General features: G+C 62.8%; 112 protein-coding genes (2 of these 112 only partly in view). 56 read left to right on the top strand and 56 right to left on the bottom strand.

Going from position 1 to position 111725, the window contains the following annotated elements:
- The 8 genes from ACP7AL_RS00550 to ACP7AL_RS00585 form a co-directional block, all read right to left on the bottom strand.
- Nucleotides 1-666: the 5' portion of a shikimate dehydrogenase gene (locus tag ACP7AL_RS00550; protein WP_425987787.1), read on the bottom strand. 165 nt of this gene lie to the left of the window's left edge; 666 of the gene's 831 nt are visible here — the first part of the coding sequence; the start codon lies at nt 664-666; its stop codon lies beyond the left edge, outside the window.
- Between the two features lie 77 nt (nt 667-743).
- Nucleotides 744-2459 (bottom strand): SulP family inorganic anion transporter, encoded by a 1716-nt coding sequence (locus tag ACP7AL_RS00555; protein ID WP_425987789.1) that lies wholly within the window; start codon nt 2457-2459, stop codon nt 744-746.
- Between the two features lie 41 nt (nt 2460-2500).
- Nucleotides 2501-2758: a helix-turn-helix domain-containing protein gene (locus tag ACP7AL_RS00560; RefSeq protein ID WP_024920446.1), complete on the bottom strand. Its 258-nt coding sequence runs from the start codon at nt 2756-2758 to the stop codon at nt 2501-2503.
- A 175-nt stretch (nt 2759-2933) separates the two neighbouring features.
- Nucleotides 2934-4985: an elongation factor G gene (locus ACP7AL_RS00565; RefSeq protein WP_425987791.1), complete on the bottom strand. Its 2052-nt coding sequence runs from the start codon at nt 4983-4985 to the stop codon at nt 2934-2936.
- A gap of 309 nt (nt 4986-5294) precedes the next feature.
- Nucleotides 5295-5777 carry a DUF992 domain-containing protein gene (locus ACP7AL_RS00570; RefSeq protein WP_006021957.1) on the bottom strand — a complete coding sequence of 161 codons (483 nt, stop codon included), beginning with the start codon at nt 5775-5777 and terminating at the stop codon, nt 5295-5297.
- 176 nt (nt 5778-5953) lie between these two features.
- Nucleotides 5954-6466 carry a DUF992 domain-containing protein gene (locus ACP7AL_RS00575; protein ID WP_425987793.1) on the bottom strand — a complete coding sequence of 171 codons (513 nt, stop codon included), beginning with the start codon at nt 6464-6466 and terminating at the stop codon, nt 5954-5956.
- A gap of 121 nt (nt 6467-6587) precedes the next feature.
- Nucleotides 6588-8570 carry an acyltransferase family protein gene (locus ACP7AL_RS00580; RefSeq protein WP_425987795.1) on the bottom strand — a complete coding sequence of 661 codons (1983 nt, stop codon included), beginning with the start codon at nt 8568-8570 and terminating at the stop codon, nt 6588-6590.
- 29 nt (nt 8571-8599) lie between these two features.
- On the bottom strand, nt 8600-9802 hold the full coding sequence (locus ACP7AL_RS00585) for a pyridoxal phosphate-dependent aminotransferase (protein ID WP_006021960.1): 1203 nt from the start codon (nt 9800-9802) through the stop codon (nt 8600-8602).
- A gap of 223 nt (nt 9803-10025) precedes the next feature.
- Here ACP7AL_RS00585 and ACP7AL_RS00590 point away from each other — a divergent pair, with 223 nt between their 5' ends.
- The 5 genes from ACP7AL_RS00590 (at nt 10026) to ACP7AL_RS00610 (ending at nt 13720) form a co-directional block, all read left to right on the top strand.
- On the top strand, nt 10026-11255 hold the full coding sequence (locus ACP7AL_RS00590; protein WP_425987797.1) for a glycosyltransferase family 87 protein: 1230 nt from the start codon (nt 10026-10028) through the stop codon (nt 11253-11255).
- The gene (locus ACP7AL_RS00595) at nt 11221-12231 is read left to right on the top strand and encodes a glycosyltransferase family 2 protein (RefSeq protein WP_083875198.1); all 1011 of its coding nucleotides are present in this window, start codon (nt 11221-11223) and stop codon (nt 12229-12231) included. The genes ACP7AL_RS00590 and ACP7AL_RS00595 overlap by 35 nt, the downstream gene beginning before the upstream one ends.
- Before the next feature lie 236 nt (nt 12232-12467).
- Nucleotides 12468-13139 carry a glutathione S-transferase family protein gene (locus tag ACP7AL_RS00600; RefSeq protein WP_006021963.1) on the top strand — a complete coding sequence of 224 codons (672 nt, stop codon included), beginning with the start codon at nt 12468-12470 and terminating at the stop codon, nt 13137-13139.
- A gap of 160 nt (nt 13140-13299) precedes the next feature.
- Nucleotides 13300-13479, top strand: a complete 180-nt coding sequence (locus ACP7AL_RS00605; protein WP_006021964.1) for a hypothetical protein — start codon at nt 13300-13302, stop codon at nt 13477-13479.
- A 67-nt stretch (nt 13480-13546) separates the two neighbouring features.
- Nucleotides 13547-13720 (top strand): hypothetical protein, encoded by a 174-nt coding sequence (locus tag ACP7AL_RS00610; protein ID WP_425987800.1) that lies wholly within the window; start codon nt 13547-13549, stop codon nt 13718-13720.
- Here the strand turns inward: ACP7AL_RS00610 and ACP7AL_RS00615 are convergent.
- Both ACP7AL_RS00615 and ACP7AL_RS00620 read right to left on the bottom strand, forming a co-directional pair.
- Entirely contained in the window at nt 13660-14013 is a 354-nt protein-coding gene (locus ACP7AL_RS00615; RefSeq protein WP_425987802.1) for a DMT family protein, read from the bottom strand. The genes ACP7AL_RS00610 and ACP7AL_RS00615 overlap by 61 nt on opposite strands.
- A gap of 30 nt (nt 14014-14043) precedes the next feature.
- A complete protein-coding gene (locus ACP7AL_RS00620) occupies nt 14044-15306 on the bottom strand; it encodes an MFS transporter (protein ID WP_425987804.1) in 1263 nt (420 codons plus the stop codon).
- 332 nt (nt 15307-15638) lie between these two features.
- Here ACP7AL_RS00620 and ACP7AL_RS00625 point away from each other — a divergent pair, with 332 nt between their 5' ends.
- Together ACP7AL_RS00625 and ACP7AL_RS00630 are read left to right on the top strand one after the other, a co-directional pair.
- Nucleotides 15639-16484 carry a lysophospholipid acyltransferase family protein gene (locus tag ACP7AL_RS00625; RefSeq protein WP_425987806.1) on the top strand — a complete coding sequence of 282 codons (846 nt, stop codon included), beginning with the start codon at nt 15639-15641 and terminating at the stop codon, nt 16482-16484.
- Between the two features lie 11 nt (nt 16485-16495).
- The gene (locus tag ACP7AL_RS00630) at nt 16496-17437 is read left to right on the top strand and encodes an aldo/keto reductase (RefSeq protein ID WP_425987808.1); all 942 of its coding nucleotides are present in this window, start codon (nt 16496-16498) and stop codon (nt 17435-17437) included.
- A gap of 111 nt (nt 17438-17548) precedes the next feature.
- Here ACP7AL_RS00630 and ACP7AL_RS00635 read toward each other — a convergent pair whose 3' ends face one another.
- Both ACP7AL_RS00635 and ACP7AL_RS00640 read right to left on the bottom strand, forming a co-directional pair.
- A complete protein-coding gene (locus ACP7AL_RS00635) occupies nt 17549-18790 on the bottom strand; it encodes a DUF1501 domain-containing protein (RefSeq protein WP_425987810.1) in 1242 nt (413 codons plus the stop codon).
- Nucleotides 18791-18792: 2 nt separating this feature from the next.
- A complete protein-coding gene (locus ACP7AL_RS00640) occupies nt 18793-20316 on the bottom strand; it encodes a DUF1800 domain-containing protein (RefSeq protein WP_425987812.1) in 1524 nt (507 codons plus the stop codon).
- Between the two features lie 88 nt (nt 20317-20404).
- On the opposite strand from ACP7AL_RS00640, the gene ACP7AL_RS00645 reads away from it, so the two are divergent.
- Nucleotides 20405-20629 (top strand): cysteine-rich CWC family protein, encoded by a 225-nt coding sequence (locus ACP7AL_RS00645; protein ID WP_425987813.1) that lies wholly within the window; start codon nt 20405-20407, stop codon nt 20627-20629.
- A 111-nt stretch (nt 20630-20740) separates the two neighbouring features.
- On the opposite strand, the gene ACP7AL_RS00650 is transcribed toward ACP7AL_RS00645, so the two are convergent.
- Together ACP7AL_RS00650 and ACP7AL_RS00655 are read right to left on the bottom strand one after the other, a co-directional pair.
- Nucleotides 20741-21436, bottom strand: coding sequence for a glutathione S-transferase family protein (locus ACP7AL_RS00650; protein WP_425987815.1), 696 nt, complete (start codon nt 21434-21436; stop codon nt 20741-20743).
- Nucleotides 21437-21502: 66 nt separating this feature from the next.
- Complete coding sequence (locus tag ACP7AL_RS00655; RefSeq protein ID WP_425987817.1) at nt 21503-22207, bottom strand: glutathione binding-like protein; 705 nt, start codon at nt 22205-22207, stop codon at nt 21503-21505.
- Nucleotides 22208-22459: 252 nt separating this feature from the next.
- Here ACP7AL_RS00655 and ACP7AL_RS00660 point away from each other — a divergent pair, with 252 nt between their 5' ends.
- Together ACP7AL_RS00660 and ACP7AL_RS00665 are read left to right on the top strand one after the other, a co-directional pair.
- On the top strand, nt 22460-23572 hold the full coding sequence (locus ACP7AL_RS00660; protein ID WP_425987819.1) for an MBL fold metallo-hydrolase: 1113 nt from the start codon (nt 22460-22462) through the stop codon (nt 23570-23572).
- 32 nt (nt 23573-23604) lie between these two features.
- On the top strand, nt 23605-24210 hold the full coding sequence (locus ACP7AL_RS00665; RefSeq protein ID WP_425987821.1) for an SCO family protein: 606 nt from the start codon (nt 23605-23607) through the stop codon (nt 24208-24210).
- 161 nt (nt 24211-24371) lie between these two features.
- Here ACP7AL_RS00665 and ACP7AL_RS00670 read toward each other — a convergent pair whose 3' ends face one another.
- Nucleotides 24372-26354: an alkyl/aryl-sulfatase gene (locus tag ACP7AL_RS00670; protein WP_425987823.1), complete on the bottom strand. Its 1983-nt coding sequence runs from the start codon at nt 26352-26354 to the stop codon at nt 24372-24374.
- Nucleotides 26355-26506: 152 nt separating this feature from the next.
- On the opposite strand from ACP7AL_RS00670, the gene uvrB reads away from it, so the two are divergent.
- The 3 genes from uvrB to ACP7AL_RS00685 all read left to right on the top strand — a co-directional run bounded on the left by uvrB (nt 26507) and on the right by ACP7AL_RS00685 (nt 30956).
- Nucleotides 26507-29356 (top strand): excinuclease ABC subunit UvrB, encoded by a 2850-nt coding sequence (gene uvrB / locus ACP7AL_RS00675; RefSeq protein ID WP_425987825.1) that lies wholly within the window; start codon nt 26507-26509, stop codon nt 29354-29356.
- 141 nt (nt 29357-29497) lie between these two features.
- On the top strand, nt 29498-30478 hold the full coding sequence (locus ACP7AL_RS00680) for an LLM class flavin-dependent oxidoreductase (protein WP_425987827.1): 981 nt from the start codon (nt 29498-29500) through the stop codon (nt 30476-30478).
- Nucleotides 30479-30593: 115 nt separating this feature from the next.
- Nucleotides 30594-30956, top strand: a complete 363-nt coding sequence (locus ACP7AL_RS00685; protein ID WP_425987829.1) for a hypothetical protein — start codon at nt 30594-30596, stop codon at nt 30954-30956.
- Nucleotides 30957-31032: 76 nt separating this feature from the next.
- Here the strand turns inward: ACP7AL_RS00685 and ACP7AL_RS00690 are convergent, their stop codons facing one another.
- Complete coding sequence (locus ACP7AL_RS00690) at nt 31033-31200, bottom strand: hypothetical protein (protein ID WP_425987832.1); 168 nt, start codon at nt 31198-31200, stop codon at nt 31033-31035.
- A gap of 141 nt (nt 31201-31341) precedes the next feature.
- Here ACP7AL_RS00690 and ACP7AL_RS00695 point away from each other — a divergent pair, with 141 nt between their 5' ends.
- Complete coding sequence (locus ACP7AL_RS00695; protein WP_425987834.1) at nt 31342-31713, top strand: tRNA-binding protein; 372 nt, start codon at nt 31342-31344, stop codon at nt 31711-31713.
- A 17-nt stretch (nt 31714-31730) separates the two neighbouring features.
- Here ACP7AL_RS00695 and ACP7AL_RS00700 read toward each other — a convergent pair whose 3' ends face one another.
- Nucleotides 31731-32702, bottom strand: coding sequence for an ATP-dependent 6-phosphofructokinase (locus tag ACP7AL_RS00700; RefSeq protein ID WP_425987837.1), 972 nt, complete (start codon nt 32700-32702; stop codon nt 31731-31733).
- 111 nt (nt 32703-32813) lie between these two features.
- Nucleotides 32814-33896: a Rieske 2Fe-2S domain-containing protein gene (locus ACP7AL_RS00705; protein ID WP_425987840.1), complete on the bottom strand. Its 1083-nt coding sequence runs from the start codon at nt 33894-33896 to the stop codon at nt 32814-32816.
- A 180-nt stretch (nt 33897-34076) separates the two neighbouring features.
- On the opposite strand from ACP7AL_RS00705, the gene ACP7AL_RS00710 reads away from it, so the two are divergent.
- Complete coding sequence (locus tag ACP7AL_RS00710) at nt 34077-34769, top strand: hypothetical protein (RefSeq protein ID WP_425987843.1); 693 nt, start codon at nt 34077-34079, stop codon at nt 34767-34769.
- Nucleotides 34770-34919: 150 nt separating this feature from the next.
- A complete protein-coding gene (locus ACP7AL_RS00715; RefSeq protein WP_425987845.1) occupies nt 34920-35375 on the top strand; it encodes a nuclear transport factor 2 family protein in 456 nt (151 codons plus the stop codon).
- 27 nt (nt 35376-35402) lie between these two features.
- On the opposite strand, the gene ACP7AL_RS00720 is transcribed toward ACP7AL_RS00715, so the two are convergent.
- Entirely contained in the window at nt 35403-36668 is a 1266-nt protein-coding gene (locus ACP7AL_RS00720; RefSeq protein ID WP_425987848.1) for a serine hydrolase domain-containing protein, read from the bottom strand.
- Nucleotides 36669-36814: 146 nt separating this feature from the next.
- Here ACP7AL_RS00720 and ACP7AL_RS00725 point away from each other — a divergent pair, with 146 nt between their 5' ends.
- The 4 genes from ACP7AL_RS00725 (at nt 36815) to ACP7AL_RS00740 (ending at nt 39419) form a co-directional block, all read left to right on the top strand.
- Nucleotides 36815-37063: a hypothetical protein gene (locus ACP7AL_RS00725; RefSeq protein WP_425987850.1), complete on the top strand. Its 249-nt coding sequence runs from the start codon at nt 36815-36817 to the stop codon at nt 37061-37063.
- 236 nt (nt 37064-37299) lie between these two features.
- Nucleotides 37300-37731: a nuclear transport factor 2 family protein gene (locus ACP7AL_RS00730; RefSeq protein ID WP_006021988.1), complete on the top strand. Its 432-nt coding sequence runs from the start codon at nt 37300-37302 to the stop codon at nt 37729-37731.
- Nucleotides 37732-37947: 216 nt separating this feature from the next.
- On the top strand, nt 37948-38832 hold the full coding sequence (locus ACP7AL_RS00735) for a hypothetical protein (RefSeq protein ID WP_425987853.1): 885 nt from the start codon (nt 37948-37950) through the stop codon (nt 38830-38832).
- 173 nt (nt 38833-39005) lie between these two features.
- Nucleotides 39006-39419 carry a hypothetical protein gene (locus ACP7AL_RS00740; protein WP_006021990.1) on the top strand — a complete coding sequence of 138 codons (414 nt, stop codon included), beginning with the start codon at nt 39006-39008 and terminating at the stop codon, nt 39417-39419.
- A gap of 105 nt (nt 39420-39524) precedes the next feature.
- Here ACP7AL_RS00740 and ACP7AL_RS00745 read toward each other — a convergent pair whose 3' ends face one another.
- Together ACP7AL_RS00745 and ACP7AL_RS00750 are read right to left on the bottom strand one after the other, a co-directional pair.
- A complete protein-coding gene (locus tag ACP7AL_RS00745) occupies nt 39525-40004 on the bottom strand; it encodes a MaoC family dehydratase (RefSeq protein WP_425987855.1) in 480 nt (159 codons plus the stop codon).
- An 8-nt stretch (nt 40005-40012) separates the two neighbouring features.
- Nucleotides 40013-40471 carry a MaoC family dehydratase gene (locus tag ACP7AL_RS00750; protein WP_425987857.1) on the bottom strand — a complete coding sequence of 153 codons (459 nt, stop codon included), beginning with the start codon at nt 40469-40471 and terminating at the stop codon, nt 40013-40015.
- Between the two features lie 186 nt (nt 40472-40657).
- On the opposite strand from ACP7AL_RS00750, the gene ACP7AL_RS00755 reads away from it, so the two are divergent.
- Nucleotides 40658-40957 (top strand): DUF4282 domain-containing protein, encoded by a 300-nt coding sequence (locus tag ACP7AL_RS00755; RefSeq protein WP_006021993.1) that lies wholly within the window; start codon nt 40658-40660, stop codon nt 40955-40957.
- A gap of 167 nt (nt 40958-41124) precedes the next feature.
- Here the strand turns inward: ACP7AL_RS00755 and ychF are convergent, their stop codons facing one another.
- The 4 genes from ychF to ACP7AL_RS00775 form a co-directional block, all read right to left on the bottom strand.
- Nucleotides 41125-42222 carry a redox-regulated ATPase YchF gene (gene ychF / locus ACP7AL_RS00760; RefSeq protein ID WP_006021994.1) on the bottom strand — a complete coding sequence of 366 codons (1098 nt, stop codon included), beginning with the start codon at nt 42220-42222 and terminating at the stop codon, nt 41125-41127.
- Nucleotides 42223-42342: 120 nt separating this feature from the next.
- On the bottom strand, nt 42343-42957 hold the full coding sequence (pth, locus tag ACP7AL_RS00765; RefSeq protein WP_024919993.1) for an aminoacyl-tRNA hydrolase: 615 nt from the start codon (nt 42955-42957) through the stop codon (nt 42343-42345).
- Between the two features lie 21 nt (nt 42958-42978).
- A complete protein-coding gene (locus ACP7AL_RS00770; RefSeq protein WP_425987860.1) occupies nt 42979-43707 on the bottom strand; it encodes a 50S ribosomal protein L25/general stress protein Ctc in 729 nt (242 codons plus the stop codon).
- 185 nt (nt 43708-43892) lie between these two features.
- Nucleotides 43893-44096, bottom strand: a complete 204-nt coding sequence (locus ACP7AL_RS00775; protein ID WP_425987863.1) for a hypothetical protein — start codon at nt 44094-44096, stop codon at nt 43893-43895.
- A 207-nt stretch (nt 44097-44303) separates the two neighbouring features.
- On the opposite strand from ACP7AL_RS00775, the gene ACP7AL_RS00780 reads away from it, so the two are divergent.
- Nucleotides 44304-44543 carry a hypothetical protein gene (locus ACP7AL_RS00780; RefSeq protein WP_425987865.1) on the top strand — a complete coding sequence of 80 codons (240 nt, stop codon included), beginning with the start codon at nt 44304-44306 and terminating at the stop codon, nt 44541-44543.
- A gap of 2 nt (nt 44544-44545) precedes the next feature.
- Here ACP7AL_RS00780 and ACP7AL_RS00785 read toward each other — a convergent pair whose 3' ends face one another.
- Nucleotides 44546-45601, bottom strand: coding sequence for an acyltransferase family protein (locus tag ACP7AL_RS00785; RefSeq protein WP_425987867.1), 1056 nt, complete (start codon nt 45599-45601; stop codon nt 44546-44548).
- A 190-nt stretch (nt 45602-45791) separates the two neighbouring features.
- On the opposite strand from ACP7AL_RS00785, the gene ACP7AL_RS00790 reads away from it, so the two are divergent.
- Nucleotides 45792-46886 carry an HD domain-containing phosphohydrolase gene (locus tag ACP7AL_RS00790; protein ID WP_425987869.1) on the top strand — a complete coding sequence of 365 codons (1095 nt, stop codon included), beginning with the start codon at nt 45792-45794 and terminating at the stop codon, nt 46884-46886.
- Between the two features lie 107 nt (nt 46887-46993).
- Nucleotides 46994-48001 carry a Bug family tripartite tricarboxylate transporter substrate binding protein gene (locus ACP7AL_RS00795; RefSeq protein WP_425987871.1) on the top strand — a complete coding sequence of 336 codons (1008 nt, stop codon included), beginning with the start codon at nt 46994-46996 and terminating at the stop codon, nt 47999-48001.
- Here ACP7AL_RS00795 and ACP7AL_RS00800 read toward each other — a convergent pair.
- Together ACP7AL_RS00800 and ACP7AL_RS00805 are read right to left on the bottom strand one after the other, a co-directional pair.
- Entirely contained in the window at nt 47988-48569 is a 582-nt protein-coding gene (locus tag ACP7AL_RS00800) for a TetR-like C-terminal domain-containing protein (RefSeq protein WP_425987873.1), read from the bottom strand. The genes ACP7AL_RS00795 and ACP7AL_RS00800 overlap by 14 nt on opposite strands.
- Before the next feature lie 98 nt (nt 48570-48667).
- A complete protein-coding gene (locus ACP7AL_RS00805) occupies nt 48668-49117 on the bottom strand; it encodes a tautomerase family protein (protein ID WP_024919988.1) in 450 nt (149 codons plus the stop codon).
- 125 nt (nt 49118-49242) lie between these two features.
- Between ACP7AL_RS00805 and ACP7AL_RS00810 the strand changes: the two genes are divergently transcribed.
- Both ACP7AL_RS00810 and ACP7AL_RS00815 read left to right on the top strand, forming a co-directional pair.
- The gene (locus ACP7AL_RS00810; protein ID WP_425987875.1) at nt 49243-49728 is read left to right on the top strand and encodes a MarR family winged helix-turn-helix transcriptional regulator; all 486 of its coding nucleotides are present in this window, start codon (nt 49243-49245) and stop codon (nt 49726-49728) included.
- A 49-nt stretch (nt 49729-49777) separates the two neighbouring features.
- Nucleotides 49778-50158 (top strand): tautomerase family protein, encoded by a 381-nt coding sequence (locus tag ACP7AL_RS00815; RefSeq protein WP_425987878.1) that lies wholly within the window; start codon nt 49778-49780, stop codon nt 50156-50158.
- 11 nt (nt 50159-50169) lie between these two features.
- Here ACP7AL_RS00815 and ACP7AL_RS00820 read toward each other — a convergent pair whose 3' ends face one another.
- Nucleotides 50170-50430, bottom strand: coding sequence for an accessory factor UbiK family protein (locus ACP7AL_RS00820; protein WP_425987881.1), 261 nt, complete (start codon nt 50428-50430; stop codon nt 50170-50172).
- Nucleotides 50431-50610: 180 nt separating this feature from the next.
- Between ACP7AL_RS00820 and lgt the strand changes: the two genes are divergently transcribed.
- The 7 genes from lgt (at nt 50611) to proC (ending at nt 57213) form a co-directional block, all read left to right on the top strand.
- On the top strand, nt 50611-51459 hold the full coding sequence (lgt, locus tag ACP7AL_RS00825; protein WP_425987884.1) for a prolipoprotein diacylglyceryl transferase: 849 nt from the start codon (nt 50611-50613) through the stop codon (nt 51457-51459).
- A gap of 51 nt (nt 51460-51510) precedes the next feature.
- The gene (locus ACP7AL_RS00830; protein ID WP_425987886.1) at nt 51511-52620 is read left to right on the top strand and encodes a class I SAM-dependent methyltransferase; all 1110 of its coding nucleotides are present in this window, start codon (nt 51511-51513) and stop codon (nt 52618-52620) included.
- Nucleotides 52617-53384: a peptidoglycan editing factor PgeF gene (gene pgeF, locus ACP7AL_RS00835; protein ID WP_425987888.1), complete on the top strand. Its 768-nt coding sequence runs from the start codon at nt 52617-52619 to the stop codon at nt 53382-53384. Before ACP7AL_RS00830 ends, pgeF begins: the two co-directional genes overlap by 4 nt.
- Before the next feature lie 152 nt (nt 53385-53536).
- Nucleotides 53537-54151, top strand: a complete 615-nt coding sequence (locus tag ACP7AL_RS00840; RefSeq protein ID WP_425987891.1) for a hypothetical protein — start codon at nt 53537-53539, stop codon at nt 54149-54151.
- A 174-nt stretch (nt 54152-54325) separates the two neighbouring features.
- Nucleotides 54326-55279, top strand: coding sequence for a ribose-phosphate pyrophosphokinase (locus tag ACP7AL_RS00845; protein ID WP_024919981.1), 954 nt, complete (start codon nt 54326-54328; stop codon nt 55277-55279).
- A gap of 425 nt (nt 55280-55704) precedes the next feature.
- A complete protein-coding gene (locus tag ACP7AL_RS00850; protein WP_024919980.1) occupies nt 55705-56205 on the top strand; it encodes a YbjN domain-containing protein in 501 nt (166 codons plus the stop codon).
- Between the two features lie 171 nt (nt 56206-56376).
- On the top strand, nt 56377-57213 hold the full coding sequence (gene proC, locus ACP7AL_RS00855; protein WP_425987893.1) for a pyrroline-5-carboxylate reductase: 837 nt from the start codon (nt 56377-56379) through the stop codon (nt 57211-57213).
- Here proC and ACP7AL_RS00860 read toward each other — a convergent pair whose 3' ends face one another.
- From ACP7AL_RS00860 to ACP7AL_RS00870, 3 genes are read right to left on the bottom strand one after another with little or no spacing between them, the layout of a single operon-like run.
- Complete coding sequence (locus ACP7AL_RS00860; protein ID WP_425987895.1) at nt 57214-58602, bottom strand: ATP-binding protein; 1389 nt, start codon at nt 58600-58602, stop codon at nt 57214-57216.
- 19 nt (nt 58603-58621) lie between these two features.
- Nucleotides 58622-59308: a response regulator gene (locus tag ACP7AL_RS00865; RefSeq protein WP_006022015.1), complete on the bottom strand. Its 687-nt coding sequence runs from the start codon at nt 59306-59308 to the stop codon at nt 58622-58624.
- Nucleotides 59309-59343: 35 nt separating this feature from the next.
- Nucleotides 59344-59880: a MarR family winged helix-turn-helix transcriptional regulator gene (locus ACP7AL_RS00870; protein WP_425987897.1), complete on the bottom strand. Its 537-nt coding sequence runs from the start codon at nt 59878-59880 to the stop codon at nt 59344-59346.
- A 309-nt stretch (nt 59881-60189) separates the two neighbouring features.
- Here ACP7AL_RS00870 and ACP7AL_RS00875 point away from each other — a divergent pair, with 309 nt between their 5' ends.
- Nucleotides 60190-61311, top strand: coding sequence for a branched-chain amino acid aminotransferase (locus ACP7AL_RS00875; protein ID WP_006022018.1), 1122 nt, complete (start codon nt 60190-60192; stop codon nt 61309-61311).
- Nucleotides 61312-61458: 147 nt separating this feature from the next.
- Here the strand turns inward: ACP7AL_RS00875 and prmB are convergent, their stop codons facing one another.
- The 5 genes from prmB to uvrC all read right to left on the bottom strand — a co-directional run bounded on the left by prmB (nt 61459) and on the right by uvrC (nt 65960).
- The gene (gene prmB / locus ACP7AL_RS00880; RefSeq protein WP_425987899.1) at nt 61459-62481 is read right to left on the bottom strand and encodes a 50S ribosomal protein L3 N(5)-glutamine methyltransferase; all 1023 of its coding nucleotides are present in this window, start codon (nt 62479-62481) and stop codon (nt 61459-61461) included.
- Nucleotides 62481-62945, bottom strand: coding sequence for a molybdenum cofactor biosynthesis protein MoaE (locus ACP7AL_RS00885; RefSeq protein ID WP_425987901.1), 465 nt, complete (start codon nt 62943-62945; stop codon nt 62481-62483). The genes prmB and ACP7AL_RS00885 overlap by 1 nt, the downstream gene beginning before the upstream one ends.
- Before the next feature lie 7 nt (nt 62946-62952).
- Nucleotides 62953-63204: a molybdopterin converting factor subunit 1 gene (gene moaD / locus ACP7AL_RS00890; protein WP_006022022.1), complete on the bottom strand. Its 252-nt coding sequence runs from the start codon at nt 63202-63204 to the stop codon at nt 62953-62955.
- Nucleotides 63201-63815: a CDP-diacylglycerol--glycerol-3-phosphate 3-phosphatidyltransferase gene (pgsA, locus tag ACP7AL_RS00895; RefSeq protein ID WP_006022023.1), complete on the bottom strand. Its 615-nt coding sequence runs from the start codon at nt 63813-63815 to the stop codon at nt 63201-63203. The genes moaD and pgsA overlap by 4 nt, the downstream gene beginning before the upstream one ends.
- An 87-nt stretch (nt 63816-63902) precedes the next feature.
- Complete coding sequence (gene uvrC / locus ACP7AL_RS00900; protein WP_425987904.1) at nt 63903-65960, bottom strand: excinuclease ABC subunit UvrC; 2058 nt, start codon at nt 65958-65960, stop codon at nt 63903-63905.
- A 261-nt stretch (nt 65961-66221) separates the two neighbouring features.
- Here uvrC and ACP7AL_RS00905 point away from each other — a divergent pair, with 261 nt between their 5' ends.
- Complete coding sequence (locus tag ACP7AL_RS00905; protein WP_425987906.1) at nt 66222-66851, top strand: outer membrane protein; 630 nt, start codon at nt 66222-66224, stop codon at nt 66849-66851.
- 78 nt (nt 66852-66929) lie between these two features.
- Here the strand turns inward: ACP7AL_RS00905 and ACP7AL_RS00910 are convergent, their stop codons facing one another.
- The 4 genes from ACP7AL_RS00910 to ACP7AL_RS00925 form a co-directional block, all read right to left on the bottom strand.
- Nucleotides 66930-67145, bottom strand: coding sequence for a cold-shock protein (locus ACP7AL_RS00910; RefSeq protein WP_006022026.1), 216 nt, complete (start codon nt 67143-67145; stop codon nt 66930-66932).
- A gap of 278 nt (nt 67146-67423) precedes the next feature.
- Nucleotides 67424-68284, bottom strand: a complete 861-nt coding sequence (locus ACP7AL_RS00915; protein ID WP_425989980.1) for a 23S rRNA (adenine(2030)-N(6))-methyltransferase RlmJ — start codon at nt 68282-68284, stop codon at nt 67424-67426.
- A 156-nt stretch (nt 68285-68440) separates the two neighbouring features.
- Nucleotides 68441-69181 (bottom strand): ribonuclease T2 family protein, encoded by a 741-nt coding sequence (locus ACP7AL_RS00920; protein ID WP_425987908.1) that lies wholly within the window; start codon nt 69179-69181, stop codon nt 68441-68443.
- 157 nt (nt 69182-69338) lie between these two features.
- Nucleotides 69339-69809 (bottom strand): hypothetical protein, encoded by a 471-nt coding sequence (locus ACP7AL_RS00925; protein ID WP_006022029.1) that lies wholly within the window; start codon nt 69807-69809, stop codon nt 69339-69341.
- 177 nt (nt 69810-69986) lie between these two features.
- On the opposite strand from ACP7AL_RS00925, the gene ACP7AL_RS00930 reads away from it, so the two are divergent.
- Nucleotides 69987-70295: a hypothetical protein gene (locus tag ACP7AL_RS00930; RefSeq protein ID WP_006022030.1), complete on the top strand. Its 309-nt coding sequence runs from the start codon at nt 69987-69989 to the stop codon at nt 70293-70295.
- 21 nt (nt 70296-70316) lie between these two features.
- Nucleotides 70317-70844 carry a DUF3617 domain-containing protein gene (locus tag ACP7AL_RS00935; RefSeq protein ID WP_425987910.1) on the top strand — a complete coding sequence of 176 codons (528 nt, stop codon included), beginning with the start codon at nt 70317-70319 and terminating at the stop codon, nt 70842-70844.
- A gap of 165 nt (nt 70845-71009) precedes the next feature.
- On the opposite strand, the gene ACP7AL_RS00940 is transcribed toward ACP7AL_RS00935, so the two are convergent.
- The 7 genes from ACP7AL_RS00940 to ACP7AL_RS00970 form a co-directional block, all read right to left on the bottom strand.
- A complete protein-coding gene (locus tag ACP7AL_RS00940; protein WP_425987912.1) occupies nt 71010-71225 on the bottom strand; it encodes a hypothetical protein in 216 nt (71 codons plus the stop codon).
- A 99-nt stretch (nt 71226-71324) separates the two neighbouring features.
- The gene (locus ACP7AL_RS00945; RefSeq protein ID WP_006022033.1) at nt 71325-71720 is read right to left on the bottom strand and encodes a thioesterase family protein; all 396 of its coding nucleotides are present in this window, start codon (nt 71718-71720) and stop codon (nt 71325-71327) included.
- A 7-nt stretch (nt 71721-71727) separates the two neighbouring features.
- The gene (locus ACP7AL_RS00950; RefSeq protein WP_275451135.1) at nt 71728-71955 is read right to left on the bottom strand and encodes a tautomerase family protein; all 228 of its coding nucleotides are present in this window, start codon (nt 71953-71955) and stop codon (nt 71728-71730) included.
- A gap of 6 nt (nt 71956-71961) precedes the next feature.
- Nucleotides 71962-72372 carry a DUF2000 family protein gene (locus tag ACP7AL_RS00955; protein WP_425987915.1) on the bottom strand — a complete coding sequence of 137 codons (411 nt, stop codon included), beginning with the start codon at nt 72370-72372 and terminating at the stop codon, nt 71962-71964.
- Between the two features lie 126 nt (nt 72373-72498).
- Nucleotides 72499-74037 carry a histidine--tRNA ligase gene (gene hisS, locus ACP7AL_RS00960; protein ID WP_425987917.1) on the bottom strand — a complete coding sequence of 513 codons (1539 nt, stop codon included), beginning with the start codon at nt 74035-74037 and terminating at the stop codon, nt 72499-72501.
- 207 nt (nt 74038-74244) lie between these two features.
- Nucleotides 74245-75894, bottom strand: coding sequence for a TadG family pilus assembly protein (locus tag ACP7AL_RS00965; RefSeq protein WP_425987919.1), 1650 nt, complete (start codon nt 75892-75894; stop codon nt 74245-74247).
- Between the two features lie 25 nt (nt 75895-75919).
- Nucleotides 75920-76357: a TadE/TadG family type IV pilus assembly protein gene (locus tag ACP7AL_RS00970; RefSeq protein ID WP_425987921.1), complete on the bottom strand. Its 438-nt coding sequence runs from the start codon at nt 76355-76357 to the stop codon at nt 75920-75922.
- Nucleotides 76358-76611: 254 nt separating this feature from the next.
- On the opposite strand from ACP7AL_RS00970, the gene ACP7AL_RS00975 reads away from it, so the two are divergent.
- The 4 genes from ACP7AL_RS00975 (at nt 76612) to ACP7AL_RS00990 (ending at nt 80874) form a co-directional block, all read left to right on the top strand.
- Complete coding sequence (locus ACP7AL_RS00975; protein ID WP_425989983.1) at nt 76612-77895, top strand: aspartate aminotransferase family protein; 1284 nt, start codon at nt 76612-76614, stop codon at nt 77893-77895.
- Nucleotides 77896-78016: 121 nt separating this feature from the next.
- Nucleotides 78017-79468, top strand: coding sequence for an EAL domain-containing protein (locus tag ACP7AL_RS00980; protein WP_425987923.1), 1452 nt, complete (start codon nt 78017-78019; stop codon nt 79466-79468).
- Between the two features lie 32 nt (nt 79469-79500).
- A complete protein-coding gene (locus tag ACP7AL_RS00985; RefSeq protein ID WP_425987925.1) occupies nt 79501-80376 on the top strand; it encodes a TIGR01459 family HAD-type hydrolase in 876 nt (291 codons plus the stop codon).
- A 51-nt stretch (nt 80377-80427) separates the two neighbouring features.
- Nucleotides 80428-80874 carry a DMT family transporter gene (locus ACP7AL_RS00990; RefSeq protein ID WP_425987927.1) on the top strand — a complete coding sequence of 149 codons (447 nt, stop codon included), beginning with the start codon at nt 80428-80430 and terminating at the stop codon, nt 80872-80874.
- A 76-nt stretch (nt 80875-80950) separates the two neighbouring features.
- Here the strand turns inward: ACP7AL_RS00990 and ACP7AL_RS00995 are convergent, their stop codons facing one another.
- Complete coding sequence (locus tag ACP7AL_RS00995; RefSeq protein ID WP_006022043.1) at nt 80951-81346, bottom strand: response regulator; 396 nt, start codon at nt 81344-81346, stop codon at nt 80951-80953.
- A 237-nt stretch (nt 81347-81583) separates the two neighbouring features.
- On the opposite strand from ACP7AL_RS00995, the gene ACP7AL_RS01000 reads away from it, so the two are divergent.
- The 6 genes from ACP7AL_RS01000 to ACP7AL_RS01025 all read left to right on the top strand — a co-directional run bounded on the left by ACP7AL_RS01000 (nt 81584) and on the right by ACP7AL_RS01025 (nt 90124).
- A complete protein-coding gene (locus ACP7AL_RS01000) occupies nt 81584-82558 on the top strand; it encodes a bifunctional riboflavin kinase/FAD synthetase (protein WP_425987930.1) in 975 nt (324 codons plus the stop codon).
- 186 nt (nt 82559-82744) lie between these two features.
- Nucleotides 82745-85825 (top strand): isoleucine--tRNA ligase, encoded by a 3081-nt coding sequence (gene ileS / locus ACP7AL_RS01005; RefSeq protein ID WP_425987933.1) that lies wholly within the window; start codon nt 82745-82747, stop codon nt 85823-85825.
- Complete coding sequence (lspA, locus tag ACP7AL_RS01010) at nt 85822-86319, top strand: signal peptidase II (protein WP_425987936.1); 498 nt, start codon at nt 85822-85824, stop codon at nt 86317-86319. The genes ileS and lspA overlap by 4 nt, the downstream gene beginning before the upstream one ends.
- A gap of 138 nt (nt 86320-86457) precedes the next feature.
- Nucleotides 86458-87189, top strand: a complete 732-nt coding sequence (locus tag ACP7AL_RS01015) for a hypothetical protein (RefSeq protein WP_425987938.1) — start codon at nt 86458-86460, stop codon at nt 87187-87189.
- A 161-nt stretch (nt 87190-87350) separates the two neighbouring features.
- Complete coding sequence (locus tag ACP7AL_RS01020) at nt 87351-88751, top strand: M16 family metallopeptidase (protein WP_425987941.1); 1401 nt, start codon at nt 87351-87353, stop codon at nt 88749-88751.
- Complete coding sequence (locus tag ACP7AL_RS01025; RefSeq protein WP_425987943.1) at nt 88748-90124, top strand: M16 family metallopeptidase; 1377 nt, start codon at nt 88748-88750, stop codon at nt 90122-90124. Before ACP7AL_RS01020 ends, ACP7AL_RS01025 begins: the two co-directional genes overlap by 4 nt.
- A 6-nt stretch (nt 90125-90130) precedes the next feature.
- Here ACP7AL_RS01025 and ACP7AL_RS01030 read toward each other — a convergent pair whose 3' ends face one another.
- The gene (locus ACP7AL_RS01030) at nt 90131-91078 is read right to left on the bottom strand and encodes an alpha/beta fold hydrolase (protein ID WP_006022050.1); all 948 of its coding nucleotides are present in this window, start codon (nt 91076-91078) and stop codon (nt 90131-90133) included.
- 283 nt (nt 91079-91361) lie between these two features.
- Between ACP7AL_RS01030 and ACP7AL_RS01035 the strand changes: the two genes are divergently transcribed.
- Complete coding sequence (locus ACP7AL_RS01035; RefSeq protein WP_006022051.1) at nt 91362-91823, top strand: Hsp20 family protein; 462 nt, start codon at nt 91362-91364, stop codon at nt 91821-91823.
- A gap of 101 nt (nt 91824-91924) precedes the next feature.
- On the opposite strand, the gene ACP7AL_RS01040 is transcribed toward ACP7AL_RS01035, so the two are convergent.
- The gene (locus ACP7AL_RS01040) at nt 91925-92824 is read right to left on the bottom strand and encodes a hypothetical protein (RefSeq protein WP_425987945.1); all 900 of its coding nucleotides are present in this window, start codon (nt 92822-92824) and stop codon (nt 91925-91927) included.
- 620 nt (nt 92825-93444) lie between these two features.
- On the opposite strand from ACP7AL_RS01040, the gene gltB reads away from it, so the two are divergent.
- The 3 genes from gltB (at nt 93445) to ACP7AL_RS01055 (ending at nt 100095) form a co-directional block, all read left to right on the top strand.
- Nucleotides 93445-98163 (top strand): glutamate synthase large subunit, encoded by a 4719-nt coding sequence (gene gltB / locus ACP7AL_RS01045; protein WP_425987947.1) that lies wholly within the window; start codon nt 93445-93447, stop codon nt 98161-98163.
- Between the two features lie 151 nt (nt 98164-98314).
- Nucleotides 98315-99772 (top strand): glutamate synthase subunit beta, encoded by a 1458-nt coding sequence (locus tag ACP7AL_RS01050; RefSeq protein WP_425987949.1) that lies wholly within the window; start codon nt 98315-98317, stop codon nt 99770-99772.
- Nucleotides 99772-100095: a YnfA family protein gene (locus ACP7AL_RS01055; RefSeq protein WP_425987951.1), complete on the top strand. Its 324-nt coding sequence runs from the start codon at nt 99772-99774 to the stop codon at nt 100093-100095. Before ACP7AL_RS01050 ends, ACP7AL_RS01055 begins: the two co-directional genes overlap by 1 nt.
- A 77-nt stretch (nt 100096-100172) precedes the next feature.
- Here ACP7AL_RS01055 and ACP7AL_RS01060 read toward each other — a convergent pair whose 3' ends face one another.
- From ACP7AL_RS01060 to ACP7AL_RS01075, 4 genes are all read right to left on the bottom strand, one after another.
- A complete protein-coding gene (locus tag ACP7AL_RS01060; protein ID WP_425987953.1) occupies nt 100173-100559 on the bottom strand; it encodes a DUF1236 domain-containing protein in 387 nt (128 codons plus the stop codon).
- Nucleotides 100560-100676: 117 nt separating this feature from the next.
- Complete coding sequence (locus ACP7AL_RS01065) at nt 100677-102728, bottom strand: methyltransferase domain-containing protein (RefSeq protein WP_425987955.1); 2052 nt, start codon at nt 102726-102728, stop codon at nt 100677-100679.
- Between the two features lie 87 nt (nt 102729-102815).
- The gene (locus ACP7AL_RS01070; protein WP_425987957.1) at nt 102816-104516 is read right to left on the bottom strand and encodes a DUF459 domain-containing protein; all 1701 of its coding nucleotides are present in this window, start codon (nt 104514-104516) and stop codon (nt 102816-102818) included.
- 183 nt (nt 104517-104699) lie between these two features.
- Nucleotides 104700-106139 (bottom strand): lytic murein transglycosylase, encoded by a 1440-nt coding sequence (locus ACP7AL_RS01075; RefSeq protein WP_425987959.1) that lies wholly within the window; start codon nt 106137-106139, stop codon nt 104700-104702.
- A gap of 411 nt (nt 106140-106550) precedes the next feature.
- On the opposite strand from ACP7AL_RS01075, the gene galU reads away from it, so the two are divergent.
- Complete coding sequence (gene galU / locus ACP7AL_RS01080; protein WP_425987961.1) at nt 106551-107423, top strand: UTP--glucose-1-phosphate uridylyltransferase GalU; 873 nt, start codon at nt 106551-106553, stop codon at nt 107421-107423.
- Between the two features lie 67 nt (nt 107424-107490).
- On the top strand, nt 107491-108255 hold the full coding sequence (locus tag ACP7AL_RS01085) for a DUF5131 family protein (RefSeq protein ID WP_425987963.1): 765 nt from the start codon (nt 107491-107493) through the stop codon (nt 108253-108255).
- Here ACP7AL_RS01085 and tcmP read toward each other — a convergent pair.
- The gene (gene tcmP / locus ACP7AL_RS01090; protein WP_425987965.1) at nt 108190-109092 is read right to left on the bottom strand and encodes a three-Cys-motif partner protein TcmP; all 903 of its coding nucleotides are present in this window, start codon (nt 109090-109092) and stop codon (nt 108190-108192) included. The two genes, ACP7AL_RS01085 and tcmP, sit on opposite strands and share 66 nt — an antisense overlap.
- Nucleotides 109093-110105: 1013 nt before the next feature.
- Here tcmP and msrA point away from each other — a divergent pair.
- The 3 genes from msrA to ACP7AL_RS01105 all read left to right on the top strand — a co-directional run.
- Nucleotides 110106-110822: a peptide-methionine (S)-S-oxide reductase MsrA gene (gene msrA / locus ACP7AL_RS01095; protein WP_425987967.1), complete on the top strand. Its 717-nt coding sequence runs from the start codon at nt 110106-110108 to the stop codon at nt 110820-110822.
- A gap of 146 nt (nt 110823-110968) precedes the next feature.
- Nucleotides 110969-111388 carry a peptide-methionine (R)-S-oxide reductase MsrB gene (gene msrB / locus ACP7AL_RS01100; protein ID WP_425987970.1) on the top strand — a complete coding sequence of 140 codons (420 nt, stop codon included), beginning with the start codon at nt 110969-110971 and terminating at the stop codon, nt 111386-111388.
- 157 nt (nt 111389-111545) lie between these two features.
- Nucleotides 111546-111725: the 5' portion of a hypothetical protein gene (locus ACP7AL_RS01105; protein ID WP_006022064.1), read on the top strand. 213 nt of this gene lie beyond the right edge of the window; 180 of the gene's 393 nt are visible here — the first part of the coding sequence; its start codon is at nt 111546-111548; its stop codon lies off the right edge, out of view.

The raw sequence follows: 111725 nt of genomic DNA on the forward strand, positions 1-111725 counted from the left end.
GAGCGGCACGTAGACCAGATCGGCGACGGTCGCGCTTGACGGAAGCGCGCCGACATTCACATCGAGCGGCGGCTGCCCCTTCATGCCGAGCGATGTGGTGTTCACCAGAAGGCCCACACACGGCAGCACATCGCCAACGGCATCCCATGCCAGCGGCTGCACATGTGCGCCGAACTGATCGGCCAGCACCTGCGTTCGCGACGCGGTGCGGTTGGCCAGATGCACACGTCTGATGCCGCGTTCGATCAATCCGAAAATCACCGCGCGTGCCGATCCGCCCGCGCCGAGCACCAGCACATCTTCGGTGCGATCCCAGCCCGGCGCGCTGGCGTCGAGATTGCCGATGAAGCCCTCGACATCGGTATTGGTCGAATGCAGTTCGCCGCCATAGAAGTAGAGCGTGTTGGCCGCGCCCACTGCACGCGCACGCGTATCCGGCGCAGAGAGTGCGAGCGCCTGCTCCTTGTGCGGGATGGTGACGTTCGCGCCCTTGTAGCCGCGGTCCGCAAGATGTCCGATGAAATCCGCGAACGCTGCCGGCTCCACAGCTTCGATGCGATAGTCGCCGTCGATGCCGAAGGACGTCAGCCAGTATTTGTGAATCAGCGGCGACCGCGAATGTGCGGCGGGCCAGCCGATCAGACATGCCGCAGGTGTCACGCTCACAAATCGGGCTCCGGTTCGACCAACTCCACATACGAATTGGTATGTGGATTGGTCAAATCACGCAGCCCCCGGCGCTGTCAAATCGTTTGATCCAGCCGCTTGATTTCCGCGACGGCGCTTGCGATGTCCGAGCGGTATTTCGCCTGTGGCGGCCGTGCGCCATAGGACAGCAGCGTTCTCCGCACGGAAGGCGATGCTCCGGTGATGAACACCCGCACGCCGTGACGCCGCGCCTTGACCGCGATCTGCGCGATGGCATTCGCCGCGGTGGAGTCCAGCAGCGGCACCGCCTTGAAGTCGATCACCAGCGCCTTGTAGCCGGACAGGCGATCGAGCACCGAGGCCACGGCGGCGACCGCGCCGAAGAAGAATGCGCCGCTGATGCGATAGACCATAATGTCGCGGTCGGCAGCGAGGGCGGGATCGTAGGGTTCGTTGTCGCCGTTCGACCTGTCGGCCTTGTCGTCGACGGTGAGCGGCGCGTAGGTGTCGATGCCGGTGATCTGCGACATGCGGTGAATGAACAACAACGCGCCGAGCGCGAAACCGACCACGATGCCTTCGGTGAGATCGCGGAACACGGTGAGCAGGAATGTCGCGAGCAGCACGACGGCATCGCCCCATGACGAGCGGATGAGTGTCGCGAACTCATGCTTCTCCGCCATGTTCCACGCCACCACGGCGAGCACGCCTGCGAGCGTCGCCAGCGGAATGTAACTCGCCAGCGGAGCAGCCAGCAGCATGAACGCCAGCAGGAACACCGAATGCAGCATGCCGGCCACCGGCCCGCGTGCGCCGGCGCGGACATTGGTGGCGGTGCGTGCGATGGTCCCGGTGACGCAGATTCCGCCGAACAACGCCGAGCCGATATTGGCGAAACCCTGCGCCACCAGTTCAGAGTTGGAGCGATGACGGCGGCCGGTCATGCCGTCGGCGACCACGGCGGACAGCAGCGACTCGATGGCCCCGAGCAATGCGAAAGCCATCGCGTCGGGCAGCACCGCCTGAATCTTCGCCAGCGTGATAACGGGAAGCGACGGGGCCGGAAACGACTGCGGAATGCCGCCGAAACGCGTGCCGATGGTTTCCACCGGCAGCGACAGCAGCGCCGCCGCAGCGCCGGTGACGACGACGGCGATCAGCATGCCGGGCCAGGCCGGGCGCAGCCTGCGAAGCCCTGCGATGATGGCGATGGTCGCAACCGAGATCGCCACCGCGGCAACATTCGTGGTGCCGATGGCGCGTCCCAGTGTTTCAAGTTTCGGGATCAGTTCGCCCGGTTCCTTGCCCGCAAGTGTGAGGCCGAGCAGATCGCGGATCTGGCTGGCGAAGATGATGACGGCGATGCCGGCGGTGAAGCCCACCGTCACCGGATAGGGAATGAACTTGATATAGGTGCCGAGCCGCAGGAATCCGGCGGCGATCAGAATCAGTCCGGCGATCATCGTCGCCAGCAGCACGCCGTCGATTCCATGGCGCGCCATCGATGCCGCAACAAGCACGATGAACGCACCGGCGGGGCCGCCGATCTGGAAGCGGCTGCCGCCGAGCAGCGAGACGAGAAAGCCGCCGAAGATCGCTGCGTAAAGTCCGCGGTCAGGCGTGGTGCCGGAGGCGATCGCAATCGCCATCGACAGCGGCAGCGCGACAATAGCGACGGTCAGGCCTGCGACCACATCGGCGCGAAAGACATCGAGGCCGTAGCCCTCGCGCAGGACCGTGACGAATTTCGGTGTGTACAGTGCAGCGAATGTCGGCTGCGGCTGGCTCGGCTGTGCGCTCGATGCGTCCATGTGTTCTGCGCCCGCGTGTCATGCCGGCGTGTCGCCGGCTTTTAACTTTGCGGCGGCTCCCTGAACCGCACGCCCCGGCCCCCGCCCTCGCTCCTGGCGTTGTCGCCGATCAGATCCACGCCGGCCCGGTTCAGTGCGTCGACAACCTTGGTCAGAGAGTCGACAACACCACGAACAACGCCGCCGCTGGCCTCCATCCGCTGGATGGTCGGAAGCGACACACCGGACATTTCCGCGAGAGTCTTTTGGTCGATACCCAAAAGAGCCCGCGCGGCCCGCATCTGCGAAGATGTGATCAATGACAAAATTCCATCTTGAGAGACCATAATGCAAGTAAAAAACGGCCCTAATGATGTATTATACATCATCCAGAGCCGTTTTGTAGGCTGATTTTTGCAATGAGCGCGGCGGTTTCACCTCTCCCCGTTCGACGGGGAGAGGTGAAGAATCTCGCATTTCACGCGAGACGTTGCCTTATGCCGCCGTGCGATGCGCGGCGATGATCTGCTCCGCCGCGCGGCCGGTGACTTCAGACATGTGGTCGAACTGCCGGGTGAAGCCGCCGGCTCCCGCTGTCGCCGAGCGCAATTCCACGATCAGATCGCCGATTTCGGCTTCGGGCATCATCGCCCGCACCCGGTCCCAACCGGTCCAGCCCTCGCGGGTATCGAATCCGAGAATCTGGCCACGCCGCCCTGAAAGGATGGAGTTGATCTTCGCGGTCGCATCGGTCGGACAGACGATCTCGACCACATGGATCGGCTCCAGCAACACCGGTGCGCATTGCGGCAACGCTTCGGTGACGCCGATACGCGCCGCCGTGCGGAACGCCTGATCGGACGAGTCGACGCTGTGATACGAGCCGTCGGTGAGCGTCACTTCGAGATCGATCACCGGGAAGCCGAGCGGCCCGCGCATCATGCCGTCGCCGACGCCTTCCTCCACCGCGCCGATATAGTTTTTAGGCACGGCGCCGCCGACGATCTTTTCGCGGAACACCACGCCGCTGCCGCGCGGCAACGGCTTGATGTCGAGCACCACGTCGCCGAACTGGCCATGGCCGCCGGACTGCTTCTTGTGACGCCCGCGCTGGGTGATGGTCTTGCGGATGGTCTCCTGATAACCGACCGGCGGCGCGTGCTGCTTCACGGTGACGCCGAAGCGGTCCTTCAGCCGTTCGACCGCGACGCGCAGATGCATCTCGCCCTGCCCCCACAGCACCATTTCGTGTGTGAGAGGATTGTGGACGACGCTCAGCGACGGATCTTCCTCGATCAGACGCGTCAGCGCCTGCCCGAGCTTGACGTCGTCCTTGCGGTCCAGCGCGGACAGTGCCGTCGCCAGAACAGGCGGAGTCGCCACCACATCGGCGAGCGCAGCGGGCGTGGTCTTGCCCGTCGTCAGCGTCTCACCGGTGTGGACCGGATCAAGCTTGCCGAGCGAAACCGTCTCGCCGGCAGCCGCGGATGCACGCTTGCCGTCGGCGCCGCCGTTCGGCACGGCAATTCCAGAGACCCGGCCGCTTCCGCCGCCGGACGACTGCACGGTGTCGCCGTCGGCGATATGCCCGCGCAGGATGCGCGCCAGCGACAGCTTGCCGCCATGCTGAAGATGCGTGGTCTTCAGGACATAGGCGAGCCCCGTCTTCTCGTCATCAACACCGAGGCGTTTGGCAGTGGCCGTGACATTGGGAGCTTCATGGCGCAGCGCCTTCATCAGCCGCAGCACACCGTTCTCGCGCGTCGCGCAGCCGAGCAGCACCGGACAGATCTGACCCTCGCGCAATTCGTTGGCGAGATCGTCGAACACCTCGTCGCGCGGCGGCGGAATATCCTCAAGCAACTGTTCGAGCAGCCGGTCATCATGATCGGCGAGTTTTTCCAGCATGGTGAGCCGGGCTTCCTTCTCGCGATCGAGATCGCCTGCCTCAAGGTCGATCACCTCGGACGGCATATGCTCGCGATAGACAAAGGCGCGCTCCAGCGCGAGATCGACGAAGCCTGCGATGAGATCGCCCTTCCAGATCGGAATCTGACGCAATACCAGCGGCGTGCGCGAGGCCGGCTGCAACGTCGCCAGCGTTTCGCGGATGCGCTTGTTCGCCTTGTCGATCTTGTTGAGGAACAGGAAGCGCGGAATCCCGAGGTCTTCGAGTTCGCGCATGATGATCTGCAATTGCGGGAGCTTGCGCTCGTCGGCCTCGCACACGATGACCGCGGCATCGACCGCCGGCAGCGCGGCACGCATGTCGTGCGCGAATTCAACGGACCCCGGACAATCGATAAAAGTGTAGCTGTCGCCCATGAAGGTGGTGGTCGCGGCTGTCAGCCCGACACTCATGCGGTGGTTACGCGCCTCCGGAGACTGATCTCCGACGGTATTACATGCTTCAACGGTGCCTGCTTTGGGAATGGCCCCGGTCCGGGCCAGGATCGCTTCAAGTAATGTGGTCTTGCCACTCTGGAACGGGCCCACCAGCGCAATGCACCGGGGACCACGGGGACTTCTCAGGTTGTCTTGTCCCATTTGCCGTCTCCTCATGGAGTACGGCCCGCATCGAGCACTTCCCGGCGAAGGGTCATCCGGTCGCCGCCGGAACGCTCTCACTTCATAGCTACGCGCATTCCGCTCGCACCGCTCCCACTTCTGCGGAATGCGTTCACGCGGGTCGGCATCAGGATCGTCTCAAGGCGCGGTACGGTTGGCAAGCGGGAAACATGCCGCTGCGCAGCATCGCGCGATCACCTAAAATTGCTGTCCCATTGGAGACATTATCGAAAACAAAAGGCCCGCCAAGGCGGCGGGCCTTTGCAAAAAATATTCTGTGCGCGAACCTCAGAAGCGGCCGGGACGCAGTTCCATGCTCTGCACGCCGCCGGCGACGCTCAAGCCGGTCTGTCCCTGCACGCTCAGAGGTTGCAGGGCGAAGGAATTGGCCGAACCGCCGAGCATGGCGTTGCCGCCGAGACCGACGCCCACCGCGGCGCTGGCGTCGACGCCGGCGTAATTGCCGGACAGGTCGCCCATGCCGATACGCGCGGTCGGTGCGAACACCGCCCATGACAACGCGGTCTCAGTCGTGATGCCGAGATCGACGCCGATCTTGGTGATGCGCGCGGTATAGAGATCGTCCGGGCGGCCGTCGGCGCGGAAGACGCATCCGAGATTGGTGACCGAACCGACAATCATGCCGACATTCGGACCGCCGCGGCATTCAAGCACGCCGACCTGGGTGCGCCCTGACTGAGCATGAACGAGGACAGCCGTCGCGACGAGGGCTGCCGAAGCAACGGACAGGACGGTGGAAAGGCGGCGCATTGGGATGTCTCCGGCTGTATGGCGCGAATTGAAGGACCGATGTGAAAAAGACCGTGAAAGGTCCGCGCATCTAGTCATACCGGCGGGCAATGTTCAATTCCTGCCCTGCCGATAGCCCTTAAAGAGCAACAAAAAAGGCCCGCATGTGCGGGCCTTTTTCATTCCGGTTTGTTAACTCAACCGCGATGGTGGTGGCGGCGATGCTTGCGCTTCACCAGGCCGGCCGGCTCAAGGTCGAGGCCGACAACGCCGCCGGCCACGTTCAGGCCGGTCTGGCCCTGCAGGCTGAGCGGCTGGAGCGCGTAGGAATTCTGCGAGCCGCCCCACATCAGGTTGCCGCCGCCGCCGAGACCGAAGGAGACGTTGCCGCCGACGCCGCCGTAGTTGCCGGCAAGATCGCCGCGGCCGAGACGCTGGGTCGGGGCGTGCACCGCCCACGCAAAGCTGGTGTTTTCGGTCACGCCGAGGTCGACGCCGACGCGGGTGACATGCGCCAGATAAGGCTCGGGACGGCGGCCTTCGCTGCGGAAAACGCACTCAAGCGTGGTTTTGGACGCGACGACCATACCGACGTTCTGGCCGCCCCGGCATTCCAGCACGCCGACCTGAACGGCCTGCTGTGCGTTCGCCGCGGCGAACGAGGCGACGAGTGCCGCGAACGCGGTACCGAGAACTGATGAAAGACGCATGGAATTCAACTCCGGATTGCTTGTTTTGATAGGCGCGCGGACAAAAGGGAAGCGCCGTGTCAAAAACATGGCAGCCTGCTTATTTCCTATCAAGCCACCGACATTATTCAGCGGTGTTGCCTTATCGCAGGTTTCCGCCAACGCTCGTTGCCGGCTTGCCTAGCAAGAAGCTCACCAAAGTGTCTTCTGCACGCGCGCCCAGAAGCTCCGATCCCATCACAGTCAGGTGACCGCTGTCCCGAAACAGCCAAAGGCCGCCATTCATCACCTCGCACACACTCGGGCAGAGGTAATCTTCCGGAAACAGTGTCGTCACTTTGTCAGGATACCGCGCCTTGATACTGCGGAAAGTCTCATTCCATGGTGCTGTCTGCGTTCGCACTTCGGCCAGGGTCGGAGGAACGCAATCCGGCGGCGGGGCGATGGACAGACGCCTGATTTCCGTTTCGTACTTTTTGCAGTGGGTCAGCACTTCGCCGCCGATCAGCAAGATGCGCCGGTCCGGGCCACCCATCTTATCAATCGTCCGGGACAGCGCCGCCGCGATCGCTTCGCGGTACTGATTGTCGGTGTTCCCCGGCAGCGGCCGGCCATCCTCTCCGGCGAGATTGCGATAGGACCGCCACGCCTGTGCGATCAACACTGGCGCGGCGCTGCTGCGTACCTTCTCGAATGTAGCGTCCCGCTCGGCGGCACAACGCGCCGCGGTGGAAGCATGGCCCAGCCGGATGCCGTCGAGCATCAGGCATCCGCCGTAAGCGTAGGATTCGCCCCGCATGCCAAGCTTGAGCAGCAGCGGCTGCAACGCGGCGACATACTGCTGCGCATAGGAATCGCCGATGATCTGCACGCCGAGCGGCCCGGCCGTGTCGCCAAACACGCACAGATACTCCGAGCACGGCGCGAAGGCGAACGCCTGCTTGTGCATGACCGCTCGCTGCGCCTCGTTGAAGCGCCACGACCAGCCATCCTGACGGAAGGCCGTGTGCGCCGGAACAGCGACAACGGCAATCGCAACACCGCAGGCGCCGAGAAGTTTCCAGAACGGCCTCACCTCAGGCGCACGCGACCGGAATGGCACTTCGACCAGACGATGAAGCATCGTCGCCAGACCGAACATCACGGCAAGGGCCACGAGTTTGACCCAGACCACGTCCATCCAGTCGCCGATGACATGGCGGCCGAACACGATCACGGGCCAATGGCACAGATACAGCGAATAGGAGATGGTCCCGACCCAGACGGCGGCGGGGTTGCCGAGAATGCGCAACTGCGTGGAGCCGCGGCCACCGTAGATCGCAAGCGCAGTCCCGGCGGCAGGGATCGCAGCGGTCAGTCCCGGGAACGGCGTCGCCGCCGTGTAGAAGATCATGGACGCGAAGATCAGAACCAGCCCCATTGCGAACATCGCAATAGCCTGTCGAGGTCCGGGAGATCCGCGCCGCTCGGCCAGAACCACGATCGTCCCGAACGCAAACTCGAACACGCGGAAGGGGGTCAGGTAGAAGGCGGCCGCAGTGTCGCGCGGCAGCCACAATTGGGCCGCGATCAACGAAGCCGCCGCGAGCGTCGTGATCGCGACAAAAAGGAAAGCCGAGTTCTTCGCCCTTGTCAGGAGCAGCAGCAGCGCAGGCCAGACCAGGTAGAACTGTTCTTCCACCGACAGCGACCACAAATGCAGCAGCGTGCGCTCGTCGCTCGAGGCGGCGAAATAGTCGTGCGCCCCTTTCCAGAAACGGATGTTGACGATGGAGAACAGCGACGAGACGACGTCGCCGGCCAGGACACGCAACTGCTCCGGCGAAGACAGCACCAGCCCTACTGCGAACGAAGCTGCGATGGTGACGAAAAGCGCCGGGAAAATGCGCCGGATCCGGCGATCGTAGAAAGTCAGCAGCGAGAAGCGGCCATCCTGCAGATCGTTCAGGATATTTCGCGAAATCAGGTAACCGGAAATGACGAAGAACACGTCGACGCCGACGAATCCTCCGGGCATGGCCGAGAACTTGAGATGACAGAAGATGACGCCGAGGACTGCAATGCAGCGCAGGCCATCGACGTCAGGGCGATAGACGCCGTGAGCGAAATGTCGAGGCGCGGTCACGACAGCAGCCTCGACATATCATCAGCGCCTCAGCGCAGGTTTCCGCAGAAACGCTGGATGCGCTTGCAGGCTTCCTCGAGGTCCGAGGTTTTCGTCGCGTAGGAGATGCGGAACGCCGGGCCGAGGCCGAATGCGGACCCCTGCACCACCGCGACGCCTTCGGTCTCCAGAAGCTCGGTTACGAAGTCTTCGTCGGTCGCGATCTTTTTCCCCGATGGCGCGGTCTTGCCGATGGTGCCCGCGCAGGACGGATAGACGTAGAACGCGCCTTCGGGGCGCGGACAGTCGATACCGCTCGCCTGATTCAGCATGGCGACCACGAGATCGCGGCGCTCCTTGAACACCTTGTTGTTCGCCGCGATGAAGTCCTGCGGACCGTTGAGCGCCTCGACGGCCGCCCACTGCGCGATCGACGACGGGTTCGAGGTCGATTGCGACTGGATGGTCGCCATTGCCGAGATGAGCTGCTGCGGCCCGCCCGCATAACCGATACGCCAGCCGGTCATGCAGTAGGCTTTCGATACGCCGTTCACGGTCAGCGTGCGATCGAACAGTTTCGGCTCGACCTGCGCCGGGGTGGTGAACTCAAAATCGTCGTAGACGAGATGCTCGTACATGTCGTCGGTCATCACCCAGACATGCGGATGCTTCACCAGCACGTCGGTGAGCGCCTTCAGTTCGGCGTGGGTATAGGCCGAGCCGGTCGGGTTCGACGGCGAGTTGAGGATGATCCACTTGGTCTTCGGCGTGATCGCCTTCTCCAGCGCGGCCGGCTGCAGCTTGAAGCCGAACTCCGCCGTGCAGACCACCGGCACGCTCTCGCCGCCGGCGAGCGCCACCATTTCCGGATAGCTCACCCAGTACGGCGCCGGGATGATGACTTCGTCGCCGGGGTTCAGCGTCGCCATCAGCGCGTTGTACAGCACCTGCTTGCCGCCGGTGCCGACCGTGATCTGGTTCGGCTTGTAGGTCAGGCCGTTCTCGCGCTGAAACTTCGCGATGATCGCGTCCTTCAGTTCGGGAATGCCGTCCACCGCCGTGTACTTGGTCTTGCCGGCCTCGATGGCATGGATCGCCGCCAGCTTGATGTTGGCGGGCGTGTCGAAGTCGGGCTCGCCTGCGCCAAGGCCGATGACATTGCGGCCCGCGGCTTTGAGCTGACGTGCTTTATCCGTGACCGCGATGGTCGCGGACGGCTTCACACGGTCAAGCGCAGCGGACAGAAACGGCATCGTGTTCTCCTAAAGGATGCTGAGGGTCGCGAAGGCCCGGATTCGCGGGTTTTAGCGGGCGGGGCACCCTAAAACGGGCGACGCTGCATCGCAAGAAACTTCGCCCGAAACACACGAAATTGCGCCGCAGACTAAGGAAACCTTAAAGCGCCCGCCCTAGGGTCGATGCGCCCAGGGGCCGATGTGCCCGCGCCCTGTAACATTCGTAAATCCTGGCGAGAAAATGAGCCATATCTGGCAAGACCTTCGGACGGGAAACTGGCTCACGCCGGCCCGTATCCGCAACTATGCATTGCTGGTCCTCGCCATTTCGGTGGCCGGACTGATCGGGCTGCTCGCCACCTCGGATCACATGATCGATCGCAACGGCAAGCCGATCGGAACCGATTTCTCCAATGTCTACGCGGCCGGTGTCCTGACCCTGTCGGGCAAGGCGCCTGACGCCTACGATCCGAAGCTTCAGCACGCCGCCGAAATCGCCGTGTTCGAGGGCCGCGATGTCCCGTTCTTCGGCTGGCACTATCCGCCGTTTTTCCTGATGGTGGCCGCGCTGCTGGCGCTGATGCCTTACGGCTTCGCGCTCGCGTGCTGGCTCGCGGTGTCCCTCCCCGCTTTCATGGCAGCCGTCCATTCGATCGTGCCGAGGCGTGAGACATGGCTGGTCACGGCGGCATTTCCGGCGGTGTTCGTCAATGTCGGCCACGGCCAGAACGGATTTTTCACCGCGGCCCTGCTCGGTGGCTTTCTCACCTTGCTGGACCGGCGCCCCGCACTCGCAGGCCTGTGCCTCGGCTTTCTCTCCTACAAGCCGCAATTCGGAATCCTGATTCCGCTCGTGCTGATCGCGACCGGCCGCTGGACCACGATCGTCAGCGCCGCCGCGACCGTGATCGCGCTGATCGCGATGTCGACGCTGCTGTTCGGCATGAATGTCTGGCACGCCTTCGCCGAGTCCGCGACCTTCACACGTACGATCGTACTCGAGGCCGGCGGCACCGGCTGGGAGAAGATCCAGTCGCTGTTCTCCGCCGTGCGGATGTGGGGCGGCGGCATCGATCTCGCTTATGCCGCGCAAGCCGCACTCGCGCTGGTGCTCGCGGTGACGATCATCAGGCTATGGCGCTCGCAGGCGGCGTTTGAACTCAAGGCCGCGGCGCTTGCCATCGCGAGCCTGCTGGCGACGCCCTATGTGCTGGACTACGACCTCGTTGTGCTCGGGATCGCCATCGCGTTTCTTGCACGTCACGGCTTCGCACGGGGCTTTCATCCTTATGAAATCTCGCTGCTCGCACTGGCCTGGGCTGCGCCGTTCCTGACCCGCAGCATCGCGGGCCTGAGCGGCATTCCGCTCGGCCTCTTGGTCATGATCGCGCTTTACGCCATGACCCTGCGCCGCGCAGCGAGCGACCTCGGCATTCATGCAATCGGGAGCAGCCGTCTTGTCAAAGCTTGATCGCGTCCGCGACGAAATCGATGATCTGTTCCCGCACAGCGCGATGGTGCGCAACCGCTCCATCGCAGTGCTGCTGCCCTGCTACAACGAAGAGACCGCCATCGCCGGCGTGATCGACGGCTTCAAGCGCGCGCTGCCCGGCGCGCGGATTTACGTCTACGACAACAATTCCACCGACGGCACCTATGAGGCCGCGGTCGCTGCCGGCGCCATCGTCCGCCGCGAAACGCTGCAAGGCAAAGGCAACGTGGTCCGCCGCATGCTGGCCGACATCGAGGCCGACATCTACATCCTCGCCGACGGCGATGCGACCTACGACCCGACCGCCGCCGGCGCGCTGATCGAGGCGCTGGTGACACGCAATCTCGATATGATGGTCGGCACCCGCAACGGCGGCGACGGCGCGTTTCCGCGCGGACACCGTTTCGGCAATCACCTGTTCAACCGCATTCTCGCAAATATGTTCGGCGACGGGTTCACCGATATTCTCTCGGGCTACCGCGTGCTGTCGCGGCGCTTCGCGAAATCGTTCCCGGTCACGTCCAGCGGATTCGAAATCGAGGCGGAACTGTCGGTTCATGCGCTCGATCTCAAGATCGCCACCGGCGAGATGCCGCTGCCTTATGCGACGCGGCCCGAAGGTTCGCAGAGCAAGCTGCGGACCTATCGCGACGGCACGCGAATCCTGCTGACGCTGATCAAACTCTACAAGGAGACGCGGCCGCTGCGTTTCTTCAGCGCGATCGGCGCCATGCTGCTGCTGATCTGCCTTGGCCTCGGTGCGCCCCTGATCGTCACGTATCTGGAGACCGGCCTTGTGCCGCGTTTTCCCACCGCGATACTCGCCGCCGCCATCGCGCAGCTCGGCTTCCTCTCCTTCGCCATCGGTCTCGTGCTTGAGGCCATTGCGCAGGGCCGCCGCGAAGCCAAGCGGATGCGCTATCTCGATCTTGACGCAGTTGCGAACAAACCCTGACGATCACGGATTACCGGCATTTTTTCACGCCAAATTGCGTGAAATTGACGTCCGCGCGCATGCTCCGCAGAATAAAATCTCTCATGGCTGCGCGGCTGTGCGCGATTTGACTTTTTCTAACGCAAAGGCCTTGCGGCGAGGGTCCCGGAACCTCATTGTTACATCGGCCTGGGGGCAGGCAGGGGTGGCAGTCCGGTTCGCGCCGCATGTCTCCGGCGGTACTTTCGAAGGCCTGTATGTACAAACTTTACTCGATGCAGCGCTCCGGCAACAGCTACAAGGTCCGCCTTGCGCTGGCGCTGTTGAATGCGCCGTATAAAGCTATCGAGGTCGACATTCTGCGCGGCGAAAGCCGCACGCCGGAATTTCTCGCACGCAATCCCTCAGGACAGGTGCCGCTGCTCGAAGTCGCCGATGGACGCTATCTCGCCGAGTCCAACGCGATCCTCTGGTATGTCGCGATCGGCACATCGCTGGCGCCCGAAGACCGCATCGATCGCGCGCAGGCGCTGCAATGGATGTTCTTCGAACAGCACGCGCTGGAGCCGAGCGTCGGCGCTGCGTATTTCTGGCTGGTGCTGGTGCGCGGCGGCCGCGACCTGCAGACCCATTCGCTGGAAGACTGGATGGAGCGGGGCTACGCCGCGCTGCGGGTGATGGAAAATCATCTCAAGACCAACGACTACTTCGCAGCCGGACATCTGACTGTCGCGGACATCGCGATGTATGGCTACACCCACGTTGCCAACCAGTGCGACTTCGATCTCTCCGGCTATCCGTCCGTGAAGGCCTGGCTTAAGCGGGTGGAAAGCGAGCCGCGCTTCGTTTCGATGGCCTGGAAGCCCGCCGAAATCGCGGCCCCGGAAACGGCTCCCGGAACCGAAACGGGTCTGACTGCCGAGGCCTAAACCAGCCGATTCGCGGCAGGATAGCGGGCATAACCCGCTGATTTTCCTCATCTTGCCTCGCTTCCGCCACGTTTGACCGCGGCGTGCCGCAATCTCGACAGCGATTCCTGACACATTCCGGGCAGTGGTGATTCGCCGCCCGATTTGAGGATGCCCGACCATGATCCGGTCGCCCGTTTCAGGAATTGGTTTCGGACTGCGGTCCGCGCGTGTTGCATCGTTCCGACTGACGAATGCCGTCGCCGCCTCGCTCGCGGTGGCGTCGCTGTCGTTGTGCCTGCTCGTCACCGTCACGGCGTTGTCGATCAAGGTCGTGGCCGCCATGCCGATCGCCGGCTGAGCCACTTTCCCCTGCACATCGAGACTGCCCCGCGGCCGCGCGATGACGTGCGCGGTGGAGATAACGGATGAAAACGTCTCTCGTTGTGGTTTCAGCGTCGCTGACGCTCGCGATCATCCTCGTCGCAGGATTCCTGATCGCGACGCAGGCGCGCGGCCATGACATCTATGACGGCGGCATTCACCATTTGTGGAAAATAAAGAACGCACCGGCGGCGATGAACGCAAAGCCGATCGCGTGATTCCAGCCGAGCGGCTCCTTCAGATACAGCACCGAGAATCCGGCAAACACGATCAGCGTGATGACTTCCTGCATGGTCTTGAGCTGCGCTGCCGAATAGACCGCGCTGCCCCAGCGATTGGCCGGCACCGCGAGCCAGTATTCGAAGAAAGCGATGCCCCAGCTCACCATGATGACCAGCGGCAGCGAATGATCCTTGAACTTCAAATGGCCGTACCAGGCGAAGGTCATGAAAATGTTGGAGGCGAGCAACATCAGGATCGGCAGGAGAAACGGCGAAACCGTCGTGGGCATGGGTGTCCTTTCGGGTAATGATCTGGCGAGCTAAGGCTGAACCGCGGGTTGTAGCGGCACGGCAGGAACGGGTTGGTCGGGAAGCGTTTCCGGCATCCATAGGTAAAACAGCACGAGAGCGGTCCCGGCAACAGCGGCGAGAAAGTAGAATGCCGCACTGTATCCGGCGGCCATGATAATCATTCCGGCGACCGCCGTGCTCAATGCGCCGCCCAGACCGGCCGCGGTCGCAATCGCCCCCTGGCTGACGTTGAAATGGCCGGTGCCTCTGGTGAGGTCCGCCACCACCAGCGGAAACATCGCGCCATAGATCCCGGCCCCGATGCCGTCGAGCAGTTGCACGCCGACCAGCCACGCGGGATTGTCGGAAAGCGGATACATCGCTCCGCGAAAGGCCAGCACCGCCAGCGCCACCGCGAAAATCGGCTTTCGCCCCCAGACGTCGGCCTTCTTGCCGACAACGATCGCCACCGGCACCATCACAAGCTGAGCGGCGACGATGCAGGCGGACATCAGCGTGGTGCCGAGTGCCGGATTTGCCAGCGCCAGCTTCTGCCCGACCAGTGGCAGCATCGCCGCATTCGAGAAATGAAACAGCACGGTGGCAACTGCGAAGATCAGAAGCGGTCGGCAGGTCAGGAGAACGCGGAATCCGGACGCCTTGTTCTTCATGTCCTGTTCGCCGCCATGCGACACATCGGCCAGCCCCCGCGCCATGCGATCATCAATACTTTCGACCGGAATCGACAGCGTCGCGAAGATGCTGGCGACGGCCATCGCGGCGAGCAGCCAGAACACCACGACAGGTCCATAGAAATAAGCCAGCCCACCCGCGAGGATCGCAGACACGGCGTTTCCCGCATGATTGTAGGCTTCGTTGCGTCCGATACGTGCGGCAAATGCTTTGGGCCCCACGATACCCAATGCGATAGCGGCGACCGCCGGCGCGAAGATCGCGGCGGATGCACCCGCGACAGCCTGTGTCGCCGCGACCAGCCAGAACTGCGGGACCAGTGGCAGCACCAGACAGGCAATCGTCACAACGATGGCAGCGGCAACGACAAGGCCCCGCTTGGCCTTGCTGGTGTCGATGAGTGCGCCGGCCGGGGTTTGCGCCGCGATTCCGGCCAGCCCGGCAACCGACATGACAGCGCCGATGCTGGCTTCATTCCACTTCTGCTCGGTCAGGAGATAGATCGCCAGATACGGCCCAAGTCCGTCACGGACATCGGCCAGAAAGAAGTTGAGCGCGTCCAGGGGCCGCTGGGCTTGCTGGGCAGCGATGGGTGGCACCTGGTGGGCTTCCTTCTACGCACCATCGGAAATGCCCGGTGATGAAAATGGTTCCCGCCCTGTGGACAACCCGGCCTGTCACAGCCCTGTTACGGTCAGCCCCTAGCTTTCAGTGGCGTGTGGTCCGCCCCCCCGTCATCGATCACGCGCTCAAGCGGCCCTGGTCGCGTAAATCCCCTCTGCGCCGTATCCGACCGGGGCCGCGCTTTTTTACCACCTGAACTGCCGCCCTGCCCGTTGCGGGTTTCGCTTTCGCCGGTCGCGCAGCGTCCGGTATAATACGGGTTCAATGCACCAACGAGCTGGCCTTCCTTGAGACTGACAAACACTTCATGATCCGAACTATCACCACCAGCGCCCTTCTCGTTCTCATCGCCCTTCTGCTGCTGCCGTTTCAATTGGCCGGCATCCTGTTCAACAGCAGACTCCAGCGCATCGTGCCGAACCTGTTTCATCGCGCCGCCTGCGCGATCATCGGTATCCGCATCACGCAGGTCGGCGAGCGCACGCGCGAAAGCCCGGTGCTGATCCTGTCGAACCATGCCTCGTGGCTCGACATCACCGTGCTCGGCGCGGTGGCGCCGGTGGTGTTTGTTGCGAAATCAGAAGTGGCGAACTGGCCGCTGTTCGGCCAGTTGGCAAAACTGCAGCGCACGGTTTTTGTCGAGCGCGAACGCCGCCACAAGACCGGCGATGCGGCGCGGGCCATGGGCGACCGTCTGCTCGGCGGCGACGCTGTCGTGCTGTTTCCGGAAGGCACGTCGAGCGACGGCATCCGCATCCTGCCGTTCCGGTCGGCGCTGATCGGCGCGGTGCATCACGCCATCGGCGATTCCACCCATCACGATCGCGTCACGGTGCAACCGGTATCGATCGCCTATGTCCGTTATGGCGGCGTCCCGGTCGGCCGCGCGCTGCGCGACAAGGTGGCGTGGTACGGCGAGGCCGAACTGGTGCCGCATCTGCTGAACATCCTGGCGACCGGCGCTGTCGACGTGACTGTCAGTTGGGGCGAAGCCGTTGCGTATGGCATGACTGCGAACCGCAAGGACATCGCGCGGGATGCCGAAACCGCAGTGCGGCGAATGACAGCGCGCGCTTTGCGCTCGCCTCCGGCGCTGCCGTCAGGTACGGAAGAAGGACTGGCTCCTGCCGTCCCGGCCTTCGACCAAACCTGACAGGTAAGATCATGGAAATCAGAAATCTCGGCGGCTCCGGCCTGCGCGTGTCCGCCGTCGGCATCGGCTGCAACAATTTCGGCCAGCGCAGCGATCTCGAGACTTCGCGCAAGATCATTCACAAGGCCATCGATCTCGGCATCACGCTGTTCGACACCGCTGACATCTATGCCGGGCGCGGCGGCTCGGAAACCGTACTGGGCGAAGTGCTCGGCAACCGGCGCAAGGACATTGTGCTGGCGACGAAGTACTCCAAGGCGATGAGCGACGACGGCACCAGGCAGGGCGCATCGCGCCGCTACATCATGACCGCCGTGGAAGACAGCCTGCGCCGCCTCAAGACCGATTACATCGATCTCTACCAGCAGCATGATTTCGATCCGCTGACGCCGATCGAGGAGACGCTGCGTGCACTGGAAGACCTGATCCGCCAGGGCAAGGTGCGCTACATCGGCTGCTCGAATTTTCCGGCGTGGCGCATTGCCGAAGCGCAGTTCACCGCGCGCGGCATCAACACTCATGCCTTCGTGTCGTGCCAGGACGAATACAGCCTGATCGTGCGCGACATCGAGAAGGATCTGCTGCCGGCCGCGCAGGCCTACAATCTCGGCCTGCTGCCTTTCTTCCCGCTGGCCAGCAGCCTGCTGACCGGAAAATACAAACGCGGCGAGAAGCCATCCGCCGACTCCCGGTTCGGCAAGGTGACGTCTCTCGGCGAGCGCTACCTGACGGACAGAAATTTCGACGTCGTGGCGAAGCTTCAGGACTTCGCCAATGCCCATGGCAAGACGATGATCGAGCTGGCGTTCTCGTGGCTCGCGGCGCGGCCGCAGGTGTCGAGCGTGATCGCCGGAGCATCCAGCGCCGAACAGATCGAGCAGAATGCCAAGGCGATCAACTGGAAGCTGACTGCGGACGAGATGACGCAGATAGACAAGATCACGCTGGGCTGACTGTTTCACTCGCTTCCGTCATTGCGCGCGAAGCGAAGCAATCCACTCCTGAAAGCTGGATTGCTGCGTCGCTTGCGCTCCTCGCAATGACGGCTTTCCTCCAATCTTGCGCTAAACCACCAGCCCCTGCATCGCTTTCACCGCCCCGCTATCGGGAAACACCGCCTCCACCAGCACGCGCTCGCCGAGGCCGAGATGATCGCGCAGCACACCCTTGATGACACCGCGCAGATCGGTGGTCGGCTTGAGATCGCGGCTCTCATAAAGATTCCCCAGCTTCAGTCCCGGCCAGTCCGAAATGATACGCCCGCCGTTGACCGCACCGCCCGCGAGCAGCGCAATCGTGCCGGTGCCGTGATCGGTGCCATCGGTGCCGTTGATCCGCGCGGTGCGGCCGAATTCGGTGGCGACCAGGATCACCGTGTCGCGCCAGCGCTCGCCGAGAACGGTCTCGAATTCTGCCAGCGCACCGTCGAGACCTCCTAGCAATTGCGCCAGCCGTCCCACCGCCCCGCCTTCATTGGCATGGGTGTCCCAGCCGTCGAACGCCAGCGCTGCGATGCGCGGGCCGTCGTCCGCCGCCATCAGACGCGCCGCGCCCTTCGCCGCGAGCCGCATCGCGCCCGGGCCGTTCATGCCCGGCTTCGGCTTCATGGCCTCGTCGCGCGCCGCGATCTTGTCGATCTGCAATCCCTGCGACAGCGCTTCGGCCAGTGCGGGATCGCGGTGGGTGTAGAGGTTTATCAGGCGCATCGCGGTGTCGTCGGCGGCCTGCGGCAGATACGGCGGCACCCAGCCGACCGTCGGGGCGGCACCGCGCAGCACCAGCGGCGTTGTGGGGCCCACCGCCAGTCCGCTCATCACGCGCTCGCCGCGCGGCAGCCCTTCCAGCGCGCGATTGAGCCATCCGCTTTGCACCCGGCCCGGTCCGCCGAACCCGCTTTCCAGCACGTCCTGCCCGTCGAAATGCGAGCGCTCGCGATACGGGGTAGCCACCGCATGAACCACCGCGGCTTTCTTGTCCCGGTACATCCGCGCGAATTCCGGCATCGCCGGATGCAGCGCGAAGAAGGAATCGAGCGCGGTGGCGGCATGCGGGCCATCGAGCGAGAGCGCGATCGATCCGTGCAAGGCCGCATAATCGGGATCGCCGATCGGCGCGACAGTGGCGAGGCCGTCCAGCGCGCCGCGCAGGATGATGGTGACGAAGCGCGGATCACGGCCGTCCTTGGCGCGCGCGAATTTCGGCAGGTAAGCCCAGGCGGCGAAGGTCGCACCGCCCAACAGCAGCGCACGACGCGAAACACCTTTCGAGGTATGGCTTTCGCAGCAATCGGTCGGAAAGCTGGACATGCTCATCTCCTCTGGAATTCGGGCGACATCAGCAAAAGCGCGAACGCCTGCTGTTTTGATTCCGCGCGCTCGATGGTCTGCCGCGTCTCGGTCGACGCGGCCTCGCCCGCCACCACATCGAGCAGCGCGCGCGGATCGATACTGTCGGCGATGCGCGACGAAATCTGCGAGGCGATGTCGAGCCGCAGCTTGATGTTTTCAGGTGCGGCCCAGGCCGCATTGGTGTCGGCGAAGCCATTCGGCCCGGCAGGCGTCCACAGCGGCTGACCGAGCACATTGAGGCCGCCGAGATAACGCTGCGGGTCTTCGGGGATGCGTCCCATCATCCGACCGCTCGCCACCAGATATTCATACGGCATGCGGATCTTGGTCATCGGCGCGCGCCATGCCTCATCCGCATCCACCAGCGCCAGCGTCATGGCGCGCAGGTCGCCGCCGGTCTTCCTGAAGGTGGCTTCGAGCTTCCCCACCAGCGCGGCCGGCGGATCGTCGGCTATGAAATGACGCACGAATTTCGTCGCGATGAATTTTGCCGTCGCCGGATGCCGCGCGATGTCGGCAAGCGCCGCCTCGCCCTGCGCCAGACCAGTGTCCTCATAAACCTTGCCGAGCAGCTTCTGCGGTCCGGGCTCATGGGCATTGGCGTTGAAGATGAAAGTGCCGGGCGGGCCCAGCTTTGCCTGCCGCCCGGCGAAGGTCCAGCCGGTGATGATGCGCGCCAGCGACGTCACGTCCGCCTGGGTATAGCCGCCGTTCACGCCGAGCGTGTGCAATTCCATGATCTCGCGGGCGAGATTTTCGTTCAGGCCCTTCTTGCGATTTTGCCCGGCGCGCGAGTCCGGCCCGATCGACTGCTGGTTGTCGAGAAAGAAGATCATCGCCGGATGCTGCTCCACCGCGCGCAGCATCTCGCCGAAATTTCCCAGCACATGCGGGCGGATCGCTTCGCGCTCGAACGCGCCGGACCACATCCGCGCCAGTTCACCCTTGTTCGCGGAGATACAGAAATGATTGGACCAGAATGTCACCAGCCGTTCGACGAATCCGCTCTCCGCCATGGTGGCGCGCTGCAGCCGGGCCAGCGCCTCGGCGCGGAATGTTTTCTGGATGACGTTGAGCGGCTTCGGCGGTTCCTTGGGCGGTGCTGCTTTTGGCGACATCGCATCCGGCACTGCGCCGTTGGACATCATGTCCGTCCTTGACTCGCCCTGTATCTCGCCGCCCGCCGCAGCTTTCGTCTCGGAAGGCTTTCCGGCAGATGAGGATGCCATCGCTTCCGCAGTCCTCGCGGCATTCTCGCGCTGCTGCTTCACGTCTTTCTGATAGTCGAACACCGCCTGCGCCAGAACAGGCGTCGGCTGCAAACCGGGCGCATCGAGCAGAGCCGCGTTGGGCCGTCCCAGTTCCGCCTTCACGAAGCCGCGCGGATCGGAAGCTGCACTGGAAAAATCGCTGGCCGCACCGCCGCGCGCGCCGAATCCGAAGCGGTTGAGTGCGACAAGAGCACCTTGCGGGTCACGCGCCATTGCTGATTCTCATGCTTGAAGCCGCCAACGGGTTGGCTAACTCTGAATCGATCGCGTAAATTATGCGCTTCCGCGGCATGAACGTCACATGAAGGATTCGGCAGAAATCGTGAACGGGATCGTGACAAAAACGTCAGAAAGTCCCGCAACGCAGCGGACGCTGAGCTGCGCGCGCTGCGGGACGCCCTTCACCTGCGACCTGTCCGGTCATTGCTGGTGCATGGACGAGACCGCGAAGCTGCCCATGCCCGCCAAGGGTGAGGATTGTTTGTGTCAGGCCTGCCTCCGGGCGGCGGCCAACGAGCCGCAGTAGCCCCATCCGTCATTCCGGGGCGCGAGTGAAACGAGCGAACCCGGAATCCATGTTTTTCATTTCCGGATTCCGGATCGGCCCGCTTCGCGAGCCGTCCGGAATGACATTGGACTACACCGCGTATCCCGGCGAATTCCGCGCCATGCCGCCGAAGGCATCGAGCAGCTTTTCGCGCCAGGCATAGACCGGATCGTCTTCCTTCAACAGCTTGAACGGGCTGGTGGCGCGCGCCCACTGGAACGGGCCGAACACGATGTAGTCGGCATAATTCGGTGAGGTGCCGCCGAGATAAGGCTGCGTCTTCAGCGTCAGGCGCATCGGGTTCAGCGCGTTGCGAAATCCCTCGACCGCCTGATCGCGATTGGCCGCGGCTTCTTCTAGCGTTTTGCCCAGACGCGCTTCCCGCGTCTTGCGGAAATAAGCCTGGTCGGCAGGACGGAGCAGGCCGTGAATATCTGCTGCGATCATCGGAAAGATGCCGCCAAGGACAACCGTATCGCCCCACCAGTTCAGCATCCGGCCCATGGCGCGGCCGCCTTCGCCGCCGAACAGTGACGGGCGGTCTACATAAGTATCCTCAAGATAGTTCGCGATCGCCCACGAGTCCGCGACGGACGTTTCGCCGTCGATCAACACCGGCACCTTGTCGGACTGATGCGGCGCGATGGCGTCTTTTTCCGAAAAGCGCCACGGGATCGTTTCAGCCTTGATATCCTTGTGCGCCAGCGCCATACGCGTGCGCCAGCAGAACGGGCTGAACACACGCTCGGTTTCCGTGCCGCAAAGTTCGAACAGTTTTCGTGTCATCCCTCACCTTGTTGATTTTCGCTTGCTGACTCCCCCTCCCCGCGTGCGGGGAGAGGTTAGAAAGACTCAGGCCTTCACGACTGCGGCGGTCTGGCCGAACAGCACCTTCTTCTGCTCGTCGGTGAAGGTTTTGCCAAGGCTGGGGTTCACCGTCGGGCCGACCGCGTAGGCGCGAACCGTCGCAGACCGGGCGCGGATGGCCTCGAACCAGCGCTTGAGATGCGGAAAGTCCTCGAGCTTCTGGCCCTGCCGCTCATACGGCACGATCCACGGATACGCCGCCATGTCCGCGATCGAATAATCGCCCGCGACAAACTCGCGATCCGCCAGCCGCTTGTTGAGCACGCCGTACAGCCGGTTGGTTTCGTTGACATAGCGGTCGATGGCGTAAGGAATCTTCTCCGGCGCATAGTTGCTGAAATGATGGTTCTGGCCGAGCATCGGACCGAGGCCGCCCATCTGCCACATCAGCCACTGAATGACATCGAAGCGCTTGCGCAGATCGGAGGGCATGAACTTGCCGGTCTTCTCCGCCAGATAGAGCAGAATCGCGCCGGATTCGAAGATCTTCACCGGCGCGCCACCATCGGCCGGCGCCTGATCGATCATCGCCGGCATGCGGTTGTTGGGCGAGAACGCCAGGAATTCCGGCTTGAACTGGTCGCCGGTGCCGATGTTGATCGGATGAATTGTGTAGGCGAGGCCGGTCTCTTCGAGAAACATCGTGATCTTGTGGCCATTCGGCGTCGGCCAATAATAGAGGTCGATCATCTTGCTATCCTTGTCGTTATCTCTGGATGCAGGGCGTCAGGCAGGCGACGCAAAGTCAATGCGATTGCATGAACCTTGCGCTTCGCGCCTGCGAAGTCAATGCCGCGCCCCGCATATCAAGTAAATTTCATTGCCCGGAGCCGAGGCTCGTGAAAGATTTTCATCGCTTCACTCCAAACAAGAAACAGTCCCTCTCACGTCCTGACGATAGAGTTCCGGAAAATCCCGACTCGGGATCAAGAAAGGTCGACAATGACGAAAGAATTCGCACGGCGTGATTTCCTCAAACTTTCCACCGCAATGGGGCTCGCCGCGACAGGCGGCTTCTCATGCATGGGCGTTGCGAGCGCGGCGCCGATCCAGGTGCCGACCATCGACAAGCTGTCGATCCGCGTGCTTGTCGACCAGCAGCACGATCAGTTCCTGAAAGGCTCGACCGTGAACGGTGTCGTGCACGAGGGTCCAGGCGGCGGCCGCAGCGCGGACGCGCGCAACGTCCTGCATAACGAATGGGGCCTGTCGCTGTTCCTTGAATCGCAGCGCGAACAGGAAGCGCGGAACATCCTGCTCGATTTCGGCTACACATCGCCCGCGATCATCAACAATATCGGCCTGCTGAATGTCGACCCGTCGAAGATCAACGCACTGATCGTCAGCCACGGCCATATCGACCACTACGGCGGCCTGATCGGATTTCTCGACAAGTACCGCAGCGTGCTTCCCGCCGACGTGAAGCTTTATGCCGGCGGCGAAGACAACTTCTGTCACCGCGTCAGCCGCACATCGACCGGACAGTATGGCGAGTTCGGCATTCTCGACCGCAAGCAGATCACCGCCCAGAAGGTGCAGACCGTGCTGTGCGAGACGCCGACCGTGATCGAAGGCCACGCCTTCACCACCGGCAAGATCAAGCGCAACAGTGTAGAGAAGATTCTTCCGAACAGCTTTGTCGACTACACGCCGGCCAGCGCGGGCTGTGACTACGGCCACTACACGCCCGCCGAACTGCAGGGCAAGTTCACGCCGGACGAACATGTCCATGAACATGCCACCTGCTTCAACATCCGCGGCAAGGGCCTCGTGGTGATCAGTTCCTGCGGCCATGTCGGCATTGTCAATTCGGTGCGGCAGGCACAGGAAGTCTCCGGCGTGCAGAAGGTTCACGCCATCGTCGGCGGTTTCCATCTGGGCCCCGCGCCCGCCGACTACCTCAAGCAGATCGTCGGCGAGATCAAGGCGCTCCAGCCGGACGTGGTGATTCCGATGCATTGCAGCGGGTTGAACTTCCTGCTCGAAGCGCGGGAACAGATGCCGGGCAGCGTCATCAACGTCTCCACCGGCAGCCGCCTGACGTTCAGCGCGTGAGCATTCGTCATCCTCTGACACGCAGCGCGGCCATGATAGCCGCGCTGCTGTTCGGCGTCCTGACTGTATCCCCCGCGTCGGCCCAAGGCTCCACGCGCTCCGCCGCCGAACTGATGGACGCGGTGATGTGGAATCGTGAACCGATCGGCGGCGCGTTCACGCTCAAGGACCAGACCGGCAAGACGCGGACTGACGCCGATTTCCGCGGCCAGTTCATGCTGGTCTATTTCGGATTCACGTATTGCCCGGACATCTGCCCGACGGATCTTCAGCAAATCGGGCTGGCGATGGAGCAACTCGGCGACGATGCGAAGCACGTTCAGCCGCTGTTCGTCACGCTCGATCCCGAGCGCGACACGGCCGAGCATCTCGCGCAATACGTCCCGCTGTTTCATCCGCGGCTGCTCGGCCTGACCGGCGGCAACGCCGATATTGCGACAGCAGCCGACGCCTACCGGGTCTATTACAAACGGGTCAAAACCGGCGACAAGCCCGGCGACTACACTGTGGACCACTCCGCCTTCATCTATCTCGTCGACCGCGACGGCAGGTATCTTGGCTTCTTTCCGCCCGGCACCGATGCGCCGCGCCTGGTCGAGATGATCAGGCCGCATGTGAGGGGTAGCGCGGAGCGGTAAACAATTTCGTTGTGGCCGGGCTTATCGCTGCTGTCCACGCTCGTTTCACCATGCCAGCCCGGGTCGTCATTGCGAGCGAAGCGAAGCAATCCACTCTTTGAATTCAAAGGAAATGGATTGCTTCGTCGCTTCGCTCCTCGCAATGACGGCTGACATTTATCTTACTCCACGCTCACCTTTCTCGGCTCCACGATCTCGAAGCCGGTGGAGAATTCATCAAGCATCCCGAACAGTTCGCGCAGTTTCAGCGGATTGCCGCCGACCGACACATCCCCCGTCAAGACGCTGCCGAGGAAGGTCCGTTGCTTGAGCGTGATGGCGTCGAGCGCGGCGCGGGTCAGGGTCACGCTGGCGTCGGCCTTGTCGGACAGCTTGCCCGCGGTATGCGTCAGCGCCGAGTTCTCCAGATTCATCACATAGGTCTCGTTGAGATCTGTGAAGGTCCAGTTGATCACGATGGTCTTGCCTTCGGCCTTTGCTGCGTTGAGCCGCACGCCAAGGAAATCGAACGCCAGATCGATCGAAATGCCCTTCAGCAGTTCTGCATTGACCAGCGCCGGCGGCTGCGGGCCGACACCGCCACGTAATTCCAGCGCGCCCAGCAGGTAGGCGTTACGCCAGGTCGCGGCCTCGCTCTGATACCCGAGCTGTTCGAGCGCATCGGCGCCAAGCTCGCGCGCGTCCTTGTTGGCGGGATCGGCAAAGACCACCTTGCTCATCACGCTGGCGACCCAGCGATACTGCCCGGCCTTGTAATCGTCGCGCGCACGTTTGATGGTCGCCTCCGCGCCGCCCATATACTCGACCTGCTTTTTCGCCTCTTCCGTGCGCGGCAGCGGGTTGAGATCGGCCGGATTGGCGTCATACCAGCCGAGATAGAACTGATAGACCGCCTTGGCGTTGTGGCTCAGTGTGCCGTAATAGCCGCGCGAGGCCCAGTCGTTTGCGAGCGATGGCGGCAGCTTCAACTGCTCGGCGATTTCCGTCGACGTCAGGCCATGGTTGAGGAGCCGCACCGTCTGGTCGTGGATGAACTTGTAGAGATCGCGCTGCTTGCTCAGGAACGCGACAATGCGCTCGTTGCCCCACACCGGCCAGTGATGCTGCGCGATCACGATCTCGGTCCTGTCGCCGTAGCGCGCAAGCGCATCGTTGATATAGCGCGACCACAGCCGTCCGTCGCGAATCTCCGCGCCGCGGATGGTGTAGAGATTATGCATATTGTGGGTGGCGTCTTCCGCCATGTTCAGAAGTTTGAACTGCGGGAAGTACATGACCATTTCGGACGGGGCTTCCGAACCCGGCACGAGATGGAATTCGATTTCGACACCATCGACAGTGCGCTTCTCCGACGCCTGCTTGATCACGTCATTCGGCGGGATCAGCGAAATCGACCCTCGCGCCAGCGCCTTGCCGAGGCCCGTGTCGATCTGCGCGCGGTCGCCGACCGGCAGCGCGCTGCCGAACTGATACTGCGCGCGGCGTGACATCGCATTGCCGGCGATGACGTTCTCTGCCACGGCATGCTCCATGAAGCCGTCCGGCGCGATCACCTTCACCCTGCCGGTCTTGGCATCCTCCTCGGTGATGACGCCCTTGGCTCCGCCAAAGTGATCGGCATGGCTGTGGGTGTAGACCACTGCCGCGACCGGCTTTGCAGGCCGGTTCTTCAGATAGAGGTCGAGCGCGGCCTTCGCGGTCTCGTTGGAGAGCAGCGGATCGATCAGGATGAGGCCGCTCTCACCCTCGATAATGGTGAGATTGGCGATGTCCAGCCCGCGCACCTGATAGACGCGCTCGGTCACCTTGAAGAGGCCGTTGATGGCGTTGAGCTGCGCCTGCCGCCACAGGCTCGGATTGACCGTAGCCGGCACCTGATCGTTTTTCAGGAAATCATACTGCTTTGTATTGAACGCCGGCTTGTCAGTCGGGCCTGGAATGATCCCGTCCGGCAGCGTCGCGATGAAGCCGCGCCTGGCATCCTCGAAATCGGCGCGGTCGCTGAACGGCAGCGTCCTGAGGAAAGCGTCGTTCACCGCGCGGCTCGCGGGTTCGGCGTCCTTGGACTGCGCAAATGCGGAGGAAAGCGGTGCGGCGGTAAACAAAGCGGCGGCCAGCAGGCTGGCGATGCGCGATGACGACATGAAACACTCCCGGCTGCCGCGTGGTCCTCGGCATGCGCCACGCGTTGGTTCCAGCCTATCAGGACAAACGCGTAAATTTCATCGCAAACTTCGTTCACGGCGGCGAAGAAAATGCCCTTTTCTCTCCGCACTCCGCGCCCCATATTCCGCTCATGGCGAAGAACCCCGATTCCGCGAAGAAGCCTCCCAAAACCCCGAAATCGAAAGCCCATCGTCCCGATGTGCAGCCGATCGGGCCCGCGCTGGCGGAGCTTTTGAACCCGGCGATCAACCGCGGCGATGCAGGCATGGGCTCCGGCACCGGTTTGCAGCCGCCGCCGGACAATTCAAAGGACCGGCGCTCCGGCGGCGAGGCCGCGATCCATCGCGCGCGCAAATCGACGCCGAAGGGTTTCGTCGAGGGCGAGCCCCGCCCGACCCCGCTCCAGCCCGCTCCGCAGCCACCCGGTGCGAGCCGCGGGTTCGACGAAGCCCCGCAGGCCAACTACGGCACAAGCGCGCCGATCCCGACCCTGGATCCTGAACTGGCGAAGCAGCTCGGCTATGATGTCGATGACGACGACTCGTTTCGTCCGGCACGCAACAAGATGGAATCGCTGGGCGTGCAGGCGACCGCCGACGCGCTGGAAAACCTGATCCGCGACGGCCGCCCTGAATTTCGCAAGAATGACGGCTCACTGAAGGTCTGGACGCCGCATCGCCCGCCCCGCCCGGAGAAATCCGAAGGCGGCGTGCGCTTTGAGCTCAAGTCCGCCTATGAGCCGAAGGGCGACCAGCCGACCGCGATCAAGGAACTGGTCGAAGGCATCCAGCGCAACGACCGCACGCAGGTGCTGCTCGGCGTCACTGGCTCGGGCAAGACCTACACCATGGCGAAGGTGATCGAGGCCACGCAGCGCCCCGCGATCATCCTTGCGCCCAACAAGACGCTGGCGGCGCAGCTCTACGGCGAGTTCAAGAGCTTTTTTCCCGACAATGCGGTGGAATATTTCGTCTCGTACTACGACTACTATCAGCCCGAAGCCTACGTCCCCCGCACCGACACCTACATCGAGAAGGATTCATCGATCAACGAGCAGATCGACCGGATGCGCCACTCGGCGACGCGCGCGCTGCTGGAGCGCGACGACGTCATCATCGTCGCGTCGGTGTCGTGCATCTACGGTATCGGTTCGGTCGAGACCTACACCGCGATGACCTTCGCGATGAAGCGCGGCGAGCGGATCGACCAGCGCCAACTCATCGCCGACCTCGTCGCCCTGCAATACAAGCGCACCTCGGCGGATTTCACCCGCGGCACCTTCCGCGTGCGCGGCGACACGCTCGACATCTTCCCGGCGCACTATGAAGACCGGGCGTGGCGCGTGAACATGTTCGGCGACACCATCGAGAGCATCGAGGAGTTCGATCCGCTCACCGGCCACAAGCAGGACGAGCTTGAATTCATCAAGATCTATGCCAACTCGCACTATGTCACGCCGCGCCCGACGCTGATCCAGGCCATCAAGGGCATCAAGAGCGAACTGAAATGGCGGCTCGACCAGTTGAACGCGCAAGGCCGCCTGCTCGAAGCGCAGCGCCTCGAACAACGCACCACCTTCGATCTCGAAATGATGGAAGCGACCGGAAGCTGCGCCGGCATCGAAAACTATTCCCGCTATCTCACCGGCCGCAAACCGGGCGAGCCGCCGCCGACGCTGTTCGAATATGTGCCGGACAACGCGCTGGTGTTCGCGGACGAAAGCCATGTCAGCGTGCCGCAGATCGGCGCGATGTTCAAAGGCGACTTCCGCCGCAAGGCGACGCTCGCCGAATACGGCTTCCGCCTGCCCTCCTGCATGGACAACCGTCCGCTGCGCTTTGAAGAGTGGGACATGATGCGCCCGCAATCGATCGCGGTGTCGGCGACGCCGGGCGCCTGGGAGCTGAACGAGTCCGGCGGCGTGTTCGTCGAGCAGGTGATCCGCCCGACCGGGCTGATTGACCCGCCGGTCAATATCCGCCCCGCCCGCACGCAGGTCGACGATCTGGTCGGCGAGGTCCGCGCCACGGCGCAGGCCGGCTATCGCTCGCTGATCACCGTGCTGACCAAGCGCATGGCGGAAGACCTCACCGAATATCTGCACGAGCAGGGCATACGCGTGCGCTACATGCACTCGGACATCGACACCATCGAGCGCATCGAGATCATCCGCGATCTTCGTTTGGGTGCCTTCGACGCGCTGGTCGGCATCAACCTGCTGCGCGAAGGCCTCGACATTCCGGAATGCGCGCTGGTCGCCATTCTCGACGCCGACAAGGAAGGTTTTCTGCGCAGCGAGACCTCGCTGATCCAGACCATCGGCCGCGCCGCGCGTAACGTTGACGGCAAGGTCATCCTGTATGCGGATCAAATCACCGGATCGATGGAACGCGCCATCGCCGAGACCGATCGCCGCCGCGAGAAGCAGGTTGAATACAACACCGCCCACGGCATCACGCCGGAAAGCATCAAGCGCGACATCGGCGATATTCTCGGCAGCGTCTATGAGCGCGATCATGTGCTGGTGGAAATCGGCGACGGCGGCATGGCCGACGACGCGGTCGCCATCGGCCATAACTTCGAGGCGGTGCTGGCCGATCTCGAGACCCGGATGCGCGAAGCCGCTGCCGATCTGAACTTCGAAGAAGCCGCGCGCCTGCGCGACGAGGTCAAGCGCCTGCGCGCCACTGAGCTGGCAGTGGTGGACGATCCGACCATCAAGCAGCGCGGCGTCGCGGCGAAAGCAGGCAGCTATGCCGGCAAGAAGAAGTACGGCGATGCCGCGAATTTACCGGCGCAACTGGACAAGGCCGCGGCGAAAATGAAATCGCGCGCGCGCAAGCCGACGCTGGACGAGATGGGTCCGGGAATGGAAAGCAGGATTTTCCAGCCCACCAACTCGCGCCAGTCCGGGCCCGAGTTCTCCGGCCGCTCCACCGGCGGCGCGCCGGGCAAGCGCGGCGGATGGAAGAAGAGGTAGGCGGACTTCGCCTCCTGTGGCGGCATGGCGGTTGTAGAATCCGTCTCCATATAAAGCGGGATCAGACCATCCCGCCTGCTTGTCTCGCTGGACGCCGCTCCGCGCATCCTCCTGACGGCCCGTTTCCAGCCCGAGAGCCCCATGACACCTCTGTCCATCCTCGACCTTGTGCGCGTCACGGAAGAAACCGACGCACGCGGCGCGCTCGACAACGCCCGCGATCTTGCCTCTCACGCCGAAGGCTGGGGCTATCGCCGCATCTGGGTGGCCGAGCATCACAACATGGCTGGGATTGCCAGCGCCGCGACCTCGATCGTGCTGGCGCATATCGCCGCCGGAACGAAGACCATCCGCGTCGGCGCAGGCGGCATCATGCTGCCGAACCATGCGCCCTATGTGATCGCCGAGCAGTTCGGAACATTGGAGCGGCTGTTTCCCGGACGCATCGATCTTGGGCTCGGCCGCGCGCCGGGGACCGATCAACTCACGCTGCGCGCGTTGCGGCGCTCGCCCGAAGCTGCCGACAATTTTCCTCAGGACGTGCTGGAGGTGCAGGCCTTCCTGGCTCCCGCCGGTCCGAACCAGCGCATCCAGGCGGTGCCCGCTGCTGGCACGAACGTGCCGCTGTGGATTCTGGGGTCAAGCCATTTCGGCGCGATGCTCGCCGCCGAACTCGGACTTCCATATGCATTCGCCTCGCATTTCGCACCCGACGAACTGATCCCGGCGCTGGAGATTTATCGCAGCCGCTTCAAGCCTTCGGAGCAGCTGGACCGGCCCTATGCCATGGTCGGCGTCAACGTAATCGCAGCCGAAAGCGACGGCGAAGCGCGGCGGCTCGCAACAACGCAGCGGATGTCCTTTACCAATCTTTTCCGCGGCGCGCGCGGCCTCAGCCAGCCGCCCATCGATGACATCGAGACCTATTGGACGCCGTCGGAAAAGGCGCAGGCCATGCGCATGCTCGCACGCTCCATCATCGGCTCGCCGCAGACGGTTCGCGCCGGGATCGATGCGGTGGTGAAAGAGACCGGCGCCGACGAACTGATCGTGGTCTCCGATGTCTATGACCATCCAACACGCTTGAGGTCGTTTGAGATGATCGCCGACGCGGCCCGTTAACATCACGCATCCCCCCGGGGGGCGACGGCACAACGTCTGCGTGATGACAGATTTGCCATCCCCCCTCGCCCCCTGCTAGGTCATCGTCAGATTTCCGACCTGGGGGACTGACCAAATGGCCGACGCCGATCTCGATGCGCTCATCCGGCAGCTTGCGAAGCAGCAGCACAAGACTCTGACCGCCGCCGTCAAGAAGCAGCGGGACCGCTACGCGGCCCTCGCCGCCAACGCGAAGGACGCGCAGGGCAAGCAGCTCAACAGGCAGCTTGCAAAGGATGCGCTGGAGATCGGCACTTCAACGGTGAAGCGGCTGCAGATGTCGGCGGACAATGCCGCTTACAGCCACGCACGATCGATGCGGCAGGCGATTGACGCGGCCAGGGAGGCCGCGAAGAAAGCCGTGAAGGAGACAAAGGCCAGCAAGCCAAAGGCGCCGAAGAAAGCCACGAAGAAAAAGCAGGCGAATTCCCGAAGCTGAATGGAAGTTACGCCGCCCCGCTGCAAGTCCTTGAAGATGGACTGCTGCGTTAAGCCCGGCAACGACGGGCGATGCCTCAATGGCGATAGCCGAAGCCGGCGAAACGTAGGGACTCATCACAAATCCCGCCGCCGACGTTTTTCGTCGCCACGTTTTTCGCCTGAATTCTCAGTTCGCACCGCGTCATCGCGGGCTCTCTCCGAGAAAACTCGGTGCGCCGGACAGGACGGATTGCAGCGATCATGCTGTCTCTGGTTAAGGACAGCGGTCCCATCGTCCCGTCGGGAGCTAAAGCATATTAGCACCGGACATCATCCTGTCTATCTGGAACCCAGGTGTTCCATTTAACATGCGCCTACAGGACGCACTTATTTCCGAGACGCGAATGCAATCGATGACTGTGACCTCCTCCCCCATCACCTATGACGACTTCGCCAAGGTCGACCTGCGCGTCGGACGTGTTCTTGAAATTCAGCCGTTTCCGAAAGCGCGCAATCCGTCGTGGAAGGTGCGTGTCGATCTCGGTGAGCTTGGCGAGAAATGGTCGAGCGCGCAGATCACCAACAACACGGCGGAGCAGCTTGTTGGTTCGCTGGTGATATGCGTGAGCAATCTCCCGCCGCGCAACATCGCAGGCTTCATGTCCGAAGTGCTGATCCTCGGCGCGCCGGACGCCGGCGGGAAGATCATCCTGCTGTCACCGCGCAAGGATGACTCCGGCTACGACATCGTCGCATCCGGCACGAAGGTTTACTGACGCGTTACCCGCAGAATCTACTTCGCCAGCACGCGGGCGAGTTCGATCAGATTGGTGGAGATCGGCTTGGTGCGTCCGGCGATCTCCGCCAGCGGCGTGCGCGTGATTTCCCCGCGCTGCTCGCCGATCAGCACACCTGACACGCCTTCGGCCAGCGACGTGAGCGCAGCGACGCCAAGCCGCGTCGCCAGCAGCCGGTCGAAGGCCGTCGGCGGCGCGCCGCGCACGACGTGGCCAAGCACGGTCGCGCGCAATTCGAATCCGGCCATGCCCCGGTTGCTCTCGAAGTATTCGAGGATATGCGCAGCATTCTCCTTGACGCCTTCGGCGAGCACCACGATCGCATGGGTCTTGCCGCGCTCGTAAGCCGCGCGCAGCCGCTCGGCGATCTCAAACGCCGATACTTCGAATTCAGGTGTCGAGATAACCTCCGCGCCGCCTGCAAGGCCCGCCATCATGGCGAGATAGCCGCAGTTGCGCCCCATGGTCTCGACCAGAAATGCACGGGTGTGCGACGAGCCAGTGGTCCGCAGATTGTCGATGGCTCCGACCGTCACGTTGATGGCGGTGTCGCAGCCGATGGTGACATCGGTGCCGTAAAGATCGTTGTCGATGGTCGAGGCGATGCCGAGCACGGGAAAGCCGAGGCCATGCAGCGCGGCGGAGCCCGTCTGGGAGCCGTTGCCGCCGATCACCACCAGGGCATCGATGCCGCGCGTCGCCAGATTTCGCAGCGCTTTCGAACGACCGCCTTCCTCGCGAAATTCCTTCGAGCGGGCACTGCCGAGAAACGTCCCGCCGATCTGGATGATGCCGCCGACATCGCGCGCGCTGAGCCGCGTCATGCGATCGTCGATCAGGCCCTGCCAGCCTTCACGTACACCGTAGACCGCGATGTCGCGATTGAGCGCGCTACGCGTCACCGCACGAATCGCCGCATTCATGCCGGGGGCGTCGCCGCCGCTGGTCAGAATCGCAATTGCTTTCATGAAATGTGCCCCGTGAACCGGATCACCCGGACTCTATGATGCCTCCGGCTGAACGACAACGCATGACGCAACAGCCCGTTCCTGACGACGGCTTCCGTTTCGGGAGCGGGTCTAGACAGACTTGGCAGGGCCCGTCATCGGCTGACCGTTGGCCGCCAGCAGCGCGCGCAGATCGCGAATGGGCGGAAACACCTCGACATTCCAGTCCGCCCCCTGGGCATCGTGCGCACGCTGCTCCATTTCGACGATTTCGCGATCCTCGGCGAAGATCCGTTCGGTGAACCAAACCAAGGCCGGCCACGCCAGATCGAGCAGACCAGGTATTTTCGGACGGCGCACTGACAGCAATCCAAACGTACGATTGAATTTCTGCTCGGCGTCCACCGGGGTGTAGGCGATCCACAGGTGCATCACCGGCTCGTCGCCGGAGGTCCAGATCCGCAAGGTCTGATAGGGATACTCCGTGCGGATCGTCATCAGGTCGCGGCTGACGCGATCAGCACCGCGGCGGCTGCTCAGGATCAGCGCTTCGCCGAGCGGCTGGCTGCCTTCGGTGCGCGCAAAGCTGTAATCGACTTCGATCCAGTCCTCGCCCTTGCGGCGGCCAAGATAGCGCGGCGCGATCTTGCCCATCTGGCGGCGATGCAGAAACTGATGGTTCATGTCCATCAGGTTCTCGTGCATGAACGTATAGTGACAACGAACCTGCTTGCCGAAGCGGCGGGTCTTGAAAGCCTTGTCATGCGCCGAGCCAAGCGGGCCCAGCTCGGTTATTGCTTTCGGATCGCCCGGCCAGATCAGGATCAGGCCGTCCTGCTCGCGGCAGGGATAGGCGCGAACGCCGTTCGGCAGCTTGTCCTTGCCCAGATAAGGCACATCAATGCATTTGCCGGACGCGTCATAAGTCCAGCCATGGTAGCAGCAGCGCACCGCACAGCCTTCCACCACACCCTTCGACAACGGCACCTGCCGGTGGGCGCAGCGATCCTCGAGTGCAAAGACCGCTCCACCGTCCTTCGGACGGATGAGGACGATGGGCTCGCCGGCGAATTGCGCGGCATAGGTCTTGCCGGGCTTGAGTTCTTTCGACCACGCCAGCGGGTACCAGTGATCGGGATGTGAGCCGATGCGGCGAAGGTCGATGTCTGGTGGCTGGACGAGCTGGCGGGTGGGCAAATCGAGAGTATCGGACATGAGGCCCCTTGGCATTGCTAAGTTCAGAGCTTGCGCCTGGACTGGCGCAAATATAGCGCCCGATTGGGTTTGTCTGGAAGTTGTGGTTTCATCGTGACCGATCACGTCATCGCGCCTTGGCGGGGGTAACGGTTTCTCATATGACTATTGCTGACTCCGGCTCTCGACGGACACATGACGATGCATCTGCGACCGGCCAGCCTTTGCGCATTTCTTGTCCTGTTTTGCGTTGGGGCAGCACCCGCTGACGCCGCGAAGAAAGCCGACAAGCCCGCCAAACCGGCGGAGCCGATGGCGCAGGATACGTCGCTCAACAATGTGAAGGATGCGCCGAAGGCTCCGTCGCTGGCCTGCGAAGGATCATTTGCGAAGGATGCGACGCACGCCAAGCTGGTCACCGAATTCGGCACGAAACACGTCGTGTTCAAGGACGTCGAAGTCACCAGCGGCGTCCTGACCAAGGCGACAGTCATTTTCGACGATGATCCGACCCGGCGCTTGGTGATCTACTGGAAGGACGACAAGGCCCGCGCCAGACCCGCCTCCATCTCGATCGAAGCGCCTTCGACATGGACCGGCCCCGGCGGTGTGCGCAATGGCCTGTCGCTGAAAGAACTGGAGAAGCTCAACGGCGAGACCTTTAGCATCACCGGATTTGGCGGCATCGGCGGCGGCGAAGTGTCGAAACTCAGCGGCCCGTTCGTCAACCTGGCGGGGGACTGCACGCTGAAGATCCGTTTCGAGCCCGGCATTGCCAGTCCATTGCCGCCGCGTTTTGCGGCGGTAACGGGAGACCAACTCATCGTCTCGAAGAATCTGCTTCTGCGCCGGGTGCGCCCACAGGTTTTGCAGTGGAGCCTCAACTATCGGTAAATTTTCGCTGCGTCGCCGTCCGCGCGCGAGGGATGCCGTCGCGAAAATCGTCGGCACATTAGAGAGACTTCGTTAAACCTCGCATCGCATGCGGCTTGATCCTCCGGCGGTTCCCACTTACGGAACCGCCAGCTTGGGGAGACAAACGCAATGAACGATCATCGGTCCGAACAGTGCGTGCGGACTTTTCTCGACGCTTTCTATGCCGGTGACGCGCCGCGCATGGAGCAATGCTGCGACGACGCGTTTACCTCGATCACCTATGCGCCCGTGGAAATTTTTCCGCATCTCGGCCTCAAGCAAAGCAAGGCGTGGATCGCGAAGGCCATCCAGATCCAGCGCGAGCGCTATTCGAGCAGGCATCACATCATCGATTTTGTGATCGCGAATGAAACGCACGGCGCAGCGTTCGTGCAGGCGGTTCTGACCAAACGCAGTGACCAGCGCATCATCCGGCTCAATATTGGAGAATTCTTTACACTGCGCAACGGCCTCATCGTCGAATATCGCTCGCTGTTCGATTCCTTCGATCTGGTACAGCAATTGATCGGTGAAGATCTGACCGGTGAATTCTCCATCCGCGTCAGAAACGCGATGCGGCAGTAGCCACGCCGCGTTGTCTCGACCCGGGTCTCACCGCGCCGCCGAGACGCCAAGCTCCCGCACCAGTCCGAACCACAGCGCGGTCAGTTCGCGCGCCGCTGGATCCTTGCTCGGCTTCAGCCGGACGGCGGTATGCACCAGCACAAGCTTCGACGCCGGATCGACGAAGATCGCCTGGCCATTGGTCCCTAGCATCGCGAACATGCGGCGCTTGGCCGGCATGATCCAGGTCTGGTAACCATAGCCATAAAACGGCGTCGCCACGCGCGGCGCGCGGAACGAACCTTCAGGCGCGGTGGTTGCCTCGATCACCCATGCTTCCGGAATGATTCCGCCGCCGTCTCGCGCAAGCAGAAGACCAAAGCGCGCATAGTCGCGCAGCCGCGCAGCGAGACAGCAATAGGCCTGCTCCTGATTGTGCCCGTCGACGGTCCAGCTTGCTTCGTCTTCCGCGCCCATCGGCTTCCAGATTTTTTCCGACAGATAATCCGACAGGCGCTTGCCGGTCGCAGCCATCAGCACAAGACCAAGCGTTTCGGTCTGCGATCCCGCATAGGCGAATTTCGTCTCGGGCGGCGCGGCACGGGTGTTGTAGCGGCGGAGCAGGTTGGCGGCGCTCGGCAGATCGGAGCGGCGCAGGTCGCGGCTGAACGCAAAGGCATCATCGGTGCCGTCGTATCGTTCGGAAAACTCGATCCCCGCGCTCATGGTCAGAAGCGCGCGCAATGATGTCTGCCCGTAGGCGCTGCCCTTCATCTCCGGCACATAGTCCTGCGCCTTGTCCTCGATGGAGCGGATCTTTCCTTCCTTGATGGCAATCCCCACCAGCATCGCCACCATGGTCTTCACCATGGAGTTGGACAGCAGGCGATCGGTGTCGCGGCGTCCGTATTGATAGCGCTCGAACAGGATCGTCGAATCCCTGACGATCAGCAGTCCCGTCGTGGGATGCCGGGCAAGGTACTGATCGATGGTGCGGCGCTCGCCATCGAAGTCATAGGACCAGGCCGTACGATCGCAGTCGCGGGCCAGCGGCGAAGGCGTGGCTGGCGGAAACACCGCATGGGCCGGAAGCAGTTTGTCGAAATTGCTGAATGTCGCGACCATGTAGTTCTGCTTCGTGCGGTCGGCGATGGTGCCAAGCGGATAGTTTTCGGCGGCGCCATAGGCCTCGGCATCCGGTCCGGAACGGGAGAATGACGGCTCGCAGGCCGCCTTTGCGGACGCGCCACCGGCCAGCAGCACGCAGACGCATGCCGCCGCACCTAACGAATACAGAGCGGATGAAAATGTCATCGGTGTCTCGGAGGTTTGCTGAAAAGCCCTTCGTGATTATGCAGCGAGGATGGCGCGGGACGGTCCGGCGTTCAAGCGGATGAACCTGCCGGCCCCCTCGCCCGACCAACCGTTGTCCGGGAGTTAGCCCCCGGATCACGGGGGATATGATGAAAGCAGTTGTTCTCGCCGCCTTGGGGACCGTTGTCGGTCTCGTTCTCGGCGCCGCGGCCGGCATCCTGGCCGGAATCGCCTGGGTCAGCATTTTCGGGATCAGCGATTTCGAAGGTTACAGCGCGACGCTGGTGTTTTTTACCTTTGCCCCGGCCGGCGCCCTGTTCGGCGGACTTACCGGCGCGATTTGGGCTGCCTATGCCGCGTCACGCGCACGAATCCGCATGGAAGGCGACGCCTAGAGCCGGATCAGCCCGATCGCCTGCCACTGCTTTGGGCGCTCCACACGCCTTGATTGAAATTTAAGCCGAACCCGCGCTTTCGGCATTTGTGCATTGCAATATCGCGAGTGGTCAATCTGCTGGAATCCACTATGACCCGTATCATCAAGTGGAATTCCAGCTTTCTGGCACGGCGTCAGCGAAGACGCCCTTAGCCGTCTGCTGTTTGTTAAGTTACATTTCAGGACTTCAAAAAAATGACAGAGCACAGTCTCTGGCGTGTATCGCGCGCGTTTCACCGCGCGCTGAGTGAGCGTCAGACCGATCAGCTTGAATCCGTCCTCGATGACAATGTCGATTGGGCGATCTATGGACCGATCGACATGTTTGCCTTTTTCGGCCCCCGGCGCGGCAAGCGGGCCGTGGTCGATGTCGTCCGCGAGATTTCCAGCATCGTGACACTCCACCGCAGCGAACGGGAATCCATCATGCTCGGCGAGGACTCGGCCGCGTCGATGATGCGGTATTCGCTGATGCCGGAAGCCAACGGCAATCCGATCAGTGTCCGCGTCGCCCTCTTCGTCCAGTTCAAGGCGGGACGCCTGAGCAGCCTCCGCGCCGTGATCGATACCTTCGACCTCGTCGAACAGACTCTTGGCCGCCAGATTCATCTGCCGAAGATCGCCTAACCAAGTGAATAACTGCTGGATGACAAGCCCCGCCCGCGCGGGGCTTTTGTTTGGGCGGGATAACGCGCGACGATCACAGCGGCTTGAACCGGCGCAACACAATTGCGACAAACACCATTGGAAGATGATCGCCGGAAGTCGCGACTGCTGCGTCGAAAGACGATATTAACCTGCATAGCGCCTGATCAGCCTGATCGATTTGCCGGACGCAATGCAATGACGCCGAAAATGCCGCAGCCAGCGAAAGCCCCAAGGATCGTGACCGCACTGGCGATTGCCTGCGGACTCTGGGCTGCCGTAGCCGGGTCTGCACGGGCGGAAGACGGCACGCCTGCGGAAAACACCGAGACAGCCGCGCCGGAATTCGTCGAACCGGCGGATCTCGACTGGAGCGTGCTCAACAGCGATCCGAGATCGCTTTACGAATCTCCCGCTGCAATCGATCGCAAGATCCGCGCCGCAATCGACGACCCGTGGTCGTGGAGCCGCACCGACAAACCGGACGGCTCCTCCGCCGTCGCGATCAAGCAGCCGGTTACTCCTTTCTGGGACACCCGCGTCGGCGCGGACCTCAACGTCACAACGAAGATGCCGATGACATCGTCGGAAGTGCTCGCGGAAAAAATCGCGCACAACAATCAGATCTCGCAATCATCCGGCAGCGCATGGGCCGCGATGACCGCGCCTGGCGTCGGCTCGATCTGGGACAAGACCGCCATCGAGGCGCGCACCGATCCGTCGCAGGAGCAAAGCAAGTTCGGAACGTCGCTGAGCAAGTCGCTGCCGTTCGGCGGCGATCAGTACGCACTCACCCTGCAGCACGGATACAATGTCACACAGCAAACGCTGGTGCCGGTGTTCGGCCTCGGCGCGTCATCGCGCATTTATGAAATCGATCAGTCCGCCAAACTCGGCATCGCCGAAACCGGAACAAGTTTCATCGCAGGCCAGACCCACTCCAGCGCCGACGACAAATGGCTGCGCCGGATTGGTGCGGAACAGAAACTGTTCGGCGGCGTCACTGTGACCGGATCCGTCAGCGAAACCCCAAGCGGCGCTCCAAACAGCAGCCTGACCGCCGGCTTCAGGACACGCTGGTAGGTTCCACTTAAGCGGGTGGCTACCATCCCGGGCTTTCCCGTTTTGTCCACTGTATGAATCCGCCTTCGCCGCAACCTCGCCGCGTTTCGGTCACGATCGGCTGGACACTTATACCGGTACTCGTCGTGCGGTGGACTCCGCGCTCGCTCAACCTGCGAAACAAGGAACAGCCGATGAACGCTTTGCCAGCAGAAAAGTCCGAAATGACCGATGAAGACAAGACCCTCGCCGCCGTCACCGACGTCGAAGCGGGCATTCGCGACTTCGTCCGCAAGGATGTCGCCTACCTTCGGCGCACGCCGGCCGCTCCTGGCACCGAGACACCTTCGGACGCCACCGCCGAGGCCGCTGTCAGCAGCGTCAACACACTGATCCACCGCGTCGCAGGAGCTTCGGTCAGCGAAATCGAAACGTTGATTGCGGAGCTCGAAGGGCTGCGCACGCTGATGCATAATGAAGGTCAGCGCATCCAGCGCGAACTGGCGGGCTACGCTCAGCTCGGACAGACCGCGATGAAATCAACGCGCATGATCGCCGACAATCTGGCGCAGTGGAAACGCTCGGCTCCCGAGCCGCGCCAGGACTAAACGATACTGAACGATACTCTGACCGCGGCACGATGCCGCGGATCGTGCCTTGGTAACCTCCCTGAGACTTGCCGCCCCTCGAACAGAGCGGGCGGCATTTTTCTGTCAGGAGATGGGGCGCCGCGCCGCGAACACCGAGCCCATGAACGAGAATGCCAGTTCGCCGCGCTGATTGACGCCGGTGTTGTAGAAGCCGACGAAGCCGAATTGCGGCCGCGACTCCAGCGGGCGCTTCGACGTGATCTCGGAAACGTAGGTCAGGGTATCGCCCGCCAGCACGGGCTTGAGCCATTTCAGTTCGCGAAATCCCGGCGACGGTCCCGACACGATCGGCTTCTCGCCGCGCGCCGCCAGTTCAGCGGCTTCACGCTGGAAGCTCGCCACCGTGAGCCGCATGTAAGTCGCCGCCACATGCCAGCCCGAAGCGGCGAGACCGCCGAACACGGAATTGCGCCCGGCTTCCTCGTCGAGATGAAACGGCTGCGGATCGAACTTGGCGGCGAAGGCCTTGATGCCTGCCGGCGTGAACGTGAACGATCCGAGTTCGCGGCGATCGCCGATATTCATGTCTTCGAAATATGGCATGGCTTGTCCTACTTCGCGCCGGCCGCGGCGCGGCGCAACACCATCAGGGGCAGCGTCGCCAGCATCAGCGTCTGTCCCGATGCGTTGCGCATGTCGTTCTTGATGTAAACGAACCCGACGTCAGAACGGCTCTTGGATTCGCGCGTCGAGACCACGTCGACGGATATCGTGAGATCGTCGCCGGGCCGCAATGGCGAAACCCAGCGCACCTCATCGACACCGGGCGAGCCGGCGGAGGCGATGTTGTGAATGAAACCGTCCCAGCAGATCCGCATCAGCAGCGAGCATATGTGCCAGCCCGAGCCCGACAGCCCCTTGAGGATGGTGCGGCTGGCGGCCTCCTCGTCCAGATGCATCGGCTGCGGATCGAACTCGGAAGCGAAGGCGATAATATCGTCGCGGGAGACGTGGTGCGGGCCGAATGTGCCGAAATGGCCGGGCTTGAAGTCTTCGAATGTCAGTTTCATCGTTTCTATCGTGCTGTGGATAGGCGCAGTTTGGCCGTTATTTGAGGACACCTCAAGCGGTGCGTTTCGCGGTCAGCTTCCGTCCTTTTCGGCGATATGCGACAACCTTCACCATCCGGAGCGATTCAGCCGGTCGCTGATTCGCCTACCGTCCTCGATCTTTTGCGCCTCATCTGGAGAAAACCCATGTTTCATTTCCAGGATCTCTTCCAGTGGGACAGGTTCATCACGCCCACCATCATCAAGGTCTTCTACTGGCTGGTGATCGCACTGATCATCCTGTTCGGCATCGCCGGAATATTCTCCGCGCTGACCCTGATGGCGATCAGCCCGTTCGGCGGCTTCATCCAGTTGCTGTCAGCACTGGCAGGCATTGTCGTCGGAATCATTTTCTCGCGCATCAGCGCCGAACTGATCCTGATCATATTCAGGATCAACGAACATCTCGGCGCGATCCGCGACCAGGGCCGCGACCACGAACGGTAGATATTTTCCCGCCGTCACCCCGAGGTGCCGGAGCGAAGCAGCAGGCGTTTGAAAGAACGCCGTTTTTCGAACGGCTATGGGCCTCGAAGGGCGATGGCCTTCTGTTTATCCGTCATCCTTCAACGCTCGCAAGAACCCGCACCTCCGGATGACGGACCGCCGTGCAATTACGTATTGAACCGGAAGTGCATCACGTCGCCGTCGGCGACGACATATTCCTTGCCTTCCAGCCGCAGCTTGCCGGTGTCGCGCGCGCCGGCTTCCCCGCCATTCGCGATGTAGTCGTCATAGGCGATGGTTTCGGCGCGGATGAAGCCTTTCTCGAAATCGGTATGAATCACACCGGCCGCCGCAGGCGCCTTGGTGCCCTTGGTGATGGTCCAGGCGCGGGCTTCCTTGGGACCGACCGTGAAATACGTGATGAGATGCAGCAACTCGTAACCGGCGCGGATCAGGCGGTCGAGACCGGCTTCTTCCAGTCCCAGCGTGTCGAGGAAGTCCACCCGCTCCTCGCGTGACAGCGTCGCGATCTCGGATTCGATCTTGGCGGAAATCGCCACCGCGACCGCACCTTCCTTTTTCGCATGCTCGAATACCTGCTGCGAGAAACTATTGCCGGTGGCGGCAGCGCCTTCCTCGACGTTGCAGACATAAAGAACAGGCTTGGACGTCAGAAGACCGAGCATGCGGAATGCGCGCTCTTCCTCGGCCTTGCGCTCGAGGAAACGCGCCGGCTTTCCGTCGCGCAGCAGCTTCAGCGCGCGCTCGACCAGTTCGAGCTGCTCCTTGGCGTCCTTGTCGTTGCCCTTGGCCTTCTTTGACAAGCTGTCCACCCGCTTCTCGAGGCTGTCGAGATCGGCCAGCATCAACTCAGTCTCGATGGTCTCGATATCGGCCAGCGGCGCGATCTTGCCTTCGACGTGGGTGATGTCGGAATCCTCAAAGCAGCGCACCACATGCGCCACCGCATCGACTTCGCGGATGGTGGCGAGAAACTGGTTGCCGAGGCCTTCGCCCTTCGACGCGCCTTTGACCAGACCCGCGATGTCCACGAACGTCAATTGTGTCGGAATGATCTGCTGCGACTTCGCGATCGCCGACAGCTTGTCGAGGCGCGGATCAGGCACCGCGACCGCGCCGACATTCGGCTCGATGGTGCAGAACGGATAGTTCGCCGCCTGCGCCGCCGCCGTTTCCGTCAGCGCGTTGAACAGTGTGGACTTGCCGACGTTGGGCAGTCCGACGATGCCGCATTTGAAACCCATGATCTTCTTTCGACTTTGACGCGGTGACCGCTTCGATTTCATTTCGTCATACGCGGGCTTGACCCGCGTATCCATCTTCTTTGGAAAGATGGATCGCCGGATCAAGCCCGGCGATGACAATCATTTTTTGGGCGACGGCTCGCTGTCGTCCTTCGATGTGAATCCCTTTGCATCCATCGCAAGATGCACCTTGTTTGCAAACGACGCGTCCTGCCCGGTGACGATAAACGCCGCGTTGTCGGCAATCGCCTCGCACAGCGCGCTGACCCAGGGCATTTCGCTTTTGGCGAAATCGGACAAGACGTGCTGATGCACCAGATCCTTGACGCCGGGATGCCCGACGCCGAGCCTTACGCGGCGATAATCGTTGCCGACATGCGCGGAGATCGAGCGAAGTCCGTTGTGTCCCGCGATGCCGCCGCCGATCTTGACCCGCAGCTTCGCGGGCGGCAGTTCGATCTCGTCGTGAAACACCGTGATGTCGCCGACGCCCATCTTGAAGAACTTGGTTGCCTCGCCGACCGCGTTGCCCGACTCGTTCATATAAGTCGTGGGCTTCAGCAGAATGACGCGCCCGTTGCCGAGATTGCCTTCGGAGGTCTCCCCCTGAAAGCGACGGCGCCACGGACCAAATCCGTGACGCCGTGCGATCTCGTCGACAGCCATGAACCCGATGTTGTGCCGGTTGCCCTGATACTTCGCGCCGGGATTCCCCAGTCCGACGAACAGGCGCATGGCACGGGCTCTCCCGGCCGCTTACTTCTTCTTGTCGGCAGCAGGCGCCTTGGCAGCAGCAGCAGCAGCCGGAGCCTTCGCAGCACCAGCCGCAGGAGCAGCCGCCGCAGCACCGGCCGCAGGCGCAGCACCGGCCGCAGGCGCAGCACCACCGGCAGCAGCCGCAGCCTTCAGTTCTTCGTTGTAGCCCGACGGCGGAACGATGGTGACCAGCGTCGCGTCTTCGCGGGTGAACAGCTTCACGCCGTTCGGCAGCTTGATGTCGGTGATGTGCAGCGAGCTGCCGATATCGAGCTTGCCCACGTCAGCTTCGAGATACTGCGGGATGTTGTCCGCCGGCACTTCGAGGTCGATGTTGTGGGTCACGATGTTGACCGTGCCGCCGCGCTTCACGCCTGGCGAGGTTTCCGAATTCAGCACGTGCAGCGGAACGCTGACGCGGATCTTGGAGCCTTCGCCGAGACGCAGGAAGTCCACGTGCAGCGGGAAGTCGCGCACCGGATCGAGGCTGAAGTCGCGCGGAATCACGCGGTGCTTTTTGCCGTCGAGTTCGATGTCGTGAATCGTGGTCAGAAAACGCCCGGCCTGAATGCGCAGGCGCAGTTCAGCGTCATCGAGCGAGATGGTCAGCGGGGGCTGGTTGTTGCCATAGATCACTGCCGGGATACGGCCAGCGCGACGTTCAGCCCGGGCGGCCCCCTTGCCGGCCTTCGGACGAGCGGTCGCCTTCAATTCCTTGACGGTCGCCATTGTTAAGTTCCTCAAGATTTAAAAGTGAAGGGCCGCAAAGCGGCCCGGGTTTACATCGCGGCGAGCCTCCAGGGGTGCGGGGGCCGCTGACGTGGCGGGTTCTTAGCCCCAAAGGGCCAGAAACACAAGGAAATGAGCGGATTTTAGAGCGGCTTTTTCCGGCGCCGGGACCAGGCCATCAGCCCTCAGATTGAGGAAATTGCCGGCGTTCCACCTGGCGACAGCCCCGCCAGCCAGTCTTCAGAGTCTGCCAAGGCACGCAGCGCGTCGCGCTTGCGGAGCAGGTCCGCGCGCTCGTTTTCGCTGGTCGCCGATGCAGCCATCTTCTCACAGCGAGCTGCCCATTCGCGCAGATCGGCGGAATTATTGTTGAGCATCGAAATATCCAATCAGAAGTGAGCGCCCCTCCTGAGCCAATATCGCACCGAACGAACCATGCCGCAAGGCATAACTAATTGAAATTAAAGAAGTTTTTTACTAATTTTGGGATTCCGCAGCGGAGTGGGGAACTTTGTCCACGTGAGTGAATTGAGTAATTGACTAACCCATCGTCTCGCAAAGACCTTGGCAGCAAAGCGCCCCCACAGGAGGCTAAAATGAGCGATTTGCGCGGCGAACGCCTGCAGATCATGCTTTCGCCTGAGGAATTGTCCGCGGTCGACGACTTTCGCTTCAACCACCGGATGCCGACGCGGGCCGCCGCCGTGCGGGAACTTCTCAAGCTGGGTCTGGCCTCTGCCGGGACCGTGACCCGTACGGGAATGAAATCCAGCGACTATGGCGTGCTCGGCAGCAGCGGACCCGGCGTTGGGGACGGCACTGACGGTGCTGATTAGCATCAGGTGACTTGTTGCGCAGCGGTTGGCGGCACGCGCCGGACCGCCGCCCGCGAGTTCCTGGCAGCAGCAACGAGCGGCTGCTCAATCAGAAAATAAACCGCCACTCCCGCCACGACGCTGCCGAGGCAACCTGCAAGAATAAACTCGCCGGTCAGCAGCGGCTGTGCATCCAACCCCGACAACACGACCGCGCTCTTTACAACGGAGAGCACGACGCCGTGGGTGAGATAAATCGAATAGGATGCGTCGCCCAGCAACATCGGCAAGCGCCAGACCCTCAGTTTCCGCTCGAGAGCGAGCGCACCCGTCACGATCAGGAACGCCGGCAGGCCCCAGTGAAACAGTCGCGCGACGCCGGTACTGGCCGCCGAAAGCATCCCGGACGTCAACAGCAAACCGCACCCGACGGCGAGCAGGAATACGGCAACAGCCGGGCGCGGCAACGCCTTGCGCTCATACATGATGCCCAGCAGACATCCGATCATGAACTCAATGAGAAGCGGGCTGGTGTAGGTCAGCCCGATCGGCCCCGATGGCGAGACCAGCAGCGGCAATGCCGCCAGCGCCCCCAGGATTGTGCAAACCAGCAACGCGCGGTGTCGCCTTGCGATGAAAAGAGCGAAAGCAAACACCGCATAAAAGAACATCTCGAAATTCAGCGTCCATCCGGCAATCAGCAGCGGTTGGATTTCTCCCGTTCGCGGCGAGACGAACGGGATGAACAGCAGGGACCGCACGAGATTCCACAGCGAGGGCACTGTTGCGGGATCGCGGAAGATCAGCCAGCCGCCATAGAGCAACAGCGTCATCGTCCAGTAGAGCGGCACGATACGGATGATCCTGGTCACCGCGAAGGATGCCGGCGTGGTTCGCTCCGACGCCGTGGTGATCCACATGATGAATCCGCTGATGACAAAGAAAATGTCGACGCCGGCCGCGCCGAACGGCAGTCCACTGAAATTGAGATACTCCTCCGCCATGCCGTCGGCATGGAAAAACACCACCATCACGGCGGCGGCGGCGCGCAGGTACTGGATCGACAGAATCTTCGGCATGGCCGGCGGCTGCGCTCTTTTACTCAATCGTTACCATCGCTACTCAGCTTTGATTAAAGATGCAGCCGGCGGAAGGCACGGTTGCGTGACGAGAGCCGGTAACCGCCGTTAAGGATAACTGTTAAGAGTCGGGAACCTGTTTTTCGCTACATCTGTGGAGTTGATACCTAACGCCCCGCAGAGGACGGACATGGCTGCTTTGGCAGAACTTCCGCAGACATCGCGACGTCTGCTTCTCGCATCGGATTGTGAGGACCAAAGCGAAGACCTCGCGCGCATTCTGAGGAATGCAGGCAGCGTGGAAACGATTTCCATTTTCGACCTGCCCGATCATCCGGCCAGCGATTTCGCCGGTGTCATTATCGACATCGATCTCACCTCGGCCACCGCCGTGCAGCGCGTGCGCAGCAAGCTCACCGGCAAGGACTATCAGCCCCTGCCCCGGCTGTTCGTTCTGGCCGACGCGCTTCACCACGGATCGGCGCAGGCCTGGGCGCTCGGCGCCACCGACACCATCCAGCGGCCGTTTCATCCGGAGAGCATCCTGCACCGGATCCGCCAGGTCTTTCCGGAGACGCCGGAAGACGAACGCACCACCGACGCGCGCATCCTGAGCACCGGCGTCACCGCCGCGCTGGTCGTGATGTCGAAAATCTTCCGGCGGCTCCCCGCCGGCATTCCACTTTCGTTCGACGATGTGATGCAGGCGGAAACACAGATCCTGCGCGCGCTGAAACGCTGCTCGCTGCGGCAGTGGCTGATCGCGGTCAACAAGCATCACAACAAGAGCTATCGCCACACCCTGCATGTCACCGGCTATGCGGTTGCCTTCGCCCATCATCTCGGCATGCGCGAAGACGACCAGCGCCGCCTGACCCGCGCGGCGTTGCTCCACGATGTGGGCAAGGCGTTCATTCCCGTTCCGATTCTCGAAAAAATCGGCGTCCTGACCGACGAGGAGAACGCCGTTCTCGCGCAGCACACCCAACTCGGTTACAACGCGCTGAAAGAGCAGCGCGGATTTCCCGGCGAGGTGCTCGACGTCGTCCTGCACCACCATGAAATGCTCGACGGCACTGGCTACCCGGAGGGCCTTCAGGGAGACCGCATCAGCGACATCGTCCGCATCATCACGCTGGTTGATACCTACGCGACCCTGCTCGAGCCCGACGCCGAAACATCCGCGATGACGCCCGAACAGGCCTACGGAATCATGGAATTGATGGGGAGCAAACTCGACGGCGCGCTGCGCCAGGCCTTCCGCCCGGTGGCGTTCGGGACCTGAGCGTCCGCATTTCCTTCGTTGATTTTATTCCGCCGACACGATTAGGTGCACTTGCAACTAATTCGGGACGCGTGCCGGCATCGCATCGGCCGCGCAGGAGGACGCCCATGCCGATCGAAACGCTGACCCGCCGATCATTCATGACAGCCGCCGCAGCATTTGGCGCGAGCCTGTCCGCTCCCACCGGTCTGGCTGCCCCGGCCTGGGCGCAGGCAGCCTACCCCACGCGGCCGGTTCATCTCATCGTCCCCTACGCAGCCGGCGGCGGCACGGATTTCTTCGCGCGGCTGGTGGCGGCGTCGATGAGCGGCACACTCGGACAGCAGATCGTGGTGGAGAACCGCCCCGGCGCCGGGACGCAGATCGGCGCCGAAGCTGCGGCGAAGGCCGAGCCCGATGGTTACACGTTCCTGCTCGGCGACACCTCGACCTACGCCTCCAACAAAAGCCTGTACCAGAAGCTTCCGTACGATCCGCAGAAGGACTTCGCGCCGATCTCGCTGACCGGACGCTTCGCCATCGTGCTGCTGGTCAACACCGACAAGCTCAATGTCAATTCGGTGCAGGCCCTGATCGATGCCGCAAAGAAAGCGCCCGGCGCCATCGACTATGCGAGCGCCGGTGTCGGCTCCCCGTTCCATCTGGCCGCGGAACTGTTCGCGCAGTCATCCGGTATCAAGCTCAATCACGTTCCCTACAAGGGCGCGGGCCCCGCATTGCAGGATCTCGCCGGCGGACAGATCGGAATGATGTTCGTCGATTTCGCCACAGCGCGGTCGCAGCTCAACCTGAAATCGATCAAGGCGATCGGCGTGTGTTCACCGGGCGAGTTCTATGGACTGCCGGGCGTGCCGGCCGTTGCCGCCGCGGTTCCGGGCTTCGAGGCATGGGCGTGGCAGGGCTTTTCCGCACCGGCGAAAGTCTCGCCCGACATCATCGCGAAGCTGCGCGAGGCTTATCTCAAGGCGGTCAACGATCCCGCGATCAAGCAGAAGCTGATCGATGCCGGGATCGATCCGTTGCAAAGCACGCCGCAGGAGATGGCGGGCTATGTCGCATCCGAAACCACGAAGTGGGAGAAGGTGATCAAGACCGCGGGGATCAGACTGGACTGACGCGTTCGGCTTCCTTCGCGTCCCGAAGCTCGCTCAAACCGCGAACGAACATCTCGACCGCAAAAACGTAGCTCTTTTGATATTCGATCGGGCGGGCGACCGGCGCCGACATTTCATTGATGACGAATCCGCGAACCAGGCTCTTGAGGATGCGGACCGCATGCCTGGCGGCCTCGCCACTGATTCCTGCCTCGCCAAAAACGCGGAGTACGACCAGAGCCAGTTGCCCCGCCGCCTTCTGATACTCGGGATTGTCGACATCCGGGTCGCGAAACGACGCAATGGCCAGGCCGGGACTGCCAAGCGAAAAACTGCGCATCGCATGCGCCATCGCACGGATCGCATCCAGGCACGTCTTGCCTTTGACGGCTTTTTCAATCTGCCGCTGAAGTCCCTGATAGCCCGCGATCGCCAGCGCCTGCTTCATCTGCGGGATGGTATCCACCTTGCCGAAGAAGGCCTCCATTTCCGTGACAAGGTCGGCGGCGATCTTCTTGTCCCATCGCGGTGCAGGCGCCTTGATGACGCGTTCAACCTCGGAGAAACGTGTGCGATCGAACGGAGTCACAGCCAAGCCTCGCAACCAGATCGAGATTCTGGACCGGATTGGTCAACGTCCTTGGCGCAAAGCCGAAGCGTTTCGATTCAAATGGTCGGCATGGGCCGTCACAAGACCCTGACTCCTGCTTTACCAAGCTGTGACTGCTTCTCGGGCGTGATGGCCTTTCGCCATGCGTCTTCCGCGCCGGGTTCGGGAAGGAAGCGGCCGAACTCGATCATCTGCGGTGCGTCGATGTCCTGGATGTAGAACCACACATCCTCCGCGCCAACCCCCGCGGCCGCCCGCACCTTGTCGGCAGCCTCGCCCATCAGCTTCTGTTTCACATCGATTCCTCGCCCCGAACGGATCATGCCGTGGACGAAAACGTGCGGATGCGCGTTAGGCTTGCCGCCGATGAAATGTTCGCCGTTCTCGAGGGCGCGGAAGATTACCTGCGCAAAGAACGCCGGCGCACCGGTTGCGGCATGATGGGCCGCCGTGATCGCCTCGGCGATCTGCCCCTTCTGAGCGGCTGAGAGCGACAGGTTTGCCGTCGTCACGGTGTAGGTCGGCATCGGTTCCTCCGGATTCATTCAGTATCCATTCTGCCCGCGGAAAGTGACGATATATAGATGCATATGCAATCTTTATTTATTGTATATGCATCTAATGTCGCGTAGGCTGAGCCACCAGACTAAGGATGCCGATGTTCACCGATTGCTATTGCACCCAGTTTCGCCGTTCCTCGCGGGCCTTGACGCGCCTCTATGATGCCGCGCTCAAGGATCACGGCATCCGCATCACCCAGTTCTCGCTGCTGCGTGCACTGCGCCGCCTCGGTGGCGCAGCGACGTTCAGCGAACTCGCCGAAGAGGTCGTCCTCGACACCACCACCATTTCCCGGAACGTGAAAGTTCTCGCGGCCAACGGCTGGGTCAGCTTTCAAAACACCGACGACGGCCGCGAGAAGAAGATCCGCCTGAGCAGCGCCGGCGGCAGGAAGATCGATACCGCGACATCAAGCTGGCAGGTCGCACAGGACCAGATCCTTGGGTCCGCCAAGGAAATCTTCGCCGCCCGCAAGGGCGATCCGCTGATCGACACACTTGAAAAACTTCAGGCGCTCTCTGGCGCAACCGATCCTGAAGAGCCGGTTGTCGAGCGCAAAACGCGCAGGAAAGCCTGACGCCCCCCGCATCGCGCGATTTATTTTTCACGACAAAGGAACAAGCCTCATGCCGCTCGTACGCATCGATCTCGCCAAGGGAAAGTCAGCCGGGCATCGCAAGGCCATCGGCGAGATCATCTACACGGCGATGATCGAAACCATCAACGTTCCCGCCGACGACAAGTTTCAGGTCATCAGCGAGCACCCGCCGGAAGAGCTGAACTTTCCGAAGAGCTATCTCGGCATCGAATACAGCAAGGACATCGTCTTCATCCAGATCACGCTCAATGCGGGGCGTACGGTGGAGATGAAGAAGGCCTTCTACAAGCGCATCGCCGACGACCTGCATGCGCAACTGAACATCCGCCGCGAGGACGTCTTCATCAATCTGGTGGAAGTCGCGAAGGAAAACTGGTCGTTCGGCAACGGCATCGCGCAGTACGCGTGACGACTCCGGCCTCATATTCCAGCAGCGCCGGTCCTTTTCTCCAGAAGGTCGAGACGAGCCTTCAGTGCCTCGTTCTCCTCGCGGGCGAGGCGCGCCATGTCCTTCACCGCCTCGAATTCCTCGCGCTTGACGAGATCGAGGTCGCGCAGGATGCGCTCGGCCTGGCTGCGCACCACGGTTTCGATCTCGCGCTTCACGCCCTGCGCGGCGCCCGCGGCATCGTTCATCAGGCGAGCGATCTCGTCGAAAAAGCGGTTGCTGGTCTGGGTCATCATGAAACTCCGAGGGCCGAATACCGTGTTTAGCTTGCCCAGACAATGGTGATGGCCTTGCCAGGACGCAAGATGTAAGAAACACGTGAATTGTTAAACGCGCATTCCTGTCGCAAACCGGGGCTACTTTTCGCGGAATAGACGCCAGGATTCGCGACCCCCGCCGGACATTGCCTGCCCATGTTTCTGACCATCGCGTTCCCCGTCTTCGACCCCATCGCCATCGCCATCGGGCCGATCGCGATCCGCTGGTACGCGCTGGCCTATATCGGCGGCATCGTTCTGGGGTGGCTCTATGCGCGCAAGATCATCCGCAGTGAGCGGCTGTGGGGCGGCAAGGCGCCGTTCACGGTGACGGATTTCGACGATTTCATCCTGTGGGTGACCCTCGGCATCATCCTCGGCGGCCGCACCGGTTATGTGCTGTTCTACAATCTGAGTTTCTTCACCCAGCATCCTGCGGAAATCTTCAAGCTGTGGACCGGCGGCATGTCGTTCCATGGCGGTTTCATGGGCTGCGTGATCGCGGTGCTGCTGTTCGGATGGAAACGGAATATTTCCGTGCTGTCGCTCGGCGACGTGACCTGCGCGGTCGGCCCGATCGGCCTGCTGCTCGGGCGGCTGGCGAACTTCATCAACAGCGAGTTGTGGGGCCGCACGGCGGATGCGAGCGTCCCCTGGCGGATGGTGTTTCCGAACGGCGGACCGCTGCCGCGTCACCCAAGCCAGCTCTATGAAGCGGGTCTTGAGGGCGTTGTTCTCTTCATCATTCTGGCGCTGCTGATCCGGGGCGGCGCGCTGAAGCGCCCGGGCCTGATCATCGGTGCGTTCGCCGCGCTCTATGGCGTCGCGCGCATCGTCAGCGAGTTTTTCCGCGAACCCGACCCGCAACTGGGATTTCTCTGGGGCGGCCTGACCATGGGCATGATCCTGTCGGTCCCGATGATTGTCGCCGGCCTCATTTTTATCGGGGCTGCATGGCGCCGCGGGCCGCGCACGGCGGGTGACGGCGCTGCCAAAGCGGCTTAATAACGTAAGATCATATTTAAATTAGCGATTCCCGATTTTTGAAAGTTCGCCGTGTCCGATTATTCGCCGCTTGAAACCCTGATCAGAAAGCAGATCACCGCGAACGGCCCGATGCCGGTGTCCCGGTACATGCAGATTTGCCTGACGCATCCGGAATACGGCTATTACCTCAAGCGCGATCCGCTCGGCCGCGACGGCGATTTCATCACCGCCCCCGAAGTCAGCCAGATGTTCGGTGAACTGGTCGGGCTGTGGGCGGCGTCGGTGTGGAATGCGATGGGCATGCCGCAGGAGGTCAAGTTCATCGAACTCGGACCCGGCCGCGGCACCATGATGGCGGACGCGCTGCGCGCGGTGCGGATTCTGCCGGCGTTCCATGATGCGATCACCGTGCATCTGGTCGAGGCCAGCGAGCGGCTGCGCGACAAGCAGCGCGAGAAGCTTGCCGATGCGGCTTATGTCGAGTGGTACGACCGGATCGAGGACATCCCGGACGGACCCGCGATCATTCTGGCCAACGAGTTCTTCGATGCGCTGCCGATCCATCAGGCGGTCAAACAGGAAAGCGGATGGCACGAGCGCGTTATCGAGATCGATGACGACGTTCTTGCCTACGGCATCGCCAAGGACCCGATCCCACGCTTCGAGGTGCTGCTGCCTCCGCTGGTGCGTGCCGCGCCCAATGGCGCGATCTTCGAATGGCGGCCCGACAACGAGATCATGACCATCGCGCGCCGACTCCGCGATCAGGGCGGCGCGGCGCTGATCATGGACTACGGCCATCTGCGCAGCGACGCGGGCGATACCTTCCAGGCCGTCGCGCGGCACAACTACACCAACCCGCTGCGCAACGCCGGCCTTGCGGACCTCACTGCACATGTGGATTTTCAGGCGCTCGCCCGCGCCGCCGAGGATGTCGGAGCGCGCGCCCACGGCCCGGTGGAGCAAGGCGTATTCCTCAAGAGCCTGGGCATCGAGACCCGTGCGCAGGCATTAATGAAGAATGCGACCGAAGACGGCCAGAAGCTGATTACCGCAGGACTGGCCCGCCTCACCGGCCCGAGCCCGGAAGGAATGGGCTCGCTGTTCAAGGTGCTCGGCATTTCGCACCCTGCCATCGCAACGCTGGCGGCGCTGTCCGAGCAGGACACGAAATCATGACGTTCACGTCGTCGCTGTTGTCGGCCGTGCCGGGTCTGCGCCACGCTTTCTTTTCGCGCGAGGGCGGTGTCTCGAAAGGCATCTATGAGAGCCTCAACGGCGGCATCGGCTCGCATGACGATCCGGCGCATGTCATCGAAAACCGCCGGCGCATGGCGGAGCATCTCGGCGTCACGCCGCCGCAATTCCTCACCGTATTCCAGATTCACTCGCCCGATGTCGCGGTCGCCACCACGCCGTGGGACACGGCATCGCGCCCGCACGCCGATGCGATGGTGACGAAAGTGCCGGGACTGGCGCTCGGCGTCACCGCCGCCGACTGCGGACCTATTCTCTTTGTCGACCCGCAGACACGCGTGATCGGCGCCGCGCATTCCGGCTGGAAGGGCGCCATCGGCGGCGTGCTTGAAAATACGATTGCCGCGATGGAAGGCCTCGGCGCATCGCGCGCAAACATCATCGCCGCGATCGGCCCGCTGATCCGGCAGCAGAGCTATGAGGTCGGCGCGGAATTCGTTGCGCGCTTTTCAGAAGGCGCGCCCGACAACGCGCGCTTCTTCGTGCCGTCAACGCGCGCGGACCATGCAATGTTCGATCTCGCCGGCTATATCCGCCAGCGGCTGGAGCGTGCGGGCATTCTGATGATCGACGATGTCGGCATCGACACCTATGCGGACGAGCGCTTCTTCAGCTACCGCCGCACCACGCACCGCAAGGAACCGGACTACGGCCGCAACATCCACGCCATCGTGCTGGACAGCTAAAAGCTCGGATTTGGCTCAAATACCGGCGGCCCCGGTCGCCGATTGCAAACCCTGCCCGCAGCCTGCCCTAGACGTTAACGCTCATTAACGATATCGCTGGACCGAACCTCGCCGGGCAGGGCAAAACCCGCCGGCGAGACATCGGGGCGAACATGGATTTCACCGGGCGAACAATCACTTGGGCAGCGCTGCGGGTTGCGCGGGCGCCCCTGTTGCTGGTCCTGCTGAGCCTGACCGCCGCCTGCACCACCAGCGGCTCGGGCCCGGTTGCCACCACCTCGTCGTTCGGCCCCACCGTCGCCTTTGAATCCGTGGACGGCCCGCCGCCGCAGGTTTTCGACCGGCTGGTTCGAGCCCTCGAAACCGAATCCACCGCCCGCAGCTTCACCATCGTGTCCCGCGAAGCGCAGGCCTCCTACCGGGTCCGCAGCTATCTGTCGGCGCAGGTCCGGCGCGGGAAGACCACCATCGCCTGGGTCTGGGATGTCTACGACCGGGATCAGGAACGCGCCATCCGCCTCAGCGGCGAGGAACCCGCCGGCAAGGGCGGCCGCGACGCCTGGGCCATGGCAGATGACCAGTTGATGCGACGAATCGCGCTCGCCGGCCTGAACGGCCTCAATGGGTTGATCAGCGGGACCGCCCCGGCGCAGGACCCTGCCCCGGCCGCGCCCCGAACCTCCGGTCCTGCCATCGCGCAGACCGACGAGAATCGGCCTGAATCGGGCCCCGTACGAATGCAGACGCTGGCGTTCAGCGCCCATTAGGGATGCAGACGCAGTTCTGAGCCGGTTTTTGCAGGAAAAACCGAGGCTTTGTATTGCCAGCCTCGTCATCTCCTTGTTATCACGCGCGCCTGCGAAGACGTCAGGCTCCGGTTCCGTTTCATAGGCAGCGATATGTTGAAAAGCGTTTCCCCCACATCGCGAGGAGAGGCTGCAATTTCAGCGAAGAATGGCTCCATCAAGCTGGTAGCCGGCAATTCGAACCCCGAATTGGCTGCCGAGATTTCCTCCGTGCTGGGCGTGCCGCTGACTAAGGCCAGCGTGCGCCGCTTCGCCGACATGGAAATCTTCGTCGAGATTCAGGAAAACGTCCGCGGCTCCGACGTCTTCATTATCCAGTCGACGTCGTTTCCGACCAACGACCACCTGATGGAATTGCTCATCATCACCGATGCGCTGCGCCGCGCTTCCGCGCGCCGCATCACCGCCGTGATCCCCTATTTCGGCTACGCGCGGCAGGACCGCAAAGCCGGCGGCCGCACCCCGATTTCGGCCAAGCTGGTGGCCAACATGATCACCCATGCCGGTGCGGACCGGGTCATGACGCTCGATCTCCATGCCGGCCAGATCCAGGGCTTCTTCGATATCCCGACCGACAACCTTTATGCCTCGCCGCTGATGGTGCGCGACATCAAGGAGAAGTTCGACCTCGCCAACGTCATGGTCGTGTCGCCAGACGTCGGCGGCGTGGCACGCGCACGCGGCCTCGCCAAGCGGATCAACGCGCCGCTGGCCATCGTCGACAAGCGCCGCGAACGCGCCGGCGAATCCGAAGTCATGAACGTGATCGGCGATGTCGCCGGCTACAACTGCATTCTGATCGACGACATCGTCGATTCCGGCGGCACGCTGGTGAATGCCGCCGACGCGTTGCTCAAATACGGCGCCAAGGAAGTCTCGGCCTATCTCACCCATGGCGTTCTGTCGGGAGGTGCGGTCGCGCGCGTCACCTCATCCCGGCTCAAGGAACTGGTGATCACCGACTCGATCCAGCCGACTGAAGCGGTGCGCAAGGCTCCGAACATCCGCGTGCTCTCGGTCGCCACCCTGATCGCCGAAGCCATCGGCCGCACCGCATCCGAAGAGTCGGTGTCGAGCCTGTTCGACTGAACGGCCCATTTTCAAAAATATTTTTTCTCGCCCTGCACGCGCAATGAGTCTGCGCGACTCGCGCCGCGTGAATCCGATTCCGTTTTGTTCTCACACCGGTCGGATTTGAAACACGAGTCAGCCGCGCGTAAGTTCATGCGCGGACTCATGAATTGGCGCGACGATGCATTTCATCACCGCATGTCACGCTTACCTGTTGAAGAGACAGGAAATTAACCCTTTGCCTGTGGACGGGATTCGTAGCGGCGTTGCGCGTCTTGCGCAAATCACCGATCAATCTTGTCACAAGGTTGCCGTTGCGGCGCACGATCCGAAAACCGGGTCGTCATGATCGTAAACGGAGAACTTGCAGCGACAGTTCTCGCTCGTTCTTTGCGTTTCGTTCAGGCGTTTCACATCCCACACCAGCAGAGGGTGAAGGCAGCATGTCCCATCTGGACATCATAACGGATTCGCAAAGCAGCCCGCTTTCGGTCGTCGAGGAGATCGCATCTTCCAACGACTGGTCGTTCGAACGCTCGGGTCACGACGAGATCACCATCCTGACGCAGGGACAGTGGACCGACTACCAATTGTCCTTCACCTGGATGGGCGACATCGACGCGCTGCATCTGGCCTGCACATTCGATATGAAAATTCCCGAGGCGCGGCGCAGCGAAGTGCAGCGCCTGATCGCCGCGATCAACGAGCAATTGTGGATCGGCCATTTCGATGTCTGGCTCACCACCGGATCGATCATGTACCGGCAGGCGCTGATCCTGCCGGGCGGCATGACCGCCACGCCCGCGCAATGCGAACTGATGCTCGAAGGCGCGCTGCACGCCTGCGAGCGCTACTATCCGGCACTGCAGTTCGTGGTCTGGGCCGGCAAGACCGCCGCGGAGGCCATGAGCGCCGCGATGTTCGATACCGCAGGCGAGGCGTAAGGCTTCACTTCATCCGGGGCGCGCGACACCCGAGATGTCGTCCCCGCGAAAGCGGCGACCTATCTTTCGATCCGCGCACGCTGCGACAGCTTGTTGCGCCCCCGCTCATTCAATAGAACTCTGTGGTTATGGGTCCCCGCTTTCGCGGGGACGGCCCGAGTGGATTGAGTCATGGCAACATCAACTTCCTCCGACGCGCTGAAAAACTTCACAGGCTCACTCGTGCTCGCGGGTGCGGGCAAGATGGGCGGCGCGATGCTGTCCGGCTGGCTGGACGGAGGACTCGACGCCAAACGCGTGACCATCATCGAGCCATTCCCGTCGGACGACACCCGCGATTTCGTCGCGCGCGGCGTGCGGCTGAATCCCGAGACGAAGGACATCGGCACCGCCGACGTGCTTGTACTCGCGGTCAAACCGCAGATGTTTCGCGATGCCGGACCGCAGTTGAAGCCGCTGGTGGGCTCATCGACCCTCGTGGTCTCGATCATGGCGGGAACCACCATCGCGGCCCTCACCGAGGTTTGCGGCGGCAAGGTGATCCGCGCCATGCCCAACACACCGGCCGCGATCGGACGCGGCATCACAGTCGCGGTGCCGGCGGATGGCGTCGCGCCGGATCAGCGAGCTGTCGCCGATGCGCTGCTGCGCGCCACCGGCGGCGTCGAATGGGTCGACGACGAAGCGCTGATGGATGCGGTGACCGCCGTATCCGGCTCGGGTCCGGCGTATGTGTTCTTGCTTGCCGAAGAACTCGCACGCGCCGGTGTCGCAGCCGGATTGCCCGAAGCACTGGCGACAACGCTGGCGCGGGCAACCGTCTCAGGCTCCGGCGAACTGCTCCGCCTGTCGGATCTCGACAGCGCGACCCTGCGCAAGAACGTCACCTCGCCGGGGGGCACCACGGCAGCCGCACTGGAAGTGCTGATGGGCGCGAACGGCTTTCAGCCGCTGCTGACGAAAGCGATTGCGGCTGCGACGAAGCGCTCAAAGGAACTGGCGAAGTAATCAGACCGGCACGCGCACCGTCGCCCGCAGACCGCCCATCGGGCTGTCGCCGAGCGTGATGTCGCCGCCATGGGAGCGCGCGATGTCGCGGGCAATGGCGAGACCGAGGCCCGTGCCGCCCTCGTCCTGATTGCGCGCATCGTCGAGCCGCAGGAACGGCTTGAAAACTTCCTCCCGCATCTCGACCGGAATGCCCGGACCGTCGTCATCCACCGTCACCGTCAGATAGCGATGATCGCGATGGCCGGTGATCGCAATGGCATTGGCGTGACGCCCTGCATTCGACACCAGGTTCGCGATACAGCGCTTGAAGGCCGCGGGCTTCACGATCACCACCGGCATGCCGTGGAACACAACCGTCGCCGCGTGACCATGGCGCTCGGCGTCGCTGCGCAATTCTTCGAGCGCCTGCTCCATGTCGGTCGGCTGCGCCTGCTCGCCGCTGTCGCCGCGCGCGAAGGCCAGATACGCCTCCAGCATGCCGCTCATCTCATCGACGTCCTTGCGCATGCCCTCGACTTCCGGGCTGTCGCCGATCAGCGCCATCTCAAGCTTGAAGCGGGTCAGGATGGTGCGCAGATCGTGGCTGACGCCGGCCAGCATCGCGGTGCGCTGCTCGATGCTGCGCTCGACGCGCGATTTCATTTCCATGAAGGCGAGCGCTGCGCGGCGAACCTCCCGCGCGCCGCGCGGACGGAAATCCGGCACCTCGCGGCCCTTGCCGAAACTCTCCGCGGCATCCGCCAGCCGCAGGATCGGCTTGATCTGGTTGCGCAGGAACAGCACCGCCACGATCAGCAGGATCGATGACGTGCCCAGCATCCAGAAGATGAAGATTTCCGAATTCGACGCATAGGCCGCGCTGCGCTGGGCGAAAATTCGCATTACCGTGTCGTCGAGCTTGATGCGGATTTCCACCAGAGACGAGCGGCCCACCGTGTCGATCCAGAACGGGCGCGCGATCTGGCGGCTGAGCTGCACCGACAACGTTTGATCCAGTAGCGAGAAGAACGGCTTCGGCCCCGGCGCCGGCATGTCATTGACCGGCAGGAAGTCCACCACAAGGCCAAGCCGCTGCTGCGCGATGCGCTTGATCTGGGTGCGGTCCTTATCCTGCGGATAGGACCTGTAAACGTCGATAAGCGCGGAGATGTCCTGCACCACGGCGGCGGACAGCCGGCGGGTCACCGTGTTCCAGTGCCGCTCCATGAACACGAAGGCGACCACCGATTGGAGGATCACCATCGGCACGATGATGATGAGCAGGGCGCGGGCATAAAGCCCCTTCGGCATCAGCTCCTTGAACCATTGGCCCAGCCATTCGCTGGCGCGTGACACGCGACGCGACGCGGTACGAATGAACGTGAGACCTGTGTCGAGCGTACTCATAACAACGCGCCCGGTCCGGTCACGGCGACGCCACGAGACGATAACCGATGCCGCGTACCGCCTGCAGGAACAGCGGATTGGCCGGATCGCGCTCGATCTTGCGCCGCAGCCGGTTGATCTGAACGTCCACCGCGCGCTCGTTGACCGAGCCGTCGCCGCCGGTCAGTGCGCCGCGCGGCACGGTCTCGCCCGGCGTCGCGCTGAGAATACGCAGCATGTCGCGTTCGCGGTCGGTGAGATGGATGATCTTCTCGCCGTCGCGCAATTCGCCCCGCTCGAGATGATAGACATAGGGCCCGAACGCGACGGACTCGATCGCAGGCGCCACCACCGGCGCAGCGCGCTTGAGAATATTCGCGATGCGCAGCACCAGCTCGCGCGGCTCGAACGGCTTCGCCACGTAGTCGTCGGCGCCGATCTGCAAACCTTCGATGCGGCTCTCGGCTTCATGCCGCGCGGTGAGCATGATGATCGGCACTGCCGACGATGTGCGGATCGAGCGCGCGAGATCGAAGCCGGTTTCGCCCGGCATCATCACGTCCAGGATCAGGAGATCGAAATGCAGGCCGGTCAGCTTGGCGCGCGCGTCGGCGGCGCTCATGGCCGTGGTGACGCGATAGCCTTCGCCGGAGAGAAAGCGCGACAGCAGATCGCGGATGCGGCGGTCGTCATCGACCAGCAGCAGATGCGGCGCATCGTCGGCCATCTGGCGGCCTGCTCGCTCCCGTATCGAGGTTTCTGTCACCTTGAATCCTTCACCGTCTTGCGGCTGCCCCGGAGAATTTCCTCCAGCACCTTGTCGGGATCGGTTTGGTCGATCATGCCCAGCAAAAACCGCCGCACGCTGTCGGCGTTCTCCGGCCCGATCGAGTCGAGCGCGCGGGTGATGCGCGCCGTCTGCAATCCGGCCAGTTTCGCCACAAGGGCCTCGCCCTTCGCCGTGGCGAAAAGAAGACGCTGCCGCCGGTCATTGTCGCCAGCCTTCTGAACGATATAGCCCTCGTCGAGGAGTTGCTTCAGGACACGTCCGAGCGACTGCTTGGTGATCCGCAGCACGTCGAGCAGATCGGCCACCTTCAGACCCGGATAGCGGGTCACGAAATGGACCACGCGGTGGTGGGCCCGGCCGAAGCCGAACTCCTCCAGCACATGATCGGCGTCTCCGACAAAGTCCCGGTAGGCGAAGAACAGCAGTTCGATGATGTCCCAGCGCAAAGGGGTGGCCCCCGGCGTCGTGGGCCCGGTGGCGGCGTCAGTCGAATGCGCTCCTGCTTTCATAAATTTTATGTCAGCCATATTGACGTATATAGGTCTCAATGTTACAAAAACCGCGATGACGACGAAATATTAGTTCGTTTCGTCGGCTATCCTTGATCCTTAAGTTCGCACAGAACCTGCAGCGACGACGGGTCCAGGGACGCAATTTCTTTCTACGTGCGATTGTCGAGCGGCATTTCGGCAAACATACTGGACTTCGCGCCTTCCGCCAAAGCGGAAACCGGCCCTCGGGCCGGCGGGCCAGGTGCCAGACCTCAAATCGACCAGCCCGCCGCCGCGTGGACTGAATTCAAGCCGGGAGAAGACCCAATGGGCATTTCGGGAGTTTCGTTCGAGAAAATCGATGGCACCGTTCTCATCGATTTTGAAACGCGGCCGACACCAACTCCGACGCCGGATCAGGAGCGCATCGCCAAGCTCGCGGATCTCGGGTTCGGCCGGGTCTTCACCGATCACATGGCGGTGGTTCACTACAAGCAGGCGCAGGGGTGGCACGACGCACGCGTCGAATCCCGCGCGAGTTTCCTGCTCGATCCGGCCACGGCAGTCCTGCACTACGCCCAGGAAATCTTCGAGGGCCTCAAAGCCTACAAGCGCGACGACGGCGGGGTGAACCTGTTCCGTCCCGACGCCAATGCGCGGCGCTTCCGGGATTCGGCCGATCGGATGGCGATGGCTCCACTGCCGGAGCATGTGTTCATCGAAGCCGTGGAGCAACTCGTGCGTATGGACCGCGAGTGGATTCCTGGCGGCGAAGGCAGCCTCTATCTGCGGCCCTTCATGATCGCGACCGAGGTGTTCCTCGGCGTTAAACCATCGGCGGAATACGTCTTCGCGGTGATCGCCTCGCCGGTCGGCTCCTACTTCAAGGGCGGCCCGGCCCCGGTGTCGATCTGGGTGTCGGAGAACTACACACGCGCCGCGATCGGCGGCACCGGCGCCGTCAAGTGCGGCGGCAACTACGCTGCGAGCCTGCGCGCGCAGGCCGAAGCGATGCAGAACGGCTGCGATCAGGTGGTGTTCCTCGATGCGATCGAGCGCCGCTATATCGAAGAACTCGGCGGCATGAACGTTTTCTTCGTGTTCGACGACGGTTCGCTGCTGACGCCGCCGCTCGGCACGATCCTGCCCGGCATCACGCGGGACTCGATCATCGCTTTGGCAAAGGCGGCGGGCAAGACCGTGCGCGAGGAACCCTACACGATCGACCAGTGGCGCGCCGATGCTGCGAGCGGGAAACTGAAAGAAGCCTTTGCCTGCGGCACCGCGGCGGTGATCTCGCCGATCGGCAAGGTGAGATCCACGAGCGGCGAATTCACCATCAACGGCGGCGCTGCAGGCCCGGTCGCGATGGGGCTGCGCAAGCAACTGGTGGATATCCAGTACGGCCGCGCGGCCGACCCGCACAACTGGATCAGAAAGGTCCTGTAGCGACCCCGGGAGTAATCAGACGCTCTCGCGTGAATTGAGCACAAAATAAATCGTCATGGCCGGGCTCGTCCCGGCCATCTACGTCTTCAAGACAGCAATTTCAAAAGACGTGGATGCCCGGAACAAGTCCGGGCATGACAACAACGATTACAGTGCCTCAGCCGGAATCCAGAACACCTCACCGTCAGAGTCTTCGGTGTCGAGCCACAGCAGCGGCAGGTTGGGATAGGCATCGCCGAGCAGGTCGCGGCCACGGCCGATTTCGCACAGCAGACCGCCGTCCGGATTCAGATGATCCTTCGCCTCGTCCAGAATCCTGCGCACGAGGTCGAGGCCGTCGTCGCCGCCATCGAACGCGATGGACGGTTCATGCAGGCATTCGCGCGGCAGGCCCGCCATGCCTTCGGCATCGACGTATGGCGGATTGGTGATGATGAGGTCGTAGCGCGCATCGCCGATGGCGTCGAACAGATCGCCTTCGTAGAGCGAAATCCGATCCTCAAGACCGTAATCGGCGACATTGCGCGCAGCGACCGCCAGCGCATCCGGTGAAATGTCCACTGCATCGACGGTGGCATTGGGGAAACTCTGACACGCCAGAATAGCAAGGCACCCCGAACCGGTGCACAGATCGAGCACCCGTGTGATATTGCCCGGATCGTCGATCAGCGAGCCGCCCTCTTCCTCCAGGTCGCCGCCGAAATGCGAATCCAGCAGTTCGCCAATGAAGGAGCGCGGCACAATCACCCGCTCATCGACATAGAACGGCAGACCGCGCATGTAGATCTTGTTGACGAGATACGCCGAGGGTTTCCGCGTGGCGATGCGCTTGTCGATCAGCGCAAGAATCTTCGCGGCCTCATGCGCCGTGACCCGCGCATTCGCGAACATCTCGAACTGGTCGGGGTGCAGATGCAGCGTCTCGCACACGATAAAAGCCGCTTCCGCCACCGGATCGGTGGTGCCGTGGGCGAACACCAGTCCGGCCTCGACAAAGCGGCTGACTCCGTAGCGCATCAGGTCGAGCAGCGTCAGCAGTTCGCCGGGCAGCACCTTCGGCGATGCTGGCTTCAAAAGCTTCTTCGTTGCCGTGCGCGCCGCGCCGCGCTTTGCGGAGGCCTTCTTCGCGGGTGCCTTCGCTGTCGGGGATTTTTTCGCTTTCTTCGCCATTACTTCTTCCACCGCGCTGCTGCATTGTCGTCATGAGCCTGCGCATCGACCCACACCTTGCTGTCCGCGCGTTCCTCGGATTTCCAGAACGGCGCATTGGTCTTGAGATAATCCATCAAAAATTCCGCGGCCCGAAACGCCGCTTCGCGATGCACCGACGCGGTCAGCACCAGCACGATGTTGTCACCGGGCACGACACGGCCATAACGATGGATCACGGTGACGCCGGTCAGCGGCCAGCGCGCAATCGCCTCGGACACATGCCGTCCGATCTCGGCCTCCGCCATGCCGGGATAGTGCTCCAGCGTCATCGCGGCGATCGCCTGATCGCCCTCACCGCCCCGGCAGATGCCGGAGAAGCTCACCACCGCGCCGATGTCGGTATTGCCCCGGGTCAGTGCCGCGATTTCCGCGGCGATGTCGAAATCGGCGGACTGAATCCGGATTGTGACGGGCGTCGTCATTGGGATGTTAACCGCCGGTCATCGGCGGGAAAAACGCGATCTCGCGAGCACCGGCGATCGCGGTGTCAGGCTTCACGTGGGTATGGTCGATGGCGGCGCGGATGGTCTTCGGCGAAGCGAAAGCGTTGGCATATTCCTCGCCGCGCGCCACCAGCCACTGCATCAGGTCGGAAACAGTGCGCACGCTCGCCGGTGGCTCCAGCGTTTCCTCGGCCTTTCCGACGCGTTCGCGCACCCATGCGAAATACAGAACCTTCACCGGTCTTCCTCGGTCAGATGATGGATACCCGCGCGGAGGTAATCCCATCCGGTGTAGATCGTGAGAATCGCCGAAATCCACAACAGCGTGATGCCGATCAGCACGGTCGGCGGCAGGATCATTTCGCCCGCCTCGCCCGCGATCAGAAACCCGATGGCCACGAGTTGCACCGTGGTCTTCCACTTCGCCAATTGTGACACAGGTACGCTGATCCGGATGACGGCGAGATATTCGCGCAGACCCGACACCAGAATTTCGCGGCACAGGATCACAATGGCCGCCCACAGCGACCAGCCGCGAATGGTTTCGTCCGCCGCGAGCATCAAGAGGCACGACGCCACCAGCAGCTTGTCGGCGATCGGGTCGAGCATCTTGCCCAGCGAAGACTGCTGGTCCCACATCCGCGCGTAGTAGCCGTCGAGAAAATCGGTGACGCCCGCGGCGATAAACACGAACAGCGCCACCCAGCGCAGCCACAGCGGCGCGCCCATGATGGACTGCGCATACATGCAGCCGATCACCACCGGGATGGCGGCGATCCGGGAGTAAGTCAGGATATTGGGCAAAGACAGCGAGCGCTTTGCTGGCTTCGGGGCGACGACACTGGTCATGACCTTACCAATACTGCGAAAGTGGCCGCGTCAACAGCCCGGCGGGCGCATTTCGCCCAACTCTAAATGCGGGCAACGGCTGGAGGTTCAGCCGCTGCCGGGATGGAAGAAATCGAAGATTTTACGTGCACTTTCAGCGCTCACGCCCGGAACCTTGCCGAGATCGGCCACCGAGGCCCGCTCGATTTCCTTCAGGGTCCCGAAATGATGCAGCAGGGCACGTTTACGTGACGGGCCGATGCCGGGAATTTCCTGCAATCCGGCTTCGCGGATGTCCTTCTTGCGCAGCTTGCGGTGCGAGCCGATGACAAAGCGATGCGCCTCGTCGCGCAGCCGCTGGATGAAGTACAGTACCGGATCGCGCGGCTCGAGCTTGATCGATGGACGGTCCGGCACGAACAGGGTTTCGCGCCCCGCGTCGCGGTCCGGTCCCTTGGCCACCGCGATCAGCGAAACGTCGGTCAGGTTCAGTCCGGTGAAAATTTCGCGCGCGGCATTGAGCTGGCCCTGGCCGCCGTCGATGATCACAAGATCTGGCCATTGCGGCACGGCGTCGTCGCTGGGCTCTTTCCCTTCGGCTGCGTCATTGATCAGGCGCTTGAAGCGGCGCTGCAGCACCTCGCGCATCATGCCGTAGTCGTCGCCCGGAGCTAAGCCTTCCGACTTGATGTTGAACTTGCGGTACTGGTTCTTCAGGAAGCCTTCCGGCCCCGCGACAATCATCGCACCGACCGCGTTTGTGCCCTGGATGTGGCTGTTGTCGTAAACCTCGATCCGTTTCGGCACGCGCGGCAGACCGAGCGCCGTCGAAAGGCCCTCGAGCAACCGCGTCTGGGTCGCGGTGTCCGCGAGCTTGCGGCCGAGCGCCTCGCGCGCATTGGTCAGCGCATGCGTGACAAGCTCCTTCTTCTCGCCACGCTGCGGCGTCGAAACCTCGACCTTGGACCCCGCCTTGACGCTCAGCGCCTCCGCCAGCAGGTCCTGATCGTCGACACGATGCGAGAGCAGGATCAGCTTCGGCGGCGGCTTGTCGTCATAGAATTGCGCCAGGAACGAGCCGAGCACCTCGCCCGCCTCGATCGACTTGTCGGCGCGCGGGAAATAGGCGCGGTTGCCCCAGTTCTGCCCCGTGCGGAAGAAGAACACCTCAACGCACGAATAGCCGCCTTCCTGATGGATGGCGAACACGTCCGCCTCTTCCACGGTGCGCGGGTTGATGCCCTGCTGCGACTGGATCGCGGAGAGCGCGGCAAGACGATCGCGATAGAGCGCGGCACGCTCGAACTCGAGTTCGTGCGCGGCCTTCTCCATCTCGCCCGCCAGTTCCTGCTTCACCAGCCGCGAGCGGCCGGAGAGAAACTCATTCGCCTCGCGCACCAGTTCGGTGTAGCCGGGAAAATCGATCTCGCCCGTGCAGGGCCCCGAGCAGCGCTTGATCTGATACAGCAGGCAGGGCCGCGTCCGGCTCTCGAAAAATGAATCAGTGCACGAGCGCACCAGAAATGCGCGCTGAAGCGCCGTGATGGTGCGGTTGACCGCACCGACCGACGCGAACGGGCCGAAGTAACGGCCGGGCCGGGTCTGCGCGCCGCGATGCTTGACGATCTGCGGCGCCCAGTGATCGCCGGTGATCAGGATATAGGGAAAAGACTTGTCGTCGCGCAGTTGCACGTTGAAGCGCGGGCGCAGTTGCTTGATGAGATTGGCTTCCAGCAGCAGCGCTTCGGTCTCGGTCGCGGTGGAGATCATTTCCACATTGGCGGTCATCGCGATCATGCGCGCAATGCGCGCCACCTGACCGGTCGGCCGCGCATAGGATGCGAGCCGCTTCTTCACGCTCTTGGCCTTGCCGACATAGAGAACGTCGTTGGCCGCGTTTAGCATGCGGTAGACGCCGGGCGAGGTCGGGGCGAGTTTCACCGCGCGCTCGATCGCCGCGCGGCCGATGGCGAGCGTGCCTTCGCTGGCGACGTCCGCGGAATCGTCGATCGGTTCCGGCAGGCGCGCTTCCTCGTCTTCCTCGGCGGGAATCGAAGCGGGGTCCAGATCCTGTCCGCGCAGGTTCCGCGCGGAAGGCTCCTGCGGAGGCGCGTCCGGCTCCGGTTGATCCGGCGGCTGCGTCGGGTCGGAGGTGTCGTGAATCATGATCAGAATTTAGGAACGAGGAGCGATTTCATCCAGCAGGCACGGCCGCATCAGGGAACCGGATTCGGCGGCGGCACTGCCCCGCTTGTAACACTTTCTTAAGGATGTGAATGCGGCGGCGGGCCGCCTTAACGACCGCTTAACGTAAAACTCTCGATAAATTTTACGCAGAAAAGGCGGAATTCCGTAACCACACGGGATCCGCCGTGCCTCGAAAGACCCAACAACGGCCACGCCGGCGCGCGCGTGAGGAGAGTTAGGATGAGCAAGAAAATTTTTGGCGCGATCATCGCCGCCGCAACATGCGTGACCGCGTCCGCGCAAGCCGCAGACATCTATAGCCGCCGCCCCTATGCGCAGCCCTATACGGTCGCCCAGCCGCTCGCCAATAGCTGGATCGGACCCTACATCGGCGGCAATCTCGGCTACGGCTGGGGCGATGTGTCCAACAACGGCGCGAAGCCGTCAGGCGTCCTCGGCGGACTTCAGGCCGGTTACAACTGGCAGAACGGCGCGTGGGTCGCCGGCATCGAGGCCGATCTTCAACTCAGCTCGGCCGACGATACGTTCGCGCCGTGGAAATTCTCGAACCCATGGTTCGGCACCGTGCGCGGCCGCGTGGGATACGCCTTCAACAGCATCCTGCTCTACGGCACCGGCGGTCTCGCGTTCGGCGCGCTGAAGGCGCAGTTGCCGGGCGGCCTCTCGGAATCCAACACCTCTGCAGGCTGGACGATCGGCGCAGGCGCTGAATTCGCGCTGAACCAGAACTGGTCGGCCAAGGTCGAATATCTCTATGTCGATCTGAGCGACAAGAACTTCCTGATGACGGGCATGTCGAATGGCTATCAGTTCAGCACCGTCCGCGTCGGCGTCAACTACCGCTTCTGATCCGGACCGCATCCACGATCCATCATCCCGGGCCCTGCGCCCGGGATTTTTATTTCGGCCATGACGCCTGCGACATGCTCAGGGCGAAATCACGAGATTGACCGCCTTCGGTCCCTTGCCCTTCTTATCGGGCTCGACTTCAAAAGTGATACGCTGTCCTTCGATCAGGTCCTTCAGGCCCGCACGCTCGACTGCGGTGATGTGCACGAACACATCGCGTCCGCCGTCATCCGGCTTGATGAAGCCGTATCCACGCTCGGCATTGAAAAACTTGACGACACCCATCATGGCCATCGGGAAACCCCTCCCCGCATTGCACCTCCGGCGCGCAACGCGCACCGGCCAGGCCCGGCATTCACTGCCGGAAAGCGGCGGCCTTGAAGGGCGCCTCCCAAAACCGGAAACACCCGGGGCCTCTCGTCATTCCGCCGCGGCCATTCGCGGGCGCGGAACGTAAAAGCCGACCTTCACGACCGTAGCATAATACGGTTCCCGCCAAATTGGCCATGACGCATTTGGATTAATCGTGCAGACAGAATCCAGGCACGTGACAACCTCACGCGTGCAGTGCATCAGGTCCGCACGGCCTCGATCCGGAAGCGGCCAGCGCCGCCCAGTCCCAACGGCTTTTCGAGTTCGTGCAAAATCGCCTTCAATTCTCCGGCCAGAGTCCACGGCGGATTCACGATCAACAGGCCAGCACACACCAATCCGGAGTCGGGTGTCTGCGGCGCGACGCTGAATTCGACACGCAGGCATCTGGCGTCACTGCTTCCAGCGTTCGCCACGCGCGCCACATGTTCGGCCAGTGTGTCGGTGGCGCGGCGTTCTTTCACTGGATACCAGAGCATGTAGATGCCGGTCGGCCATTTCGCGTGAGCTGCGCTGAAGCCGTCGGCCAGCCGCTTGAACTCGTCGCGGCTCTCGAACGGCGGATCGATCAGCACCAGCCCGCGCCGCTCGTTAGGCGGCACGAACGCCGGCAACCCGGTCCAGCCGTCGAGATCGACCACGCGCGCCTGCTCGTCACGGCGCAATGCGCTGATCAGTTGCTTGCGCGCATTGGGCTCCAGTTCGCAGGCGACCAGCCTGTCCTGCGGCCGCAGCAGCGCGCGCGCGATCAGCGGCGATCCCGGATAGGCGGTGAGATCGCGCTGCGGATTGAACGCGCGGACGATGTCGAGATAGGGCGCGACCAGCGCCATCACCGGTTCGGACAACCGCGCCTGCATCAGCCGCGCAATGCCCGTGCGCCATTCGCCGCCGCGCTCGGCTTCGCTGCCCGTCAGATCGTACAGCCCGGCGCCGGCATGGGTGTCGATCACACGAAACGCGGCGGGCTTCTCGTGCAGATAGGTGAGGATGCGCGCCAGCACGATGTGCTTGATGACATCGGCGAAGTTTCCGGCGTGGAATGCGTGACGGTAGTTCATGGCGCGACAGTTACGACATCGCGCGGTGAAAGTAACGAGTTGCGTGAGCGAATCCGTCATCGTGAGGTGCGAGCCATTGCGCTCGAAGGATGACTATTGCGGTCGCCCTTCGAGGCCTCCGCTACGCTACGGCACCTCAGGGTGACGGGCCAGAAACTATCCTCCGCGAACCGGCGGCATCGCGACCCTGTCGCGGCGGCAGGACCGGCGGTCGATTTCCTCGCAGGCGCGGAACTGCAAATCCTTGCTCATGCAGATGCGCACCTCGCTGAGGCGTTTGCTGTCGCACTGCACGGCAATCGCCGAACTCGACAGACCGGGATTGGCCTTGATGAAGGCGTCCTCGATTTCGCCGGGCGTCACCAGTTTGGTGTCAGACAATTCGAGATAATCGGCGGGAATCTTCACCGCCGCGCGGGCCTTGCGGATGGTCTCGAAATAGGCGCGCGCCCCTAGACCCGAACAGGTGCCGTGCTTGTCCCATTCGTTGTAGATCAGGCCCGGCGCCGGCATCAGATCGAGCATCGAGGTCATGACGTTGCGATCCAGCCGCGGCGAGGGCCGCTGGCAGTAGTTCGGAAAGCGGCGATCGTATTGCGGCCACAGCCCGTGCACGACGAAGGAAAACGGACGGCCGGCGCACTGGGCCTGGATGCCCCGTCCGGAATTGCCGCGTTCGTGCGCAGCCTGGCAGAACGACGGCGACCACGACAGCGACAGCACATAGAAATCGAATTCCCCGGGCGCGTTCTGGCGCTTGTCCTGCGCCGATGCCGAACCCGCGGCCATGCCGGCCATCGCAAGGCCGAGCAGCGGAGCGATCAGCCAGCGATACGAACGAAGACAAAAGCCAGACGAAAAAGCAGCAGCCGACAAACCGGACCTGAAACCGAACATGACAACGCCCCCCAACTCTCTCCGCATCCTCCGGGCAGATCGGATGTGCGGATAACCCCTGCTCAAAGCCTAGTCAGGCCAAAAGAACATTTCAAGAACAAAATCGCCCCGTCCACTGAGCGGACGAGGCGGCTGGCGATGAGATGATTCGCGAGGCTTACGGACGCGCGGCCTTGCAGGACGGGTTGTAAGCCCAGTTGCGGTCGAGGCCGACCACGCACCATTCGACACCTGAGTCGAATCCGGCGAAGCCGCCGTCTTCGATGACCGAGAAGTGCACCTGCCGCGCGCGGCCGTCGTTCAGCATGGCGCTGGCGGTGCAGAAACGGCGTGGAATGCTGTCATTCGCCCAGGCCCGGAAGGCGACCTCATGAACATTGGCAAAACCGGTGATTTCGAGGGCGGAATTCCAGAACTTGCCCTCTTTTTCGGCGAACTGCTGGGTAATGGTGCCAAGCACCTCGTTGCAGGGACGCATGGCGCCATCGTAACGCGGGCCGGAGAGCCAGAAATTCCGCTCCAGCACATTGGCCGCCTCGGCCGCCGGGCTGAGCGTCATCAGGCCAGCTACGGTGCCGAGCGCCAGGGCAACAGTCAGTTTGCGAAGTGTCGAGAAAAGGTCGCGCATGGGAGCGGTCCGCCGGAATCCGGGATGAGGTTGTGCCGGAAGGTGCCGCGAAGCCATCAGCCGGTCAAGTGCAGCGCGGCAACACTTGGCCGCCAACCCCTGGCGAACCACACGGGCATTCTTTCCATGACAGCCCGGCCGCCTTATGGTGAGGACGAGATTCCATGGGAGACGACGATGCGGATAACAGGCAAGGCGATTCTGGCGACGGTCTTCGGAGCGCTCATGAGCGCACAAGCCAGCGCCGCCTGGTTCGACATCGACACGGTGCCGCCTTTCAAGGGCAACGACACCGGCGGCATCATTGCCTACTCGCTCTACAAGGAAGGCGCGGACGTCAAGGCGATGGCCCTCAATCACTGCGCCAGCTACGGCAAGTCGGTGAAGCTGACCGGCGTCGACGCCCAGTACGGCGGCTACATTTCCTTCTCCTGCGTCTGGGTCCATCCGGGTCATCTCAGCCGGCCGCTGCGCGTCGGCTACTAAGCTCCGTTCAGGAGACCGCCCATGATGCGAGTGCTTCCGCTCTTTCGTGTCATGGCACTGGCGATTGTGGGCGGCGGACTAACCGCTCTTCCGGCGCTGGCCGACCCCGTTGAAATGCCGAGCCGCAAGCCAGGGCTCTGGGAGCTGAAGCTGGACAAGGCCGGCGCCCAGACCATGCAGCAATGCACCGACGCCACCACCGAGAAAGAGATGGCGGCGACCTTCGGCCCGATGGCCAAGGAGATGTGCTCCCGGCACGAGATGGCGAAAACCGCGACCGGCCTGGTCGTCGATTCGACCTGCAAGATCGGCAACATGACGTCCGTCTCGCACACCGAGTTCAACGGCGACTTCAACTCGGCCTACACGGTGACGACCACATCGAAGAACAGCGGCGGTCCGGCGGGCATGCCGGCCGAGACCACCAACGTCCTCGAAGCGAAATGGATCGGCGCCTGCAAGGCGGATCAGAAGCCCGGCGACATCCTGATGCCCGGCGGCATGAAGATGAACATCAGGGACATGAAAGCGATGCGGCCGAAGCAGTGATTGCGTCAGGCCTTCTCTAAGCACGTCGTCCCCGCGAAAGCGGGGACCCATGCTCCCTGTCGTCGAATTTTATAAGAGACGCTGCCGTCTGCGTCTCATCGGATGGCTCGGTGGTTATGGATCCCCGCTTTCGCGGGGATGACGACCGAGGGTGTGTGGATTTCGTTACTTCCCGATCTTCCAGGGATCGTACTTCTCTTTCGAATCCGGAACGTTCTTCATCGCGGCCCTGGCGGCGGCTTCTTCGCGCGCCATCCGCTTCTGCGGATCCTCACCCTTGGCCTGAGTTCCGCCGCTCGTATCGGGGCGGCTCCTGCCCTGCGCATGGGCCTGCCCGGCGAGCAGCATCACAGCCGCGGCGGCAATCAATACGAGTCTCATCGGACGTCTCCGTTGGGGCGAACCGCCGGAAACCTAGCCCCGTTCAAGGCTTCAGAACAATCAGAAATGCTCAAGATTCGGAGAGCCGCATGCGCCGGATCAGTTGACGCCGAACCGCTTTTCGAAAGCCGCGACATTGATAACACCGCGCCGGTGGGTGCCGTCGCCGATCTTGCGGGAACCGTCCCACGCCTCCACGTCGAACAGGACGCTCTTCGGATCGATCTGCCGGACACGCGACGACACGCGCACGGTGCGTCCGACCGGCGTCGCCGCCAGATGCCGGACGTTCACCTCCATGCCGACGCTGACATAGCCTTCCGGCAGCAGGCCGGCGATGGAGGCGGTGCAGGCCTCCTCCATGTGCAGGATCATGACCGGGGTCGCGTAGACCGGCGGCATGGTCGCGAGGAAATGCTGCACCGTCATGTCATGCGTCACGGTGACGACCGTTTCGCCGGTAATGCCGACGGCGACTTTTTCAAGCACGTTCATGTTTGGGCTACTTCGCTGCCGCCTTGCGCTCGAGGAAGGTCTTGCCGCCCTTCATCTTGTGGGTCAACGGCGCTTCATTGATCTGCACCGTCACGGCCTCCGCATCGACGCCGAGGTTCTTGACCAGCGCCTGGGTGATGTCGAGCATCATGCCCTTCTTCTGCTCGTCGGTGCGGCCCGCGGCCATGTTCACGGTTACCTCAGGCATGTTCGTTTCCCTTTTTCTTTGCGACAGAAATTGTCAGGCGTGAAACTTCAATCCATCGACGATCTTGTCAACCACCTTGCGCTCGGCGCGGAACGCCAGCCCGACCAGATTGAGGTCGGCGCGAATGACCGCCTGCACCGCGGCGCGGTTGGCTTCGTCATGCGTGGTCTTGAACATGTCCTCGGTATAGACGGCGGGCTTCACATCGCGCGCCAGCGCCCGTTCGAGCGCACGCGACAGCGCCGGCCGGTCCGCGCCATAGATCAGGATCGGCTGACCGATCAGCGCATGATAGCGCGTGCCTGACTTGTCCCCGTATGGCTCGCCGACACATTCAGGAAACGCCGCCGCGATGCCGCTGGCGAGGAACGCCGCAACATTCAGCTTCTGCCAGGTTTCCAGATCGGAGCGGATGACGAGGGCAACCTTGGTGTCGAACTGCATGCTGTAAACTCAAACAATGTCATTCCGGAGCGCGAGCAAAGCAAGCGAACCCGGACTCCAGAGAAGCTGTCAGGCGCATGGATTCCGGGTCCGCGCAAGAGCGCGTCCCGGAATGACGGAGGTGGATTATTTCCACGTCACACCATGCTGGGCCAGAATCTTGCGCACCTCATCAACAAGTCTGGCTTCGGGCACTGCGACCTGCGCTTTCGCCTGCGCCTGCAAATGCTCCTCGCGGTCGCTGCCGCTGGCATCTGCCAGCGCACTGCCCGCGATCATGTCCTTGATCTGGACTTCGCCCTTCGCCTTCTCGTCGCCGCCCTGAATGACAACACACGGCGAGTTGCGCCGGTCGGCATATTTGAACTGGACGCCGAGATTGTTCTTCGGATTGCCGAGATAAAGCTCCGCGCGAATGCCTGCGCCGCGCAGCATCGCAACGAATTTCTGATACTGCGCGATCTCGTTGCGGTCCATCACCACAACGACCACCGGACCAAACTCCGGCGTGGTGTCGATCTTGCCGAGCAGCGTCAGCGCCGCCTGCAAGCGTGACACACCGATGGAGAAACCGGTCGCCGGGACCGGCTCACCGCGAAAGCGCGACACGAGGCCGTCATAGCGCCCGCCGCCACCGACCGACCCGAAACGCACCGGACGGCCCTTCTCATCCTTGGTGTCGAGCAGCAGTTCAACCTCGTAGACCGGGCCGGTGTAGTATTCGAGGCCGCGGATAACGGAGGGATCGATTTTTATCCGTCCCGAATATTGATCGGAGTAGAGCTTCGACATTTGCTCAAGCTCGCTGACGCCTTCAATCCCAATTTTGGAATTTCCAACCCGATCACGCATATTCGCAAGCGTAGCGGCATCGGACACACCGATCGCGCTTGTTCCCGGCTCGCTCGGGCTACCTATGAAGTTGATGATGGCATTGATCTGAGAATCTTTAAGTCCCGCACCTTTAGTGAAATCACCGCGACCTTCTTCGCCTCCGTCCCAGCGCCCCGGCCCCAACAACTTGACGATCTCATTCGCAGAAAACTTGTCTGCCTTGTCGATTGCCCGCATGACGGTGAGCCATTGTCCGTCATCGGAAATGCCTTCGTTCTCGCGAATGCCGTCGAGGACTTTACGGTTGTTGATTTTGACAACGCACTGTGCCGCTCCAACCCCAAGCGCCTCCATCGTGTCCGCCGCCATCATGCACATCTCGGCATCGGCGGCGGGCGATGCGCTGCCGACCGTATCGGCATCGAACTGCATGAACTGGCGGAAGCGGCCGGGGCCGGGCTTCTCGTTGCGGTAGACATAGCCGTTGCGATAGGAGCGGTAGGGCTTCGGCAGCGTGTCGAAATTTTCCGCAACATAGCGCGCCAGCGGCGCGGTCAGGTCGTAGCGCAGCGAGATCCACTGCTCATCATCGTCCTGAAACGAGAACACGCCCTCGTTGGGCCGGTCCTGATCGGGCAGGAACTTGCCGAGCGCGTCGGTGTATTCCATCGCCGGGGTTTCCACCGGCTCGAAGCCATAACGCTCATAGACCTCGCGGATTTTCTCCACCATCTGCCGCGTGGCGGCGATCTCGGCGGGCGTGCGATCCACAAGGCCGCGCGGCAGGCGCGCGCGCAGTTTCTGGGGCTTTTTGGGCTTTTTGTCGGACATGGAACGAAGCGGCCTATGCAGCACAACTGGCATTATTTGCGTGTTGTGGACTATCAGCCGAAGCATCAAGCGGCAAGTCTACGAGGCCGTCATACGCGGGCTTGACCCGCGTATCCATCACTCAAGAAAGATGGATGGCCGGGTCAAGCCCGGCCATGACATTTCATTGTGTTGTCCTCCCCGTAAGAACGGGGAGAGGGGGATCAGCTAATTCACCAGCACCGCGCCGTCGCAGCGCACGCCGGTAACCCAGACGTCGGCCTGGCCGAGACCAACGCCCAATGTCTGCAACACCGAATTGAGCAGCGTATCGATGGAGGCCGTAGCGCCGCCGATGATGCCGGCAACCAGCGCGCCGATGCCGGGGATCGGCAGGCCGAGCGGTCCGAGCTGCACGCCGAGTTGCAGGTCGCCGAGAAGGCTCGACGTCAGCGACGAGGTGAACGACGTCGTGTTCACGGTCTTCTTGGTCTGCGCCTGAATGTCGGCGTAGCTGAATGTCACGCTGGTCGGCGCCGTATTCGCCATGGTCGCATGCGCCCGGCCCGTCACCTGAATCGCGCCCAGATTGACGATGTTGACCGCCGGGGGATTCGGCGCGGTGGAGAAATTCGTCATCATCGCGGAGGTCACATCGCCGATCCATGCATCGACGATGCCGGGCGAGACACCGAGCGTCACCGTCGAGGTGCTGGCGTTGGGATAGCCGCACGAAATGGCGTTGAGCGTCGCGGTGCCCGCCGCGATCTCGACATAGACCGGAAGGTTGACCACCGACACCGCGCCCGAACCGACAAGCTGGATCTTCAGCAGCACGCGCGTCTGCGCCGTGTGCACGCTCGCGCCCAGCGATCCGACGGTGATCCAGCTTGTTCCCACCGGCCGCTCGCCGACCGTGGCCTGCAATGTGACACCCGCGATGCCGGGCAGCGACAGGTTCACGTTCGCCGCGATCTGGTTGGTGCCGTTGGCCAGCGCCGCCATGGCCGAAAGCAGATCCAGCGCCGAGACGCTCGCGCCAACCTTCGGCTTCTGTCCGACGGTGAGATTGGAATACGGTCCGACGCTGATCAGCGACTTCGGCGTGATGCGGGTGGTGAGGCCCGAGATCGCCGACGACAGGCTGGAGAGAGCTGCGATCGCACCGCTGTTGCCGGCCGCGGCAGTTTGCAACGCTGCGACGATGTCGGTGACCTTCAAATTGCTGTTCAGCAGCGTGTCATAGCTGACGCCGGTCAGGTTGACCCGCGTCGCCAGCGCCGAGAGGAAATCGAACGCATCGATCTTCGCGCCCAGCAGCGCGTTGTAGTCCATCGCCGACAGCGACAGCGTGGTCCCGAGCATGCCGCCCAGCAGCGAATTCAGCAGCCCGCCGTTGAGCGACACCAGCCGCGAGCCGATGGCGAAGGTTGCGAGCCGCGTGGTGCTGGCGATCGCGGTCGCCTTGAGATTCCACTGGCTGTCGCCGGTCAGCACCTTGCCGAAATACAGCGGCGTCCTGGTCTGCATGGTGACGCGCACCGCGTTGGCGGGTGTGGCCGCCGCCACGAAGCGCTGCTGCGGCGTCAGGGACGCATTCGCCTTGTAAACACCGGGTTCGACAGCCACGAGCGACTCCGGTGGATAGTTGTTCTTGGCGACTGTCGCCGCAGCAGCGCGGGACGCATTGGAAAGGTCGCTCGCGGCGACAAGCGCCGCGAGGTCGGTGGCGCTCTGGGTCCGCCGCTTGTCGGCGAAGATGGCGCCGACATCGACGCCGAGCGCCGCACAGGCGATCACGAGCAGCAGGCTTGCCGCGCCCATGATCGCGATGTTGCCGCGGTCGTCGGCGGCGAAACGCAGAAGCAAATTGCGCATCACAACCTCCCTGAACTTTTCTTGTTCAATATCCTCCGCGCGGGATTGCCGCGGAGCGCACGATGGTCGGCGACGGCATCGGCACGAATGCCGGGAGCGAATAGATGAACATGCCGGAGGCGTCGTAATTGACGGAGACGACGAAGACGTTGGCATCGGAGCCCGACGTCGCGGCGTTGACGGTGAGCTTTGCCGGATCGATCAGCGGATAGGTATTGACGTTGCCGGTGACGTAGCTGCTGGCGAGCGTGCTGCGCTCGCTTTCGCTCAGTCCCGCGACCGAGGATCGCGCGGCTTCCGCAGCCAGTTGCTGTACGCCGTGGACCACCGCGAGATACGAGCCGTACATGACGATGCCGAACACCATCATCAGGAAGATCGGCGCGATCATCGCGAATTCGACGGCGATGGCGCCGTGCTGCGCGGCGCGAAATTTCTGGAGCAGTGTGCGGGCCTGTTTCATGACAGGCATTTGCGCATACAACCTTTAAGGGCAAGCTAATTCATTCCACTACTAATGGTAGTAGTATCATCTGGCTGCAGTCCGTGCCTTCACTTACGGGCGACTATGCGCCGCGATGCGTTCCAATGACCCCGGAAACTGATAGGCTCGCTGCCCAAGAAGAAAAATTTGCTCCTTGCCGGAAGGAACGACCTTTGAATATTCAGCACCCTCGCCCGACTGTCGCGACGCCGAACGATCTTGACGCCTTCTGGATGCCGTTCACGGCCAACCGGGCGTTCAAGGCGCGGCCGCGCATGCTCGCCGGCGCCAAGGACATGCACTATTTCACCGCCGACGGCCGCAGCATCCTCGACGGCGCCGCCGGCATGTGGTGTAGCAACGCCGGCCATAACCGCGATCCGATCGTGGACGCGATCCAGAAGCAGGCCGCGACCCTCGACTACGCGCCGCCGTTCCAGTTCGGCCATCCGAAAGCCTTCGAGCTTGCCAGCCGCATCGCTGCGCTGGCGCCCAAAGGCCTCGAGCATGTGTTTTTCTGCAACTCCGGGTCGGAAGCGGTCGATACCGCGCTGAAGGTGGCGCTGGCCTATCACAACGGCCGTGGCGAGGCCGGACGCACCCGGCTGATCGGCCGCGAGCGCGGCTATCACGGCGTCGGATTCGGCGGTATTTCCGTCGGCGGCATGGTCAACAACCGCAAGATGTTCGGCACGTTGCTGACCGGCGTCGATCACCTGCCGACCACCTATGACCGCGAAAAGCAGGCCTTCACCAAGGGCGAGCCGGAGTATGGCGCGCATTTCGCCGATGAACTCGAACGCATCGTCGGCATCCATGGCCCCGGCACCATTGCCGCCGTGATCGTCGAGCCGATGGCGGGCTCCACCGGCGTGCTGGCAACGCCGAAGGGTTATCTGCAAAAGCTGCGCGCGATCTGCGACAAGCACGGCATCCTGCTGATCTTCGACGAAGTCATCACCGGCTATGGCCGTCTCGGCTATGCCTTCGCGGCGGAACGCTACGGCGTGCTGCCGGACATGATCACCTTCGCCAAGGGCGTTACCAACGGCGCGGTGCCGATGGGCGGCGTCCTGATCCGCGACGAGATCCATGATTCCTTCATGAAGGGCCCGGAACACGTCATCGAGCTGTTCCACGGCTACACCTACTCGGCGCATCCGCTGGCCTGCGCGGCCGGTCTCGCCACCCTCGACATCTATCGCGAGGAGGGCCTGTTCGAGCGCGCCCGGGCGATGGAACCGAAATGGGCCGACGCCGTGATGGCGCTGCGCAACGAGCCGAACGTGGTGGACATCCGCACCGTCGGCATCACCGCCGGCATCGATCTCGCGCCCAACAAGGACGGCCCCGGCAAGCGCGGCTTCGAGGCGCTGGACTCGGCGTTCCATGACCACGAGCTGATGATGCGCGTGGCCGGCGACACCCTCTGCCTGACCCCGCCCCTGATCATCTCGGAAAGCCAGGTCGGCGAGATTATGGACAAGATCGCCAAGGTGATCCGCGCGGTCGCCTGACCTCATCCGCCTCTCCCCGCAAGCGGGGAGAGGCGTGCCTTAATTCAATCGGAAAACAACAACTTCGCGCCGAATCAAACTTGATGTTAAGCTCGCTCCGGTTCGGGGTTGGGCAGGCTTCATGATCCGCATTTCGACGATTTTCATCGCCATCTGCATGGTGCTGATCGCAGCGTCGCTTGGCCTGATGCTGTATTCGCTGGCAGGGCTGAGCGTCTCCGAGTCCGCTATCGTCGCGCTGACCGCGCTGACCTTTCTGATCCTCTACAACGCCGTGTCGATGCGCCTGCGCGATCGCACCGATGTCGGCGGCCAGATCGCGGATCTGTCGCGCGGCACCGCGGATCTCGCGCGCCAGGTTGCCGAGTTCGGCCGCCGCATGAGCGCCATCGAGACCCGCCTGTCGGCGATCGACGCGAGCGGACAGGAGCGCGTTCAGACCGTCGCCAGCGAAATCAGCGAACTGGGATCGCTGGTCAGGCAACTTGCTTCGTCTGTCGCCTCCCATGACGACCTTCTCGCAAACGCCGTCAGCACACTGGCCGAGCAGCAGGCTGCCGAACCGGCGAACATTGCGGCGCCCGAGGCAAATCCAGCGGCGCCGGTAACCAGCGCCAGCACGCCTGCGCCCGCCAAGACGGCTGGCGCACCGCCTGCATCCGCCAACCTCAACAATACCCAGCTTCTCGTGGCGGTGAGAAACGCCATCGAGGCCAACCGCGTCGATCTGTTTCTCCAGCCGATGGTAACGCTGCCCCAGCGCAAGGTGCGGTACTACGAAGCCGTCGCACGTGTGCGCGACGACAAGGACCAGTTGCTGACCGCAAACGATTTCGTCGGCACAGCGGAAGCCGCCGGCCTGATGGGCCAGATCGATCACACCGTGATGCTTCGCTGCGTGCAGGTGCTGCGGCGGCTGATGGTGCGCTCGAAGGACGTCGGCGTGTTCTGCAACGTCTCGGGGACAACGCTGAGCAACCCCTCGGTGTTCGGACAGTGCCTCGACTTCCTCGAAGCCAACCGCATTCTCGCGCCGTCGCTGGTTCTCGAATTCAAGCAGAGCACATTCCGCCATCTCGGTCCGGTAGAGAGCGAGCATCTGGCAACACTGCAACGGCTCGGCTACGGCTTCTCGATCGACAACGTCACCGACCTGCGGCTCGATCCGCGTGAACTCGCCGACCGCGGCGTCAAGTTCATCAAGGTGCCGGCGGCGATGCTGCTCGACCAGAAGCAACTGGCCTCCGCCGACATTCACGCCGCAGACCTGTCCGATCTGCTCGGACGCTTCGGGATCGATCTCGTGGCCGAGCGGATCGAAGGCGAACGCGCGGTGGTCGACCTGCTCGACTACGACGTCCGATTCGGCCAGGGCTTCCTGTTCGCGCCGCCGCGTCCGCTGCGGCCCGAGGGCGCAGCTGCGCCAGCGGAACATGCCGCACCTGCGGCTTCCACGGTTGACGCCCAGGTCCGAAAAGAAGAAAACGCCGACGTCAAGTTCGACGCGAGAGCCGAGGCTCCTCGTGTAACCGGCAACGCCGCGCTGGCACGCCGGGCATCGGCGCAGAAATAACCAAAGCCTCCGCAGAGAAGTGATCCTTTTCCATGAAGCTGCCTGACGCCGCCGCGTTGCGATTCGCCGATCATTTGCGCGACCTCACCACCGGCGTCGACGTCATTCTGAGCGACGTCTGGGGCGTCATTCACGACGGCCTCACCGGTTTTGTCCCCGCCTGCGAAGCGCTGCAAACCTTCCGCAAGCAGGGCGGCACGGTGATCATGATCACCAACGCGCCGCGCCCGGCGGATTCCGTGCAGCGTCAGCTCCGCCGAATGAACATCTCCGACGACACCTATGACGCCATCGTGTCGTCGGGCGATCTCACCCGCAGCTTCGTGGCGTCACACAACCAGCAGGCGGTTTCCCAGATCGGGCCGGAGCGCGACAATCCGGTATTTCGCGGACTCGACGTGACGTTCACGACCATCGAGAACGCCGACTACGTCACCTGCACGGGCCTGTTCGACGACGAGACCGAAACCGCCGAGGATTATCGCGGCGTGCTCGAACAGGCGCGTGCGCGCAATCTCACCTTCGTCTGTGCCAACCCGGACATCGTGGTCGAGCGCGGCGACCGGCTGATCTATTGCGCCGGCGCCATTGCCGAACTGTACCGCGACATGGGCGGCGAAGTGATCTTCTACGGCAAGCCGCACCGGCCGATCTACGACCGCGCGCTTGAGCTGGCCGCGGAGAAGCGCGGCGCATCGACCCCGATCGATCGCGTGCTCGCGATCGGCGATTCCGTCCGCACCGATCTCAACGGCGCGAATGGAATGGGACTCGATTGCCTGTTCCTGACCCGCGGCATTCATGCCGTGGACTTCGAAGGGCTTGATGTCGCCGACGAATTCTCGGTGCAGCGGCTGTTCGGCGACGCCAAGCCGCCGTTCGCGCTGATGCGCGACCTGACGTGGTGAAACCGCACGGGCAAGATCGGATGCCCTGCGGTTCGTGATCTGAGGTGCAGCATGATGAAACTGGCTTTCCCGATCTTTCTGACGGTCGCAGCCGGCGCGAGTATCGTGATCCAGCAGGTCCTCAACACCAACCTGCGGACAGCACTTAACTCCGCGGTGTGGTCCGGTTTTACGAGCTATTTCGTCGGGCTCATCTGCATGGTGGTTCTCGCCGTTGTGTTGCGCGATCCCGTGCCGCAGATCGCGACGGTCGCGCGGATTCCGTGGTGGGCCTGGAGCGGCGGCCTGTTCGGCGCCATCTTCATCGGGCTCGCGATCGTGCTGATACCCACTCTGGGAGCTGCGACGTTCATCGCCCTCCTCGTCACCGGACAGATGCTGGCATCGGTGACATTCGACCACTTCGGCTGGCTGGGGCTCGCGCAGCGCTCGATCGATCTGCCGCGTCTGATCGGCGTCGCCATGCTGATCGGCGGCGTCGTTCTGATCCGGCGATGACGGGCGAGCCGACGGATAGCAAAATGCCCGGTGCGAACACCGGGCATTGAAATTCTGTGAATGATGGTGCCGCGGCTTACGCCGGCGCGTGATCCGGGAACACCGCCTCGATCTTGGTCTTCAGTGTCGCGGCGTTGAACGGCTTGACGATGTAGTTGTTCACGCCGGCCTTCTTGGCGGCGATGACGTTTTCCGTCTTCGATTCAGCGGTGATCATGATGAAAGGCGTGGTGGCGAGATTCGGATCGCCGCGCACTTCCTTGAGCAGATCGTATCCGGTCATCGGCTCCATGTTCCAGTCGGAGATCACAAGGCCATACTTCTTGCCGCGCATCTTGCTGAGCGCAGCCGAGCCATCGCTGGCGTCATCGATGTTTTCGAAGCCGAGTTGCTTGAGCAGATTGCGGATAATGCGGATCATCGTGTTGTAGTCGTCCACAACCAGAACCGGCATCGACAAATCCATGGCCATCGCTGTTTTTCTCCCTCGAACGCAGCAACCGGCGTGCGTTATCAACATTTTGCGGGCAGCTTCTGCCACCCGCAGCCGGGGCGAACCTAGCACCGGCGGCTTAAACAGCCCGTTAATCGGACCACATCGGGATTATCTTAAGTTGCGCCGTTAAGGCCTGATTCAGCAGCTTGACTCCGATGGCACGCCGGGGTCAGGTCCGGCCCGATTTCTTCATTTGTCTTCCTACCGGTACCCATGACGACAAGCTTTTCCGTCATTCGCGACGCCACTCCAACCAGCGCAATTGTAAAAGGCGCTGTGGTGGCAATGGGCAACTTCGATGGCGTCCATCTCGGCCATCGGGTGGTGATTTCTGCGGCCATCGATATGGCGCGCAAGCTCGGCAAGCCCGCATATGCGGTGACGTTCGAGCCGCATCCGCGCAGTTTTTTCAGCCCCAACACACCGCAGTTCAGGCTGACCGATGAAGCCGCCAAGCTGCGCCTGCTCGCCGGCACCGGCCTCGACGGCGCGGTAGTGATGACGTTCGATGGCGCCCGCGCCGGCACCACGGCACAGGATTTCATTAACCACGATCTCATCGGCCGGCTCGGAATCAGCGGCATCGCCGTCGGTTACGATTTCCATTTCGGCAAGGGCCGCGCGGGCTCGCCGTCGCTGCTCGCCAGCGAGATGCCGAAGCTCGGTGTCGAGGTCCACATCCAGGCTCACGTCGATATTCTGGATCGCCCGGTCTCCTCCAGCGCGATCCGCATGGCGCTGGCTGAAGGACAGGTCACCGAGGCGACTGCGATGCTCGGCGCGCCGTGGTTCATTTCGGGCGAGGTCATTCACGGCGAGAAGCGCGGTCGCGATATGGGCTATCCCACCGCCAATATCCGTCTCGACAAGAACTGCGGCCTCAAGCATGGCATCTATGCCGTGCGGGTCGGAATCGGCGACAAGCGCCTCGACGGTGTCGCCTCCTTCGGCCGCCGTCCGACTTTCGACAACGGCGCGCCGCTGCTGGAAATCTTCCTGTTCGACTTCAAGGGCGACCTTTACGGCCAGAAGCTCGATGTCGCGTTCGTCGGCTTTATCCGCGACGAACTGAAGTTCGACGGGATCGACGCCCTGGTGCGCCAGATGGATGACGACAGCGCAAAGGCCCGCGCCCTGCTCGCCGCGGCCCCGGATGCGTTTCCGAAGCTCGGAATTGTCACGAATTGAGCGGCTTGCGGGCCTTTCCGATGCCCCCCATGCCTGCTATCTAGGCGTCATGTTGGCGCAGCGCACCATAATCGGCATTAGCGGCCCGGCTTCCGTCTGAGCACACGCTCGGCGCAAGACCGGGATCGATTTTCATCGCTGCACATTACGTGCGCGCCAGCGCCATTCGAGCCAAGCCAGAGCATCATGTCCGACAAGCCCCAAAAGTCCGTTGCCCCCAAAGCCGACGGCAACGATTACTCCAGCACTCTTTATCTGCCGCAGACCGAGTTTCCGATGCGTGCGGGCCTGCCCCAGCAGGAACCCAAAATTCTGGCGCGCTGGAACGAGATCGACCTGTACGGCAAGCTCCGCGAGGCCGCGAAGGACCGCGCGAAATTCGTGCTGCATGACGGCCCGCCCTACGCCAACGGCAACATCCATATCGGCCACGCGCTCAACAAGATCCTCAAGGACGTGGTGACCAAGAGCCAGCAGATGCTCGGCTTCGATTCCAACTACGTGCCGGGCTGGGACTGCCACGGCCTGCCGATCGAGTGGAAGATCGAGGAAGAGTACCGCGCCAAGGGCAAGAACAAGGACGCGGTGCCGATCGTCGAATTCCGTCAGGAGTGCCGGGCGTTCGCGCAGAAGTGGGTCGACATCCAGCGCGAGGAATTCAAGCGCCTCGGCGTGGTCGGCGACTGGTCGCATCCGTACATGACGATGACCTTTCCGGCCGAAGCACAGATCGCGCGCGAGCTGATGAAGTTCGCCGCCAACGGCACGCTGTATCGCGGCTCCAAGCCGGTGATGTGGAGCGTGGTCGAGAAGACCGCGCTGGCCGAGGCCGAAATCGAATACGAGGATTATACCTCGGACGCGGTGTGGGTGAAGTTTCCGGTCAACGCCGCGCACGGCCGCCTCGCCAAGGCCTCGGTGGTGATCTGGACCACGACGCCGTGGACGCTGCCCGGCAACCGCGCCATCAGCTTCTCGCCGAAGATTTCCTATGGCCTCTACAGGATCACCGACGCGCCCGCCGACAACTGGGCGAAGACCGGCGATCTTCTGATCCTCGCCGACAAGCTGGCCGAAGACGTCTTCAAGCAGGCGCGCGTGACGTCGTACGAGAAAGCCGGCGACGTTTCCGCCGATATTCTCGATGCGATCGAGTGCAGCCACCCGCTGAAGGGTCTTGCCGGCGGCTATGAATTCACCGTGCCGCTGCTGGCCGGCGATCATGTCACCGACGACACCGGCACCGGCTTCGTGCATACCGCGCCGAGCCATGGCCGCGAGGACTTCGACGTCTGGACCGCCAACGCGCGCGAACTTGAAGCGCGCGGCATCAGTCCGGTCATCCCCTACACCGTCGATGCCGACGGCGCGCTGACCGAGCACGCGCCGGGCTTCACCGGCAAGCGCGTGCTCACCGACAAGGGCGAGAAGGGCGACGCCAACGAAGCCGTCATCAAGGCGCTGATCGCGCGCGGCATGCTGCTGGCGCGCTCACGCCTCAAGCACCAGTATCCGCATTCGTGGCGCTCGAAAAAGCCGGTGATCTATCGCAATACGCCGCAATGGTTCATCGCGATGGACAAACCGTTTTCTCTTCCCTCCCCCCTTGCGGGGGAGGGTCAGGGAGGGGGGTCGTCACAAACGCTGGCGGCTCTGGTCACCCCCACCCCCAACCCCTCCCCGCAAGGGGGAGGGGAAAACGACACGCTGCGCGCCCGCGCTCTGCAGGCGATCAGCGTCACGCGCTGGGTGCCCGAGCAGGGCCAGAACCGCATCACCGGCATGATCGCAGGCCGTCCCGACTGGGTGATCTCGCGCCAGCGCGCCTGGGGCGTGCCCATCGCCGTATTCGTGCGCGAGAAAGGCGACGGCTCCGCCGAGATCCTGCAGGACGAGGCCGTCAACAAGCGCATCGCCGACGCGTTCGAGAAGGAAGGCGCGGATGCGTGGTACGCAGACGGCGCGCGCGAGCGCTTCCTCGGCACGCACGCCAACGAGGAATGGCAGAAGGTCAACGATATCTGCGACGTCTGGTTCGACTCCGGCTCGACCCACGCCTTCGTGCTGGAAGACCCGGTGCACTTCCCGGGTCTCGCGGGCATCAAGCGCAAGGTCGATGGCGGCAACGACACCGTGATGTATCTCGAGGGCAGCGACCAGCATCGCGGCTGGTTTCATTCGTCTCTGCTGGAAAGCTGCGGCACCCGCGGCCGCGCGCCCTATGACGTGGTGCTGACCCACGGTTTCACGCTCGACGAGAACGGCCGCAAGATGTCGAAGTCGCTCGGCAACACGACCGAGCCGCAGAAGGTGATCTCGCAGTCCGGCGCCGACATCCTGCGGCTGTGGGTCTGCGCGACCGACTATGCCGACGATCAGCGCATCGGCCCGGAAATCCTCAAGAACACCATCGAAACCTACCGCAAGCTGCGCAACACCATCCGCTGGATGCTCGGCACACTGCATCACTTCAAGCGCAGCGACGCGGTGTCATACAGCGAGATGCCGGAACTGGAGCGGCTGATGCTGCATCGCCTGTCCGAGGTCGATGCCATCATTCGCCCGGCCTACGCGAATTTCGACTACAAGACGGTGATCGCGACGCTGGCGAACTTCATGAACACCGAACTGTCGGCGTTCTACTTCGATATCCGCAAGGACATGCTGTACTGCGATCCGCCGTCGTCGGTGGAGCGCAAGGCCGCGCTGACCACCGTGGACATCCTGTGCGACGCGATCCTGAAGTGGCTCGCGCCCGCCATCAGCTTCACCGCCGATGAAGCCTGGACCATGTATCGTCCTGACGCCGAACCGTCGGTGCATCTGACCACGTTCCGCGACGACCTCGACCGCTTCCGCGACGACAACCTTGCAAAGAAGTGGGAAACCATCCGCGAGGTGCGCCGCGTCGTCACCGGCGCGCTGGAAGTCGAGCGCGCGGCCAAGCGCATCGGCTCGTCGCTGGAAGCCTCGCCATTGGTCTACGTGTCCGACAAGGCGGTGTTCGCGACGCTGTTCGACGTCGATCTCGCGGAAGTCTGCATTACGTCGAACGCCATGGTCACGAACGAAGATGCTCCGGCGGGTGCATTCACGCTGGGCGATGTCCCCGGCGTGGCCGTGGTGGTCGAAAAGGCCGTTGGCACCAAGTGCGCGCGGTCGTGGAAGATTCTTCCCACCGTCGGGAGCGATCCCGAATATCCGGATGTCTCGCCTCGCGATGCGGAAGCGCTGAGAGAATGGAAGGCGCTGGGAGTCGGTGTGTGAACCCTCTCCTCCGCTCCGGTGTGATCGCCGCCGCCATAGCCCTGGTGCTCGATCAGGCCTCGAAGCTGTGGCTGCTGAACGTGTTCGAACTCGGCCCGCGCGGCACGGTTGCCGTGACGCCGTTCTTCGATCTGGTGCTCGCGTGGAATACCGGTATCAGCTATGGCTGGTTCCAGGACTCGGGTCCGGTCGGTCAGGCCATCCTGCTGGCGATCAAGGCCACGGCGGTGATCGTGCTGGCGGTCTGGATGGCTAAATCCGGCACCCGCCTCGCCGTCATCGGCCTCGGGCTCATCATCGGCGGGGCCATCGGCAACGCCATCGACCGGCTGGCCTATGGCGCGGTGGTCGATTTCGCGCTGTTTCATGTCCAGATCGGCGGAAAAACCTACAACTGGTACGTGTTTAACCTTGCGGACGTGGCCATCGTTGCCGGAGTTGCCGCCCTCCTGTATGACTCCTTTGTAACCCCCGGCGCCGCAAAAAGGCCCTGATAACCGGGGATACGCGTGAGTTATCGGCCAGTTGGCTCGCCGCCTGGCCCTCGGCAATCTGGCCTGCGGCGACATGCCCACGAGGACATGGCCGCGCCGTTTGATAACGGATTTGGACAACGGATCAGGATGAACGCAATGACGGGCGGCATCGGTTCAGGTTTGCATCTCTCATCGCGCCGCGCGACGCGCGTGCTGCGGTTCGCCGCCATCCTGCTTGGCGTCGGTCTGGTGCTGGGCGCCGGCCCGGTTCGCGCGCAGGACGCTGACGAAGAAGACGACGGCAAGACCTTCGAACAAAAGCTGATGGACAACCTGATGAGCGGCCTCGGCGGCAGGAAGCTCGAAGACGGATCCATCGAGTACCGCGAGCGCTCGCCGCTGGTGGTTCCTTCCAAGGTCGATGCTCTGCCTCCGCCCCAGAGCGGAAAGCGGAAGCTGGCCCCGAACTGGCCGAAGGATCCCGATGAAGCCGAGCGCAAGGCCGCTCGCGAAGCCGCCAAGCAAAAGGCGATCAGCCCGGAAGAAGCGCGCCTGCCCCTGATGCCGAGCGAACTCAACAAGCGTGCTCCGCGCAGCAGCAAGTCGGCGGACAACAATGCGCCCGGCGGCAACAATGCGAACGCGCCGCTGATGATGATGCCCTCGGATCTCGGCTACAGCGGCGGCCTGTTCTCCAATGTGTTCGGCAGCAGCTCGAAGACGGAAACCGAGAAGTTCACCACTGAGCCCGAGCGCAGCGAACTCACCCAGCCGCCGACCGGTTACCAGACCCCGTCGCCCAACTTCGCCTATGGCGTCGGCCAGTTGAAGGCTCCGAAGGAAACCTGCGACGCAGCCACCGGCAAATGCGAAAAGCGCTGGGACTGAGCTTGGGCTGAACTTCCTGGCCGCGCCGTCATGGTCGCGGCCCCGTGATAGCGATCCGCCCACCATTGATTTTTCAGAGGTGCGATCGTTTCAGATCCCGCAGCGTCGCCTCTCGCGGATTTGAATGTTTTCCGGGCGATAAATCTGCGATCCGGTAGAACATGATGATGATTTCCCGCCACCATATCGTCCGGGCCCTCGCTGCGCTCGGCCTTCTGCTCGCGCCGGCCGCCATTCACACCGCGGCGGCGCAGACCGCGCCGCAACGGCCGTCGACCTTCACACTCTCGAACGGCCTCAGCGTCATCGTCATTCCGGATCGCCGCACGCCGGTGGTCACGCAGATGATCTGGTACAAGGTCGGCTCAGCCGACGAGACGCCCGGCAAATCGGGCCTCGCGCATTTCCTCGAGCATCTGATGTTCAAGGGCACCAGCGCGCATCCGGCCGGCGAATTCTCCCAGTTGGTGGCGCGCATCGGCGGCAACGAAAACGCCTTCACCTCCTACGACTACACCGCCTATTACCAGCGCGTCTCGCGCGACAAGCTCGCGGCCATGATGGAATTCGAGGCCGACCGCATGACCGGCCTCGTTCTCAAGGACGAGAACGTGCTGCCCGAGCGCGACGTGGTGCTCGAAGAGTACAACATGCGCGTCGGCAACAGCCCGGATGCGCGGCTGACCGAACAGATCATGGCGGCGCTGTATCTCAACCATCCCTATGGCCGCCCGGTGATCGGCTGGCATCAGGAGATCGAGAAGCTGAACCGCGAGGACGCGCTCGCGTTCTACAAACGCTTCTACGCTCCCAACAATGCCACCCTCGTCATCGCAGGCGACGTCAGCGCCGACGAGGTCCGCCCCATGATCGAGGCGGCCTATGGCAAGATTCCACCGCAGCCGGCGATCCCGCCGCAGCGGATAAGGCCGCAGGAGCCGGAGCCCGCCGGGCCGCGCACCGTGACGCTGGCCGATCCGCGTGTCGAACAGCCAAGCCTGCGCCGTTACTATCTCGTCCCGTCGTCCGTCACCGCAACCCCGGCACAGGGCGCCGCGCTGGAAGTGCTGGCGCAGTTGATGGGCACCGGCAGCAACTCGCTGCTCTATCGCGCGCTGGTGGTCGACAAGCCGCTCGCGGTCAGCGCAGGCGCTTGGTACCAGGGCACGGGCGTCGATCCGACCCAGTTCGGCATTTCCGCCTCGCCAAAACCCGGTGTGGAATTTCCACAGGTCGAGCAGGCCATCGATGAGGTCATTGCGAAACTGGCGGCCGATCCGGTGCCGGCCGAAGAACTCGAGCGCATCAAGACCCAGATGATCGCTCAGGCGATCTACGCGCAGGACAGCCAGACCACACTGGCGCGCTGGTACGGCGCCGCCGTCACGGTCGGCCTCAGTGTCGACGACATCAGGGCATGGCCCGATCGCATTCGCGCCGTCACGGCCGAACAGGTTCGCGACGCTGCGCGGACATGGCTCGAGAAAAAGCGGTCCGTGACCGGCTATCTCATCAAGGATACGAGCGCGACGACCGCCAAGCGCGAGGAGAAACGTTCGTGATCATCACTCGCCGTCACCTGCCACGTCTCGCCGCCGCCTTTCTTGTCGCCACGTCATCGTTCGCCGCACTCATGACGCCGGCATCCGCCGCCGCGAAGGTTCAGCGCGTGGTGTCTCCCGGCGGCATCGAGGCCTGGTTCGTGCAGGACGCGACCGTGCCGCTGGTTGCGATGGAATACGCCTTCGCCGGCGGCTCAACGCAGGACCCCGCCGACAAACCCGGCATCGGCGCGTTCACCGCCAACATGCTCGACGAAGGCGCCGCCGATCTCGATTCGAAGACATTTCACGAGCGCCTCGAACGGCGCGCCATCGAGATGAGTTTTTCGGTGACCCGCGACTATCTGCGCGGCTCGATGCGGATGCTCAAGGAAAACAGCGACGAGGCTTTCGGCCTGCTGAAGCTGGCGCTGACAGCCGCGCGCTTCGACAGCGACCCGCTGGAACGTGTCCGCGCGCAGATGCTGTCCAGTGCACGGCGCGAAACCACCAATCCGGTGTCGATTGCGGGCCGCAAGTTCTGGGAACAGGCCTACGGCAACCATCCCTATGCGCGGCAGCCGAACGGCACACTCGAAAGTCTCCCCACGATCCAGTCCGCCGACCTGAAGGATTACGCGCAGCGCGTGATCGCGAGAGATACGCTCAAGATCGCCGTGGTCGGTGACATCACGCCGGAGGCGCTCGGCAAGCTGCTCGACGATACATTCGGCTCCCTGCCCGCCAAGGGCAACCTGACTCCGGTGCCGGAGGTGCAGGCCGCCAAGCCGCCGCTGCATACATCGGCCATCGTGGACGTGCCGCAGACCTCGGTGAATTTCGGCGGACCCGGCATCGCGCGCAACGATCCCGATTTCATGGCCGCCTACATCGTCAACCACATTCTCGGCGGCGGCACGCTGTCGACGCGGCTTTACAAGGAAGTCCGCGAGAAGCGCGGGCTGGTCTATTCGGTGTCGGAATCCCTGATCTGGATGAAGAAGTCGTCGCTGTTTGCAGGCTCCACCGCGACCCGCGCCGACAAGGCGAAGGAGACGCTGGACACCATCACCGCCGAAATCGCGCGCATGGGCAACGACGGCCCGACCCAGACCGAACTGGACGAAGCCAAGTCCTTCCTCAAGGGCTCGCAGATGCTGGCGCTCGACACCTCGTCGAAGTTCGCCACCGCGCTGCTGCAGTATCAGCTCGACGACCTCGGCATCGACTATATCGAGAAGCGCAATGCGCTCGTCGATGCGGTCACGCTGGAGGACACCAGGCGTGTCGCCAAGCGTATCTGGGGTCAGGGACTCTTGAGTGTCAGTGTCGGCCGTGCAGCACAGGCCGCGGCTCCGCCGCAGGCAACAGGCGTTGCGCCAAAGGCGAACTAGAACTGCCTACTTGAACAGCGGCGTGCCCGGCACAAAGGCATCGAACGCGGCCCAGAACTGCTGCCGGTAGCGATCCTGCTCCTGAAGGATTTCATGCTTGGAGCCGGCGATCACCAGATGCGATCCGGCGCGCAGGTGGTAGGCGAATTCCTCGATCGCGGCGGTCGAGACGATGGTGTCGCTGCTCGCGGCCATCATCAGGATCGGCAGCCTGATCTGCGAGGGATAGCTCGCCTCGCGGAATTCGACGATCGCTCGGAACGCGCTGTCGGCCCACGCCACCGTTGGCGACGCGATGCCGAGCGTCGGGTCTTCCTCGAAGATCGCGGCGTTGCGCGCATAGCGTACCGGGTCCGAGGTCAGCGGATTGTTGACGAAACTGTTGGTGCCGGTGAGTTCGCCGTTGCCGCCGGGCACGTAGCGGCCGCCCATGCCGAGCCAGCGGAGCGTGCGCACGAACATCCGCGTCGGTAATTTTGTCGCATAGCCCGGCAGATCGATCATCGGCGCGGACAGCACGATGCGGTCGAACCAGCGCTTGCCGGCATGCGCGACCCGCAGCAGCACGGCGCCGCCCATCGAATGGGCAAGCGCATAGTAGGGCGGCGGACAGTCCGGCAGCATCACCTGCTTTACGAAGGTTTCGACATCGACCTCGAAATCGGAAAACCTGTGGACGTAGCCCTTGCGGGGATCGCGCAACTGCCGCGACGAATGTCCCTGCCCGCGCCAGTCGATCATCGCCACCGCGAAGCCGCGCTCGCGCAGTTCGCGCACGGTCTCGAAGTATTTCTCGATGCTCTCGGCCCGCCCGGTGAAGACGCAGACGGTGCCCTTGCGGCCAGCCGGCGGCTGCCAGCGGGCAAAGCGCAACTCCGCGCCATCGGGCGTCTTGATGGTGCCGCTGACGACATTGTCGGGAACGGGATTGGCGGGGATGGAAACAAGCGTCATGCGGGGCCGATCAGGCGAAAGGAATCATGAAATTCGGAAAAAGATATTGCGGGCAAAAAGAGGGGCCGGGAACCCTCTTGAACCCCGCAAGGCCCCTCCCATATCAGTTTCGTGCAGGCCAGTTAAGGCTGCGCGCAGAACGAAAACCCGGCCCAATGGCGGGTTGTCTGCTCTTTGGAAAAGAGTGGCGCGTTGTGCAAGCGAGACGGTCTTGAGGACATTGCAAGCGCAATGGTCCGTCCCGCCTGAAAAACGCGCTGGTCGCTCACTTTGGAGGACTAACATGCGTACGTTTGACCTGACCCCCTTCTACCGTTCCACCGTCGGCTTTGACCGCCTCTTCTCGCTGCTCGATCAGTCCGCCAGCGAAAGCTCGCCGGGCTATCCGCCCTACAACATCGAGCGCACCGGGGAGAACAATTTCCGGATTTCGGTCGCCGTCTCCGGCTTTTCGCAGAATGAAATCTCGATCGTCGCCAAGGAAAACACCCTGACGATCAAGGGCGAGAAAGCCGCCAACGAGAACAGCCAGTCCAGCGAAGTGCTTTATCGCGGCATCGCGTCGCGCGCCTTCGAGCGCCAGTTCCAGCTTGCCGACTTCGTGCAGGTGAAGAACGCCACGCTCGAGAACGGCCTGCTCCACGTCGATCTCGTCCGCGAGATTCCCGAAGCGAAGAAGCCTCGCCAGATTCCGATCACCACGTCGGCCCCCGCGCCGCAGGTGACCGAGCAGGCCGCGGCCTAACCGTCCGGCTTTATCGAACCTCCCAAACTACCAACGCCCCGGTGCCCCGGGGCGTTTCTTTGCCGCGTCATGGTGAGACGTGACGTCACCGATGCGGAAGGTCACTCCAGCGACTGAACGTCGGGCATCGCCTGCGTCGGCCATAGTTTCAGCGTTGATGGTGCCGGCGTGGACGCCTGCGGCGCGGCCGCTGCAGCCGCCCCGACCGTCGCTGCTGCCGCAGATTTGTTCTCTGCTGTGGCCGGCTTCGCGGCCGGTGAAGGCTCCGCGGAGGGAGCCGTTACCTGCTGCGCCGGAGCTGCCGTTTGTGGCGTGGTCGTCGTTCCGGCTGGCGCCGGGGTCCGGCTCGCGGCCTTCGATCCGGGGCGCTGCGCACCCCTCGGGACTGCGTTCGGCGGGCGCGGCACGTTTCGCAGGTCGAGCAGGGCTCCGCGCCGGTTTTCATAGCCCGCATAGGTCGCAGGCGGCGGACCGGGCGGACCATAAACCGCCAGCATCCGCTCATCGACGGCCTGGGCCGGAATAAACCGCATGATCTGGCCGTTGCGGGCATCGATAATCAGGCGGCCGTCGTCGCCGTTCCGGTCGATCGCCGCGATGGTGTAGATCCAGCCGCGCTGGGTGACCCGGCCAAGCGGGGAGTAACCACTCGAACGCAGGACGGTCACGACCTGCTCGGGTGGCAGCATCGGGCGACCTCCCAATGTCGAGCGCTGATAGCGGGTCGAGGGGATCGCGGCATATGGGGGTGGTGCATAGGGCCGCTGGGTGTAAGGCCGCTCCTCATAGGAGGGCCGCTCGCTGGGCGGTCTTTCGTAAACGGGCGGCGGCAGCGGACGGTCTTCGTCCTCCAGAATTCGCGGCATGGAAATATGGATGTCACCCACGATCGGAAAATCGTCGGCGGCGAACGCCGGAGGCACGAAAACCAGTCCGGCTCCCAAGATGGCGCTGGCTGCGGCAGCCCGTCCGATCCTCTGTAGTGTTGAAAACGACGTCATCGCCATTGGCCTCCCATTCCGGGTCCCAATCCGTCCCCGGATTCCCAAAAATCCTGGGTCAAACGTGATTTCCGATTTCGGCGGAGCTAGGACCGGATGGCGGCGGCAATGCCTTAATCCAGCAGCGTTTCGCGGGTGGCTGCATGGCCTGCGCAGCGCATCCCAGTGTCCCGAATCCGCGGCTCGCCGCCTTCCGCCGCGCTGCCGTAGCGGGCTGGGGATTCGAAGGACACAGGACGATATTGATTCCAGTGTGGTTTCGGTTCGCAGGTCCACGAACGGAGCGCGCATCAGGGTTTCCGTGGACTTGCGAAGCACTACACTGGGAGGACTCTCACGCGCTTGTATGATAGGAAAAAGTTTGGCAATCTCGGCATTAGGACAGGACTACTGTCCCAATTTCCGGGTAATCTCGGCACGGCGTTTGCAGCGCCGGTAATATCAGCAGGCCGCATGGCAGCCGGAAACGGCACGCGCGAACTGCACTTTCTAAAGCGAGGCTCGTGACAGCGCGAGCGGTGGCCCCGAGGACTTCCCGAAGGGTTCCGCGAACGCCGAAGCTGCGGCCAAAATGGGTAAAAATAGACTGCCTCTAAATCCAAAGAGGCGTGAGGATGAGAATGAGCGGGTCAGAGTTCGAGCGGAATCAGATCGAGGTGGATGCGCCGATGGCGGACCCGGCCTTGAAACCGCGCGAGCATAACTGGCGTCCGGAAGCCGCGGGTCTTTACGATCCAGCGCTCGAAAAGGATTCCTGCGGCGTCGGCTTCATTGCCAACATCAAGGGCAAGAAGTCGCATCAGATCGTGTCCGACGCGATCAGCATCCTTTGCAATCTCGAGCATCGCGGCGCTGTCGGCGCCGACCCGCGCGCCGGTGACGGCGCGGGCATCCTTGTGCAGATTCCGCACGCCTTCTTCGCGCGCAAGGCGAAGGAAGCCGGCTTCACCTTGCCCGGTCCCGGCCAATACGCCGTCGGCCAGATGTTCATGCCGCGCGAGAAGTCCTGGCGCGAAGTCATCAAGGGTATCATCAAGGACAAGATCAAGTCGGAAGGCCTGAAGCTGTTCGGCTGGCGCGAAGTGCCGACCGACAACTCCTCGCTCGGCGTCACCGTAAAGCCGACCGAACCGACCTGCATGCAGGTCTTCATCGGCTGCGGCGACTGCGCGGACGAAGAGGATTTCGAGCGCCGTCTCTACATTCTGCGCAAGGCGATCTCAAATGCGATCTATCAGCGCCGCGAACGCGCGCTCGCCGGTTACTATCCGGTGTCGATCTCGTGCCGCACCGTCGTCTACAAGGGAATGTTCCTCGCCGACCAGCTCGGCAAGTACTATCCCGACCTGCACGAGCCGGATTTCGAATCCGCGCTGGCGCTGGTGCATCAGCGTTTCTCGACCAACACCTTCCCGGCATGGTCGCTGGCGCATCCCTACCGCATGGTCGCGCACAACGGCGAAATCAACACGCTGCGCGGCAACGTCAACTGGATGGCCGCACGTCAGGCCTCGGTCTCCTCCGAGAAGTTCGGCGAGGACATCGAGAAGCTGTGGCCGATCTCCTACGAAGGCCAGTCGGACACCGCCTGCTTCGACAACGCGCTCGAATTCCTCGTGCAGGGCGGCTACTCGCTGTCGCACGCGATGATGATGCTGGTGCCTGAAGCATGGGCCGGCAATCCGCTGATGAGCGAAGAACGCCGCTCGTTCTACGAATATCACGCAGCGCTGATGGAGCCGTGGGACGGCCCTGCCGCGATCGCCTTCACCGACGGCCGCCAGATCGGCGCGACTCTCGACCGCAACGGCCTGCGTCCGGCGCGCTATCTCGTCACCAAGGATGACCGCATCGTGATGGCGTCCGAAATGGGCGTGCTGAAGATTCCCGAGGACCAGATCATCACCAAGTGGCGCTTGCAGCCCGGCAAGATGCTGCTGGTCGACCTTGAGCAGGGCCGTCTTATCCCCGACGATGAGATCAAGGCGGAGCTTGCCAAGAGCCATCCGTATCGCGAGTGGCTGGACCGCACCCAGATCGTGCTCGAGGAAATGGCGGACGCGCCGGCCAAGGCCGCGCGCTCCAACCTGTCGCTGCTCGATCGCCAGCAGGCGTTCGGTTACTCGCAGGAAGACCTCTCCGTGCTGATGACGCCGATGGCGTCGACCGGTGAAGAAGCCGCGGGCTCGATGGGCACCGACACGCCGCTCTCGGCGCTGTCGAGCAAGCCGAAGTCACTGTTCACCTACTTCAAGCAGAACTTCGCACAGGTCACCAACCCGCCGATCGATCCGATCCGCGAAGAGCTGGTGATGAGCCTCGTCTCCATCATCGGCCCGCGTCCGAACCTGTTCGACATCGAAGGCCTGTCCAAGACCAAGCGCCTCGAAGTGCGCCAGCCGATCCTGACCGACGCGGACCTTGAGAAGATCCGCTCGATCTCCGACGTTGCCGACAATCACTTCAAGTCGCGCGCGCTCGACACCACCTTCCACGCCGGCCTCGGGGCCGCGGGCATGGAGCAGGTGCTGGAAGAGCTGTGCGGCCGTGCTGAAGCCGCGGTGCGCGAAGGCGTCAACATCATCATCCTCTCGGACCGCGCTGCGGGCTCGGATCGCATTCCGATCCCGTCACTGCTGGCGACCGCCGCCGTGCATCATCACCTGATCCGCACCGGCCTGCGCACTTCGGTCGGTCTCGTGGTCGAATCCGGCGAGCCGCGCGAAGTGCATCACTTCGCGTGCCTTGCAGGTTACGGCGCCGAAGCGATCAATCCGTATCTGGCATTCGAATCCATCATCGCGATGAAGGATCAGTTGCCGGCCAAGCTCGACGACAAGGAAATCGTCAAGCGCTACATCAAGTCGATCGGCAAGGGCCTGCTCAAGGTCATGTCGAAGATGGGCATCTCGACCTATCAGTCCTATTGCGGCGCGCAGATTTTCGACGCCGTCGGCCTGAAGGCGGATTTCGTTGCGAAGTATTTCGCCGGCACCCACACCCGTATCGAAGGCGTCGGCCTTGCCGAAATCGCCGAGGAAACCGCACGCCGTCATACCGAGGCATTCGGCGACGCGCAGATCTACAAGACCGCCCTCGATGTCGGCGGCGAATATGCCTACCGCTCGCGCGGCGAGGACCATGCCTGGAACGCCGAGACGGTGTCGCTGCTTCAGCATGCGGTTCGCGGCAACTCGCAGGAGCGTTATCGCGCCTATGCGAAGGTGCTGAACGAGCAGTCCGAGAAGCTGCTGACGCTGCGCGGCCTGTTCAAGCTCAAGACCGCAGAGGACGACAAGCGCAAGCCTGTGCCGCTCGACGAAGTCGAGCCCGCCAGTGAGATCGTCAAGCGCTTCGCCACCGGCGCGATGTCGTTCGGCTCGATCTCGCGCGAGGCGCACACCACGCTGGCGATTGCGATGAACCGCATCGGCGGCAAGTCCAACACCGGCGAAGGCGGCGAAGAGGCGGATCGCTTCAAGCCGATGGCGAACGGCGACAGCATGCGCTCCGCCATCAAGCAGGTCGCATCGGGACGTTTCGGCGTGACGACGGAATATCTCGTCAACTCCGACATGATGCAGATCAAGATGGCGCAGGGCGCGAAGCCTGGCGAAGGCGGACAGTTGCCCGGCCACAAGGTCGACGCGACCATCGCCCGCGTGCGCCATTCGACCCCGGGCGTCGGCCTGATCTCGCCGCCGCCGCATCACGACATCTACTCGATCGAAGATCTGGCCCAGCTCATCTACGACCTGAAGAACGTCAATCCTGACGGCGCGGTCTCGGTCAAGCTGGTCTCCGAAATCGGCGTCGGCACGGTTGCCGCCGGCGTTGCCAAGGCACGCGCGGATCATGTCACCATCTCCGGCTTCGAGGGCGGCACGGGCGCGTCTCCGCTGACCTCGATCAAGCATGCCGGCTCGCCGTGGGAACTCGGCATCGCCGAAACCCATCAGACTCTTGTGCGTGAACGCCTGCGCAGCCGCATCGTGGTTCAGGTCGACGGCGGCTTCCGCACCGGACGCGACGTTGTGATCGGTGCGCTGCTCGGCGCGGATGAAATGGGCTTCGCCACCGCGCCGCTGATCGCGGCGGGCTGCATCATGATGCGCAAGTGCCATCTCAACACCTGCCCGGTCGGCGTCGCGACACAGGACCCGGTGCTGCGCAAGCGCTTCACCGGCCAGCCCGAGCACGTCATCAACTACTTCTTCTTCGTCGCCGAGGAAGTGCGCGAGATCATGGCGTCCATGGGCTTCCGTACCTTCCAGGAGATGGTCGGCCAGAGCCAGATGCTCGACCAGGCGACCCTGGTCGCGCACTGGAAGGCCAAGGGTCTCGACTTCTCGAAGCTGTTCTTCAAGCAGCCTGCCCTGCCCGACCAGAAGATCTATCACTCCGAGGCGCAGGACCATCATCTGGAGAACGTGCTCGACCGCACCCTGATCAGGGAAGCACAGGCGGCGATCGACCGCGGCGCTCCGGTGAAGATCGAGGCTGAAATCTACAACACCGACCGCAGCGCGGGCGCGATGCTGTCCGGGGTTGTCGCCAAGACCTATGGCCACACCGGCCTGCCGCTCGACACCATCCATGTCAGCCTGAAGGGCACGGCAGGACAGGCGTTCGGCGCGTGGCTGGCGCGCGGCATCACCTTCGATCTGGAAGGCGAAGGCAACGACTATGTCGGCAAGGGCCTGTCGGGCGGACGCATCATCGTCCGGCCACCCAAGAACTCCGGCATCGTGCCGGAAGAGTCGATCATCGTCGGCAACACCGTGATGTACGGCGCTATCGAGGGCGAGTGCTACTTCCAGGGCGTCGCCGGCGAGCGTTTCGCCGTGCGCAACTCCGGCGCGGTCGCCGTGGTCGAAGGCGCGGGCGATCACTGCTGCGAATACATGACCGGCGGCATCGTCGTGGTGCTCGGCAAGACCGGGCGCAACTTCGCAGCCGGCATGTCCGGCGGCGTGGCTTACGTCATCGACGAGGACGGTACGTTCGAGAAACGCTGCAACATGGCGATGGTCGATCTCGAGCCGGTGCTGTCCGAGGAGATGATCAACCAGAACGCCTTCCATTCGTCCGGCGATCTCGAGGCGCATGGCCGCGTCGACGTGTTCTCGAACCTGCTCGGCGAGGACGTCGAACGGCTGCATGTTCTGATCACGCGGCACGCCAAGCTCACCGGCTCGGCGCGGGCGCAGCACATCCTCGCCAACTGGAAGAAGTATCTTCCGATGTTCCGCAAGGTGATGCCGGTCGAATACCGCCGCGCGTTGAAAGAAATGAAATCGCGCGAGCCGGAAGAGCCGAAAATCGCGATCGGGGCGTAATGTTTGGTGTCCCGTCACCCTGAGGTGCGAGCCGCATCGCGGCGAGCCTCGAAGGGCGGCGGGATGAACAGTCATCCTTCGAGGCGTGCAAAAGTGCGCACCTCAGGACGGCGTGAAGTGAGAACTTAGATTCAGGGGCGTCAGAGTCACCATGGGTAAGCCTACAGGTTTTCTTGAGATCGAGCGTCACGACCGCAAGTACGAGCCAGTCGCGGAGCGGGTGAAGGATTTCAAGGAATTCGTCATTCCGCTGAGCGAGAAAGACACGCGCGATCAGGCCGCGCGCTGCATGAATTGCGGCATCCCCTATTGCCATGGCACCGGCTCGGTTCAGCCCGGCACGCCCGGCTGCCCGGTCAATAACCAGATCCCGGACTTCAACGATCTCGTCTACAACGGCAACTGGGAAGAAGCCTCGCGCAACCTGCACTCGACCAACAACTTCCCCGAATTCACCGGGCGCATCTGCCCGGCGCCGTGCGAAGCCTCGTGCACGCTGAACATCGACGACAACCCGGTCACCATCAAGACCATCGAATGCGCCATCGTTGACCGCGCGTGGGACAGCGGCTGGGTCAAGCCGGAAATTTCAGCGACCAAGACCGGCAAGAAGATCGCCGTGGTCGGCTCCGGCCCTGCAGGCCTCGCCGCCGCGCAGCAGCTGGCGCGCGTGGGTCATGAAGTCCACGTGTTCGAGAAGTTCGCCAAGGCCGGCGGACTGCTTCGTTACGGCATTCCCGACTTCAAGATGGAAAAGGGCATCATCGACCGCCGTGTGGCGCAGATGGAAGCCGAGGGCGTGACCTTCCACTACAACACGCCGGTCGGCGGCAATTATGCCGGCGCTGTCGAGCCGCAGGACCTGCTGAAGGTCTATGACGCGGTGGCGCTGACCGGCGGCGCGGAAGCCTCGCGCGATCTGCCGATTCCCGGCCGCGACCTCGACGGCATTCACTTCGCGATGGATTTCCTGCCGCAGCAGAACCGCCGGGTCAGCGACGAGCCGCTCGGCGATGTCCGCGAAATTCTCGCCGGCGGCAAGGACGTGGTGGTGATCGGCGGCGGCGATACCGGCTCCGACTGCATCGGCACCTCGATCCGCCAGGGCGCGACCTCCGTCACCCAGCTTGAAATCATGCCGGCCCCGCCGGAGCGTGAGAACAAGGGCCTGACCTGGCCGAACTGGCCATTGAAGATGCGCACCTCGTCCAGCCAGGCAGAAGGCGCGGTCCGCGAATACGCCGTGCTGACGCAGAAGTTTTCGGGCCACGATGGCAAGGTCGCGAAACTGCATTGCGTTCGCGTGGACGACAAGTTCCAGCCGGTGCCGGGCACCGAGTTTGAAATCAAGGCCGAACTGGTGCTGCTGGCGATGGGCTTCGTCCATCCGGTGCACGAGGGCCTGCTGAAGAAGCTCGGCGTCGAACTGGACCCGCGCGGCAACGTGCGTGCCTCGACCAACAACTACCAGACCTCGGTCGCGAAGGTGTTCTCCTCGGGCGACATGCGCCGTGGTCAGTCCCTTGTGGTCTGGGCGATCCGCGAAGGCCGCCAGTGCGCCGCCGCGATCGATCAGTTCCTGATGGGATCGACCACGCTGCCGCGTTGATGACGGCTCTCATCTACATCGCAGCAGCCCTCGCCGAAATCGGGGGCTGTTTTGCGTTCTGGGCTTGGCTGCGGCTGGACAAATCCATCTGGTGGCTGGTCCCCGGCGTCATATCGCTTGTGCTGTTCGCCTACTTTCTCACTTTGGTGCCGAGCGATGCGGCCGGGCGCGCGTATGCAGCCTATGGCGGCGTCTATATCGCCGCATCGCTCCTGTGGTTGTGGGCCGCGGAGGGCGTGCGGCCCGACCGATGGGATATCGCGGGCGCAGCGCTCTGCCTGACCGGCGCTGCCGTCATCCTGTTCGGACCGCGTTGGGTTTAACCACCCAAAACAAAAAAGCCCCGTCCGATGACGGGGCTTCTTCGCTCGCATCATCCGCGCCGCTGTTCAGCGCGCCGTTACTCGATGACGCGAATGACACGCCGGGTGCGCGGCTCGACGATCACACGCCGATCATTCACCACCGCATAGTTATACTCGGTGTGGCTCGGCACCGGACGCAGTTCGACATAATCCGGCAGCGGCTCACCAACCACCACACGCTCCTTCACCACGACGGACGGTCCCGGCAACCCAGTGACCGATGAAATCACAGCCGCCGGAATATCAACCGCGGTTCCGACCGCCGCGCCGACAGTTCCGCCAACGGCGCCGCCGACCGGGCCGCCAATGGCTTGCCCCGTCGCCGCGCCCTCGCGCGCGCCCCGCTCTGTCGCGGTCTGCGCGAGCGCCATGCCCGGGGTGAGTGCGATTGCCGCGACAGCCATTGCCATACGAATCTTCATGTCATCCTCCTCTTCACGTTGAGAGGCTGACCAACGACCCACGGCTCGGGGTGTTCCGAAAAATGATCCGGGGAACCGGTGAAAACGTGAGCAGGAACCCGGCCTGTATTGAGAGGCTCAGTTTTTCTGAATCCAGAACTGATACATCGTCGCGAAGGTCGAAGGGTTCTCGGCTTCGAATGCCACCCAGTTGGCAAGATCGGTTGCCGTCCTGTCGTCCGGAAAGCGCCGGAAATAATTGTTCCGCGCCGGCGTTTCGAAGCCGAGAAAGGTAAAGCCGATCTCGCGCAGAAAATCCGCGATCTGCGGAATCGAAAACTGGTGCTCCTGCACATGAAACAGCAGGTCGCGGCACTCGCTCATGCTAAAGAAATCGCTGAAGCCTGTAATGTTGTGGAGCGGATCACCCGGCGCGCGGCCGGCGAATTCCGCCCGCAGGCGGCGGACTTCAGCGACCGAATAGTCCCTGCCCTGTTGCGCCAGATACGCGCGCGCGGCATTGATGTCGCCGCGCGCAGTCACGCTGTAAAGACCGATATGCATCAGCCCGCCAGGACGCACCAGACCGGCGAGCCTGCGCCAGCCCGCCAGCGGATCTTTCAGATGATGCAGCACACCGCTTGAATCGACGACGTCGAACGTCTTCTCGGTTCCCAGCGCCAGAATATCCGCCTGCGCATAACGCAGATTGGCCAGTCCCAATTCTTTGGTCTTCCGGATCGCATAGCTGAGGCTGCTGAGACTGAGATCGATGGCGAGGATGTCGGCGGATTTGAATTGCAGCGCGCGCTGGATCGCATGTTGCCCGGTGCCGCAACCCGCGACCAGGACATCGAGCGCACGATGTCCGAGCGGCTTGTACGGCACACCGGGAAACCGCATCCCGATATAATGATCGACCGGCAATGGCTGGACTTCCGCGGAGATGCTGCTCCATCGCGGATAGGGATTTTCCTCGTACTGCGCGCGAACCTTTTCCGAGACATCGTCCTCGATCGCGGTCAGCCGCTCGATCCCGGAACGGACCGCCTGTTCGTCGCGCGGATCGATAATCTGCTGGGCAATCAGCGGGGTCACTGAAGCGGGCCAGGATCGCTCCGCAAGCTGTTCGGCGCCGGGAACCGAATGCAGCGGCAGATAGCTTGCAAGAACCGCGAGCCTGATCGGCGCAACCGCTTCATTGCGCGTGATCGCCCCGGCAACCTCATCGCAAAGCCGGTCTAGCTGAACCGTCTCGTCTTCGGTGACGTCGAAGACGTACTCGTTGATGAAGCCCTGTTGGCCGAGCGCCGACGCCAGCGGCAGCCACGCCTCAAAGGCCTCGAACGCGCCTGACGCAATCTCGCTCAGCAATGCGCGGCGGACGGCTGTCAGAACCCGCTCGATTTCAACTGTCGTAACAGGCGAGGTGCCGAACAACGCTTCCAGCAGGCCGTCGCCATGCAACAGTGCGAGATCGTCACGCGTAAATAGCTCGGCCAACCGGGCGGAGCCTGCATGCGATAGCCGCTCGACACAGCGCGCCATCGCCGGACTGCGAAGCAGGATCACTCCCGCCGCAGCCGACAGATCGCGCGGGCGGCACCATGGCTCGCGCAAGGCGCGCACCAGAAGCTGGATGATGTTCGGATCAAGTTTGATGACCGCAGGATCGAGCGAGCGAAGCGCCATCACGAATGTCGATTTGAGTCCTGCGGTGTCGTCCGTCCGCAATCCGTCGGCGGCGATTGTCAAAGCTTCGCTGAAACGTCCGTGAAGCAGCAGCAACGCGGCGAGGTTGTTGTGCGCACCCGGGAAATCCGGACTGATCTCCAGCACCTTGCGATTGTGCACGATCGCTTCATCGTCGCGTCCGCAATCGGACAGGACCCGCGCCAGATTGTAATGCGGCTCGGCGCTGCGCTTGTCCGATGCGATCGCTTTTCGCAACAGATCGATGCCGGTGTCGCTGTGACCCAACTGATGCGCAAGCAGACCGAGATAGCCGAGCGCACCGGTGTGACGGGGGTTGGAAGCAAGCACATCGCGATAGTCCGCCTCGGCCTCGCGCAGCCGTCCGGCCTGATGATGCGCCATGGCCTGGTGGAACAGGGTTTCTTCGAGCAGGCTGGATGAGCGCGTGACGCCCTTGCCGGATTTTCCTTCAGCCCGGCGTTGTTTTCTGTTCACGATCTCGACCTGACGGAGTGTTCTGGAGCAGCCGCGCGGACCCTACTGCATCGACCGGATGCGATCCATATGCGGTGAGGGTTGGGATTACCAGCGTCCGAACAGGCCGCCGAAGCCGAAGCCCTGCGAGCCGATATTGCCCGGAGGCCGAAGGAAACCATCACGGAAGCCGTCACGCGGCGGCCCCGAACGTTGACGCTGCTGCGGCTGTGCCGAGGGATTGAACAGTCCCTGGACGACGACCTGCTTCTTGGGCTTCGGCTTCGACGGTGCGACGGTCCCGTCGGACGGCGCGCTGGCCACCACCGGATCGCTCGGCGGCGCGCTGAGCGCACCGACTTCGCGGCGCGGCCACGAGAAATCGTCCGCACGTCCTGCAGGTGCGGCAAGCGGCTCGCCCTTCACCAGCGTGCGCGCGGCAAGCGCATCGACCGACGCCGGCCGCGTGCCGACGCCGCCAAGCAGTTCGTCGGTGCCGACCTGCGAGGCCACCAGCGGCATCACCGGTCCCATCAATGGACGCGGGCCCGCTTCACCGGGACGAATATTGGAATCCGGCGCGAAGGTTTCGCTCGGCACGGCCAGCGGGCCATCGGTGTGGGCGGCAAGCACACGGCGGATTTCGCGTTCGGTGTAATGCGCCAGCTTGCGCGCACCGGCCTTGGTGAAGAAAACGCCGTCGGCCGAACGCAGGCGGCGGATCTGGCCCTCGAAGTCCGGGCCCTGTTGCGCGAAGCGCCCGGCATCATCGACGAAGCCGTCCCAGACATCGACATAGGTGATGCCGGCCTTGCCGGCGCCGTCGCGATAGAGCGCATCGAGGAACAGCATGTCCGATGTGGCCTTGGGGCCGCGAACGGCGGGCAGACCGACCCACAGCACCGGCACGCCCTTGGACTTCAGGACCGCGATCATCTCCTCGATCTTCTTGGCGTAGAGTTCGACCCAGCGCTCTTCGCGGAAGTCGTACATGCCGCCAGCCGAGCGTGACTTCTCCGGCGCCATGACCTGGGGCGCGTCATCGTCGTCGGGAGCGACCTCCGTATCGGACGGCTTGTTGTCCGCGGTCTTGTTCTCGGTGTCGGCAGCGGGTTTATCGCTGGCGGGCTTGTCGGCCGGCTTCGCCGCCTCGGCCTCGTTCGGCTTGGCTTCGTTAGGCTTGGCGCGGGAATCCTTCTTCGCGTTCTTCTTGTCCTTGTCGCCCGGCTTCTCGCCCGGCTTGGCGTCGGTCTTCTTCTCGACGACCGGCTCACGAATGGGGATGCGATCGTGCAGGCCGAGCATCACCACGATGACGTCGGGTTTCTCGGTGGCGAGAATTCCCTTCGCCGCCGCGGCCCAGTCCACCGGGTCGCCCTTCGGCTGATACTTGATCAGACCCGAGACGGTCTTGTGCTTGCGGATCACGCCGAGGTCCGGCGTTTCCGACAGCGCATCTTCAAGGCCGTAGGCAAGCCAGTCCGCCATGGCGTCGCCGAGCACCAGCACGTTACGCTCTGCGGGAGCATCGCGCTTGGCGGCCGCGGGCGCACGTGACGAATCCACCGGGCGCGGCGCCTGTGGCGCGGGGCCGAAACTGTCACCGAAAGGCGAGAAGAAACCGCCGCCGCGCTGCGGAGGGGGAGCTGGCCGCTGCGGGCGGCCGAAGCCGAAATCGAAAAACTGCGCCGAGGCCGGCGCAACAATGCCGAACAGCATGGCGCCCGCGACCGCAAGAACGGTCAGCGGTCCGCGCTCGGTGAACACGCGCAGGAAAGACGTCGGTTTCGGCCTGTTCGGTGTCGACATGGATCTTGGTCGCTCGCGCAGTCGCCGCGGTTGCATATCCGGGCAAATAATACGCCCCAAAACTCCGGCAATGGGCCCATAAACCGGGGTCAGGCCGCATCCGTCAAGTGGGCCCGGAAAATGTCAACTTGAAGGTGACCGGCCCGGCTGGATCGGCCGGGAAACCTGTCCAAAACCAGCAGGTTACCGCCCGCGCAGCCGCTCCAGCACGCCGGACGAGGCGAACCCGTCGGCAGGCGCCCCGATCGAGGCCTGGAAGCTGCGCAGCGCCTTTTTGGTTTCGCCGCCGAGATTGCCGTCCGGCTCCCCGCGATAGAAACCGCGCTGGGCGAGCAACTGCTGCAACTCAAACCGCTCGTCGCGGGACAGCACCCGCTCCTGCCGCGGCCATTCCTGCACGAACGGGGTGCCGCCGCGCAGCCGGTCGGCGAAGTGGCCGATGGCCAGCGCGTAAGCCTCCGACGGATTGTAGCGCATGATCGAACGGAAATTGCCGAGCATCAGAAATCCCGGGCCATCGGCGCCGGCGGGCGCGAGCAGAAACGCCTTGTCGGTGGTGCGCGGGAACGGCTTGCCGCCGGCGCGCTTCACGCCGAGATGCTCCCACTGTGCGATGGAATAATTCTTCGCGCGGTCGGCATGCAGATAGTTGAAGCCCTGCGGCACCTCGACCTCATAGCCCCAGGTCTGTCCCGGCACCCAGCCGTCCTTTTTGAACTTCGCCGCCGTCGAGGCGATGATGTCCGGAATATCGTCCACGGTGTTGCGCTTGCCGTCGCCGTCGAAATCCACCGCGAACTTCTTGAACGCGGTCGGCATGAACTGGGTCGCGCCGAACGCGCCGGCCCATGAGCCGCGCATCTGCTGCGGCGTCAGATCGCCGTGATGCAAAATCTCAAGTGCCGCGAGAAACTCGTCCTTGAAATAACCCTGACGGCGGCCGACGCAGGCCAGCGTCGCGGTGGAATTCAAGACGCTGCGGTCGCCGCCCTGCGTGCCGTAGTTGGACTCGATGCCCCAGATCGCCGCGATGATGTAGCGGTCGACGCCGTAGGCTTTCTCGACCGCCGCGAACGTCGCCGCGTTCTTGGCCAGAACTTCGCGCCCCTTCGCGATCCGCGCATCGGTAACGAGAATGTCGAGATAATCCCACACCGACTTGGTGAACTCGGGCTGCGAGTCCATCAGGTCCATGATGCGCAGGTCCGGCGACAGGTCCGCCGTGAAGCGCTCGAAGCTTGCCTGCGAGACGCCGCGGCGCGCGGCATCGGGCCACATCCCGGCGATGCAGCGGTCGAAGTTCGCAGCCGAATTGCGGATGGCGTCCGCCGTCATCAGCGGATGACCCGACGCGCCGTCTTCGCCGCTCCATTCCTTCGGAACTGAGGCCTGCGCCATCCGGCGCGGCGCGGGCTGCGTCTGACGCGGCGCCTGCGATGGTTGCTGCTGCTGGATCGAGCCGGTGACGTCGCTGCTCCACGGGAAGGTGAACCCGCCGCGCCCCGACGCGCTCTGCCCATGGGCCGGACCCGCCAGCATCGACGCCGCGCCGATCACCGACATGGTCAGGATTGCGCCCGCGGCCATTCGCCACGCGCTCTCTTCAGGCTCGATCCGTGCCATCGTATTCCACACCCGCTCAAGACTATCCCGGATACAGGAGGCCCGGACAGGGTTTCCACCCGATTAACAACGCAGCATTTTTTGGCGGCGAGATGACGCGGGCATCTAACCAGCGGGCAAATTCGCCCCTCACCCCAACCCTCTCCCCGCTCGCGGGGAGAGGGAGCTGCTTCGTGCGTCCTTACCTCTCCCCGTTTTACGGGGAGAGGTCGCGAGCGAGAGCGAGCGGGTGAGGGGCGCCTGCGAATGTCCGCCACAAAAAATCCCCAACTCACTCACGCAGCGTTCATCCGTTCACCTTTAGGGAACTCCTTAGCCATCCAGCAGTTTTTCAAGCCTTCAAAACCTGCTACCACCCTTCAAGTTCTTTCCAGCCCCGCCTTCAACGCTTCTCCTGCCTCAAAGAGCCTCATGAAAATCCGCAAAGCCGTGTTTCCCGTCGCCGGTCTTGGCACCCGCTTTCTCCCGGCCACCAAGGCCATGCCCAAGGAAATGCTCACCGTGGTGGACCGCCCGCTGATCCAGCATGTGGTGGACGAGGCGCTGGAAGCCGGCATCGAACACCTCGTGTTCGTCACGGGCCGCAACAAGGGCGTGATCGAGGATCACTTCGACCGGCCCTATGAGCTTGAGGACACCCTGCGCGAGCGCAACAAGCTGAAGGAAATGGACATCCTCGAGCGCGACCAGCCGGAGGCCGGCGCGACCTCGTTCACCCGCCAGCAGGCGCCGCTCGGCCTTGGCCATGCGGTGTGGTGCGCGCGCGACATCATCGGCAACGAGCCGTTCGCCGTGCTGCTGCCGGATGTGCTGGTCAAAAACAAACCCAGCGGTCTGAAGCAGATGATCGACGCCGCCAACGCGGCCGGCGCGGACAAGGCCAACATCATCGCCGTGGAAGAAGTGCCGATGGACCAGGTCCACATGTATGGCGTGGTCGGCGTCGGCAAGAGCAAGGGCGACCTGTTCGAACTCGACGGCATGGTCGAGAAACCGAAGAAGGAAGTGGCGCCCTCGAACCTTTCGATCACCGGGCGTTACATTTTGCAGCCGGAAATCTTCAAGGTGCTGGAGACGCAGGAGCGCGGCGCTGGCGGCGAAATCCAGCTCACCGACGCCATGCTCGGCCTCGCCAAGTCACAGCCGTTCTACGGCTTCAAGTTCAAGGGCAAGAGCTACGACTGCGGCTCGAAGTCGGGCTTCCTTGCCGCGAACATTGCCTACGCGATGGACCGCGAGGATCTGCGCAGCGATCTGTTGGCGGAGATGAAGAAGTATATTTGATTGAACTAACCGTTTAAGAATCTTAAATTAACCGGCACTTGCCACCATAATTGCGGATGGAGGCACCATGGCCGAAACGTCAATCGAATGGACCGACGCCACGTGGAATCCAGTGGCTGGCTGCACTGTGCTCACCGCAGGGTGCACCAATTGCTATGCTATGCGAATGGCTGCACGCCTTGAAGCTATGGGAACGGACAAATATCGCGGGCTCACGCGCAAGAGCGGTGGCAGGGCGAAATGGACCGGAAGAATTACGCTCGATTACAAAGCGCTTTCCATTCCTGCGACGTGGTCCAAACCGCGTCGCGTATTTGTAAATTCCATGTCTGACTTGTTTCATCCGGACGTACCAGCCGATTTCATCGTAGAGGTATGGAATGTGATGGCTGACACGCCTCGGCATACGTATCAAATCCTCACAAAGCGTCCTGACCGCATGGCTCAGGTCGCTCTTAACTTAAAAAAACTATCTAATGTTTGGCTCGGGACAAGCGTGGAAGATGATCGTGTGCGGTACCGAATTGATGAATTGCGGGATGTTCCAGCCTTTGTACGCTTCATATCCTTCGAGCCATTAATCGGCTCTGTTGCTGGCGCGGATCTGACAAACATTCACTGGGCAATAGTTGGAGGAGAGAGCGGACCAAACGCGCGGCACATGGAGCCAACTTGGGTCGAAGAAATCGAGTTGCTATGCCGCGATGCTGGCACCGCATTTTTCTTCAAGCAGTGGGGCGGCAAAAATAAGAAAGCGACTGGGCGCCTATTTCGTGGACGAACGTTCGATGAGATGCCACTTGGGATCGAGCAAGTTTTTGGCAATCCTTGAGCCCAATCCAATCGCGGCTGGCACTGGATTCGAGACGCATAGAAACAGCGAAAAACGTTGAGGCCGTTCGTCAATCGGTAGTGGGAGCGGGTCAAACACTTCCGCAAAAATAGTTTTAAGACGCAACTGAGTATAGCTTTCTAGTCCCTTGACGTCTGCAAGGCGTTCGCGTTCGCCGGTGTTTCCGAATAAGTCGCCGTTGTTCTGCTTTGGATAAAGCTCTTGTTCCCACGCGTCGTCGCCAAACATTCTGATTAACGCGGCACGTTTTGAAGGATCAATATCGGTCAATTTCCGCGTAGCCTGTCGAAACAAACCTGCGAGCGGAAACAAGAACCAAACGTCGATTGCTTTCGTCGACGCCAACGCTTGCAGCGTGCTCCACTCAACTTCCATTCCATACGGATCGAGAAAAACTACCGCTCGCTTGTTCGTCCATTGGTTGCTTACGACGAGAGACCTCAGAGCAGCGTTAGCGTCTCCGGAAATGACTTGGATACTTTTCTGCAAATAGCGTGCGGCTAAGTCGTTGAGCTCTGCAACATATCTAGGGTTTTGCTCTATAAAAACCAGGAAGTCGAAATCTGGTTTTGTATCTAGTGCAATCTGAGCTGATCCTCGACGTATATCAACACGCTCTATAACTGGTGTTTCTAGAAGGTCGCCGCCGCTTGTAACTGTACGTACAGTTCGATTACCAGTCCCGGCAAAGGCGTCGATGTACCAAAGCTGTGAAAACTGACTTCGCAACGCGGTGGTGTAACCACTGAGATATTTTTCAATCACCGAGAGCTTTAAATCGGTATGTTGGCCGCCAAACTCATGACTGGTTACCATCAAAAACTCCAAAGCAATGAAAATGAAGCATCCGCGCGATCTTGACAAATCGCGAATATAGGCTTATATTCCTATCACTTCATTCGTGAGGGGCGCTTCTAGAGGCGATCCTGAAGTGGAATGAAGCGCGGCGCCCGCGCGCGTGGTTCGCAGCCACACGTCCGGGAGGCTGGGGTCACCGTCCGGGCCAACTACGTGGCTCTGCCGTTCGCCGGCTGGACGCGGCGAGGACGAAGGCGGCGAAAGCCGTCCGGATCAGGGGTCGATACGCTCCCCCATCCTCACCCGGAAGTACGGTCCCCTCGCCCAAAGACGCCGCAGCGGATGTTTGCCGCAGCTCTTGCTGCGGCGAGAATCCGCGCGTTGCGTATTGCGCAGGCGCAGGCCTCGCTGACGCGCAACGTTGGTGGAGCGCCGCAAGGCGATGCGCTCTTTTGTTCGCGGCCTTCGCAAGCGGCGAACGATCGGGCGACGACAACCATGTTGCGCCTGGCGGCGCTCCATCTCCCCTCATTCGACCGAGGGGCAAACTCAAAGCTCACCTCGCGCTTTTTGCGCGGGAACGATTGGCGTGGGCGCGGGAATTTTTGAGGTGGCTATTTGAAAATCGAATCGGAAGTTTGAGAGAATGCAGACGCGCGCAAAACTCACGATGTCGTCCCCGCGAAGGCGGGGACCCATAACCACCGGACAATGTGGCGATGAAGGTTGCTCCGGCATCCGCTTCCACCCTATTGCCCAGGGCGTATGGGTCCCGGCTTTCGCCGGGACGACCCGAGGAGAGATCGCGCGCGATACCGGCAGACGCGGTGATGCAAAAAGCCCCTCACCCGCTCGCCATAGCGCGTCAAAGACGCGCGTGAACGCGCTTTTGGCTTCGCGACCTCTCCCCGCAAGAGCGGGGCGAGGTGAAAGTCCTCACGTTTTTGTGTGGAATTTTGCCGTAACGGCGGGGTCTTATCCGCGTATCTACGGCACAGGCGCAAAACGCCGCCAGTTCTCATGAGGTCACCATGGATCGCATCCAGTTCCGCCGCACCGCCCTCGCCCTCACCGCCGCCGGCGTGCTGGCGCTCGGCTGGTTCGCCGCGCCCTCGCGCGCCGCCGAGGAAGCCTTCATCATTCCCCCGCCGAGCGCCGACATCGCGCCCGCCGAAGGCCTGAAGACGTTCGTGCTCGCGGGCGGCTGCTTCTGGGGCGTGCAGGGCGTGTATCAGCACACCAGGGGCGTCACCAACGCGGTGTCGGGCTATGCGGGCGGCAAGGCCTCGACCGCGAATTACGAGGCCACCACGCGCGGCAACACCGGCCACGCCGAGGCCGTGCAGATCACCTACAATCCGAAGGAGGTGTCGCTCGGCAAGCTGCTGCAGATTTATTTCTCGGTGGTGCACGATCCGACCCAGCTCAACCGCCAGGGCCCGGACACCGGCACGCAGTATCGCTCCACCGTGTTCACCTCGGACCCGGCCGAGCGCAAGCTGGTGCAGGATTACATCGCGCAGCTCAACGGCGCGAAGGTCTACAAGAAACCGATCGCGACCACACTCGAGCCGCTGCAGGGCTTCTATCCGGCGGAAGATTATCATCAGGACTACCTGACGCTGCACCCCAACCAGCCCTATATTGTGTTCAACGATTTGCCGAAGATCGAGAACCTGAAAAAGATCTTCGCCGAGAACTATCGCGAGAAGCCGGCGCTGGTGCGCGAGGCCAAGGCGACGAACTAAAGGCGATGAACTGAAGCCGCGCATGGAACGCCATCGTTCACGCGGGCGGCGTTTGAGAATCAAGACCGAAGCGGCGGACCGGACGGTTCGCCGCTTTGATGTGAGATCCACAAACAACATTCCAAGGAATGAAAGGAGCTAGCGACATGACCGACATCAAGACGACAACCGGCTCCGGCACTGTGCAGAAGTCCGAGAGCGAGTGGCGCAAGGAGCTGACGCCGATGCAGTACGCCGTGCTGCGCGAGAAGGCGACGGAGCGCCCGTTCACCGGCGAATACGACCATTCGTTCGATCCGGGCACGTATGTGTGCGCCGGTTGCGGACAGCCGCTGTTCGAGTCCGACGACAAGTTCGATTCCGGCTGTGGCTGGCCGGCGTTCTCCGCCCCCGCCGCCGAGAGCAGCGTCGCGGAGGAGCGCGACATCTCGCACGGCATGGTGCGCACCGAAGTGCTGTGCTCGAAATGCCAGGGCCATCTCGGCCACGTCTTCCCGGACGGGCCGGGGCCGACGGGATTGCGTTACTGCATCAATTCCGCGGCATTGAAGCTCGAGCCCAAATAAACCTCGCGTCAACGCGCCCCTTCCTCAGAGAAAAAATAAAACCGCGCGGCTTGTCTCAGGCCGCGCGGCTCCTATCTCTGCGGTCCGTTCGCGTTGCGAACGGTAAAAACGCCAACAAGAAACGCGTCCAAAGAACTTCTGTATTCAAGGAATGCCCATGTCCACCAGATCGCGCCAGACCGTGCTGGCACTCGGCCTTGCAGGCCTTCTCGTCGACGCTGTCGCGTCCCATCCCGCCTTCGCCATCAACAAGGTCACGCTGTTCAAGGTCGTCTCGCCGCAGAACGAAATCGTGATCGGCCTCACCAAGGCAGAACTCGCGCAGATGAAAGGCAGG

Source organism: Afipia sp. DC4300-2b1, from assembly GCF_049895725.1.
GTDB lineage: Bacteria > Pseudomonadota > Alphaproteobacteria > Rhizobiales > Xanthobacteraceae > Afipia > Afipia broomeae.

Coding starts and splice junctions, on each gene's coding strand:
- ACP7AL_RS00555 (WP_425987789.1), bottom strand. CDS start 2,459: ATGGACGCATCGAGCGCACAGCCGAGCCAGCCGCAGCCGACATTCGCT.
- ACP7AL_RS00565 (WP_425987791.1), bottom strand. CDS start 4,985: ATGGGACAAGACAACCTGAGAAGTCCCCGTGGTCCCCGGTGCATTGCG.
- ACP7AL_RS00570 (WP_006021957.1), bottom strand. CDS start 5,777: ATGCGCCGCCTTTCCACCGTCCTGTCCGTTGCTTCGGCAGCCCTCGTC.
- ACP7AL_RS00575 (WP_425987793.1), bottom strand. CDS start 6,466: ATGCGTCTTTCATCAGTTCTCGGTACCGCGTTCGCGGCACTCGTCGCC.
- ACP7AL_RS00585 (WP_006021960.1), bottom strand. CDS start 9,802: ATGCCGTTTCTGTCCGCTGCGCTTGACCGTGTGAAGCCGTCCGCGACC.
- ACP7AL_RS00590 (WP_425987797.1), top strand. CDS start 10,026: ATGAGCCATATCTGGCAAGACCTTCGGACGGGAAACTGGCTCACGCCG.
- ACP7AL_RS00595 (WP_083875198.1), top strand. CDS start 11,221: ATGCAATCGGGAGCAGCCGTCTTGTCAAAGCTTGATCGCGTCCGCGAC.
- ACP7AL_RS00600 (WP_006021963.1), top strand. CDS start 12,468: ATGTACAAACTTTACTCGATGCAGCGCTCCGGCAACAGCTACAAGGTC.
- ACP7AL_RS00605 (WP_006021964.1), top strand. CDS start 13,300: ATGATCCGGTCGCCCGTTTCAGGAATTGGTTTCGGACTGCGGTCCGCG.
- ACP7AL_RS00610 (WP_425987800.1), top strand. CDS start 13,547: ATGAAAACGTCTCTCGTTGTGGTTTCAGCGTCGCTGACGCTCGCGATC.
- ACP7AL_RS00615 (WP_425987802.1), bottom strand. CDS start 14,013: ATGCCCACGACGGTTTCGCCGTTTCTCCTGCCGATCCTGATGTTGCTC.
- ACP7AL_RS00625 (WP_425987806.1), top strand. CDS start 15,639: ATGATCCGAACTATCACCACCAGCGCCCTTCTCGTTCTCATCGCCCTT.
- ACP7AL_RS00630 (WP_425987808.1), top strand. CDS start 16,496: ATGGAAATCAGAAATCTCGGCGGCTCCGGCCTGCGCGTGTCCGCCGTC.
- ACP7AL_RS00635 (WP_425987810.1), bottom strand. CDS start 18,790: ATGTCCAGCTTTCCGACCGATTGCTGCGAAAGCCATACCTCGAAAGGT.
- ACP7AL_RS00640 (WP_425987812.1), bottom strand. CDS start 20,316: ATGGCGCGTGACCCGCAAGGTGCTCTTGTCGCACTCAACCGCTTCGGA.
- ACP7AL_RS00645 (WP_425987813.1), top strand. CDS start 20,405: ATGAAGGATTCGGCAGAAATCGTGAACGGGATCGTGACAAAAACGTCA.
- ACP7AL_RS00650 (WP_425987815.1), bottom strand. CDS start 21,436: ATGACACGAAAACTGTTCGAACTTTGCGGCACGGAAACCGAGCGTGTG.
- ACP7AL_RS00655 (WP_425987817.1), bottom strand. CDS start 22,207: ATGATCGACCTCTATTATTGGCCGACGCCGAATGGCCACAAGATCACG.
- ACP7AL_RS00660 (WP_425987819.1), top strand. CDS start 22,460: ATGACGAAAGAATTCGCACGGCGTGATTTCCTCAAACTTTCCACCGCA.
- ACP7AL_RS00665 (WP_425987821.1), top strand. CDS start 23,605: ATGATAGCCGCGCTGCTGTTCGGCGTCCTGACTGTATCCCCCGCGTCG.
- ACP7AL_RS00670 (WP_425987823.1), bottom strand. CDS start 26,354: ATGTCGTCATCGCGCATCGCCAGCCTGCTGGCCGCCGCTTTGTTTACC.
- uvrB (WP_425987825.1), top strand. CDS start 26,507: ATGGCGAAGAACCCCGATTCCGCGAAGAAGCCTCCCAAAACCCCGAAA.
- ACP7AL_RS00680 (WP_425987827.1), top strand. CDS start 29,498: ATGACACCTCTGTCCATCCTCGACCTTGTGCGCGTCACGGAAGAAACC.
- ACP7AL_RS00685 (WP_425987829.1), top strand. CDS start 30,594: ATGGCCGACGCCGATCTCGATGCGCTCATCCGGCAGCTTGCGAAGCAG.
- ACP7AL_RS00690 (WP_425987832.1), bottom strand. CDS start 31,200: ATGATCGCTGCAATCCGTCCTGTCCGGCGCACCGAGTTTTCTCGGAGA.
- ACP7AL_RS00695 (WP_425987834.1), top strand. CDS start 31,342: ATGCAATCGATGACTGTGACCTCCTCCCCCATCACCTATGACGACTTC.
- ACP7AL_RS00700 (WP_425987837.1), bottom strand. CDS start 32,702: ATGAAAGCAATTGCGATTCTGACCAGCGGCGGCGACGCCCCCGGCATG.
- ACP7AL_RS00705 (WP_425987840.1), bottom strand. CDS start 33,896: ATGTCCGATACTCTCGATTTGCCCACCCGCCAGCTCGTCCAGCCACCA.
- ACP7AL_RS00710 (WP_425987843.1), top strand. CDS start 34,077: ATGCATCTGCGACCGGCCAGCCTTTGCGCATTTCTTGTCCTGTTTTGC.
- ACP7AL_RS00715 (WP_425987845.1), top strand. CDS start 34,920: ATGAACGATCATCGGTCCGAACAGTGCGTGCGGACTTTTCTCGACGCT.
- ACP7AL_RS00720 (WP_425987848.1), bottom strand. CDS start 36,668: ATGACATTTTCATCCGCTCTGTATTCGTTAGGTGCGGCGGCATGCGTC.
- ACP7AL_RS00725 (WP_425987850.1), top strand. CDS start 36,815: ATGATGAAAGCAGTTGTTCTCGCCGCCTTGGGGACCGTTGTCGGTCTC.
- ACP7AL_RS00730 (WP_006021988.1), top strand. CDS start 37,300: ATGACAGAGCACAGTCTCTGGCGTGTATCGCGCGCGTTTCACCGCGCG.
- ACP7AL_RS00735 (WP_425987853.1), top strand. CDS start 37,948: ATGACGCCGAAAATGCCGCAGCCAGCGAAAGCCCCAAGGATCGTGACC.
- ACP7AL_RS00740 (WP_006021990.1), top strand. CDS start 39,006: ATGAACGCTTTGCCAGCAGAAAAGTCCGAAATGACCGATGAAGACAAG.
- ACP7AL_RS00745 (WP_425987855.1), bottom strand. CDS start 40,004: ATGCCATATTTCGAAGACATGAATATCGGCGATCGCCGCGAACTCGGA.
- ACP7AL_RS00750 (WP_425987857.1), bottom strand. CDS start 40,471: ATGAAACTGACATTCGAAGACTTCAAGCCCGGCCATTTCGGCACATTC.
- ACP7AL_RS00755 (WP_006021993.1), top strand. CDS start 40,658: ATGTTTCATTTCCAGGATCTCTTCCAGTGGGACAGGTTCATCACGCCC.
- ychF (WP_006021994.1), bottom strand. CDS start 42,222: ATGGGTTTCAAATGCGGCATCGTCGGACTGCCCAACGTCGGCAAGTCC.
- pth (WP_024919993.1), bottom strand. CDS start 42,957: ATGCGCCTGTTCGTCGGACTGGGGAATCCCGGCGCGAAGTATCAGGGC.
- ACP7AL_RS00770 (WP_425987860.1), bottom strand. CDS start 43,707: ATGGCGACCGTCAAGGAATTGAAGGCGACCGCTCGTCCGAAGGCCGGC.
- ACP7AL_RS00780 (WP_425987865.1), top strand. CDS start 44,304: ATGAGCGATTTGCGCGGCGAACGCCTGCAGATCATGCTTTCGCCTGAG.
- ACP7AL_RS00785 (WP_425987867.1), bottom strand. CDS start 45,601: ATGCCGAAGATTCTGTCGATCCAGTACCTGCGCGCCGCCGCCGCCGTG.
- ACP7AL_RS00790 (WP_425987869.1), top strand. CDS start 45,792: ATGGCTGCTTTGGCAGAACTTCCGCAGACATCGCGACGTCTGCTTCTC.
- ACP7AL_RS00795 (WP_425987871.1), top strand. CDS start 46,994: ATGCCGATCGAAACGCTGACCCGCCGATCATTCATGACAGCCGCCGCA.
- ACP7AL_RS00805 (WP_024919988.1), bottom strand. CDS start 49,117: ATGCCGACCTACACCGTGACGACGGCAAACCTGTCGCTCTCAGCCGCT.
- ACP7AL_RS00810 (WP_425987875.1), top strand. CDS start 49,243: ATGCCGATGTTCACCGATTGCTATTGCACCCAGTTTCGCCGTTCCTCG.
- ACP7AL_RS00815 (WP_425987878.1), top strand. CDS start 49,778: ATGCCGCTCGTACGCATCGATCTCGCCAAGGGAAAGTCAGCCGGGCAT.
- ACP7AL_RS00820 (WP_425987881.1), bottom strand. CDS start 50,430: ATGACCCAGACCAGCAACCGCTTTTTCGACGAGATCGCTCGCCTGATG.
- lgt (WP_425987884.1), top strand. CDS start 50,611: ATGTTTCTGACCATCGCGTTCCCCGTCTTCGACCCCATCGCCATCGCC.
- pgeF (WP_425987888.1), top strand. CDS start 52,617: ATGACGTTCACGTCGTCGCTGTTGTCGGCCGTGCCGGGTCTGCGCCAC.
- ACP7AL_RS00840 (WP_425987891.1), top strand. CDS start 53,537: ATGGATTTCACCGGGCGAACAATCACTTGGGCAGCGCTGCGGGTTGCG.
- ACP7AL_RS00850 (WP_024919980.1), top strand. CDS start 55,705: ATGTCCCATCTGGACATCATAACGGATTCGCAAAGCAGCCCGCTTTCG.
- proC (WP_425987893.1), top strand. CDS start 56,377: ATGGCAACATCAACTTCCTCCGACGCGCTGAAAAACTTCACAGGCTCA.
- ACP7AL_RS00860 (WP_425987895.1), bottom strand. CDS start 58,602: ATGAGTACGCTCGACACAGGTCTCACGTTCATTCGTACCGCGTCGCGT.
- ACP7AL_RS00865 (WP_006022015.1), bottom strand. CDS start 59,308: ATGGCCGACGATGCGCCGCATCTGCTGCTGGTCGATGACGACCGCCGC.
- ACP7AL_RS00870 (WP_425987897.1), bottom strand. CDS start 59,880: ATGAAAGCAGGAGCGCATTCGACTGACGCCGCCACCGGGCCCACGACG.
- ACP7AL_RS00875 (WP_006022018.1), top strand. CDS start 60,190: ATGGGCATTTCGGGAGTTTCGTTCGAGAAAATCGATGGCACCGTTCTC.
- prmB (WP_425987899.1), bottom strand. CDS start 62,481: ATGGCGAAGAAAGCGAAAAAATCCCCGACAGCGAAGGCACCCGCGAAG.
- ACP7AL_RS00885 (WP_425987901.1), bottom strand. CDS start 62,945: ATGACGACGCCCGTCACAATCCGGATTCAGTCCGCCGATTTCGACATC.
- pgsA (WP_006022023.1), bottom strand. CDS start 63,815: ATGACCAGTGTCGTCGCCCCGAAGCCAGCAAAGCGCTCGCTGTCTTTG.
- uvrC (WP_425987904.1), bottom strand. CDS start 65,960: ATGATTCACGACACCTCCGACCCGACGCAGCCGCCGGATCAACCGGAG.
- ACP7AL_RS00905 (WP_425987906.1), top strand. CDS start 66,222: ATGAGCAAGAAAATTTTTGGCGCGATCATCGCCGCCGCAACATGCGTG.
- ACP7AL_RS00910 (WP_006022026.1), bottom strand. CDS start 67,145: ATGGCCATGATGGGTGTCGTCAAGTTTTTCAATGCCGAGCGTGGATAC.
- ACP7AL_RS00915 (WP_425989980.1), bottom strand. CDS start 68,284: ATGAACTACCGTCACGCATTCCACGCCGGAAACTTCGCCGATGTCATC.
- ACP7AL_RS00920 (WP_425987908.1), bottom strand. CDS start 69,181: ATGTTCGGTTTCAGGTCCGGTTTGTCGGCTGCTGCTTTTTCGTCTGGC.
- ACP7AL_RS00925 (WP_006022029.1), bottom strand. CDS start 69,809: ATGCGCGACCTTTTCTCGACACTTCGCAAACTGACTGTTGCCCTGGCG.
- ACP7AL_RS00930 (WP_006022030.1), top strand. CDS start 69,987: ATGCGGATAACAGGCAAGGCGATTCTGGCGACGGTCTTCGGAGCGCTC.
- ACP7AL_RS00935 (WP_425987910.1), top strand. CDS start 70,317: ATGATGCGAGTGCTTCCGCTCTTTCGTGTCATGGCACTGGCGATTGTG.
- ACP7AL_RS00940 (WP_425987912.1), bottom strand. CDS start 71,225: ATGAGACTCGTATTGATTGCCGCCGCGGCTGTGATGCTGCTCGCCGGG.
- ACP7AL_RS00945 (WP_006022033.1), bottom strand. CDS start 71,720: ATGAACGTGCTTGAAAAAGTCGCCGTCGGCATTACCGGCGAAACGGTC.
- ACP7AL_RS00955 (WP_425987915.1), bottom strand. CDS start 72,372: ATGCAGTTCGACACCAAGGTTGCCCTCGTCATCCGCTCCGATCTGGAA.
- hisS (WP_425987917.1), bottom strand. CDS start 74,037: ATGTCCGACAAAAAGCCCAAAAAGCCCCAGAAACTGCGCGCGCGCCTG.
- ACP7AL_RS00965 (WP_425987919.1), bottom strand. CDS start 75,894: ATGCGCAATTTGCTTCTGCGTTTCGCCGCCGACGACCGCGGCAACATC.
- ACP7AL_RS00970 (WP_425987921.1), bottom strand. CDS start 76,357: ATGAAACAGGCCCGCACACTGCTCCAGAAATTTCGCGCCGCGCAGCAC.
- ACP7AL_RS00975 (WP_425989983.1), top strand. CDS start 76,612: ATGCCGTTCACGGCCAACCGGGCGTTCAAGGCGCGGCCGCGCATGCTC.
- ACP7AL_RS00980 (WP_425987923.1), top strand. CDS start 78,017: ATGATCCGCATTTCGACGATTTTCATCGCCATCTGCATGGTGCTGATC.
- ACP7AL_RS00985 (WP_425987925.1), top strand. CDS start 79,501: ATGAAGCTGCCTGACGCCGCCGCGTTGCGATTCGCCGATCATTTGCGC.
- ACP7AL_RS00990 (WP_425987927.1), top strand. CDS start 80,428: ATGATGAAACTGGCTTTCCCGATCTTTCTGACGGTCGCAGCCGGCGCG.
- ACP7AL_RS00995 (WP_006022043.1), bottom strand. CDS start 81,346: ATGGCCATGGATTTGTCGATGCCGGTTCTGGTTGTGGACGACTACAAC.
- ACP7AL_RS01000 (WP_425987930.1), top strand. CDS start 81,584: ATGACGACAAGCTTTTCCGTCATTCGCGACGCCACTCCAACCAGCGCA.
- ileS (WP_425987933.1), top strand. CDS start 82,745: ATGTCCGACAAGCCCCAAAAGTCCGTTGCCCCCAAAGCCGACGGCAAC.
- ACP7AL_RS01015 (WP_425987938.1), top strand. CDS start 86,458: ATGACGGGCGGCATCGGTTCAGGTTTGCATCTCTCATCGCGCCGCGCG.
- ACP7AL_RS01020 (WP_425987941.1), top strand. CDS start 87,351: ATGATGATGATTTCCCGCCACCATATCGTCCGGGCCCTCGCTGCGCTC.
- ACP7AL_RS01030 (WP_006022050.1), bottom strand. CDS start 91,078: ATGACGCTTGTTTCCATCCCCGCCAATCCCGTTCCCGACAATGTCGTC.
- ACP7AL_RS01035 (WP_006022051.1), top strand. CDS start 91,362: ATGCGTACGTTTGACCTGACCCCCTTCTACCGTTCCACCGTCGGCTTT.
- ACP7AL_RS01040 (WP_425987945.1), bottom strand. CDS start 92,824: ATGACGTCGTTTTCAACACTACAGAGGATCGGACGGGCTGCCGCAGCC.
- gltB (WP_425987947.1), top strand. CDS start 93,445: ATGAGCGGGTCAGAGTTCGAGCGGAATCAGATCGAGGTGGATGCGCCG.
- ACP7AL_RS01050 (WP_425987949.1), top strand. CDS start 98,315: ATGGGTAAGCCTACAGGTTTTCTTGAGATCGAGCGTCACGACCGCAAG.
- ACP7AL_RS01055 (WP_425987951.1), top strand. CDS start 99,772: ATGACGGCTCTCATCTACATCGCAGCAGCCCTCGCCGAAATCGGGGGC.
- ACP7AL_RS01060 (WP_425987953.1), bottom strand. CDS start 100,559: ATGAAGATTCGTATGGCAATGGCTGTCGCGGCAATCGCACTCACCCCG.
- ACP7AL_RS01070 (WP_425987957.1), bottom strand. CDS start 104,516: ATGTCGACACCGAACAGGCCGAAACCGACGTCTTTCCTGCGCGTGTTC.
- ACP7AL_RS01075 (WP_425987959.1), bottom strand. CDS start 106,139: ATGGCACGGATCGAGCCTGAAGAGAGCGCGTGGCGAATGGCCGCGGGC.
- galU (WP_425987961.1), top strand. CDS start 106,551: ATGAAAATCCGCAAAGCCGTGTTTCCCGTCGCCGGTCTTGGCACCCGC.
- ACP7AL_RS01085 (WP_425987963.1), top strand. CDS start 107,491: ATGGCCGAAACGTCAATCGAATGGACCGACGCCACGTGGAATCCAGTG.
- tcmP (WP_425987965.1), bottom strand. CDS start 109,092: ATGGTAACCAGTCATGAGTTTGGCGGCCAACATACCGATTTAAAGCTC.
- msrA (WP_425987967.1), top strand. CDS start 110,106: ATGGATCGCATCCAGTTCCGCCGCACCGCCCTCGCCCTCACCGCCGCC.
- msrB (WP_425987970.1), top strand. CDS start 110,969: ATGACCGACATCAAGACGACAACCGGCTCCGGCACTGTGCAGAAGTCC.